General features: G+C 52.9%; 88 protein-coding genes and 5 pseudogenes (1 of these 93 running past the window's edge). 39 read left to right on the top strand and 54 right to left on the bottom strand.

Annotated elements, in window-relative coordinates:
* Positions 1 to 351, top strand: the 3' end of a protein-coding gene (locus PanJK_RS21805) for an MmgE/PrpD family protein (protein WP_265302896.1). It extends 963 nt beyond the left edge of the window; the window shows 351 of its 1314 coding nt (coding positions 964–1314); the start codon falls outside the window, past its left edge; its stop codon occupies positions 349 to 351.
* Here the strand turns inward: PanJK_RS21805 and PanJK_RS21800 are convergent.
* Both PanJK_RS21800 and PanJK_RS21795 read right to left on the bottom strand, forming a co-directional pair.
* On the bottom strand, positions 348 to 572 hold the full coding sequence (locus PanJK_RS21800; RefSeq protein WP_007890034.1) for a hypothetical protein: 225 nt from the start codon (positions 570 to 572) through the stop codon (positions 348 to 350). The two genes, PanJK_RS21805 and PanJK_RS21800, sit on opposite strands and share 4 nt — an antisense overlap.
* 114 nt (positions 573 to 686) lie before the next feature.
* A complete protein-coding gene (locus PanJK_RS21795; RefSeq protein ID WP_265302893.1) occupies positions 687 to 812 on the bottom strand; it encodes a hypothetical protein in 126 nt (41 codons plus the stop codon).
* A gap of 328 nt (positions 813 to 1140) precedes the next feature.
* Here PanJK_RS21795 and PanJK_RS21790 point away from each other — a divergent pair, with 328 nt between their 5' ends.
* Positions 1141 to 4851 carry an FAD-dependent oxidoreductase gene (locus PanJK_RS21790; protein ID WP_265302891.1) on the top strand — a complete coding sequence of 1237 codons (3711 nt, stop codon included), beginning with the start codon at positions 1141 to 1143 and terminating at the stop codon, positions 4849 to 4851.
* A 138-nt stretch (positions 4852 to 4989) separates the two neighbouring features.
* Here PanJK_RS21790 and PanJK_RS21785 read toward each other — a convergent pair whose 3' ends face one another.
* From PanJK_RS21785 to PanJK_RS21765, 5 genes are all read right to left on the bottom strand, one after another.
* The gene (locus tag PanJK_RS21785) at positions 4990 to 5244 is read right to left on the bottom strand and encodes an AbrB/MazE/SpoVT family DNA-binding domain-containing protein (protein WP_265302889.1); all 255 of its coding nucleotides are present in this window, start codon (positions 5242 to 5244) and stop codon (positions 4990 to 4992) included.
* Positions 5245 to 5305: 61 nt separating this feature from the next.
* Entirely contained in the window at positions 5306 to 7606 is a 2301-nt protein-coding gene (locus PanJK_RS21780; protein WP_265302887.1) for a molybdopterin-dependent oxidoreductase, read from the bottom strand.
* Between the two features lie 34 nt (positions 7607 to 7640).
* Positions 7641 to 8402: an amino acid ABC transporter ATP-binding protein gene (locus PanJK_RS21775; RefSeq protein WP_061719602.1), complete on the bottom strand. Its 762-nt coding sequence runs from the start codon at positions 8400 to 8402 to the stop codon at positions 7641 to 7643.
* Positions 8395 to 9318 carry an amino acid ABC transporter permease gene (locus PanJK_RS21770; protein ID WP_256698846.1) on the bottom strand — a complete coding sequence of 308 codons (924 nt, stop codon included), beginning with the start codon at positions 9316 to 9318 and terminating at the stop codon, positions 8395 to 8397. Before PanJK_RS21770 ends, PanJK_RS21775 begins: the two co-directional genes overlap by 8 nt.
* Positions 9315 to 10211, bottom strand: a complete 897-nt coding sequence (locus PanJK_RS21765; RefSeq protein ID WP_256698847.1) for an ABC transporter substrate-binding protein — start codon at positions 10209 to 10211, stop codon at positions 9315 to 9317. Before PanJK_RS21765 ends, PanJK_RS21770 begins: the two co-directional genes overlap by 4 nt.
* A gap of 532 nt (positions 10212 to 10743) precedes the next feature.
* Between PanJK_RS21765 and PanJK_RS21760 the strand changes: the two genes are divergently transcribed.
* Positions 10744 to 12915 carry a TonB-dependent siderophore receptor gene (locus tag PanJK_RS21760; protein ID WP_265302954.1) on the top strand — a complete coding sequence of 724 codons (2172 nt, stop codon included), beginning with the start codon at positions 10744 to 10746 and terminating at the stop codon, positions 12913 to 12915.
* Positions 12916 to 13667: 752 nt separating this feature from the next.
* Here PanJK_RS21760 and PanJK_RS21755 read toward each other — a convergent pair.
* Positions 13668 to 14582, bottom strand: coding sequence for an alpha/beta fold hydrolase (locus PanJK_RS21755; RefSeq protein WP_265302881.1), 915 nt, complete (start codon positions 14580 to 14582; stop codon positions 13668 to 13670).
* Between the two features lie 168 nt (positions 14583 to 14750).
* Between PanJK_RS21755 and PanJK_RS21750 the strand changes: the two genes are divergently transcribed.
* A complete protein-coding gene (locus PanJK_RS21750) occupies positions 14751 to 15668 on the top strand; it encodes a DMT family transporter (RefSeq protein ID WP_256698849.1) in 918 nt (305 codons plus the stop codon).
* Positions 15669 to 15670: 2 nt separating this feature from the next.
* On the opposite strand, the gene PanJK_RS21745 is transcribed toward PanJK_RS21750, so the two are convergent.
* Positions 15671 to 16558 carry a MurR/RpiR family transcriptional regulator gene (locus PanJK_RS21745; RefSeq protein ID WP_265302877.1) on the bottom strand — a complete coding sequence of 296 codons (888 nt, stop codon included), beginning with the start codon at positions 16556 to 16558 and terminating at the stop codon, positions 15671 to 15673.
* Positions 16559 to 16754: 196 nt separating this feature from the next.
* Between PanJK_RS21745 and PanJK_RS21740 the strand changes: the two genes are divergently transcribed.
* The 4 genes from PanJK_RS21740 (at position 16755) to PanJK_RS21725 (ending at position 21450) form a co-directional block, all read left to right on the top strand.
* A complete protein-coding gene (locus PanJK_RS21740) occupies positions 16755 to 18884 on the top strand; it encodes a TonB-dependent siderophore receptor (protein WP_265302875.1) in 2130 nt (709 codons plus the stop codon).
* A gap of 37 nt (positions 18885 to 18921) precedes the next feature.
* On the top strand, positions 18922 to 20034 hold the full coding sequence (locus PanJK_RS21735) for an ABC transporter substrate-binding protein (protein ID WP_265302874.1): 1113 nt from the start codon (positions 18922 to 18924) through the stop codon (positions 20032 to 20034).
* Positions 20035 to 20151: 117 nt separating this feature from the next.
* Positions 20152 to 20304 (top strand): general stress protein, encoded by a 153-nt coding sequence (locus PanJK_RS21730; RefSeq protein ID WP_101761338.1) that lies wholly within the window; start codon positions 20152 to 20154, stop codon positions 20302 to 20304.
* A 249-nt stretch (positions 20305 to 20553) separates the two neighbouring features.
* Entirely contained in the window at positions 20554 to 21450 is an 897-nt protein-coding gene (locus tag PanJK_RS21725; protein WP_265302871.1) for an SDR family oxidoreductase, read from the top strand.
* A gap of 30 nt (positions 21451 to 21480) precedes the next feature.
* Here the strand turns inward: PanJK_RS21725 and PanJK_RS21720 are convergent, their stop codons facing one another.
* Complete coding sequence (locus PanJK_RS21720; RefSeq protein ID WP_256698854.1) at positions 21481 to 22392, bottom strand: LysR family transcriptional regulator; 912 nt, start codon at positions 22390 to 22392, stop codon at positions 21481 to 21483.
* A gap of 147 nt (positions 22393 to 22539) precedes the next feature.
* Here PanJK_RS21720 and PanJK_RS21715 point away from each other — a divergent pair, with 147 nt between their 5' ends.
* A complete protein-coding gene (locus PanJK_RS21715; RefSeq protein WP_265302869.1) occupies positions 22540 to 23286 on the top strand; it encodes an SDR family NAD(P)-dependent oxidoreductase in 747 nt (248 codons plus the stop codon).
* A gap of 38 nt (positions 23287 to 23324) precedes the next feature.
* On the opposite strand, the gene PanJK_RS21710 is transcribed toward PanJK_RS21715, so the two are convergent.
* Positions 23325 to 23684 carry an NUDIX hydrolase gene (locus tag PanJK_RS21710; RefSeq protein ID WP_179452765.1) on the bottom strand — a complete coding sequence of 120 codons (360 nt, stop codon included), beginning with the start codon at positions 23682 to 23684 and terminating at the stop codon, positions 23325 to 23327.
* A 114-nt stretch (positions 23685 to 23798) separates the two neighbouring features.
* On the opposite strand from PanJK_RS21710, the gene PanJK_RS21705 reads away from it, so the two are divergent.
* The 8 genes from PanJK_RS21705 to PanJK_RS21670 all read left to right on the top strand — a co-directional run bounded on the left by PanJK_RS21705 (position 23799) and on the right by PanJK_RS21670 (position 36668).
* Positions 23799 to 24563, top strand: coding sequence for a DeoR/GlpR family DNA-binding transcription regulator (locus PanJK_RS21705; RefSeq protein WP_372340046.1), 765 nt, complete (start codon positions 23799 to 23801; stop codon positions 24561 to 24563).
* Between the two features lie 58 nt (positions 24564 to 24621).
* Entirely contained in the window at positions 24622 to 25512 is an 891-nt protein-coding gene (locus tag PanJK_RS21700) for an oxidoreductase (protein ID WP_265302862.1), read from the top strand.
* Between the two features lie 216 nt (positions 25513 to 25728).
* Positions 25729 to 27168 (top strand): glycine betaine/L-proline transporter ProP, encoded by a 1440-nt coding sequence (gene proP, locus PanJK_RS21695; RefSeq protein ID WP_265302860.1) that lies wholly within the window; start codon positions 25729 to 25731, stop codon positions 27166 to 27168.
* A 125-nt stretch (positions 27169 to 27293) separates the two neighbouring features.
* Positions 27294 to 28097: an acyltransferase gene (locus tag PanJK_RS21690; RefSeq protein WP_265302858.1), complete on the top strand. Its 804-nt coding sequence runs from the start codon at positions 27294 to 27296 to the stop codon at positions 28095 to 28097.
* Between the two features lie 314 nt (positions 28098 to 28411).
* Positions 28412 to 30196: a malto-oligosyltrehalose trehalohydrolase gene (gene treZ, locus PanJK_RS21685; RefSeq protein ID WP_256698860.1), complete on the top strand. Its 1785-nt coding sequence runs from the start codon at positions 28412 to 28414 to the stop codon at positions 30194 to 30196.
* Entirely contained in the window at positions 30193 to 32679 is a 2487-nt protein-coding gene (treY, locus tag PanJK_RS21680) for a malto-oligosyltrehalose synthase (protein WP_265302856.1), read from the top strand. The genes treZ and treY overlap by 4 nt, the downstream gene beginning before the upstream one ends.
* 34 nt (positions 32680 to 32713) lie before the next feature.
* Entirely contained in the window at positions 32714 to 34786 is a 2073-nt protein-coding gene (glgX, locus tag PanJK_RS21675; protein ID WP_256698862.1) for a glycogen debranching protein GlgX, read from the top strand.
* A gap of 238 nt (positions 34787 to 35024) precedes the next feature.
* The gene (locus PanJK_RS21670; protein ID WP_265302853.1) at positions 35025 to 36668 is read left to right on the top strand and encodes a methyl-accepting chemotaxis protein; all 1644 of its coding nucleotides are present in this window, start codon (positions 35025 to 35027) and stop codon (positions 36666 to 36668) included.
* 82 nt (positions 36669 to 36750) lie between these two features.
* On the opposite strand, the gene PanJK_RS21665 is transcribed toward PanJK_RS21670, so the two are convergent.
* Positions 36751 to 37233 carry a cold-shock protein gene (locus PanJK_RS21665; protein ID WP_256698865.1) on the bottom strand — a complete coding sequence of 161 codons (483 nt, stop codon included), beginning with the start codon at positions 37231 to 37233 and terminating at the stop codon, positions 36751 to 36753.
* A 189-nt stretch (positions 37234 to 37422) separates the two neighbouring features.
* Here PanJK_RS21665 and PanJK_RS21660 point away from each other — a divergent pair, with 189 nt between their 5' ends.
* Positions 37423 to 38106 carry an RluA family pseudouridine synthase gene (locus tag PanJK_RS21660; RefSeq protein WP_265302851.1) on the top strand — a complete coding sequence of 228 codons (684 nt, stop codon included), beginning with the start codon at positions 37423 to 37425 and terminating at the stop codon, positions 38104 to 38106.
* 20 nt (positions 38107 to 38126) lie between these two features.
* Here the strand turns inward: PanJK_RS21660 and PanJK_RS21655 are convergent, their stop codons facing one another.
* Positions 38127 to 38666: a DUF2058 domain-containing protein gene (locus PanJK_RS21655; protein WP_154156752.1), complete on the bottom strand. Its 540-nt coding sequence runs from the start codon at positions 38664 to 38666 to the stop codon at positions 38127 to 38129.
* A gap of 307 nt (positions 38667 to 38973) precedes the next feature.
* Here PanJK_RS21655 and PanJK_RS21650 point away from each other — a divergent pair, with 307 nt between their 5' ends.
* Entirely contained in the window at positions 38974 to 39957 is a 984-nt protein-coding gene (locus PanJK_RS21650) for a DUF1852 domain-containing protein (RefSeq protein WP_256698867.1), read from the top strand.
* 29 nt (positions 39958 to 39986) lie between these two features.
* A complete protein-coding gene (locus tag PanJK_RS21645) occupies positions 39987 to 41018 on the top strand; it encodes a methionine synthase (RefSeq protein ID WP_256698868.1) in 1032 nt (343 codons plus the stop codon).
* Positions 41019 to 41087: 69 nt separating this feature from the next.
* Here the strand turns inward: PanJK_RS21645 and PanJK_RS21640 are convergent, their stop codons facing one another.
* Positions 41088 to 42554, bottom strand: a complete 1467-nt coding sequence (locus tag PanJK_RS21640; protein ID WP_265302848.1) for a glucosyltransferase domain-containing protein — start codon at positions 42552 to 42554, stop codon at positions 41088 to 41090.
* A 209-nt stretch (positions 42555 to 42763) separates the two neighbouring features.
* On the opposite strand from PanJK_RS21640, the gene yajD reads away from it, so the two are divergent.
* Complete coding sequence (yajD, locus tag PanJK_RS21635) at positions 42764 to 43111, top strand: HNH nuclease YajD (protein WP_008106321.1); 348 nt, start codon at positions 42764 to 42766, stop codon at positions 43109 to 43111.
* A gap of 62 nt (positions 43112 to 43173) precedes the next feature.
* Here the strand turns inward: yajD and fliD are convergent, their stop codons facing one another.
* Positions 43174 to 44586 (bottom strand): flagellar filament capping protein FliD, encoded by a 1413-nt coding sequence (gene fliD / locus PanJK_RS21630; RefSeq protein ID WP_265302847.1) that lies wholly within the window; start codon positions 44584 to 44586, stop codon positions 43174 to 43176.
* A gap of 303 nt (positions 44587 to 44889) precedes the next feature.
* Here fliD and licT point away from each other — a divergent pair, with 303 nt between their 5' ends.
* Entirely contained in the window at positions 44890 to 45753 is an 864-nt protein-coding gene (gene licT, locus PanJK_RS21625) for a BglG family transcription antiterminator LicT (protein ID WP_265302844.1), read from the top strand.
* A gap of 39 nt (positions 45754 to 45792) precedes the next feature.
* Here the strand turns inward: licT and PanJK_RS21620 are convergent, their stop codons facing one another.
* From PanJK_RS21620 to PanJK_RS21605, 4 genes are all read right to left on the bottom strand, one after another.
* A complete protein-coding gene (locus PanJK_RS21620) occupies positions 45793 to 47187 on the bottom strand; it encodes a glycoside hydrolase family 1 protein (protein WP_265302842.1) in 1395 nt (464 codons plus the stop codon).
* 15 nt (positions 47188 to 47202) lie between these two features.
* Positions 47203 to 49071 carry a PTS beta-glucoside transporter subunit IIABC gene (gene bglF / locus PanJK_RS21615; protein ID WP_265302838.1) on the bottom strand — a complete coding sequence of 623 codons (1869 nt, stop codon included), beginning with the start codon at positions 49069 to 49071 and terminating at the stop codon, positions 47203 to 47205.
* 263 nt (positions 49072 to 49334) lie between these two features.
* Complete coding sequence (locus PanJK_RS21610; protein WP_256699421.1) at positions 49335 to 50039, bottom strand: YoaK family protein; 705 nt, start codon at positions 50037 to 50039, stop codon at positions 49335 to 49337.
* A gap of 64 nt (positions 50040 to 50103) precedes the next feature.
* The gene (locus PanJK_RS21605) at positions 50104 to 51552 is read right to left on the bottom strand and encodes a sugar porter family MFS transporter (RefSeq protein ID WP_265302835.1); all 1449 of its coding nucleotides are present in this window, start codon (positions 51550 to 51552) and stop codon (positions 50104 to 50106) included.
* 246 nt (positions 51553 to 51798) lie between these two features.
* On the opposite strand from PanJK_RS21605, the gene PanJK_RS21600 reads away from it, so the two are divergent.
* The 3 genes from PanJK_RS21600 (at position 51799) to map (ending at position 53120) form a co-directional block, all read left to right on the top strand.
* Positions 51799 to 51984 carry a general stress protein gene (locus tag PanJK_RS21600; RefSeq protein WP_176972698.1) on the top strand — a complete coding sequence of 62 codons (186 nt, stop codon included), beginning with the start codon at positions 51799 to 51801 and terminating at the stop codon, positions 51982 to 51984.
* 111 nt (positions 51985 to 52095) lie between these two features.
* A complete protein-coding gene (locus tag PanJK_RS21595; protein ID WP_008106304.1) occupies positions 52096 to 52338 on the top strand; it encodes a ParD-like family protein in 243 nt (80 codons plus the stop codon).
* Positions 52338 to 53120, top strand: coding sequence for a type I methionyl aminopeptidase (gene map, locus PanJK_RS21590; protein WP_256698875.1), 783 nt, complete (start codon positions 52338 to 52340; stop codon positions 53118 to 53120). The genes PanJK_RS21595 and map overlap by 1 nt, the downstream gene beginning before the upstream one ends.
* Positions 53121 to 53166: 46 nt before the next feature.
* Here the strand turns inward: map and PanJK_RS21585 are convergent, their stop codons facing one another.
* The gene (locus PanJK_RS21585) at positions 53167 to 54732 is read right to left on the bottom strand and encodes a methyl-accepting chemotaxis protein (protein WP_265302830.1); all 1566 of its coding nucleotides are present in this window, start codon (positions 54730 to 54732) and stop codon (positions 53167 to 53169) included.
* A 419-nt stretch (positions 54733 to 55151) separates the two neighbouring features.
* Positions 55152 to 55646, bottom strand: coding sequence for a DUF892 family protein (locus tag PanJK_RS21580; protein ID WP_265302828.1), 495 nt, complete (start codon positions 55644 to 55646; stop codon positions 55152 to 55154).
* A gap of 424 nt (positions 55647 to 56070) precedes the next feature.
* Here PanJK_RS21580 and PanJK_RS21575 point away from each other — a divergent pair, with 424 nt between their 5' ends.
* A complete protein-coding gene (locus PanJK_RS21575; protein ID WP_256698879.1) occupies positions 56071 to 56274 on the top strand; it encodes a general stress protein in 204 nt (67 codons plus the stop codon).
* A 548-nt stretch (positions 56275 to 56822) separates the two neighbouring features.
* On the top strand, positions 56823 to 57245 hold the full coding sequence (gene uraH / locus PanJK_RS21570) for a hydroxyisourate hydrolase (RefSeq protein WP_110867159.1): 423 nt from the start codon (positions 56823 to 56825) through the stop codon (positions 57243 to 57245).
* A gap of 57 nt (positions 57246 to 57302) precedes the next feature.
* Here uraH and ftrA read toward each other — a convergent pair whose 3' ends face one another.
* Complete coding sequence (gene ftrA, locus PanJK_RS21565) at positions 57303 to 58307, bottom strand: transcriptional regulator FtrA (protein WP_265302825.1); 1005 nt, start codon at positions 58305 to 58307, stop codon at positions 57303 to 57305.
* 116 nt (positions 58308 to 58423) lie between these two features.
* On the opposite strand from ftrA, the gene PanJK_RS21560 reads away from it, so the two are divergent.
* A complete protein-coding gene (locus tag PanJK_RS21560) occupies positions 58424 to 59890 on the top strand; it encodes an MFS transporter (protein WP_265302823.1) in 1467 nt (488 codons plus the stop codon).
* Here PanJK_RS21560 and PanJK_RS21555 read toward each other — a convergent pair whose 3' ends face one another.
* The 6 genes from PanJK_RS21555 to PanJK_RS21530 form a co-directional block, all read right to left on the bottom strand.
* Positions 59891 to 60439, bottom strand: a complete 549-nt coding sequence (locus PanJK_RS21555; protein WP_256698883.1) for a pyridoxamine 5'-phosphate oxidase family protein — start codon at positions 60437 to 60439, stop codon at positions 59891 to 59893.
* Positions 60440 to 60456: 17 nt separating this feature from the next.
* Positions 60457 to 61032: a TetR/AcrR family transcriptional regulator gene (locus tag PanJK_RS21550; protein WP_265302821.1), complete on the bottom strand. Its 576-nt coding sequence runs from the start codon at positions 61030 to 61032 to the stop codon at positions 60457 to 60459.
* On the bottom strand, positions 61029 to 61622 hold the full coding sequence (locus PanJK_RS21545; RefSeq protein ID WP_265302819.1) for an NAD(P)H-dependent oxidoreductase: 594 nt from the start codon (positions 61620 to 61622) through the stop codon (positions 61029 to 61031). Before PanJK_RS21545 ends, PanJK_RS21550 begins: the two co-directional genes overlap by 4 nt.
* 134 nt (positions 61623 to 61756) lie before the next feature.
* Positions 61757 to 66316, bottom strand: a complete 4560-nt coding sequence (locus PanJK_RS21540; RefSeq protein WP_265302816.1) for an autotransporter outer membrane beta-barrel domain-containing protein — start codon at positions 66314 to 66316, stop codon at positions 61757 to 61759.
* 302 nt (positions 66317 to 66618) lie between these two features.
* Complete coding sequence (locus tag PanJK_RS21535) at positions 66619 to 68019, bottom strand: YfcC family protein (RefSeq protein ID WP_265302814.1); 1401 nt, start codon at positions 68017 to 68019, stop codon at positions 66619 to 66621.
* On the bottom strand, positions 68006 to 69148 hold the full coding sequence (locus tag PanJK_RS21530) for a M20 family metallopeptidase (RefSeq protein WP_265302811.1): 1143 nt from the start codon (positions 69146 to 69148) through the stop codon (positions 68006 to 68008). The genes PanJK_RS21535 and PanJK_RS21530 overlap by 14 nt, the downstream gene beginning before the upstream one ends.
* 111 nt (positions 69149 to 69259) lie before the next feature.
* On the opposite strand from PanJK_RS21530, the gene PanJK_RS21525 reads away from it, so the two are divergent.
* Positions 69260 to 70180, top strand: a complete 921-nt coding sequence (locus PanJK_RS21525) for a LysR family transcriptional regulator (protein ID WP_265302810.1) — start codon at positions 69260 to 69262, stop codon at positions 70178 to 70180.
* A 7-nt stretch (positions 70181 to 70187) separates the two neighbouring features.
* Here PanJK_RS21525 and PanJK_RS21520 read toward each other — a convergent pair whose 3' ends face one another.
* On the bottom strand, positions 70188 to 70418 hold the full coding sequence (locus tag PanJK_RS21520; RefSeq protein WP_061719655.1) for a hypothetical protein: 231 nt from the start codon (positions 70416 to 70418) through the stop codon (positions 70188 to 70190).
* 244 nt (positions 70419 to 70662) lie between these two features.
* On the opposite strand from PanJK_RS21520, the pseudogene PanJK_RS21515 reads away from it, so the two are divergent.
* Positions 70663 to 70977: pseudogene (locus PanJK_RS21515) on the top strand (transposase); the annotation flags it as partial.
* A gap of 63 nt (positions 70978 to 71040) precedes the next feature.
* Here the strand turns inward: PanJK_RS21515 and PanJK_RS21510 are convergent.
* From PanJK_RS21510 to PanJK_RS24035, 7 genes and pseudogenes are all read right to left on the bottom strand, one after another.
* Positions 71041 to 71427: a contact-dependent growth inhibition system immunity protein gene (locus PanJK_RS21510; protein ID WP_265302806.1), complete on the bottom strand. Its 387-nt coding sequence runs from the start codon at positions 71425 to 71427 to the stop codon at positions 71041 to 71043.
* Positions 71424 to 71663: pseudogene (locus PanJK_RS21505) on the bottom strand (hypothetical protein); the annotation flags it as partial. The pseudogene PanJK_RS21505 and the gene PanJK_RS21510, both read right to left, overlap by 4 nt.
* A gap of 203 nt (positions 71664 to 71866) precedes the next feature.
* Positions 71867 to 72250 (bottom strand): hypothetical protein, encoded by a 384-nt coding sequence (locus PanJK_RS21500; RefSeq protein WP_265302802.1) that lies wholly within the window; start codon positions 72248 to 72250, stop codon positions 71867 to 71869.
* The gene (locus PanJK_RS21495) at positions 72251 to 72559 is read right to left on the bottom strand and encodes a hypothetical protein (protein ID WP_265302800.1); all 309 of its coding nucleotides are present in this window, start codon (positions 72557 to 72559) and stop codon (positions 72251 to 72253) included.
* Between the two features lie 150 nt (positions 72560 to 72709).
* Entirely contained in the window at positions 72710 to 73171 is a 462-nt protein-coding gene (locus tag PanJK_RS21490; RefSeq protein ID WP_265302798.1) for a GNAT family N-acetyltransferase, read from the bottom strand.
* A 381-nt stretch (positions 73172 to 73552) separates the two neighbouring features.
* Complete coding sequence (locus PanJK_RS21485) at positions 73553 to 73903, bottom strand: hypothetical protein (protein ID WP_154156727.1); 351 nt, start codon at positions 73901 to 73903, stop codon at positions 73553 to 73555.
* A 2-nt stretch (positions 73904 to 73905) separates the two neighbouring features.
* Positions 73906 to 74043, bottom strand: coding sequence for a hypothetical protein (locus PanJK_RS24035; RefSeq protein WP_414858962.1), 138 nt, complete (start codon positions 74041 to 74043; stop codon positions 73906 to 73908).
* 30 nt (positions 74044 to 74073) lie between these two features.
* Between PanJK_RS24035 and PanJK_RS21480 the strand changes: the two genes are divergently transcribed.
* Positions 74074 to 74427 (top strand): hypothetical protein, encoded by a 354-nt coding sequence (locus PanJK_RS21480; RefSeq protein WP_256698899.1) that lies wholly within the window; start codon positions 74074 to 74076, stop codon positions 74425 to 74427.
* A 126-nt stretch (positions 74428 to 74553) separates the two neighbouring features.
* Here PanJK_RS21480 and PanJK_RS21475 read toward each other — a convergent pair whose 3' ends face one another.
* The 8 genes and pseudogenes from PanJK_RS21475 to PanJK_RS21440 form a co-directional block, all read right to left on the bottom strand.
* Complete coding sequence (locus tag PanJK_RS21475; RefSeq protein ID WP_256698900.1) at positions 74554 to 74928, bottom strand: hypothetical protein; 375 nt, start codon at positions 74926 to 74928, stop codon at positions 74554 to 74556.
* A gap of 119 nt (positions 74929 to 75047) precedes the next feature.
* Positions 75048 to 75446, bottom strand: a complete 399-nt coding sequence (locus PanJK_RS21470; RefSeq protein ID WP_256698901.1) for a hypothetical protein — start codon at positions 75444 to 75446, stop codon at positions 75048 to 75050.
* Between the two features lie 532 nt (positions 75447 to 75978).
* Positions 75979 to 76440, bottom strand: coding sequence for a hypothetical protein (locus tag PanJK_RS21465; protein ID WP_256698903.1), 462 nt, complete (start codon positions 76438 to 76440; stop codon positions 75979 to 75981).
* Positions 76437 to 76754 (bottom strand): hypothetical protein, encoded by a 318-nt coding sequence (locus PanJK_RS21460; protein WP_256698905.1) that lies wholly within the window; start codon positions 76752 to 76754, stop codon positions 76437 to 76439. Before PanJK_RS21460 ends, PanJK_RS21465 begins: the two co-directional genes overlap by 4 nt.
* A 58-nt stretch (positions 76755 to 76812) precedes the next feature.
* Positions 76813 to 77193 carry an Imm63 family immunity protein gene (locus PanJK_RS21455; protein ID WP_256698906.1) on the bottom strand — a complete coding sequence of 127 codons (381 nt, stop codon included), beginning with the start codon at positions 77191 to 77193 and terminating at the stop codon, positions 76813 to 76815.
* A gap of 92 nt (positions 77194 to 77285) precedes the next feature.
* The gene (locus PanJK_RS21450) at positions 77286 to 77489 is read right to left on the bottom strand and encodes a DUF4926 domain-containing protein (protein ID WP_256698907.1); all 204 of its coding nucleotides are present in this window, start codon (positions 77487 to 77489) and stop codon (positions 77286 to 77288) included.
* Between the two features lie 326 nt (positions 77490 to 77815).
* Positions 77816 to 78100, bottom strand: a complete 285-nt coding sequence (locus PanJK_RS21445) for a hypothetical protein (protein ID WP_265302792.1) — start codon at positions 78098 to 78100, stop codon at positions 77816 to 77818.
* A gap of 93 nt (positions 78101 to 78193) precedes the next feature.
* A pseudogene (locus PanJK_RS21440) lies at positions 78194 to 82486 on the bottom strand (hemagglutinin repeat-containing protein); the annotation flags it as partial.
* Between PanJK_RS21440 and PanJK_RS21435 the strand changes: the two are divergent.
* Positions 82486 to 83085: pseudogene (locus PanJK_RS21435) on the top strand (tyrosine-type recombinase/integrase); the annotation flags it as partial. The pseudogenes PanJK_RS21440 and PanJK_RS21435 overlap by 1 nt on opposite strands.
* A gap of 127 nt (positions 83086 to 83212) precedes the next feature.
* Here the strand turns inward: PanJK_RS21435 and PanJK_RS21430 are convergent.
* The 5 genes and pseudogenes from PanJK_RS21430 to PanJK_RS21405 all read right to left on the bottom strand — a co-directional run bounded on the left by PanJK_RS21430 (position 83213) and on the right by PanJK_RS21405 (position 96614).
* A complete protein-coding gene (locus PanJK_RS21430) occupies positions 83213 to 83587 on the bottom strand; it encodes a hypothetical protein (RefSeq protein WP_256698900.1) in 375 nt (124 codons plus the stop codon).
* Positions 83588 to 83706: 119 nt separating this feature from the next.
* Entirely contained in the window at positions 83707 to 84111 is a 405-nt protein-coding gene (locus PanJK_RS21425) for a hypothetical protein (protein ID WP_265302789.1), read from the bottom strand.
* A gap of 26 nt (positions 84112 to 84137) precedes the next feature.
* A complete protein-coding gene (locus PanJK_RS21420) occupies positions 84138 to 84374 on the bottom strand; it encodes a hypothetical protein (protein ID WP_256698910.1) in 237 nt (78 codons plus the stop codon).
* 3 nt (positions 84375 to 84377) lie between these two features.
* Positions 84378 to 94937, bottom strand: a pseudogene (locus PanJK_RS23975) (hemagglutinin repeat-containing protein).
* Between the two features lie 12 nt (positions 94938 to 94949).
* A complete protein-coding gene (locus tag PanJK_RS21405; protein WP_265302784.1) occupies positions 94950 to 96614 on the bottom strand; it encodes a ShlB/FhaC/HecB family hemolysin secretion/activation protein in 1665 nt (554 codons plus the stop codon).
* 453 nt (positions 96615 to 97067) lie between these two features.
* Here PanJK_RS21405 and eptB point away from each other — a divergent pair, with 453 nt between their 5' ends.
* Together eptB and PanJK_RS21395 are read left to right on the top strand one after the other, a co-directional pair.
* Positions 97068 to 98735, top strand: coding sequence for a kdo(2)-lipid A phosphoethanolamine 7''-transferase (gene eptB, locus PanJK_RS21400; RefSeq protein WP_265302782.1), 1668 nt, complete (start codon positions 97068 to 97070; stop codon positions 98733 to 98735).
* 24 nt (positions 98736 to 98759) lie between these two features.
* Positions 98760 to 99293, top strand: a complete 534-nt coding sequence (locus PanJK_RS21395) for a GNAT family N-acetyltransferase (RefSeq protein ID WP_265302780.1) — start codon at positions 98760 to 98762, stop codon at positions 99291 to 99293.
* A gap of 79 nt (positions 99294 to 99372) precedes the next feature.
* Here PanJK_RS21395 and malT read toward each other — a convergent pair whose 3' ends face one another.
* Positions 99373 to 102075: an HTH-type transcriptional regulator MalT gene (gene malT / locus PanJK_RS21390; RefSeq protein WP_265302778.1), complete on the bottom strand. Its 2703-nt coding sequence runs from the start codon at positions 102073 to 102075 to the stop codon at positions 99373 to 99375.
* 274 nt (positions 102076 to 102349) lie between these two features.
* Here malT and malP point away from each other — a divergent pair, with 274 nt between their 5' ends.
* Together malP and malQ are read left to right on the top strand one after the other, a co-directional pair.
* Complete coding sequence (gene malP, locus PanJK_RS21385; protein ID WP_265302776.1) at positions 102350 to 104743, top strand: maltodextrin phosphorylase; 2394 nt, start codon at positions 102350 to 102352, stop codon at positions 104741 to 104743.
* Entirely contained in the window at positions 104740 to 106782 is a 2043-nt protein-coding gene (gene malQ / locus PanJK_RS21380; protein ID WP_265302773.1) for a 4-alpha-glucanotransferase, read from the top strand. Before malP ends, malQ begins: the two co-directional genes overlap by 4 nt.
* A gap of 368 nt (positions 106783 to 107150) precedes the next feature.
* Here the strand turns inward: malQ and malM are convergent, their stop codons facing one another.
* The 3 genes from malM to malK all read right to left on the bottom strand — a co-directional run bounded on the left by malM (position 107151) and on the right by malK (position 110624).
* Positions 107151 to 108074 carry a maltose operon protein MalM gene (gene malM / locus PanJK_RS21375; RefSeq protein ID WP_265302771.1) on the bottom strand — a complete coding sequence of 308 codons (924 nt, stop codon included), beginning with the start codon at positions 108072 to 108074 and terminating at the stop codon, positions 107151 to 107153.
* A gap of 97 nt (positions 108075 to 108171) precedes the next feature.
* On the bottom strand, positions 108172 to 109473 hold the full coding sequence (locus tag PanJK_RS21370) for a maltoporin (protein WP_256698920.1): 1302 nt from the start codon (positions 109471 to 109473) through the stop codon (positions 108172 to 108174).
* Positions 109474 to 109514: 41 nt separating this feature from the next.
* Complete coding sequence (gene malK / locus PanJK_RS21365; RefSeq protein ID WP_061719670.1) at positions 109515 to 110624, bottom strand: maltose/maltodextrin ABC transporter ATP-binding protein MalK; 1110 nt, start codon at positions 110622 to 110624, stop codon at positions 109515 to 109517.
* A 363-nt stretch (positions 110625 to 110987) separates the two neighbouring features.
* On the opposite strand from malK, the gene malE reads away from it, so the two are divergent.
* Genes malE through malG form a run of 3 tightly spaced genes read left to right on the top strand, consistent with a single transcriptional unit; the run spans position 110988 to position 114659 of the window.
* A complete protein-coding gene (malE, locus tag PanJK_RS21360) occupies positions 110988 to 112178 on the top strand; it encodes a maltose/maltodextrin ABC transporter substrate-binding protein MalE (protein WP_265302768.1) in 1191 nt (396 codons plus the stop codon).
* A gap of 60 nt (positions 112179 to 112238) precedes the next feature.
* Positions 112239 to 113759, top strand: a complete 1521-nt coding sequence (malF, locus tag PanJK_RS21355; RefSeq protein WP_265302766.1) for a maltose ABC transporter permease MalF — start codon at positions 112239 to 112241, stop codon at positions 113757 to 113759.
* Positions 113760 to 113768: 9 nt separating this feature from the next.
* A complete protein-coding gene (gene malG, locus PanJK_RS21350; protein ID WP_008110659.1) occupies positions 113769 to 114659 on the top strand; it encodes a maltose ABC transporter permease MalG in 891 nt (296 codons plus the stop codon).
* 596 nt (positions 114660 to 115255) lie between these two features.
* Here the strand turns inward: malG and PanJK_RS24030 are convergent.
* Positions 115256 to 115343: IS3 family transposase (locus tag PanJK_RS24030; protein ID WP_414858957.1), on the bottom strand; the 88-nt coding region annotated here is incomplete at its 5' end.

Raw genomic sequence — 115343 nt, 5'->3', positions numbered from 1 at the left:
GCGATGCTGATGTATGGCGATTTGCGTTTGCAGGATTTTGCCGAAGGCGAGTTGAATCAGGAGGTAATGCCGCTGGCGGACAAAGTACTTCGTATACCAGATGAAAATGCGCCACCGGATGCGATTAACCCGGCGCTGCGTTTTCATCTGGTGACGATTACGCTACGCGATGGCTCGCAGTTGCAGCATCACCGCACACGTCAGCAATCGCTGACCGATGCGGTGGATGTCGCAGGCAAGCTGCGTGCGGCACTGCAGCAGGAATCTCCGCAACGCCAGCAACAATTGCTGAACAGCTGCGAGCTGGCTAACAGCACGCATCTGGCGCAGTTAACCCAACTGCTCGCTTAAAGCGTTTCAACCGGCTCCAACGCATCCTGAATGGCATCAGCCAGATTTGCGATTTCATTGGCAACCGCCTGCAAATCCCACGATGCCTTTGATCCGCTGGCAGAGGTTGAGGCGCTAACTGACTCTTTTGCCACCGCTAATGCCGCCGCAACCGCAACGGTGCGCTTATGTTGCTCAACCGTGACGCCAATCGGTGGCTGTGTGAAATAGTCGTTGACCATCGTATCTCTCCCTTAAGTGTTAAAAAAATAAATGAATCCTGGAGAGGTATTATGGGGGAATTACAGCAGAGTGCACTCTAAATAGTGAGCCGCCGGCGGCGGCTCGACCCATTTTCAGATTTTAGGTTGCTGATCTTCAGGGAATTCAGTATCGCGGGGTAAATCATCATCTTCGTCGGGTAATGTTTCATCATCACCTGGTAGTGGAAGTACATCATCATCATCTGGACGTTCTGACATAGGACCCTCCGTAAACCCGAAGTGGGTTAATTAAAGTGTAGTGATGAAAAAAATTAATACTCGTGCTTCTTTTCAATATGTGAGTTAAGCGTAAGAATTAGTTTAACTATGTCATTTTATTTTAACTTTGCCGCTTCACTTAATTACGCAAAACTCACGCTAGGCTTATTTTCTTTTCAGCTCAGTGATTTGCGTTAAGCTAAAGCGTGGTTATAATTTTAATTAGTTTTAATATTCATTTAATAGGTCGCCATTAATGGCGACCCTATAATGTAGTTAATTTCTTTTATTTACTTCACTTTCCTGAATTTTATTCCGGGGGAACACCATGCCGCCATTTTCCAGCTTTTGGCAAGCCGGTTATGAGGGAGCGGATCATATCAATCCCTTCGGCGAACGGCTTTCAATGAATGCGCTGACCGACCATTTATCGCAATACCACAACGATTACGCCGCGCTGCAGCAGTTTGGCATTACCTCCGCCCGCGAAAGTATTGGCTGGCGACTGGCGGAAATGGAACCGCGCGCCACGCTCGAAGGTTTAAAAAAACGCATGAATTCAGCGCGCTCATTTGGCATGCAAATTAACTGGACCTTTTGCCATTACGGCTGGCCGGACGATTTAACCTTATTTTCCAGCGAATTTGTGCCACGCTTCGCCGCTTTTTGTCAGCGCATGGCGCTTTTTCTCGCGGAATATTATGAAGAGGCACCGATTTATTCACCTATGAATGAAATCTCGTTTATGGCATGGGGAATTTCTGTCGGCCTGTTTGGCAATAATGCACACAGCGATCCCGATGAGATTAAACGTCAATTAATTCGCGCCACGCTGGCGGGTTGCGCTGCCATTGGCCGCGCCGATCCGCGTGCGCGTTTCCTGCACTGCGACCCGATTATTCATGTGGTGCCGGATGAAGACAGCGATGCGTGTCGGCAGCGCACCTGCGATATCAACGCTTCGCAATATCAGGCCTGGGACATGATCGCCGGTTTGCGCGAGCCGGAACTCGGCGGCAAACCGCACTATCTCGATGTGGTCGGTGCCAATTATTACCACGGCAATCAGTGGCTCACCGGGTCCGGCTGTCGGCTGGAGTGGCATCTGGGCGATGCGCGCCGCGTGCCGCTGCATCCGCTGCTGACGCAGTTAACCGAACGTTACCAGCGGCCCATTTTGCTGGCGGAAACCAGCCACGTCGGCAGCGGACGCGCCGCCTGGCTTACCCAAGTGACCGCCGATGTCGCGCAAGCCCAACTCAACGGCAGTGATATTCGCGGCATCTGCCTCTACCCGATTATTGATCGCCCGCTTTGGGAAGATCTCCAGGACTGGCCACGCAGCGGATTGTGGGATGTCGATCCTCACAAAAAGCGCCTGCTGAACCCGGTTTATGCCGCGTCATTACAGCAATCACAACGAGTATTAGCCCGTTTTCAGAGACTTATCATCCCAAACAGCAGGCCAGAGGAAAGCACCATGCAACAATCCGTATTAGTGGTATTCAGTCATTTACGTTGGGGATTTGTTTTTCAACGTCCACAGCATCTGTTGTCGCGCCTCGCCCAGTGCCACCGCATTGTGTTTATCGAAGAACCGATTTATCAGCCCGGTGAAGCCGCGTTACGCCACTATCAACCGGCACCGAATGTGACGGTGATCGAGCCGCATACCGATGTGGCCGCGCCCGGCTTCCACGACAGCCAAATCGCTGTGCTGCAGCCGCTACTGGCCGAGCTGCTGGATCACGATGAAACGCCGCTGGTGTGGTTTTACACGCCGATGGCGCTGCCGCTTTTGGCCTGCTTCACCCCGAGCGCGATTATCTATGACTGCATGGATGAGCTTTCCGCCTTTAATCAGGCACCGCGTCAACTGCAGCAGCGTGAATCGGCGCTGTTGAGCCGTGCTGATTTGGTGTTTACCGGCGGCACCAGCCTGTATGAAGCGAAGAAACATCGCCATCCGCATGTTTACTGCTATCCAAGCAGCGTCGATGCGGGACATTTTGAACAAGCGCTGGACCGCACTAACGGCCATCCGCTGCAGGAAAACCTGCCCAAGCCGCGCCTCGGCTATTACGGCGTGATTGATGAACGCCTCGACCTGACGCTGATTGCCGCGCTAGCAGATGCGCATCCTGACTGGCAGATCGTGATGGTCGGCCCGGTGGTAAAAATTGACGTCGCCAGCCTACCGCAGCGCAGCAATCTGCATTGGTTTGGACAGCAACCTTACGCCGCCTTGCCGCACTTTCTCGCTGGCTGGGATCTGTGCCTGATGCCTTTCGCGCTCAATCCATCGACGCGTTTTATTAGCCCGACCAAAGTGCTGGAATACATGGCGGCGCAGCTGCCGATCGTCAGCACCGCGATTGCCGATGTGGTGCGCCATTACGCCGAGGTGGTAAGCATCGCCGATTCTCATCAGAGCTTTATTCAAGCCTGCGATGCCGCGCTCAACATGCCGCTCGAAACCCGCTATCAGCTGGCGAAAAACATGGCGGCACGCGTTGCGGCAACTTCGTGGGATCGCACCGCTGAAGAGATGCAGGCGCATATCGTGGCGCTGACGAAACGCCCGATTTCCCAGCCCGACGTGGCCGCCGCCCGTCCACCAGTGCAGGCGCACAATACTGTTGAGTGCTTGATTCTCGGTGCCGGGCCAACCGGATTGAGCGCCGGTTATCACTACGGCGCGGGCGCGGTGGTGCTGGAGAAAAATGCCAGCGTGGGCGGCTGGTGCCGTTCGGTCGAGGATCAGGGATTCACCTTCGATCACGCCGGCCACATTATGTTCTCCAACGATCCTTACGTGTTGCGTTTGTACGACATCCTGCTGGGCGACAATCAGCACTGGCAAACGCGTGAAGCCTGGGTTTACAGCCATGATGTTTACACCCGTTATCCGTTCCAGTCGGCACTGCACGGTTTGCCCGCCGAGGTGATTGGCGAGTGCGTGTTGGGTGCGATTGAGGCGCGCTATGCATCACCTCCCGCTTTGCAGGCCGTCGCCACCGAAGCGCGTCGCGACTGCTGCGCCGATGGCGCCATCCCGGATGGTGAAACCTTGGCCTGTCCGCCGGAAAGCGAAGATTTTGAGAGCTTCATTTTCCGTACCTGGGGCAAAGGCATCGCGCGACATTTCGCCCTGCCGTATAACCAGAAACTGTGGAAAACCCCGCTGGTGAATATGGAGACTTCATGGCTCGGCGGACGCGTGCCGCTGCCGGATTTGGAGCAGATCATCTCCGGTGCGCTGGCGCCGCTGGATAAGCCGGTCGGTCCCAACGCGCGCTTTGGCTATCCGCTGCGCGGCGGTTTTCAGGCGCTGATGGAAGGATTTCTGCCCCATCTGAATTGCGCGCTGGAGATGGAAGCGGACGTCAGTGATATCCAGCCGCTGCAACGGCGCGTGCTGTTGCGTGATGGTCGCCAGTTCCATTATGACCAGATGATCAGCACCCTGCCGCTGCCGGAGCTGGTGCGATTGATGGGCAGCTTTGCGCCCGAGGCGGTGCAGAAAGCGGCGCAGCAGTTGCGCCATATCTCGGTGCGCTGCGTCAATCTGGGCATTGGCCGCGCGGATATCAGCGACAAGCACTGGATTTACTATCCCGGCAACACGCTGTTCCATCGCATCTTTTTACAGGGCAACGCCAGCCCGCACTGTAATCCACAAGGCGGTTTTGGCCTGACCTGCGAAATGACCTATCGCGCCGATCAGCCGCTGCCTTGTGAAGGTGATGCGTTGATTGAACGCTGTATCGCAGATTGCATTCGGGTCGGCATCATCAATGCCGATGATGAAATCGTGACCGCCAGTGAAGTGGATATGCCGTACGCCTATGTGGTGTACGACCATCAACGCACCGCTAACGTTACACTCATTCGCAGCTGGCTGGTGACGCAAGGCATCCATCTTTCCGGGCGCTACAGCGAGTGGGAATATTACAACTCGGACCACGCGTTCCTCGCCGGAAAACGTGCAGCGGAAACGGTGAAAGATTTGACGCAAAACCGGAAAACCACGGCATGAGATGAAAAAGCGGGTCAGTTAAGGGGCAATTGGTCGCCATGAATGGCGACCCTACGAATGTTGAGTGAGTTTTCAGCGTTTCAACGCGGATCAATCAAATCCACCACCATCGACAGGATTTCGTCCATGATGTGTGGTTCAACTTTCGCGGCAAAACTCGTCTCTTACTGCCTGATTGAACTTACGAATCTCGGCCTGATCAATGCCAGCTAACAGTTGGTCAATTGTTTTCCTGCCTCGTGCAATCCGGTTAACAGGTTTGATGTTGATTGACTCGTCAGTTGTAGTGACATCCAGCTCAATCCCCACATGCCAACCGGCTTTGGTCGCAATATCACTGGGAATTGTTAGCACGAGGTTTTCACCTTGCTGACGCATTTTGGTTAAGGCCATATATCACTCCAAAGTGAGCATTAATGCTCACATCCTTTGCCGGTCGCCATGAATGGCGACCCTACGAGAATGATAATGTATTTGGCGGATTAAACGCCTGTACCGGCGTCACTTCACCTTGATATTTCCGCACCTGTACCACGGTGATTTGCCCGCTGCAGCCTTGTGCCAGCGACGAGGTGCCGATATCCAGCGTCAGCACATTAGGATTGCCGTGACGACACAGAGGACGCAGCGCGGTGGGATCGACCGGATCGTACCAGGCGCCGGTCGGCAACTGTACCACGCCGCGCATGATGGATTCGGTCAAACGCGCACTGGCGAGTACGTGGCCGCGCGCGTTATAGAGCTCGATGATATCGCCATCGTTAATACCCAACGCGGCCGCATCAGCCGGATGCAAACTGCACACTTCGCGGCCATCGCGTTTACCGCTCAGGCTGTAATCCCCAAAATCGAGCTGGCTGTGCAAGCGCGTCGCCGGCTGATTGGCAATCAGCCAGAACGGATGATCGACATTCGGTTGCTGCTGCGGCTCGCGCCATACCGGATGACCGGGACAGTTTTCATAATTAAAGCTGGCGATGGTGGCGGAGAAAATTTCGATTTTCCCACTCGGCGTCGGCAGCGGCGACGCTTCTGGATCGGCGCGGAACGCGTTAATCATGCGGCCGCCATCTTTCAGCTGCGGCAGCTCCAGCACGCCTTGTTGCCAGAACTTCTCGAAGTCGGGGATCTCAACCTGATGCGCCGCCAGCTTCTGTTGCAGCTGAGCGTAATGATGCTGCAACCAGCCGCGCGTATCGCGTCCTTCGGTGAAGGCTTCTTCCCGCCCTAAACGGCGTGCCAGCTCGGTGAAAATCGCGTAATCATCTTTGGCTTCGCCGAACGGCTGCGACACCGGCTGCATGGCAAACAAATGGCGATCGGTAGGTGCGCCGCCAATGTCTTCGCGCTCCAGCGTCATGGTGGCGGGCAAGACGATATCGGCATGGCGCGCGCTGGCGGTCCAGGCGATTTCATGGACGATCAGCGTATCCAGCTGGCAGAAAGCCTGACGCAGGCGCGCGAGATCCTGATGATGGTGGAACGGATTGCCGCCCGCCCAATATGCCAGACGGATGTGTGGATAGGTTAAGCGGCGGCCATTGTAGTCAAATTGTTTGCCGGGATTGAGCAGCATATCGGCGATACGCGCTACCGGAATCAGGCGATCGATGCCGTTCTTGCCCTGCGGCAGTGCCGGGAAACTCACCAGATTGTGATGCTTGCCGTAATGGCCTAGCGCGCCAAGCGCATAGGTGTAGCCACCGCCCGGCAAGCCCGGCTGACCGAGCGCGGCCGCCAGCACCAATCCCAGCCATACCGGTTGTTCGCCGTTTTCGGCGCGCTGCAAGGCATGCGCCACCGTCACCAGCACGCGTTTGCCGTGCAACTGGCGGGCGAAATCCCTGATGAACTCCGCGCTGACGCCGCAAATTTCTGCTGCCCACGCCGCATCGCGCGGCGTGCCATCTTCTTCGCCACGAATGTAGGCCGCCATTTCTGGCCAGCCCACGGTGTAGCGCGCGAGGAAAGCCTCGTCGGTCAGCTGTTCTGCGATCAATACCGATAACACGCCAAGGATGAAGGCCGCGTCAGTGCCCGGTCGCAGCGCCAGCCATTCGCCCTGCGCTTCCTCAGGCAGATCGCTTTTCAGCGGGCTAACCGAGATAAAGCGCGTGCCACGCTGCGCCGCCTGCTGCATAAAGCCGCGCTCGGTGTGTTCGCTCAAGCCGCCGCTGGCGACCTGTGAGTTTTTCAATGCTAAACCGCCAAATGCCAGCACGATTTCGCTGTGCTGGGCGATCTCTTCCCAACTGACGCCGCGACGGGCAATTTCATTCATGTCGCCGACGATGTGTGGCAGCAACACCGACGCGGAGCCAGAGCTGTAGCTGTTAACCGAGCGCACGTAGCCGCCGAGCGTGGTGTTGAGGAAGCGATGCACCTGACTTTGCGCGTGGTGAAAGCGCCCGGCGCTCGACCAACCGTAAGAGCCGCCGAAGATGCCTTCCGGGCCATAAGTGTCGCCGACGCGTTGCAGTTCGCGCGTTACTAACGCGTAAGCGTCATCCCAGCTCACCGCGACGTACTCATCGTTGCCGCGACGATCGTCCGGACCCGGCCCGTTCTCCAGCCAGCCACGACGCACCATTGGACGGGATACGCGTGCCGGATGGTTTAACGCAGTGCGGAAGTTTTGCAGCAGCGGACTGGGATCGGGATCGCCCTTAAACGGTTCGATGGTGAGCCGATCGCCCTGTTGCTGGGCATGAAAAGCGCCCCAATGGGCGCTGTGCATTACCGGTTTTTGCGTCATCACTGTTCCTGGCATCAAAAAAGAAAAACGGTGCCTAAAGCACCGTTGCAATAAAGTTTCTTACGCGCCCGTTTTCCGGGTCGTCGAGCACTTGCTGGGTTGGTCCCGCCGCCACGATTTTGCCGCTTTCCATAAACACAATGTTGTCGGCAACCTCGCGCGCAAAACCAATTTCATGCGTCACCACCACCATGGTGATGCCGGAGTGCGCCAGCTGTTTAATCACCTGCAATACTTCACCCACCAATTCGGGGTCGAGCGCTGACGTCGGTTCATCAAACAGCATCACACCAGGATCCATCGCCAGCGCGCGAGCAATCGCCACACGCTGCTGCTGTCCGCCGGAGAGATTCTGCGGCCACTCTTCTTCGCGGCCTGACAAACCCACTTGCTTCAGCAGCGACAGCGCTTTGCTGGTCGCCTGCTGACGGCTCTGCTTCTTCACGCGCATCGGCGCATCCACAATGTTCTGCAATACGGTGCGGTGCGGGAACAGGTTAAACTGCTGGAACACCATGCCGATTTCGGCACGCTGACGCGCAACTTCACCGCTGCTTAACTCGTGCAGCGCCTGGCCTTTCTGCTTGTAGCCGATGATCTCGCCGCCGATGCGAATGGTGCCGCCATCCAGTTTTTCCAGATGGTTGATGCAGCGCAGCAGCGTGGATTTACCCGAGCCCGATGGTCCAAGGATCACCGTGACTGAACCGGCGGGAATATCCAGATTCACTTCATCCAGAATGGTGACGCCAGAGAAGCGTTTGGTGACTTTACGTAATGCGATCGCCTCACCCATTGCTGACGCTCCTTTCTGCTTTCGCCGCTGAAAAACCCGGCAGCGATTTCAGCAAACTGCGTTTTTCCCGGCGTGTGACGCCACGCCCAAAATAGCGTTCCACATAGAACTGACCGACTGACAGCACCGAGGTCATCAGCAGATACCACAAGGTTGCCACCAGCAGCAGCGGAATCACTTCATAGGTGCGCTGGTAAATAATCTGCGCCGAGAACAGCACGTCCTGCAGCGAGATCACGGACACCACCGCCGTGGTTTTAAGCTGACCAATGATTTCGTTGCCGGCTGGCGGCATGATGGCGCGCATCGCCTGCGGTAGCACGGTGTGACGGAAAATCTGTGAAGGGCGATAGCCAAGCGCACGCGCGGCTTCCAGTTGGCCGTTGCCGACGCTCTGGATACCGGCACGCACAATTTCAGCGGCATAAGCGGATTGGTGCATCACCAGCGCGATCACCGCCGCACTGAATGGGCTGACTAACGCGTTAGATTGCGTGCTCCAGATTTCGCCGAGGCCCGGAATCGACAAGGCGATGGTGGGATAAAGCGCCGCGATGTTGTACCACAGGAACAGTTGCACCAGCATCGGCACACCACGGAAGAACCAGGTATAAAACCAGCTCACGCCCACCAGCACCGGATTGGAGGAGAGGCGCATCAGGGCCAGCACCGTACCAAAAGCAAAACCCAGCACCACAGAGATTGCGGTGAGCTGCAGCGTCATTAATACGCCTTGCAGGATCGATTCGCCGGTAAAGTTCTCCGCAATCACGCTCCATTCGAAGCGTGGATTGTTAATCATCGAGTTCGCCATCGCCACCACGCACAACAGCACCACCAGCGCACTCAGCCAGCGTCCGTAGTAACGTTTGCCGACGATTTTCAAATCGCCGGTGTGGTCGTGAAAATCACTCATTGAAAGATTTCCTGATTGCGTTTGGCTTCTTTAACAGCGCCAAAGCCGATGCCCCAGTTGTCGAGGATCTTGTTATAGCTGCCATCTTTGATCAGCGAGTTCAGCGCGGCTTGTACGGCGGGCTCCAGCGCAGAATCTTTCGGGAACGCAACGGAGACTGGCGCATCGTGTACGGTGATTTCGCCGCTCATGGTCAGCGGTTTGATCACTTTCACCTGCCACAGCAAGCCTTCATACGGGCCAAGGAACATCGGCACGCGACCGCTTACCACCGCCTGCACACCAGCTGGACGATCCGGGAATACTGAAACTTTGATTGGCTTTTTACCGGCCGCTTCACAGGCTTTGCTGGCGTCTTCAAGGCGCGTGACCTGCGTGGTACCGGAACCGGCACCCACTTCTTTACCGCATACGTCAGCCAGTTCTTTGAATGGTGCGATGTTGGCATCTTTACGCGCGATAATGCCGAGGCGGCTGGCATCGTAGTAACCGACGAAGTCGATGATTTTGGCACGCGCTGGCGTGGCATTGATGTTGGAGAGCGCCACATCGTAACGACCGGTTTTCAGGCCAGGAATGATGTTGTCGAATCCGCCGGTGTCGCGCCACTGAACCTGGATTCCCAAGCGTTCGCCCACGGCATTCATGATATCGATTTCACGACCGGCCAAGGTTTTGTTGTCTTCTTTATAGAAGGTGGTTGGCGGCGTGTTGGGGTTGGTTCCGGCAACAATGTAGCCACGTTTCACCACATCCGCCGGCAGCAAACTTTTCAGCGCGGGATCGGCCTGCACGTGGATTGAGCTGTCAGTTGGGACGGATTCATCGGCGGCGAACGCGGTGTGTGCACTCAGCGCGAGCGCAAGAATTGTCATGCCTTTGGCGAATTTCACTGGAACCTTTCTCCTGATTTATAAAAAGTTTCCCCACAGGGAAAAGGCGTTGAGGTAGCGATGGTTTTGTCTCCTGACTCACCTCACGCGAAAGGCGCGTGGCGGAAGGAATTGTCATCCTCAGAACGTCCCGCTGAACATTCTCTGGAAGATAGATAACAATCACAAATGCGAAAAAAACATATCTATTGCCGAAATATGGCAATAGCCGCAAGCACGGTTGCAAGGCGGGATTTCCGCACCAGTTTGGCATCCAAGACTCAACAGAATTCAGAATTTGCTAATGAATCAATAGCCTGCTTATCCAATATTCATCGATACATTTCTTCTTACTCATAACGGATTCATCTAAGCAATTTAGGCGTTCCCTTCCCCGCAACGCGTACCCCGCAACGGAAAATCCTTTGTAAAGGTTTGTATTGTCAGGCTTGTTGCCGTCTCGCTGAATAGACAATGAGAAACGTTATCATTATCATGCGCATTTACTTACAATTGTTAACTTAACAGGGAGAAAACTTAAGTGAATGTAACCATGCGTGGCAAAAAGCGTCCAATTGCGCTTTTTTTAGCGGGAATGCTAACGTCGCCAGCCTTTGCAGCTGAAACCACAGAAAAGCTGGCTGACGACGAATCAATGATCGTCACCGCCGAGCAGGAGCTCAAACAGCAACCGGGCGTGTCCACCATTACGGCTGAAGACATCAAGAAAAATCCCCCTGTTAACGATCTCTCCGACATCATCCGCAAAATGCCCGGCGTAAACCTCACCGGTAACGGTGCCAGCGGCAGCCGCGGCAATAATCGTCAAATTGATATCCGTGGCATGGGCCCGGAAAACACCTTGATAATGATCGACGGCGTGCCGGTTTCTTCACGTAACTCAGTGCGTTACAGCTGGCGCGGCGAGCGTGATTCACGTGGCGATACCAATTGGGTGCCAGCGGAAATGGTGGAGCGCATTGAAGTGATTCGTGGCCCAGCCGCTGCACGTTACGGTTCTGGCGCGGCAGGCGGCGTGGTGAATATCATTACCAAGCGTCCAACCAATGACTGGCACGGCTCGCTGTCGCTCTACACCAGCCAGCCGGAAAACGATAAAGAAGGCGATACGCGACGCGCTAACTTCAATCTCAGCGGCCCGCTGGCCGGTGATGCCTTGACCATGCGTCTGTACGGCAATATTAACCGTACCGATGCCGATGCGTTCGATATCAACACCGCCGAAAACGGTTCTTACGCGGCGGGCCGTGAAGGCGTGCGCAATAAAGACATCAATACCGTGCTGTCGTGGAAAATCACGCCGCTACAAATTGTCGACTTCTCTTACGGCTACAGCCGTCAGGGCAACATTTACGCCGGTGATACGCAAAACAGTAACAGCAACGCCAGCACCGACGGTTTAGTCGAATCGCTGTACGGCGATGAAACGAACCGCATGTATCGCCAAACCTACGGCATTGCGCACAACGGAATCTGGGATTGGGGAACCTCGAAGCTCAACTTCAACTACGAGAAAACCAATAACACGCGTCTGCAGGAAGGCACTGCTGGTCGTACCGAAGGGATGATCAACAGCGATACGTACGCTACCAGCCGTTTGGAAAGCTATCGCGCGGGCGGAGAGATCAACTTCCCGTTGCAGCTGCTGGTTGATCAAACCGTGACGCTGGGCGCGGAGTGGAACCGCGACGAGCTGAACGATCCGGCATCAATGCTGGCGTCCAACGCGAGCGGCGTCAATCTGCCAGGCAGCTCTGGCGATCCGTCGCAGCGCAGCAGTAAGAACAGCGCTACCATCAGTTCTCTGTTCTTCGAAGACAACATTGCTGCCACCGATACCACCGAAGTGATCCCAGGCCTGCGCTTTGATTATCACGATCAGTTTGGTGCCAACTGGAGCCCAAGCCTGAACGTTTCACAAGGGTTAGGCGACTACTTCACCCTGAAAGCCGGTATTGCGCGGGTGTTTAAAGCGCCGAACCTCTATCAGTCAACGCCGGGTTATCTGCTCTCGACGCGTGGCAACGGCTGCCCGATTGGTCTCAGCCAATGTTATCTGCTGGGTAACGACGATCTCGATGCCGAAACCAGCGTCAACAAAGAGATTGGTCTGGAATTCAGCAACGAAGGCTACGTCGCGGGCATCACCTGGTTCCGCAATGACTACAAAAACAAAATTGTGTCGGGCACCGAGCCGGTGTATTCCAGCACGCGCCCGGTTTATAACGTATTGCGCTGGGAAAACGGCGGAAAAGCAATTGTGGAAGGCCTGGAAGGTAATCTGACCATTCCTTTAATTGCCGATACGCTGGAATGGCGCTCCAACGCTACCTACATGTTCCGCTCCGAAAGTAAGGAAACCGGCAATCCGCTGTCCGTGATCCCGGAATTCACCATCAACTCGCAGCTGGAGTGGCAAGCGACGCAGGATCTCAGCGCCAACATCAACTGGACGCAGTATGGCCGCCAGAAACCGCGTCAAAATGCAGAGACCAATATCGATACCTCGAACATGACAACGCAGGAAATCAGCCCGTATTCGGTGTTTGGTTTGAACGTCAATTACGACATCAGTAAAAACCTGCGCGCCAATGCCGGTATCAACAACCTGTTTGATAAACGCATTTACCGCGAGAATTCAGGTGCGTCGACCTATAACGAGCCGGGCCGAGCATATTATGCCGGTGTGACGATGTCGTTTTGATTGAGCTGGGTTTTGGTCGCCATAAATGGCGTAATGCTTGTCAGATAAGCAGTGTACTGGCATCGCAGAAGTTCCGACCGCTAAGCATCTGGCAGTTTCAGAATACTAGAAGTAAGCGGCCGGGCTAAGGTCCGAAGGCGCGGACCTTAGCAATCCGCGCCTTGCGCCTTCCTCGCTGTTCCCTCGCTTATCGCTCCGTCCTGACGGACCACGCGGATTCGCCTTCATGGCTCATGCCGCGCTTTCGCCGACGTCCTGTCGGCTCATCCTGGCCGTCACTCTGCGTTCGGCACTGCGGATGGCGCCCAACACCGCCGCCTGTGATGACGGTGCCTGGATTGGTTTTTCGTAGGGTGCGCATTCATGCGCACCAGGTCGCCATGAATGGCGACCCTACGGGGTTTGTAGCGATGGTGAATCAGGAAAATGCACAGTTGCTGCAGCGCGGGTGTTGAGGCGACATCCTAACCCGCTGAGCGAATGAGGGATTCCAGGGCGAGCCGCATGGATGCGGCGAGAGGTGGCGCTGAGCAGGAGCGAATCGCCACCGGTCCGTCAGGAATCGTGAATGAGTGAAGGTACCGCGCAGCGGCGGGTTGGGCTGGCGCAGGGCCCGGGAGTGCAGAGGGCGCGGCCAGGCGTCCTCTGCTCGATCGCCGCACGAGGGTGCTGCAACTGCCTCAGCATAGGGCGAACGAAAGTCGCTCCGCGCTTAATTGAGCGGTATTACGCCATGAATGGCGACCCTACGTTTAATTAAAAAACTCGTGCAGCGCATCGGCCAGCGCCTGCGGTTGCTCATCCGGGATGAAGTGACCGCAGTGCGCTATTTTAATTCCCGTCACATCCGCCGCGAACTCGCGCAACGGCAACGCCATATCCGGAATCGAACCCTGATCGGCGCTGATCGCCAGTAACGGCAAGGCTAATTTACCGCGTTCACGAAGCAACGTTCGGTTTTGCGCCGCCGAAATCGTCACTTCACGATAAGTGGCCATTCCGGCGCGTATTGCGCCCTTCTGCTGTAACAAACGGGTATATTCCGCCATGTCTTCATCGCCAAACACCATCGGGCTGGCCGCTTTGCGTTTCAGGAACCATTCCAGGTAGATTGCTTCGCGCCCTTCTATAAGTGCTTCCGGCAAATCCGGTAAGAGATGAAACGCGAAATGCCAGGTTTTCCACGCTTTATCCGGCGTGGCGGGCAGCGATTCTGGCAAAGTGACACCAGGAATGCCGGCATCGAGCAGCGCCAGCTTTTTTACCTGATCGCTAAACAACGTGGCATACGGCCAGGCAACCCACGCGCCGACATCATGCGCAGCGAGGTAATAGCTTGTATGCCCTAACTGCTGCATCAAGCCCTGCACTTTCTGCGCCAGCGATGTGGTGTCGTAGCCGCTGAGCGGTTTGTCCGAGTCGCCCTGGCCGGGTAAATCTGGCGCGATAATGAAATAGCGATCGCTCAGCAGCGCCATCACCTGCCGCCAGGCAAACCAGCTTTGTGGAAATCCTGCCAGTAAAAGTAATGAATCCCCGTTGGCATTGCCGCCGCTGACGTAATGCAAACGCACGCCGTCAACGGTGGCGTAATGATGGGAAAATCCGTCTAACGCGTTGAATGGCTGCGTCCAGCCCGGCGCGTGCTTGATAACTGATGCTGGCATTTTCGCTCTCCGCATATTTAGGAAATGATCAATTCCTAAATACTACCTGATGATCACAACATAAGAAAAATTTTCTGCACAGCGACATCGGTCGCCATTAATGGAGACCCTACGGAGTGGGTTGTTTGCTATTCTGTGCGCGACTCTTTCTTAACAATTGTGAAACCTATGCGAACATCGGATCTGTTGCGGCTGTTAATTTTAGCGGCGATTTGGGGTGCCAGTTTTCTGTTTATGCGCATTGCGGTTCCGGCGCTGGGCGCGGTGAATACCGCATTTTTACGCGTATTCTGCGGCATGTTGGGTTTACTGATCATCATGGCGGTGATGCGCATTCCGCGCCGCTTTAACGGCAAATTGGGCTGGGCGATGTTGCTGGGCGTTATCAACTCGGCGATTCCATTCCTGATGTACTGCCTCGCGGCACGCGTGTTGCCGGCGGGTTATTCGGCGATTCTCAACGCCACTACGCCGTTGATGGGTGTGATTATTGGCGCGGCCTTCTTCGACGAAAAGCTAACAGTTAATAAAGTTATCGGCATGATCGCCGGATTCAGTGGAATTATTGTCATCAGTACCACCGGAGAAGCGCATCTCAGCAGCACGTTAATTGGCGGAATATTAGCCTGTTTGATCGCTACCGCCTGTTATGGTTTTGCCGGTTTCCTGACCAAGCGCTGGATCGGTGCACGTGGCGGTCTTGATGCCACCAAAGTCGCCTTTGGTTCCCAACTTGGCGCGTCAGTCTTTCTGCTGCCGATCTTTGCTTTTAGCGCACCGCAAACGTCAGCGGCAAGTTGGCAAATTCCTGAAGTCTGGGCCAGCATTCTGGCGATTGGGTTTATCTGCACCGCGCTGGCTTACATCATCTACTTTCGCCTGCTCGCCGATATTGGTCCGCTGCGCACGCTGACCGTGACATTTATGATCCCGCCGTTTGGCATTTTATGGGGCTGGTTAGTGCTGGGTGAAGAGATCAATCAGGGCTTTATTAGCGGTTCGCTGCTGATTGTCTGCGCGGTATGGCTGGTCACCAGCAACGGCTTCGGCAAACGCGCCGCTGTAAACAACAGCGCCAGCAAATAGCCTTACTTTTTGCCGGATGGCTTCAGCGATCGATTGAGGTCCTGAATACGCTTCATGGTTTTCACCGTACGCGATGAGGTCGCGGAAGCCACCGACAAAATCAGCATCTCCAGACACACCAGCACCGTTCCGTGCAGCGGCATGCGACCATTCTCGCCGCCGCGCGGCACGTTGATAATCACATCCGCCTGTTTAGCGAAAGCTGAATCCAGCGCATTAGTCAGCAAAATCACCGGCATGCCAAGACGTTTCGCCTCTTTCAGTGCGGTGATGCCTTCACGGTGCGCCGACTTCTGCGCCATCATAATCAGCACATCACCACGCTGCAGCCCAATCAACTGTTCCGCCAGCGCAATACCGGAGCGATTGAGCGTCACCGCCGGAATCCCAATACGCGTGAACAAACGCGCACTGTAATCCGCCAAAATCCCCGAAGCATTGATGCCAAACAGCGCTACCTGACGCGCATCTATAAGATGTGTTACCGCTTTGGCGACCGCTTCCCGATTGTGCGGTTCAGATAACGCATCGCAGGCGCGTTTATGGCCGCTCAGCACAAAATCGATGCCCGAATTGATATCACACGAGAGTTCGCCCACGGTGGCGCTCATCTTCTCTTCAGAATTCATCGCCGGGCCAAACCAGGCGGTCAGCGTGGTTTTCAAATCGCGCAAACCGGCAAAACCTAATGCCTGCACCGCACGAACTACAGTGGCATCCGAGGTGTGGGTGGCGTCGGCAATTTCCATCGCCGTGGCATCCAAAACCACTTCGCGGTGGTCATGGATGTAACGCGCCACCGCTTGCAGGCTAGATGATAATGTCGGCGCGCGCGATCGATAGCGTTCACCCAGAACATCCACACGACTTTTACTGCTATTTCTGCTCATCTGCTGGTTGCTCTTTAAGAGTGAGATTATTACTGAAGGTTTGTAGTGAATTATGCAATTACTACCAAGAATAAAATATGTAAGACAATGAATTTATACCAATAAAAGTGTAATAGATTCGAAATTATTTCCATTTACTACTACATTACAACATGGTTGAATGATTCTCAATTGCATTGAACCAGGTTAATGATGAATGAATAACAACAAGCCCTTCACTTTTAAATCCCAACGCCATCCAGCCATCCTTGCTGCGATTTACGGCGTTAGCCTTTGGAGTTCCGCCAGCAGTTTTGCCGCTGAGGAAAGCAGCACGCTCACCGTTTCAGCGCAGGAAGAGAACGCACAAGGTGACAACGTCACTAATAGTTCGGTCGGCAGTAAAACGTCTACGCCGCGTATTAACCAGGCGCAGTCAGTCAGCGTGGTGACGCAGCAGCAACTTGAAGACTTTCAGGCGTCGAGTCTTACCGATGCAATGCGCTTTGTCAGCGGCGTGACGGAAGGCAACACGCTGGCCGGCACCGAAGATGGCTTTGTACGTCGCGGCTTTGGCAGCAATTCGGATGGTTCGATCTATCGCGATGGGGTGCGCAGCAGCCAGGGTTTGAACTTTGATGCCACCACCGAGCGCGTGGAAGTGCTGAAAGGCTCAGCATCGTTGCTGTACGGCATTCAAAATCCGGGTGGCGTAATCAATGTGATAAGCAAGAAGCCGCAGTATGTATGGCACACCAAAGTCAGCGGCAGAACCTCCAGTGAAGGCGGCGGCGCGGGCACCGTGGATATCACTGGGCCGCTCGGCAACGGCTTCGCCTTCCGCCTGATTGCGGAAAAACAGAATCAGGATTACTGGCGCAATTTTGGCAGTGAAAAGCACACGCTGATCGCGCCTTCGCTGCAGTGGTTTGGTGAGCAAGCCAGCTTCCTGATTAGCTATTCTGATTATCAATACGACATTCCTTACGATCGCGGCACCGCATTTATCAGCGGCAAACCGATTGATATTGGTTACAAAGATCGCCTGGATGACAAAGCCAACCATGCGTGGGGCCACAACAAAACCCTCAACGCCCATTATGACTGGCAGTTTAATGACGACTGGAGCACGCGCGTTACCCTCGGCTGGAACCAGCGCCAATACGATAACAATGAAGTGCGCGTTACCGCAGTCAATCCCAACACCGGCGTGGTGACGCGTCGCGCCGATGCCAATCGCGGCTTCAACCATAAAACCAAATACGTTTCCTGGGACTTGATCGGCTCACAGCAAGTTTTCGGCATGACGCACGATGTGGTTTTGGGTACCGATTACGAGATGATCCAAACCTATCGCGCGCATCAGTATCAAGGCAAAGCCAACACCGGTTTTAACTTCAACAATCCGCAGTATGATATTTTGTCGCCAATCACCAACAGCAGCACCGAAAACACCGCCAACGCTAATAACCTCAATCGCACGCACAGCCGTTCCATCTATGCCAAAGACAGCATCAGTTTGACGGATAACTGGATTGCGGTGCTTGGCGGGCGCTATCAGCATTACGAGCAGCGCGCATCGAAAGGCTTCGATCCGGTGGTGCAAACGCTGGACAGCGATGGCAACAAATTCCTGCCGCAGGCTGGTTTGATCTTCAAAGTGACGCCGGACGTTTCGCTCTACACCAGCGTGAGTAAATCCTTCACACCATCGACCGATGTGGATGATGACGGCAACGTCGGAAAACCGGAACAGGGCACCACATGGGAAGTGGGCAGCAAATGGCAGATTTCACCGAAGCTTTTTGCCAGCGTGGCGCTGTATCGCATTGACGAGCGCGATATGTCGCTGAGCATTAACGGCACTACGCGCGCCATCAATAAAGCCCGATCCAGCGGCGCGGAATTTGAGTTAAATGGCGAAGTGCTGCCGGGCTGGGATCTCAGCGCCAACTACAGCTATGACAAAGCGGAGATTGTTGATGATGGCGTTAACGCGGCTAACAACGGTAACCGTTTGCAAAACGCGCCCCGCCACGCTGGCGCGCTCTATCTTAGTCATAATCTGGCGATCTCCGGCGTGCCGGGCGATTTCCGTGTGGGCGGCGGCGCGCGCTATGTGGGAACGCGCGCAGGCGATCCGGAAAACAGTTTTAACATGCCCGATTATGTGGTGGCGGACAGCTTTATCGCCTGGAACAACCATTTGTTCGGTGAGAAAACCCAACTGAAACTCAATCTGAACAACCTGTTTAATAAGCACTATTACACCTCCAGCGGCGGCAATCTGCGCGTGCGTGAAGGAGAAACCCGCAACCTGATGCTCGAGGCCAGCGTTGAATTCTGATTCGATATTTACCCCAGGCGCTCGACGTGCGCCTTCCTTGCTCGCCAGGATTTTGGCTGGTTTCCTGGTTCTAATAAGTAGCGCGGCGTGGGCGAAAACCATCACCGATATTGACGGCACTCGCGTTGAGATCCCCGATCGTCCACAGCGTATCGTGCTGGGCGAAAGCCGCATGCTGTATACGCTGGCGTTGCTCGAACCGGGCGATCCGTTTCAGCATATTGTGGCGTGGCCGCAGGATCTGAAAAAATACGACAGCCAAACCTGGAACAGTTTTGCCCGCCAGTTTCCGCAGATGCTGAAAATCCCGTCGCTCGGTTCCGGCGGGCCCAACGCCATCAATCCCGAGCAGATTCTGGCACTGAAGCCGGACGTGGTGATTTTACCGAGCCTGGCGCGCTACGATGATGCCGACTTACGTTTGGTCACCATGCTGAAGGCGGCACATATCCCGGTGGTGAAGATCGATTTGCGTGTGCATCTGCTGAAAAACACCCGCCGCAGCGTGGAAATTTTTGGTGAAGTGCTGAATCAGCAAGCGCGCGCGCAGGCGTTCAATCAATTTTACGATCAGCATATGCAGGTGATTCGTGAACGCTTAGCCACGTATCAGGGTGCAAAGCCTTCGGTGCTGCTGCAACTGCATCTCGGACGCCGTAACGAGTGCTGCGTGACGGCAATCAACGGCAGCCTCGGCGAATTACTCAACGCGGCGGGCGGCGACAACATCGCCAATAAAACGCAGCACGGCGTGTTTGGACGCCTGAGTGAAGAAAGCGTGATTGCCGCACGACCGCAGTACTATTTTGCCACCGGTTTTGGCGATAATGCCTCGCAGGGCTTGCTGAAATTAGGGCCAGACGTGGCGCCAGAAACCGTGATCAGCAGTTTTGAACAGCTGACGGCGCAGCAAAAGGGTTTACGTGAATTATCTGCATTGAAAAATGGTCACTCGGCGGTGATCTGGATGAACTTTTACCTCAGCCCGTGGCACATCGCGGCGGCAGAATTTATGGCTAAGTCACTCTATCCGCAGCTATTTGCGGACGTAGAACCTGAAAAGACCTTAAAGCAGATTTTCCATGATTTCTTACCGATTCCCTATAGCGGTACTTATTTTATTAACATCCCGCCGGTGAACGATAGATAATCACTTCCGCTCCGCTTGTGATTAATCTGAAGCTCGCTAATCTTAAATTTGCAGCACGGGCATGGCGTTGAAGCAGTTATTTCCGCCATGCAACAACAACTCACGAGAGGATGTTTTATGGCTGAGCATAGAGGCGGTTCTGGCAATTTTGCTGACGATAAAAAGAAAGCATCAGAAGCCGGTAAAAAAGGCGGAGAAAAAAGCGGAGGGAGTTTCAAAGACGATCCCGCTAAAGCATCAGAAGCTGGTAAGAAAGGCGGCAAGAAGTAGCCGACCACGTTTTAAATAGTACATAACACCCTGGAAACCCGCCTGGGCACGGACGCCCTCAGAATTATCCCATCACTTTTATCCTTCTGAAATAAATACCGTTAATAACCTTACGTAACTGCCTTCCATTAATAGCACCCTGATCTTGCCGTTTCGTCTTAATAAATCTGATTGCTCACTTTTTAACGTGACAAACATCACATTTATGCCAGGCTTAATTTATTCACTTCATGCGACAAGGAGATATATATGACAACGCAAGCCACCAAAAAAACCTTAATTACTGAAGCGTATCCGGTTCCGCCTTTTAAAAAGCAGACGCAACCGATGCCGGGTTTGGCGAGCAAAATGGATCCCCGTCCCGATCATGGTGAAACCAGCTATCGTGGTACCGGCAGATTGACCGGCCGTAAAGCGCTTATCACCGGCGGCGATTCCGGTATTGGTCGCGCCGTGGCCATTGCTTATGCCCGTGAAGGTGCCGATGTAGCCATTAACTTCCTGCCGGAAGAAGAAGCCGATGCGGCAGAAGTGGTGAAACTGATTGAAGCCGAAGGCCGCAAAGCGGTGGCGATTCCGGGCGACATTCGTTCCGAAGCGTTCTGCCAGAAGCTGGTCGATCAGGCCGCTGACCAGTTGGGCGGATTGGATATTCTGGTGAATAATGCCGGACGTCAGCAGTTCAACGAATCGATCCGCACGCTTTCCACTGAAGACTTTGACGCCACCTTCAAAACCAACGTCTATGCAATGTTCTGGATTACCAAAGCGGCGCTGAAATATCTGCCAGCGGGTTCCTCCATCATCAATACCTCTTCAGTGCAGGCTTATGATCCGAGTGCGATATTGCTGGATTATGCGCAGACCAAAGCCTCGATTGTCGCCTTCACCAAAGCGTTGGCAAAACAGCTGGGTAAAGAGCAGATTCGCGTTAATGCCGTTGCGCCTGGTCCCTACTGGACCGCGCTGCAGGTAAGTGGCGGACAGCCGCAAGAGAAAGTGGAGAAGTTTGGTGCATCCGCCCCACTGGGCCGTCCGGGACAACCGGCTGAAATTGCCCCGCTCTACGTCACCTTTGCCGATGTGAAAAACAGCTTCACTTCCGGCCAGGTTTGGTGCTCCGACGGCGGCACCGGCACGCTGTAATTATCCGTGGGGTCGCCATGAATGGTGACCCTACATTGTCCCGTTCAACCGCTCTGGAAACACGTCCCTCAGCCACTCAATAAACACCCGCAACCGCTGCGTAAGATGGCGGTTCTGCGGATACACCACATGAAACGGATAATTCGCCGGACGCCACGCCGCAAGAATCTCGACCAATTTTCCCGTCTGTAAATCGGCCGCCGCTGCGTAGCGGAAAGTCTGAATAATCCCTAATCCCGCAACCGCTGCCGCCAGATGTGCGTTACTTTCGTTAACGCCGATCCGATGCTCGCTCTTAATCTCCAGCTGCTCGGCGCCTTGCGTAAAACGAAACGGGAACGCCCTGCCGCTTTGCGGCGACAGATAGCTGACCATGCGATGACCATTTTTCAGCTCCTGCGGATAAGCTGGCACGCCGTAGGTTTTCAGATAGCCCGGCGCGGCGCAGGTAATCATCTCCGCATCCCCCAGATGTCGCGCCACTAGCGACGAATCGCTGAGCGGACCGCCGCGAATCACGCAATCGACATTACCGCTGATCAAATCCACCGCGCGGTCCGCAACGCCAAGATCGATACGGATGTCCGGATAGCGGGCGATGAAATCAGGCAGCGCCGGAATCAACACATCACGCGCGGTTGATCCGCCAATATCGATGCGCAGATAGCCGCCAGGTTTGGCGCTTTCCGCATTGAACGAGTGATCGATATCTTCCAAATCCCGCACGATGCGCAGTGCTTTTTCATAGTAATCGCGCCCTTCCGGCGTCACCGTCACGCGCCGCGTGGTGCGTTGCAGCAAGCGAATGCCGAGATGCGCTTCCAGTTCCTGCACCAGTTTGCTCAACGTGGCGTTGGGCATGTCGAGTGAATCAGCCGCACGCGTAAAGTTGCCCGCTTCGACTACGCGCGCAAACGCCTTGATCGCCATTAACTGATCCATGCTGTTTTCCGTTGCATTCAATTATCCACACACAGGAATAGTCATTTCGATTTTACACCATTTATCAGTAAACGCCGTGACGTTAGATTGCTTCTCATGCACTGCATCGCAGTCATCAAAACCTCATTACACATTGGAGAAGCAAACATGAACGCACTCAACGGTAAAATCGCATTGGTAACCGGCGGCACAACCGGCATTGGGCTGGCATCCGCGCAGGAGTTGGCGGCACAAGGCGCACGCGTGTTTATCACCGGTCGTCGTCAGGCGGAACTTGATGCGGCAGTTGCCAGCATCGGTGCCAGCGCCAGCGGTATTCGCGCTGATGCTTCGGTGCTGAGCGACCTCGACAACGTCTATGCGGAAATCGCTAAACAAGCCGGCCGCCTCGATATCCTGTTCGCCAACGCCGGTGGCGGCGACATGCTGCCGCTCGGCGCCATCACCGAAGAGCATTTCGACCGTATCTTTGGTACCAACGTGCGCGGCGTGCTGTTCACCGTGCAGAAAGCGCTGCCGCTGCTGAGCGACAACGCATCGGTGATTCTTACTTCTTCAACCACATCGGTTCAGGGCACCGCCGGATTTAGCGTATATAGCGCCAGTAAAGCCGCAGTGCGTAACTTTGCCCGCTCATGGGCGCTGGATGTGAAAGATCGCGGTATTCGCGTCAACGTGGTCAGCCCCGGCCCGGTGCGCACGCCAGGTTTAGGTGATTTAGTATCCGAAGATCAGCGTCAGGGATTGTTTGATGCGCTAGCAGCGCAGGTACCGTTGGGTCGCCTCGGCGAACCGGGTGAGATTGGTAAAGTGGTGGCGTTTTTGGCGTCCGATGCATCCAGCTTTATTAATGCTGCCGAACTGTTTGTTGATGGCGGTATGGCACAGGTGTAACGCGTAGCAGGTCGCCATAAATGGCGACCACGCCTTTTCTACGCCTCAACCACCGGAATCTCATCCAACTGGGTAAAGATCGCGATCCCCCTTTCCTTGCCAATCCGCACATCGTTATCCGCACCCTGTGAAGCACCTGGAATGCGCAAGATCGCATCGCAACAATGAATCAAGCGATGCGCTACCGGATAGAGAAATGATTCACTGATTTCATCGCCAATCTTCTGCGAACCGGCCGCGCTTGCCAGTGGCAACGCCAGCCATTCACCAATCACCGGCGTATGTCCGCGCTGGTAGACCTGCAGAGCAATCTGATCTAATTTCTTAATATTTTCATGAATTAACACTTCATTGCCGTTGGTGCCGCTGCGTACCGGTCCTGCGATAAGAATTAACATTGGGCTTCTCCAGAGATTCGATGTTTAGGGCAAGCGTTTTTTTGCGCGTTTCGCCCGACGTTTGATGACAAAATCTACGCTAGCATGCATAATCGTGCAGATACAAGCAAAAACATGAATGAGAAAATAATGCTCTCCAGTCAACGTAAACAGCAAATCCTCGCCATTCTGTTCGAGGAAAAACAGGTGATGTCGAGCGAGCTGAGCCAGCGTTTTGCGGTATCGGAGGACTCGATTCGCCGCGATCTGCGTGAGTTAGCCGCCGAAGGTTTACTGCAACGGGTGCACGGCGGGGCGCTGCCGGTTTCTGCGGCTATCGCACCGTTTGAAACACGCAAAAGCGTGCAGATCAGCTCCAAGCGTCTTATCGCGCAGAAAGCGGTAAAGCTGATCCAGCCCGGACAAGTGGTGATTATTGATGGCGGTACCACCACCGCCGAGATGGTGAAGCTGCTGCCGTCGGATCTTGCCTTTACCGTGGTGACGCACAGTCCAAGCATTGCCGTGGCGCTGGTGGATTATCCGCTGGTTGAAGTGATCATGATTGGCGGCTTGCTGTATCGCCATTCGGTGGTTGCGGTGGGTGCGGCGGTGCTGGAAGCGATTGCACGGATTAATGCCGATCTGTTCTTCATGGGCGTGACCGGCGTACACAAAACCGCAGGATTAACCACCGGCAATTACGAAGAAGCCAGTGTGAAACGCGCGCTTTCCGCACGCGCGGCTGAAACCGTGGTGATGGTATCGAATGAGAAACTGAATTCCGCCTCGGCGTTTGCCATCGGCGAGCTGTCTCTGGCGAGTACGTTGATTGTTGATACTCAACCCGATGACGAAATGTGCCAACTGCTGCGGAAAAAGCACATAACCGTGCTGTAACCGGCTATGCTTCGCTGCTGAAGAGACGATCTGCCACTTGATAATCAGGAGCTTAAAGATGTCTGAGAATCCCACCATCGCCCTTATTGGACCAGGCGCGATTGGCACTACTATCGCGGCGGCGCTGCATGAAGTTGGACGCACGCCAACGATTTGCGGGCGTACCGCACATCCGCAGCTGGAACTGCGTCACGACAGCGGCAACATTATCGTTCCCGGCCCGGTGCTCACTAATCCCGCCGAGATCGCGCAGCCGTTCGATCTGGTGTTTGTGGCGGTGAAAACCACCCAGGTTGAAGACACCGCGCCGTGGTTAGCAGCGCTGTGCAATGAAAATACCGTGGTGTGCGCGCTGCAAAATGGCGTTGAGCAGAAAAGCCAACTCGCGCCTTACGTCAATGGCGCAACCGTGCTGCCGTCGGTGGTATGGTTCCCGGCCCAGCGCGAACCGGATGCTTCGGTTTGGCTGCGCGAAAAACCGCGCCTGACGCTGCCAGAAACCCCGCAGGCTGAACGTGTGGTTACGGCCTTAAAAGACACGCGCTGCGCAGTCGATCTCTCTGCCGATTTTCTTACCATCGCCTGGCGCAAGCTGCTGCAAAACGCAGTTGCCGGTTTGATGGTGCTGTCGAATCGTCGTGCGGGCATGTTCCAGCGCGAAGACATAACCGCGCTGGCGCTGACGTATTTACAGGAGTGCTTAACGGTGGCACGTGCTGAAGGTGCCGCGTTAAAAGATGAGGTGCCGCAGGAAATTGTCGAACGCTTCCACCGCGCGCCGAGCGATTTAGGTACTTCGATCCTTGCCGATCGCCAGGCCGATCGTCCGCTGGAGTGGGATATCCGTAACGGCGTGGTGCAGCGTTATGGTCGGGCGCGCGGCATTCCCACACCGATCAGCGATGTGATTGTGCCGCTGCTGGCAGCCGGTAGTGAAGGTCCAGGCTGAATTACCCCACACTCTCCAGGTCGCCTTTTGGGCGACCACCAGCCTAAAATCATTAATTTCTGCAGATGAAGTAGTGTTTTATCCCGCCAACTTGCGGGATATAGAAATCTTTACTAGGGTTTGCGCTTCTTCTGCCTCTTATAGCTTTCTTTTCCATTGAAGAAATTACGGCTGCGAAAGCTATGAGATCGCACCATTTTCTAACCTGGGGAATATATGAGCACAGGAACAGATACAAATAATTCAGCCACATCCAGTGGTTTAACCGTTGATGACATCACCGTCATCGACAACAAACTACTCAAACGCGCGGTCAGTGCCGCCGCGTTGGGTAATGCGATGGAGTGGTTTGATTTCGGCGTCTACAGCTATCTCGCCGTGATCATTGGTCAGGTGTTCTTTGCCGATGCCAGCGCTGCCGCGCAGTTGATCGCTTCGTTCGGTACCTTTGCTGCGGCATTTTTAGTGCGTCCGATTGGCGGCATGGTGTTTGGCCCGCTCGGCGATCGCATTGGCCGTCAGAAGGTGTTGGCGTTAACCATGATCATGATGTCGATCGGTACCTTCTGTATCGGTCTGATTCCGAGCTATGCCAGCATTGGTATCGCCGCGCCAATTCTTCTGCTGCTCGCGCGCTTATTGCAGGGTTTCTCCACCGGCGGTGAATATGGCGGTGCCGCCACCTTTATCGCGGAATACTCCACCGATAAGCGGCGCGGCTTTATGGGCAGTTTCCTTGAGTTCGGGACGCTGGGCGGCTATTTGCTGGGTGCCAGCCTGGTCACCGCGATGATCGCTTTCTTACCGCATCAAACCATGATGGATTGGGGCTGGCGTGTGCCATTCTTCCTCGCTGCGCCGTTGGGTCTGTTCGGTTTGTATATCCGCTTAAAGCTGGAAGAGACGCCTGCGTTTAAAGATCACATGGATAAACGCGAAGAGATGGAGCACAACAAACCGCGCCTGAGCGTGTGGCAGATGCTGCGCGATCAGCGTAAACCGCTGCTGAAATGTATCGGTCTGGTGCTGCTGTTCAACGTCTCCAACTATATGTTGACTGCCTACATGCCGAGCTATTTAACCGGTGTGCTGGGAATGAGTGAATTATCCGGCCTGATGTTGGTGATGGTGATTATGTTTATCATGATGCCGCTGACGTTGATGTGGGGACATTTAACCGACCGCATTGGCCGCCGCCCGGTGATTGGTTTGGGTGCGCTGGGTTTAATTGTGTTGGCGATCCCGAGCTACATGCTGATTGGTTCTGGCAACATGCTGCTGGTGTTTGCCGGATTGGCGATACTGGGCTTGTTGCATACCTGCTTCAGCGGCACCATGCCGGCAACGTTACCGGCGCTGTTTGTCACCGATATTCGTTACAGCGCGCTGGCGATTGGTTTTAACTTATCGGTTTCACTGTTTGGTGGCACCACGCCTCTAATCACTGCATGGCTGGTGGATACCACGCACAATAATCTGATGCCGGCGTATTACATGATCGGTGCCGGGATTATTGGTTTGCTGACGGTATTAACCTTGAGTGAAACGGCACGTAAACCGCTGAAAGGTTCATCGCCTGCGGTGGCGACGGAAGCAGAAGCGCATCGTTTGCTCGATAAGCTGCGTAAACGCAAGGTTAAGCATAAATCGGCCTAACGGCTCAGCAACCGATATGCCAGTCAGTTAACGCTGACTGGCATTTTTTATGTGCCACCTTAAGTTTCGAACTTTGATCGCCGCTTTTCAGGTATCTCACAATGCTTGATTAGGCTTAATCATCGATGTTTATTACGGAAAAAGAAGCACTTTCGACGCTCGAGGGAAATATGTTCCTCGGTGAACTCCCTGAAATGATCAACAGTAAAATCGTTTTCTCTGGCTCAGGAAATGTCTTCATCTGCGAACCCGGCGTTAAGTTGCATAATTCAAGCATTGAATTTAATGCGAATAACTCGATAGTGTATTTAAGCTCAAGCCATTTCCCCTATCCGGTGACGATCGTTATTCACTCGAACTCCATCTGTTATCTGGGAAGAAATAACTATATCAATGATAAATTGACACTCATTCTTTCCGAAGAGAAGCACATTTTTATAGGACATGATTGTTGTATTTCGCTCGGTATATGGATGCGTAACGCCGATCCACATTTAGTCTTTAATCAAGAAGATCACGCCAGAATTAATCATTCCAAAAGTATCTATATTGGTGACCATGTCTGGCTCGGTCAAAACGCCATGATTTTGAAAGGTTCGGTTATTCACTCGGGCAGTATTGTGGGTGCGATGAGCCTCGTGGCGGGTAAAACCATCCCCTCAAACAGCTGTTGGGGCGGCAACCCGGCGACAAAACTCAAAGATGAGATTTTTTGGTCTGGCGAATGCGTTCATTACTGGACAGAAGAAATGACCAAAAACAATGATAATTGTCATCACGATCATTACACATTTGCAAATACGGGTGAGGTCGTCGATATCAGCGATTTTGAACGGCAGTTACAAGCCACCTCCCAAGCGACAGACAAAGTCAGATTATTGATTAAAATGCTGCTCAAAAATAATGCTAAAAATCGATTCTACGGATGATTTTTTAGAACTTACATACCATTACGGCGCGGCTTAATGTGCAAAACGACGCGCCGCAATCGGGTGCCATTTAGCCCTAACAGCCATTCATACGCTCAACCATCTGGATAACCGAAGCGTGACACATCAGCGTTCAAACAGATAATTTCCGAAACCCGCCTGAAATCCACTGCCTTACGCCAGAAAACGCCAAAATATCGACTATGATTTGTTGTCCGACCTAACTTTCATCCCAAATTATTTATCGTTTTCAGCCAGTAGCGAATCGCTTGATGTCGTCCATTGCCCCTGCGTGGGCTAAACGAGGCAATTGAATGGAATTCAGATCATTTGAAAAATCCTGGGGCGCTGAAATTCTTGCTGATGACAGCGTCCGTTTTCGTGTTTGGGCACCTGGGCAACAGCGCATCACCTTAAGACTTGCCGATAACGACGCAGCCATGCTCGACGCAGGTGACGGTTGGTTTGCGCTGCAAGTCAGCGGCGTAGCGCCCGGCGCAGAGTATAACTTTGTGCTGGACGATGGCACGGTAGTGCCCGATCCCGCCGCACGTGCGCAAAAGGCGGACGTCAACGGCCCTTCACTGGTTATCGATCCGCAAAGCTATCGCTGGCAGCACACCGCATGGCAAGGTCGTCCGTGGCATGAAACGGTGGTGTATGAAATGCACATCGGTACCTTCACGCCCGAAGGCACATTCCAGGCGGCGATAGCCAAATTGCCTTGGCTGGCTGAGTTAGGCATCACGCAACTGGAAGTGCTGCCGGTGTCGCAGTTCGGCGGCAATCGCGGTTGGGGCTACGACGGCGTGTTGCTCTACGCTCCGCATGCGGCTTACGGATCGCCGGATGATTTCAAAGCCTTTATCGATGCCGCCCACGCGCACGGTTTGTCGGTGGTGCTGGATATCGTGCTCAACCACTTTGGCCCGGAAGGCAACTATCTGCCGCTACTGGCGCCGGAGTTTTTCCACCAGGAGCGCATGACGCCGTGGGGCGCAGGCATTGCTTATGATGTCGATGCGGTGCGTCGCTACATCGTCGAAGCGCCGCTCTACTGGCTGCAGGAGTTTAATCTGGATGGCCTGCGTTTTGATGCCATCGATCAGATTGAAGATAGCTCCAGCAAGCATGCGCTGATTGAGATTGCCGAACGCATCCGTCAGGCCATTCCCGAGCGCCCTATCCATCTCACCACTGAAGATTGCCGCAACGTCATCTTCCTGCATCCGCGAGATAAACAGGGCAACGCGCCGCTGTTTACTGGCGAGTGGAACGATGATTTCCACAATGCGGTGCACGTATTCGCCACCGGTGAAACCCACGCTTATTACGAGGATTTCGCCGACGTGCCAGAGAAACGCGTGGCGCGCGTGCTGACCGAAGGCTTTGCTTATCAGGGTGAACTGTCGCCGCAGAGTGGACAGCGGCGCGGCGTACCGAGCGCCAGCCAGCCGCCAGTGGCATTCGTCGATTTCATCCAGAACCATGATCAGGTCGGTAACCGCGCGCAGGGCGATCGTTTGATCAGCCTAGCGGGCAGCGATCGTACCAAAGTGCTGCTGGCGACGCTGCTGCTATCGCCACACATTCCGCTGCTGTTTATGGGCGAAGAGTATGGCGAAACCAATCCCTTCCTGTTCTTCACCGATTTCCATGGCGATTTGGCCAAAGCAGTACGTGAAGGCCGCGCGAAGGAGTTCACCGGTCACGCCGGGCATGACCAAGAAGTGCCGGATCCTAATGCGGAACAGACCTTCATCCGCTCGAAACTTGACTGGAATACGCTGCAAACGCCGGCGGGTCAGAGCTGGCTGGCGTTAACGCGCGAGTTGCTGGCGCTGCGTCAGCAACATATCGTGCCGCTGCTGGCGGATGCGGGCGGCAACAGTGGCAAGGTGCTCGCCACGGCGGAAGGCTTTGTTGCCGTCAGCTGGCGTTTTCCGCAGGGCGAGCTGTCGCTGGCGTTGAATATCGGCAAGCAGACGCAACCTTTACCCACCATGCCAGGCCGCACGATTTTCGCCTGGCCGCAAGAAACTGAAGCATTACCCCAACACACCATTGTGGTGCGTTTGGATCAGGGAGCAACAAAATGAGTATTCCAACCGCGACGTACCGCATTCAGTTTCGCAACGGCATGACCTTTGATCGCGCCGCGGCGCTGGTGCCTTATCTGCAACGCCTTGGCATCAGCCATCTTTACGCGTCGCCGATTTTCAGCGCCACCGCCGAATCCACTCACGGTTACGATGTGACCGATGCCAATGAGATCGAACCAGCAATTGGCGGGCGTGACGGCTTCAATCGGCTGGTTGAAGCGTTGCAGGACGCGGAGATCGGCTTGATTCTCGATATCGTGCCAAACCATATGGCGGCCTCGCTGGAGAATGCCTGGTGGCGCGATGTGATTGAGTATGGCGAGAGCAGCCGCTATGCCAATCACTTTGACATTGACTGGACGCGCCGTCTGACGCTGCCGTTTCTCGGCGACAGCTTCGAGAACGTGCTGGAAAATGGTGAGCTGAGCATTAAAGCGCATCCGGAAACCGGCCATCCGGCGCTGGCCTATTACGACAGCTTTTACCCGCTGACGCCCGCCAGTTGGCAGGATCGCGCTGACGAGGTGCTGGCGATCACCGATGCTAAAGCGATTGCCGAGCTGCATGAGCAGCAGCCGTGGCGCTTGATGAGCTGGCGCGATGCACGCAGCGAGCTCTCTTATCGCCGTTTCTTTGAGATCACCGGTTTAGTCGGCGTGCGCGTTGAGGATGAAGCGGTGTTTGCCGATTCCCATCAGCTGATTCTCGAGCTGGTGCGCTCGGGCGCGGTCAGCGGCCTGCGCGTCGATCACGTAGATGGCCTTGCGGATCCGCAAGGCTATTTGCGTCAGCTGCGCCAGGCCACCGGCCCGGATTGCTATATCACGGTGGAAAAGATCCTCGCCGAAGGGGAACAGATTCCTGCCGACTGGCCGATTTCCGGCACCACCGGCTACGAATTTATTGCTGCGCTGTCGCACGCGCTGGTCGATGATTCGCAGATCGATACCCTGCATCTGGCCTATGAAGCCACCACCGGACAACCCAACGACGTTGAGGGTGGACTGCGCGTGGCGCGCGAATTGATGGTCGATCGCAATTTCGCCGGTGAATTTGCGCGTTTACTCAAGCTGGCGACGCAGATTGCCGTTTCCGAACATCGCAACCTCGGTGAAGCGGAACTGCACGTCGCGCTGCGGGAAATCCTCATCGCCTTCCCGGTGTATCGCACCTATGGCCAGCAGGATGGCATGCCGCTGGAAGGCGAAGAGCTGCTGCAACAGGTGCTGGAAAGGGTGAAAAACAGCGCGTCGCCGACGGTGCTGAGTTTGCTGCAGGCGATGCTGCTGGGCGCGGTTTCCGAAGAGAGCGAAAAAGATGCGCATGAATTCCGCGTACGCTTCCAGCAACTGACCGGACCGCTGATGGCGAAGTCGGTTGAAGACACGCTGTTCTTCCGCAATCACGTCGCGTTAGCCATCAATGAAGTGGGCGCAGAGCCGCTGCCGCATGCCTTCTCGCTGGCGCATTTCCACAGCGAGATGCAAACACGGCTGCAGCAGCAACCCGATGGCATCTCTTCCACTTCAACCCACGACACCAAGCGTGGCGAAGATGCGCGTGCGCGGCTGTACACACTGAGCGAAGCGCCTGCGTTGTGGGCGGAACACGTGACGCGCTGGCGGCAGATTAATCAGGCGCAGGTGGTGGAGCTGGAAGATGGCGCCGCACCGGAACCGGCGGTGGAATGGATGCTGTATCAGGCGTTAGCCGGCGTGTGGCCGACCACCTTGCAGCCGCAGGATGCCAGCCAACTTGAAGAACGCTTTATTCCCTTTGTCGAGAAAGCGTTACGCGAAGCCAAGCTGCGCACCGATTGGGCAGAGAGCAATGAAGCCTACGAAAAGGCGGTGTTGGATTACGCACGCCATCTGCTTTCACCGGCCAATCAGCAGTTTCTCAGCGACTTCAGCCACGCGTTGCAGCCGTTTATTCAGGCTGGACTGATCAACAGCCTGACGCAAACGGTGATCAAACTCACCGCGCCGGGCGTGCCGGATATCTATCAGGGCAGCGAAGCGCTGGATTTCAGCCTGGTCGATCCCGACAACCGCCGCACGCCGGACTTTGATCTGCTGGAGCAGCAGCTTGCAGAGTCTGAATCTCCCGATTTCAACGATGCGCAAAACTGGCTGAGCGGCAAACTGAAACAACAGGTCATTGCCCGCCTTCTGCATCTGCGCCGCGATTATCCGCAGCTGTTCCGCGTGGGTGATTATCAGCCGCTGCAGGTTAGCGGCGAACATCAGGAGAAAGTCATCGCTTTTGCGCGTCAGGACAGCGACCACGCGTTGCTGGTGATCCTGCCGCGCCTGAGTTTCGATAACGCGCAGTGGACGCAAACCGAAGTGGTTCTGACCGAATCACTCGCCCATCGCCACTATCGCAACTTATGGACAGGCGCAAGCGTGGCGATTGGCGATTACATCGCGCTGGATGAGGCGGCCTCGAGTGCGCCGTTAGTGCTGCTGAGCAGCTGATACATACCCGATTAATCTGTGTGGAGAATTATTGATGACAAGTAAGCATCTGGAAATTACAGCAGGTTCGGGACAAGTGCTTGGCGCTAACTATGATGGCCAGGGCGTGAACTTTGCCCTGTTTTCAGCCTGCGCTGAGCGAGTTGAGCTGTGTTTGTACGATGAAAGCGGCGAAAACGAAATCGCCCGCTTCGATTTGCCGGAATATACCCATGAAGTGTGGCACGGCTATATTCCCGGTTTGCAGCCCGGCGCGCTTTATGGCTATCGCGTGCATGGCCCGTACGAGCCGGAAAATGGCCATCGCTTTAACCCCAATAAATTGTTGCTCGACCCTTACGCGCGCGAACTGGCGGGCGAATTGCAGTGGGACGAGTCGCACTTTGCTTACGACCTGCTGCATGAAGACAAAGACCTCAGTTTTGATACCCGCGACAGCGCGCCATTTACGCCGAAATGCGTCGTCATCGATCCCAACGAATTCGATTGGCAGGATGCCAATCGCCCCAATATTCCATGGTCGAAAACGGTGATTTATGAAGCCCATGTGAAAGGCTTCAGCCAGCTTAATCCAGCGGTGCCTGAAGAGATGCGCGGCACTTACGATGGGATGAGCAATCAGGCCTCGATCGATTACATCAAAAGCCTCGGCGTGACTACCGTGGAACTGCTGCCAGTGCACGGTTTCCCGGACGATCAACATCTGCTGGATCGCGGTCTGAAAAACTTCTGGGGCTACAACACGCTGGCGTTCTTCGCGCCGGCCACGCGCTACTTTGGTCCGCGCGGCATTCAGGGCTTCCGCGATATGGTGCGTGCCTTCCACGATGCCGGCATCGAAGTGATTCTTGATGTGGTCTATAACCACACTGCCGAGGGTAATGAACTCGGCCCAACCTTGTCGTTTAAAGGCATCGACAACTACTCCTATTACCGCACGCTGCCGGATCAGCATCGCTACTACATCAACGATACCGGTACCGGCAACACGGTGAATACCTCGCATCCGCGCGTGCTGCAGATGATTCTGGATTCGCTGCGTTATTGGGCCGAATCGATGCACGTCGACGGCTTCCGCTTCGATCTCGGCACCGTGCTGGGTCGTGAACCGGAAGGCTTTGACGAACGTAGTGGCTTCTTTGACGCCATCATGCAGGATCCGGTGTTGTCCAAACTGAAGTTGATTGGCGAGCCATGGGATATCGGGCCAGGCGGCTATCAGGTTGGTGGTTTCCCGCCAGGCTGGGCGGAGTGGAACGACAAGTATCGCGATACGGTGCGTGAATACTGGAAAGGTGACATGGTCACAAATGATTTCGCCGCGCGCCTGCTCGGTTCCGGCGATCTCTACGATCAGCGCGGTCGCCGTCCGTGGTCCAGCATCAACTTCCTTACCGCGCATGATGGCTTCACGCTGAACGATTTAGTGTCGTACAACGAGAAACACAACGAAGCCAACGGCGAAGATAACAACGACGGCCACAACGAGAACCGTTCGTACAACTACGGCGCGGAAGGCCCGACGGACGATGAAGGCATCAATGCGGTGCGCGAGCGGCAGAAACGCAATTTCCTCGCCACGCTGCTGTTCTCGCACGGCACGCCGATGCTGCTGGCAGGCGATGAGTTTGGTCGCAGTCAGCTTGGCAACAACAACGGCTACTGTCAGGACAGCGAGATTTCCTGGCTGCACTGGGAAAACCTGCCGCCTTCCGCTGATGCGCTGCGCGACTTTACACGGCATATTTTGGCGTTAAGAGCCAAACAGCCGCTGCTGCGGCGTGAAAGCTGGCGCGATGGGATGGAAATCAAATGGTTTAACGCCGGTGGCGGTTTCCAGCAGGCCGATCAATGGGATGATGGCACCACGCTTGGGGTGTATCTCGGTCGCCCGGATTTAGAGACGGAGGAAGGGATTTGGCATGACGTGTTGATGCTGTTTAATCCGTACGAAGGCAACGTGCCGTTCCGTATTCCCCAGTTTGGTGAAGGCGGCTGGGTACTGGAGCTTTCGACGTCGGACAGCGTTGAGAAGGGTTTGGTGATTACTAAAGAAAAGGATTTCGAGCTCGAAGGCCGCAGCCTGGCGCTGTTCCGCAGGCCATAGCCGGGTTGCCATTGATGGCGTAATGCACATCGGGTAAACGTTAAACGGTCGCCATGAATGGCGGCCCTACAGCTGTTTGGCGAGGTTTTCGTAGGGTGCGCATTCATGCGCACCGGATAACATTCATGCGCACCGGATAAATTAAATTAACTAAATTCCTTAATCTGCCGATGGTTATTAACTTGCCCTCTTCCCTGAGCTGCCAAAGCCGGGATGCTTTAAGATTAAGGATAATGAAATGAACATCTCCCAACGTCTGTTTGCCACATTCTCCATCCTGTTTGGTGCCATCATCCTACAAGCTGTCCTCGCCATTTCTTTGCTTTCAGGTTTTCAGGATCGTTTTGAATATGTACAGGCTAATGCCATTCCCTCGATCAAGGATCTTGGCAAATTGATTGATGGTAGTAACCAACTGGCGCTGACGCTGTACAAACATAAAAGCCAGACCGACGACAGTAAAATGCCGGTGATTGAGAATGAGATCCAGAAACAGCTGGCGGATTTGAAATCACAAACCGATTACTACATGGCAAACGATATCTCTAATGATGAAGATAAGCGCTTAACGGAAGTTGCTTACGCCAATATTGAGCATGTCATTGCCGCGCTCCCGCCCTTCTTAGCGGCATCACGCGCCCATCAGAATGACATCAGTATGGATCTGATCAACGGACAAACCGGCATCGGTGCCGCCATCCGACAGCTGATCAGTGATTATCAAAAACAGCTGCAACTGAATATCGCCATCGGCGATGAACTGCGCGCCACCAACCGAAGTACCTTCCATTCGGTGCTCTGGACCACCATTGCTGGCGTTATCGCCACTGTACTGATTTTTGGTGTGCTGTCGCTGTTCACTGTACTGCGTATTCGTCGCAGCTTGTCTGCGGCGGGTAAAGTGATGATGACCGCCAGCGAGAACCTCGATTTAACCTTGAAGGCGGATGAAAGTCGTCGTGATGAAGTGGGCAATATGGCGCACTCGTTTAACGTCTTGATGGATCGCGTATCAGTTGCCCTTTCGTCCGTACGGCAGGCGTCACAATCGGTGAGCAGCGCATCGGTACAGATCACCGCGGGCAACGAAGATCTTTCGTCACGCACCGAACAGCAGGCGGCATCATTGGAACAAACTGCTGCCAGCATGACCGAACTGAGCGAAACCGTACGCCAGACTGCCGATAACACCCGCCAGGCGAGTCAGCTTGCTGCTAACGCCAGCGGCTTGTCGGAGAAGAGCAGCACATCACTGACCACTATGCTTTCAACCATGGATAACATTCGTGGTAGCTCGCGCAAAGTGACCGAAATCGTCTCGATCATTGAAGGCATTGCTTTCCAGACCAATATCCTGGCGCTCAATGCGGCTGTTGAAGCCGCACGTGCCGGTGAGCATGGCAAAGGATTCGCCGTGGTCGCCGGTGAAGTTCGCAGCTTATCGCAGCGTTCCACCACCGCCGCGCGTGAAATTAAGACGCTGATTGAAGAGTCTCATCGTTTGACTGAAGCCGGTGCCGCGCAGGCCAGCGACGTGGGCCGCAATATGAGCGTAATGAATGATGCCATTCATCAGGTGAGCCAGCTGATGGAAGAGATTGCCGCTGCCGCCGTTGAGCAGAGCCAGGGCATTGTACAGGTGCAGCAAGCGGTGAATCAGATGGACGATGTCACGCAGCAGAACGCCGCGCTGGTGGAAGAAGCTTCTGCCGCTTCGCAGTCACTGCAGGAGCAGGCCGGGAATCTGAATCAGCTGGTGGGTAAATTCCATGTTGCGGGTGTGGGCGAGGTTCATCAAAAGCAGGCTGTGATGCGTACGGCTTCATTCGTTAAACCCTCGCGCGTTGCGGTGGTGAATGATGCGGATTGGCAGAGTTTTTAAGATGTTTTAGCCGGTGCGCATGATTGCGCACCCTACAAAAACGTAGGGTCGCCATTCATGGCGACCTCTTAACTAACTGGCATTACACCTTCAGCATTTTCACCGTGGCATCAATATCGATTTCATCTGCCGTGAAAATCAAGGTTGTGCCCTGAAAAGTGGTAATCGCCAGTTTTTTCAGTGAGCGCACTTCATCCGGCTTAATATCTGTTTTCGGCTTGATGCTATTCATCAAAATACCCACTGACAGCACGGTATTCTCTTTATCGATACGCGTCTCAACCGGCACTTCTTCGCTGTAAACCACGTAAGACTTGATCGACGTAAGCTTAAGGCGCTCACCGGCAATATAGATATATTTGCTTTCGGGTAAGACTTTCACCGCATAGGCTGACAAACCCTTGTTATTGGTTGTCGGCTCGAATGTCACCGCGGCATCTTTCTTGATCAGCTCAGGGTTAGCGACCTTAATCACATGGAAATAGCGGTTATCGCCATTTTCATCTTTGATAAATCCAAAACCTTTATCCTGAAACCAGGTTGTGATCGTTCCGTTCATCGCCATTGCCGCCTACCTAATCGTTATCTACTCAGTTTTTTCAGCGCGCAGTGTAAAGCACATTGCCTGCGCAGACCACGTCTTTGCTGTAAGTCTGGACGATAATTTTTGGCCAGGCGAGTGCTTATCCACCAGATTCGCCAGCTAGTTGAAAATTCGTTATTATCCGCCTCCATTCACAATCCGGGCGTTTTGATGTCTACCATTATCGATCACTTTATTGCCCCGCCTTGCGATGAAGAAATTGAGATTCTCTATCAGGATGAGCATCTGCTGCTGATCAATAAACCTGCTGGCCTGCTCAGCCTGTCGGGGAAAAATCCGCTCAATCTCGATTCGGTGCATCATCGATTAGTAAAGCTGTTCCCCGGCTGCACATTGGTGCATCGGCTGGATTTCGGTACTTCGGGGTTAATGGTGATTGCCCGCAACAAGGCGATGAATGCCGCATTGTGCCAGCAGTTCAGCCAGCGCAGCGTAACCAAGATTTATCACGCGCTGTTGTGTGGGCATCTGGCTGAGGATGAAGGTGTGATCGACGCGCCAATTGCTAAAGATGCGGCGCTGTTTCCGATGATGACGATTTGCGCAGTCAATGGCAAACCTGCTCGTTCACGCTATCGTGTCATTGAGCGTACGCATGACGGGATGCTGCCATTAACGCGGGTTGAACTCACACCTGAAACGGGACGCACGCATCAACTGCGCATTCACTGCCAGCAGTTGGGCCATCCGATTTTGGGTTGCGATCTGTATGGCGGGCGCTTGCTGCCAGGTAGCGAACAAACGCCGCGTTTGATGTTACACGCCAGCGAGTTGAATTTTATTCATCCGGTAAGCGGTGAGCCTGTAAACGTCCGCAATGTCTGCCCGTTCTGACTGCATAACCGGCGTTGTGATTACCACATCAAATCATCTGGCACTTTGAAATCAGCGTACGGATCGTCTTCATCCTGCTCTTCCTGACTCAGCGCACTGTTCAATACGATACTGCTCGCATCTCGCTGGGCAATTTTATCCGCAACGCTGGCAGGAATAATCGCGTATTGACTCTCACCATTGCTATCCACGCTCAGTCGCGCGATGGCAAGGCGGCCATTAATCAGTTGGGTCTGGGTCAGCTTATCCACGTCGATTTTTTTGATCAGATTATTGTCGGTGAAATTAAAACCAATATTGCCTTTCGAAATATCGATTTTATTCATTTCGATCAACTGCTTAACCTGCGCTTTATACTCTTTAGCTAAAGTCGCCTGTTTTTGCTGCTCACTCAGCTGCTTATCACGCTCCAGCTGCGCTTTTTTGTTCTCTTCCACCGCCTCTCTGGCCTCACGAGCCTGAACGCGTGATTTTTTAGCGGTTCGTTGGACCTTGTCCATTTTTTTGCTGCTGACTAAGCCTGCTTTCAGCATTTGCTCTTGTAAGGTGAGTTTTGCCATTTTCGTGTCTGACCCGTTAAAAAATTTGGGGAGAGTATACCTGCAATGATGAAGTCTGTGCCACACCGCACGGGCTGACTGCTGTGCGCACGATCTTCATCATTCCTCTCATCATGAAATTCCTTCATGTTCGATGAAATTAAATCACTTTTTTTCAACCAGTGACTCAGGCATAAAAGTATCATCGTTAATAACTTAAAATAATATGAAGCCTGCTGATTGAGAGTACCCGAAAAGAACAAGGGGAAAGCGTAAAAAATCCAGCCACAGCAAGGCTTTATATTAATAATCAGGACAGCAGACTAAAATGAACAACGCCTTTACTTTTACGGTTAAGAGCCTTCGTTTCGACGAAAATTACAATCCTTCGAGCAATACACGCATCACCACCAACTTTGCGAATCTGGCGCGCGGTGAGAAGCGTCAGGAGAATCTGCGCAACGCGCTGGTGATGATTGATAACCGCTTTAATTCTCTGGCGCATTGGGACAACCCAAAAAGCGATCGTTATGCGGTTGAGCTGGAGATTATTACGGCTGAGCTGAATCTCGGTGCTGAAGGCAATGGCAATACCTTCCCAGTCATTGAAATTTTGAAAACGAATATCGTTGATAAAAAAACCAATGAGCGCATCGAAGGGATTGTGGGCAATAACTTCTCTTCCTACGTACGTGATTATGACTTCAGCGTTGTGTTGTCTGAGCATAATAAGAGCCACACTGAATTCCGTACGCCGGATAACTTTGGCGATCTGCATGGCAATATTTTCAAGAATTTCGTTAACTCAGATGCCTACAAAGCTAACTTCAATAAAGCACCGGTTATCTGCCTGAGCGTTTCAAGTAAAAATACCTATTACCGCACCGGCAATGTACATCCGGTATTGGGCATTGAATATCAGCAGGATGAACTCTCACTGACGGATGAATATTTCGGAAAAATGGGCCTGCGGGCGCGCTATTTCATGCCGGCAAACAGTGCTGCGCCATTGGCTTTCTATTTCCATGGTGATTTACTCCGTGATTACACCAATCTTGAGCTGATCGGTACTATCAGCACCATGGAGACGTTCCAGAAGATTTACCGCCCTGAGATTTACAATGCTAATTCGGCCGCCGGTAATCAATATCAGCCAAGCTTAAATCATCAGGATTATTCTTTAACGCGAATTGTTTATGATCGAGAAGAACGTAGCCATTTGGCAGTTGAACAAGGGAAGTTCACGGAAGAGCGCTTTATTAAGCCTTACCAAACTATTCTTGAGCAATGGTTTGCTACTCCCGTTCTTTGATCACCCATAAAAATAGAAGGTCACCTGCTATGAAAAAATTATTACCGACTTCCACTGCTGGTAGTTTGCCGAAACCATCATGGTTGGCTCAGCCCGAAACATTGTGGTCGCCGTGGAAATTACAAGATCAGGAATTAACCGACGGTAAGCAAGATGCGCTGCGTTTGTGTCTGGAAGATCAACAGCAAGCAGGCATTGATATCGTCAGTGATGGCGAGCAAACGCGTCAGCACTTTGTTACCACCTTTATTGAACACCTTAACGGCGTGGATTTTGAGAAGCGCGAGATCGTAAAAATCCGCGATCGTTATGATGCCAGTGTTCCGACCGTGGTTGGCCCGGTAAGCCGTCAAAAATCCGTGTTTGTTGAAGATGCTAAGTTTTTGCGTCAGCAAACTGATCGTCCCATTAAATGGGCGCTGCCGGGTCCAATGACCATGATCGACACGCTTTATGATAACCACTATAAAAGCCGTGAAAAACTGGCATGGGAATTCGCTAAAATTCTCAATGAAGAAGCCAAAGAGTTAGAAGCGGTGGGCGTCGATATTATTCAGTTTGATGAGCCTGCATTTAACGTCTTCTTTGACGAAGTGAATGACTGGGGTATCGCTACCCTGGAAAGAGCCATCGAAGGGCTGAAATGCGAAACCGCTGTGCATATTTGCTACGGTTATGGCATCAAAGCCAATACCGACTGGAAAAAGACGCTGGGCACCGAGTGGCGTCAATATGAAGAGATCTTCCCTAAACTGCAAAAGTCGAATATCGATATCATCTCATTGGAATGTCAAAACTCACATGTGCCGATGGAATTAATGGAACTGATTCGCGGTAAAAAAGTGATGGTTGGCGCCATTGATGTGGCGAGCAATACCATTGAAACGCCTGAAGAAGTTGCCGCGACGCTGCGTAAAGCGCTGCAGTTTGTCGACGCCGATAAGCTTTATCCTTGCACCAACTGCGGCATGATTCCTTTGCCGCGCGGCGTGGCAAGAGGCAAACTGGATGCGTTAAGCGCCGGTGCGGAGATCGTACGTAAAGAGCTGATGAATAAATAACGCCGCCAAATAGCACCATATAAAACTCGGTCCGGGATATGACAATCATTCCCGGACCGAGCAGCTGAATCAGTGATTAACCTGCCCGCCCGACTTTCTGAAATCAATTATCATCGTTTGCCCCTCCTGAAAAGCGTCAAAATCCGTTCCTTGCGAAAGATACTGGCGTGGTTTAATCACTCTCATCTCTTCCGTTGCTTTCAACGCTTTCAACCTCAAGCCAGCGTTTTTAATCAAAGCCAGCCAAATCCACCCCTCAGACTCACCCAGCATTTTCATCCGAATATGATCGATGATGGGGAAGTTACGAATATTGGTTTGTACTTCCGGAGCATCATTCAGCTGACCAACAAACGCGAGGGAATCAATCGATTGTGCGCCAGGAATCGACAGCGTGATTTTAATCTGATTCATTACATCCATTTGGTAACGTTGGTCGTTCACCACCGTGTTGAAACTTATCAACATCACCACCAGATGATAAAACAGCAAGATGACACTGAATCCCGCCAGCCAGTTTCTTATAGCAGGTAAAGCGTGCACGGATAAGTAGAAACAGAACAGGAAGGTAATGCTGCTGGCGCCCAACATGCGTGGTGCAAATAAGGGAGTGGCTAATGCCAAAGAAAGACCGGGAATCGCCATAATGACAATTAATCCCCCACTTAGCATCAAGATGGCTGCGCTTACCGTGAATTTACGCTGCTGTTTTAAATTGAGTGCCATCACAATAAGGCCTGACAGCAGCATCAGCAAAGGCAGCAATAAAAATATCATCATGCCGCGCGGATAAGCGCTAATAAAGAGGCGACTGAAGGTTTTAATCGTCTCGATGATGACTGGCAAAGACTCTAAATTGGGTAGTAATAGCTTGCTGTGTTTCATGCTGTACCAGTCGATCTTTACCGGCAGCAGATAATTCATCGCCAGTTTATAGACCACAATGGCAATGCCCAGCGCCACTATTTTCCCAGCCAGCCACGTCCATGTTGATTGATCATTATTCAACCGTGCAATAGCCAGTAACGCTACGCAGGCAATATAGACATTAAGTCCTGGCTGATAGAGCGTCTGAATCAGCAGTAATATTAGCGCCGTGTACATAACCGCCTGAAACGGCTTGGATCGGTTCACCAGGCTTGCCAGCATGGCGCCAGCGAATGACAAAAGAATGGTGAAACTGTCAAAGGTATACAGCATTCCCTGCGCCAGAAAGGGATTAAGCACGATAAAAATTGGCGGTACAAATGACCAGCAGCCAATCAAAGGAATTTTAAGCTTTTCAGTGAAGAGCACAGCCGCAACACTCAGCGCCAGCAATCCGAGCAGTAAATTAAGCGGAGAAACATCGCTGAGCGTATTACCAAAAGAGATCAAAGCCTGTAATAACCAGGTGCCCGGTCTTCCATTGCTCAGCCATGTCGATCTATCCCCATCCAGGATCCGGTAAAGGTCATCCCGATAATAAATTTTGTGGGTCCAGACAGGAATCGTCGCGAGCATTCCCATCATCATGGTCAACGCGATACGCTGCATCCGGCTTGCCGACGGAGGATCATTTACGGGCATCATTTTATTAGCGAATTTCCATCGATCGGGGCGGGCGGACTTTTATTTCCGCGTAGATACAAGCAAGTGTAGGCGGTTTTTTAGAAGGGATGCTCAGGGATGATAAACATCATTGGCAGGCAAGGGCTGTGCGGATAACATGGCACTTTATCTCTTTCTCACAGGCAACGTCGGCAATGGCTCTGATCCCTAAAAATTACACGCGGCTGGAAAGCGGCTATCGTGAAAAAGCATTAAAAATCTATCCGTGGGTATGCGGCCGCTGCTCGCGCGAATTTGTCTATTCCAATCTGCGCGAATTAACCGTTCATCACATCGATCACGATCACACCAATAATCCGGAAGATGGCAGTAACTGGGAGTTGTTGTGCCTGTATTGTCACGACCATGAACATTCGAAATACACCGAAGCGGATCAGTACGGTACAACGGTTGTGGCAGGAGAAGATGCGCAAAAAGATGTGGGTGAAGCCACCTATAATCCGTTTGCCGATTTGAAGGCCATGTTGAATAAGAAGAAGTAAGGTTTTTGTTTGAAATAGAGGTCGCCATGAATGACGACCCTACGATGGCGACAGATCATTCCTTACTTATTAGTCTTAGTGCTATTACTGAACTGCTCGGTGAGATAGTTGCTGGTGTTATTCAGCACGCTAACCATTTTATCCAGATTGGTGAACTGCTTTTTATAGCGCGCAATAGTGTCATCGATACGTTTACTGGCGGTATTGTACTGATCGGTCAATGTATTCAGCTTCTTGCTGATGGTATCCGTTGCGCCCTGCAATACGCCTTTGCTGCTGAGGAACGTGGTGAAAGTGTTGTTCAGTACGGTCGAAACGCCGGTTTTCTTGCTATCGCCAACAAACATGTCGCGAATCGCTTCTGGCTTCACCTGCAAACTGGTGGTCAGTTTGGTCGCATCCAACTTAAGTTGCCCATTGGTGGGATCAGTGGTAATGCCCGCCTGCGATAACGTTTTGTAAACGCTGGAACCGGAAGTGTTCGCCAGAATGCTCTTCATCTGCACCTGAATGTTGCGCAGCGTGCCGTCGCCAATCAGCGCCCCATTCTTCCCGTCCGGATCTTTACCCGCATCCACCGGCGTGTATTTGGTCAAACTCGCCATCGTATCCTGCAGCGAGTTATAGGCATTTACCCAATCAGTAATGGCGGTTTTCGCCTTGTTGGTATCGCTGCTCACCGTCAGCGTCTGATTACCGCTGGTTTCATCGTTAAGCTTCAGCGTGATGCCTTCCACCGCGTCGGTGATCACGTTGCTGCTGCTCTCAATCGCCACATTATTAACAGTCAGCTTGGCGTTCTGCGCCTCGACGCTCTGCGTCATGCCGCTGCTGCTAGCATTTGTCGCATCAAAGCCGATAAAGTCGTGCAAGGTATCATCGCCGGTCACGCTCAGCGATTTCACTGCATTGCCGGTGCCAGATGCAGAGGAAGTCAGTGACAAGCGGTATTCAGTGGCCGAGACCTTAATCAGGCTAGCGGTGACGCCAACGTCGGACTTGTTGATGGTGTCACGAATGGCAGAAAGCGAGGTCTGATCTTTGGTCAGCGTGATGCTCTTCTCTTTACCTTCGGCGGTGACAAATTTCAGGGTTCGGGAATCAGCATCGCTACCAATCGCCGCTTTGATATCGGTTTTGGCATCGCTGGTTAGCGTTTGCGATTGCGCCAGTTTCTGCACGCTTATGGTGTATTTGCCCGCCAACGCATTGCCGTTGGAATCGGCGCTAAACGCTGTTGAACTGGATGCTGTGGTCGTCGAGGTATACAGGGCGGCATCGTTTAATTTGTTGTTAGCCGTCTGGAAAGTCTGAATCGCGGTTTTGAGCGTACCGTAGGCGGACAACTTGGCGGTCGCCGCCGATTGTTGTTTGGAAATCGGTGCCAGCGATTGCTTTTCTGCCGCAGTCAGTTTGTCGAGGATGGTGCTTAAACCCAGTCCTGAACCGACGCCTAATGTTGAAATCCCAGTCATGAACGCAACTCCTGTTAATTTAACGTTACGGTACTATCGGCAGCCTTAACGCAAACTTTATAAAAATCTGATCATTTCCTTACGTTATCCTTACAAACATAAAAAGCCGCGTCGTTAGCGCCCGATCACTGTTGATTAATCGCACTGGAAATATGATGCATTTCACATTTAACTGTCGCTGTGCTTGTCGGATAAGCACAGCCGATTATGATCTTGCGAGATTGTTACTGCGTTCAGCGCAGGCAAAACCTGACACGCCGTCCTCCCGGTGGGTCAGGTTTTTTATTTTCAGGGCAGATAAAAATGAAAATAGCGAAAATCCTCAACAACAATGTCGCGGTAGTGCTGGGCGACAACGGCAAAGAACAGGTTGTGATGGGACGCGGGTTGGCGTTTCAGAAGCGCGTCGGCGACGAACTGGATGCGCAGCAGATCGAAAAAGTGTTTGCGCTGCAAAGTGATACCTTGACAGGCCGGCTCAGCGAATTGCTGTCGGATATTCCGCTTGAGGTGATCACCACCAGCGAACTGATCATTGCCAATGCGCGTCAGCAGCTGGGTCAGCCGCTGCATGAAAGTCTCTCTATCGCGCTGTGCGATCACTGCCATTTTGCGATTGAGCGCCACCAGCAAGGCATCCCGATTCGTAACGTATTGAAGTGGGAAATCAAAACGCTCTATCCGAAAGAGTTTTCCCTAGGTATCGAAGCGCTGGCGCTGATTCACAAACGGCTTGCCGTGGAGTTACCCGAAGATGAGGCCGGATTTATCGCCCTGCATCTGGTGAATGCGCAGCTCGGCAGCGATTTCGCCGATGTATCGCACATCACGCAATTTATGCAAGAGATCCTGCATATCGTGAAGTATCGCCTTCAGCTGGATTACCGCACCGAGAGCTTGAGTTACAACCGCTTCGTCAACCACCTGAAGTTCTTTGCACAGCGCATGTTGGGCAAACGCGGCGTGTGGAGCGAGGATGAATCGCTGCATGATGTGGTGCGCGACAAATATCCGCTCGCCTATCAATGTGCAGAGAAGATCGATAAGCATATTCAGCAGAAATATCTGTATGAGCTCTCCAGCGAGGAGCGCATGTTCCTCACCATTCACATTGAGCGGGTACGCAAAGAGACGCTGGCGTTACAGGATGATGCGGACGAGGCGTAAACCAGGTGCGCATGATTGCGCACCCTTCAATCAACCCACTTACTTCAACGCTTCGCCATGGCTGCGAATCACGTCCTGATACCAGAAGAAACTCTTCTTACGTGAACGCGCCAGCGTGCCGTTACCCGCATCATCGCGATCCACGTAGATAAAGCCATAACGTTTGGAAAACTCGGCTTTTGAGGCGCTGACCAAATCGATTGGTCCCCAGCAGGTATAACCCATCACCTCCACGCCATCTTCAATCGCTTCACGCACCTGCACCAGATGATCGTTGAGATATTGAATACGGTAATCGTCGTTAATTTGCCCGTCCGCTTCCACCACATCTTTAGCGCCAAGCCCGTTTTCCACTATAAACAGCGGCTTCTGATAGCGGTCATACAGGATGTTAAGCAGAATGCGCAGCCCTTCAGGATCGATCTGCCAACCCCAATCGGAGCTCGGCAGATGCGGGTTCGGCACCATCGACAGAATGTTACCGCGCGCTTTCTGGTTCTCTTCTTCATTGGTGGTGACGCAACCGGTCATGTAGTAGCTGAAGGAGATGTAATCGACAGTGTTTTGCAGGTCGCGCTTATCTTCTTCGGTCATTGCGATGCTGATGCCGCGATCGGCAAAGAAGCGTTTCATATAGGCCGGATACGCGCCGCGCACCTGCACATCGCCAAAGAAGAGCCATTCGCGGTTCTGCTGCAAGGTTTCCAACACGTCTGCCGGACGGCAGCTCAGCGGATAGAGCAGCGCGCCGAGCAGCATGTTGCCGATTTTGCCGTCCTGAACGATTTCGTGGCAGGCTTTCACCGCGCGACCGCTCGCCACCAGCTGATGATGAATCGCCTGATAGATCGCCTGCTGATCGCTCTCTTCCGCCAGACCCACGCCGGTAAACGGCGCGTGCAGCGACATGTTGATTTCATTAAAAGTCAGCCACAGTTTCACCTTGTGCTGGAAGCGGGTGAACACCGCGCGCGCATAGCGTTCAAAGCAATCGATGGTGATGCGATTGCCCCAGCCGCCGTACTTTTTGATCAAGCCATACGGCATTTCATAATGCGACAGCGTCACCAGCGGCGTGATGTTGTATTTGGCCATCTCATCGAACAGGCGATCGTAATAGGCTAATCCCGCTTCGTTAGGTTCCGCTTCATCACCCTGCGGGAAGATGCGCGTCCAGGCAATTGAGGTACGCAGCACGGTAAAGCCCATTTCGGCGAACAGTTTGATGTCCTCCGGGAAGCGGTTATAGAAATCGATGGCGGTATCTTTGATGCCAAAATCATCACCGCTGCGCTCGACGCGCGCACCGAAAATGCCTTTGGGTTGCAGGTCGGAGGTCGATAAACCTTTGCCGCCTTCCTGATACGCGCCTTCAACCTGGTTGGCGGCCACGGCGCCGCCCCATAAAAATCCGTCCGGGAAACGTTTAGTCATCTGTTTGCTCCTCAATTATTTCAGCACGGCCAACAACGGAGCGCCTTCGCTCACGGCCGTGCGGCTTAGGGTTAACACATCCACAAAATCATCACTGTTACTCACCAGCACCGGCGTGGTGAGGTCAAATCCTGCGGCTTTAATCGCATCGAGATCGAACTCCAGCAGCAGGTCGCCCACTTTGACCGGCTGATCGTTGGCGACTTTAGGCGAAAAATATTGTCCATCGAGCTTCACGGTATCGAGGCCAACGTGGATCAGCACTTCCGCGCCCTGCGCCGATGTCAGGCCAATCGCATGGCCGGTACGGAACATTGACGACACCACGCCATCGATTGGCGAAACCACTCGCCCACTCTGCGGGATAATCGCCGCGCCTTTGCCGAGCAAACCGCTGGCAAAAGTTTCGTCTTTAACCTGCTCGAGCGGAATGACATCGCCCGCCATCGGGCTGACCACGCTTTCGCGGCGCGTAAGATTGGTGGGCGGAGAAACCGGCGCAGGCGGCGCAACCACGTCGGCTGCGGGCTCGGTCAGACCGAACAGATAAGTGCTCACGCAAGCGAACAGTAACGCCACCGCCGCACCGGCAAACGCCGCCAGCACGCTGGCATCAATGCCGCTGTTCGGCACCACCTGAATAAAGGTGAACACGCTCGGGAAACCAAAAGAGTAAATGGTGGTGTGCCAGAAGCCGAGGATTGCCGCGCCCAAGGCACCACCGACGCAACCGAAGATAAACGGACGTCGACGCGGCAGCGTCACGCCATACACCGCCGGTTCGGTGATGCCGAAGATGCTGGCGGTAAACGCCGATCCCGCCATCGCTTTGAGTTTCGCTTCGCGGGTTCGCAGGAAGATGCCCAGCGTCGCGCCCGCCTGACCCAACACCGCTGGCATCAGCAATGGCAGCAGAGTGTCGTGACCAAAGTTGGCGAGATTGTTCAGCATGATCGGTACCAATCCCCAGTGCAGACCGAAAATCACGCACACTTGCCAAATCGCGCCCATCACCGCGCCCGCAATCATTGGGCTCAGGCTGTAAATCCACAGATAGCCTTCGGCCAGCATGCGGCTCAGCCAGGTCGCCGCCGGACCAATCGCCAGGAACGTCAGCGGCACAGTGATCAACAAGCAGCACAACGGCGTAGTGAAGTTACGCACCGCGACAGGCGAGCGCGGATGCACCCAACGTTCAATCAGGCTGGAAACCCAGGCCGCGAAGATAATCGGAATCACTGATGAGCTGTAGTTCAGCACCTCGAGCGGGATGCCGATGAAGGTCAGTGCATTGCCCTGCTGCTGCTGTTGCAGCACCTCAAGAATCATCGGATGCACCAGTGCAGCGGCAATCGCCATGCTGACAAATGGATTACCGCCGAATTTTTTACCGGCGCTGTAGCCGAGCAAAATCGGCAGGAAGTAGAACAAACCATCGCTGGCAACAAACAGCACTTTGTAGCTGCCGCTGTCGGCGCTCATCACGCCGAGCACCAGCGCCAACGCCAGCAACCCTTTGATGATGCCAGTGGCGATCATCACGCCGATAAACGGGGTAAAAATGCCGGAAACCAAATCGATAAAGCGTGCAAACAGGCCTTGCGGTGCAGCGTTATCTGCGGCCTCGTTCTGATTATCCAGCGCATGGCGCGCGGTGAGTTCGCGATACACTTCCGCGACTTGATTGCCAATTACCACCTGATATTGGCCACCGCTCTCAACCACCATGATCACGCCGGGATTGTCCTTTAACGCGGCGGTCTGCGCTTTTTGACTGTTTTTCAGCTTGAAGCGCAAACGCGTGGCGCAGTGCATCACACTGATGATGTTCTCTTTGCCGCCAACACCGCTAACGATGTCATCCGCCAGTTCCTGATATTGCATCACTCTTTCTCCTGAACAATGCCCTAATGCTCGCCAGTTAAGCGTCTATCGGTCACCATAGATGGCGACCCTACAAAGGATTGGCGTGTTTTTCGCGCAAAAAAAAACCTGAGACGCGCCCTCTTCAACTGAAAAAGGGCGCGTCTCAGGTTTTGCCTGCCGAACAGTAACAATCCTTAACGGGCGCTATCATGCTTACAGCGCGGAAAAAGTGGCAAGCAGTATTAGCGAACAACGTTGAGAAGTGTGAAGCGGGTCACCGATTAGAGGCGTTTGAGTGCCGTTAACGCCAGCACGCTAAGCAGCGCACCAATCACCATCAGCAGCAAATAACTCATCCACTGCAGCAGCAAAATCCCCAGCACGCCACCGCCCAAAAACGCCAGCACGGTGTAAAAATGCAGCTTTAGCCGCTCAATATAGAGTGGCGCATCCTTAGGAGATTCTTTGCGGCGCAGCACATCAAACAGCATTGCCAGCTCAATACCGATATCGGTCGCGGTGCCGGAAACGTGCGTGGTACGTACACGCGCGTTGGAGATGCGCGTCACCACCGCGTTTTGCAATCCCATCAAAAAACTCAGGCTAAGCACCAGCAGCACGCCGGATCCGCTAAAGCGGAACCCGCTTTCAATCACACCCAGCACCAGCAACGCGATGCCTTCAATCAGGATATTAATGGCGTAGATGCCGCGGATCTGGCGCCGTCTGCCGGAGTTGATAATCAGCGTTGAGACCGACGATCCGGCGATAAACAGCAGCACGATGAGCAGAAAAAACAGGCCGACGTGCAGATTGGCTTTGGCCAGATGGTCGGAAAGTGAGGAGACATTGCCGGTCATGTTTGCCGAGAAGAAACCGACGGTTTCAAACGCTGCGGTGTTGAGTGCGCCCGCAACGGCGGCCAGCGTGCAGGCCAGGCGAATGTCGGTATTAAAGGTGCGCGTGTTCTCGGCGGTGATCAGCATGGGAAATCCTGGCCCGGGGAAAGAGGCGTATCTTCCTCCCGTAACCAGGAATTCTCAAGCGCCGTCAGGCGGTCTGTTGATCCTGCTCCTGCTCGCTAAACCGCTCACGCATTTCGTTTTCGATCTCTTCGAGAGATTTGCCTTTGGTCTCAGGCAGCATGGTGATCACAAAGATCAGCGAGCCGACGTTGATGGCCGCAAAGATAAAGAATGCACCATTGCCGGTGGCAGACAGCAGCGGCGGGAAAGCAAACGCCACCGCCGCGTTACAGATCCACTGGAATGAAACCGCAGCGCCTGTCAGCACGCCGCGCACTTTCATCGGGAACAGCTCGGACATCAGCAGCCAATACACCGGCGAAATGCACATTTGCATAAAGAACAGGAACACCAGAATCGCCGCCAGCGCGAAGATACTTTGCGTCATGTCTTGTGGCATCAGCAGCAGCACGCAGCCGAGCACCAGTTGCATGGCTATTACTACCGTCAAACCAGTCATCAGCATGGTGCGACGTCCAAAACGTCCCACCGCTTTGATGCCCACCATGGTTGCCAGCACCGAGACAATGCCGTTACCGATGGTCGCCGCAATCGACGCGTTGGTGCCCATGCCGGTGGTTTTCAGGATCACAGGTGTGTAGTACATAAAGGCGTTCACGCCGGTGAACTGGATAACAATGCCCAGCCCCGCGCCCACCAGCAACAAGCGAAGAATCCATTTCTCTTGCAGCAGTTCACGTGCCGAAGGCCCCTGACGCGCCGCCTTCGCGTGCTGGCGCATCTCTGTCATCTCCTTTTTTACTTCACGCGGTGTTTCGCGCAATTTATGCAGGATTCGGCTCGCTTCTTTGATGCGCCCTTCCGCCACCATCCAATGCGGCGAGGCCGGCACAAAGAAGGTGCCGATAAACAGCAAGGCACCGGGAATCATTGCCATCGCCAGCATGTAGCGCCATAGATGCGGATCGTTAAGCGTGAAACTCATCACCGCGCTGACCACATACGCCAGCAGCTGACCGGAAACAATCATCAGCTCGTTGCGGCTCACCAGCGGCGCACGACGTTTGGGTCCGGCGATTTCGGCAATAAACACCGGCACGGTTGAGGAACCACCGCCTACCGCAATCCCCAGCAGAAAACGCATCGCCACCATCACGTGCAGGTTCGGCGCTAACGCGGTACCAATCGCGCCCAGCACAAAGATCAGTGCCAGAGAACGCAGCGTGATACGACGACCAAAGCGGTCGGAGAAATAGCCACTGAGAAAAGCACCCAGTGCGGCACCGAAGATCAGGGATGAAGTGACTAAACCTTCGGTGAACGGTGTGAGGTCAAGACCGCCCTGATCAGGTGGTAAAGTCATAAACGGCAAGGCACCGGAGATAATCCCGGTGTCATAACCAAAGGCCAACGCGCCCATGGTCGCCACCAGTACCACAAAGAAGATGCGCTGTTTGACGGTGAGATTGCTTAGCGCTGAATCGTCGTCACTGTTTTGCTGCGATGTGTCCATTCCTGTTCCCTGCATATTTAACGCGCCCTCTAGCGCAAAGGTTGAAACCCAAAAGGCAGAAGTATAGTCAGGAATTGTAAAATGTGACGGAGGTCACGGTTAAATCGACAAACATTCAAACATTTATTTCATGATCTCTTTCAATGATCGTCATTGCCGCTCTGACTTTCGCACAACGGCGTACTACTATTTCAGCGTGACTAGCTAGTCCTCAAATCTAACGGAACATTGATAAGAGGTCTTCCTATGAACAAACAGAGCTACAGAGGCGGCGCAGGGAATTTTGCCAACGATCCAGAACGTGCGAAAGAAGCTGGCAGAGCGGGAGGCAAAGCCAGTGGAGGCAATTTCAGAAACGATCCTGAAAGAGCCGTTGAAGCGGGACGGAAAGGAGGCAAGATTAGCCGTCGTCCTCCAACAAAGTCTGAGTAAGGCGCCTTAGGATTTTTCATGCCATGGATTGGCTTTACTTCTCTTTTGCATATCACCTCCCAAAACGGTAGCCTATATACATATCGCATACATTTCATATATAGGATTATCATGGGCATCGTAAAAATCTCCGACCTGATGCATGAGAATCTGCGCATCGCCAGCACGGCGATGAGCCGATCCATCAATGCGCAGGCAGAACACTGGATGAAGATCGGCATGCTGGCCGAGATTTACCCGTCACTCAATCATCAGGAATTGACGCGCTTGCTGATGCGCGTTGAACGCGACAGCGGCGCGGATTTAGCGCAACTGCTTGACCATCCTTTATTCACCTCGCAGGGAATCGCGTAATGAGCATCAAACTGCATACCGCTGAAGAGATCGAACTGGCGCGTGCCGCCGGACATGCCGCCGCTAAAGTGCTGGAGATCATCACGCCATACGTCAAACCGGGCGTTACCACCGATGAACTGGACGCGATTTGTCATGATTACGTGGTAAACGTGCTGAAAGTGATTCCAGCGAATATCGGCTATCACGGCTACAGCAAAACGACCTGTACCTCAGTAAACCACGTGGTGTGTCACGGCATTCCGGGCGAGAAAAAGCTCAGGGATGGTGACATCGTTAATATTGATGTCGGCATTATCAAAGATGGCTGGTACGGCGATACCAGCCGCATGTATTACGTCGGTCAGCCTTCGGTGCGTGCCAAACGTTTAGTGGATATCACCTACGAATCGATGGTTGCGGGTATCAACGTGGTGAAACCGGGCGCGACATTAGGCGATATCGGCGCGGCAATTCAGCAAGTGGCGGAAAAAGCCGGTTTCTCGGTAGTGCGTGAGTATTGCGGTCACGGCGTTGGCGAGGTGTATCACGGCGATCCGCAGATTCTGCATTACGGCACGCCGGGTGAGGGATTGGAATTGCAAGCGGGTATGATTTTCACCATCGAACCGATGATCAATGCGGGCAAAGCCGGCACCAGCGTGCTATCCGATGGCTGGACGGTAGTCACAAAGGACCGCTCGCTGTCGGCGCAGTGGGAACATACCATCGCAGTGACCGAAACCGGATTTGATTTGCTGACGCCGTGGCCAGAAGGTACCGGCGCATATCAGGCTATCTAATAATAGGAGATCCAGAACGCGAAGAACGTTCTGGACCCACATCGCCTTAAGCGGTTTGACGCAGCGTAAACACACTCACACTATTCACCATATTTGCCGCCTGCTCACTCAGCATTGCCGATGCCGCCAGCGATTGCTCCACCAGCGACGCATTTTGCTGTGTGGTGATATCAATCTGGCTAATCGCAGTGTTGATCTGGCTGATGCCGTCGGCCTGCTCGGTGCTGGCCTGATTAATCTGCACCAGCAGCTCTTTCATCTCGGCGACATTCGACATCATGCCGTTCATCAGCTTATTGGCATCCGTCACCATATCGCGACCATCGGCAATGCGCGTGGAGGACTCCTCAATTAAATTGCGGATCTCATGCGACGAGGTGGCGGTTTTCTGTGCCAGCGCGCGCACTTCTTGCGCCACCACGGCAAAACCACGACCGTGTTCACCGGCGCGTGCGGCTTCCACCGCAGCATTCAACGCCAGAATATTGGTCTGGAAAGCAATTGAATCGATCAGGTTAATGATGTCCGCCATGCGGCTGGCAGAATCGTTGATCTCGGCCATTTTGGTCGCAACGTTATCCATCATGCTGGCATTGCGTCCCACCGTGCTTTCCGCTTTGGCGGAGAGATCGGCGGCAACGTGGGTATTATTTCGCGTGTTGCTGATGGTGGCGCTGAATTCCTCCACCGAGGCCGCCGTTTGTTCCACCGAGCTAGCCTGCTCTTCCGTGCGGGCGGCAAGGTCGTTGGTGCCCGACATGATTTCGCTGGCGCCGCCAGATATCTGTTCAGCGCTAATGCGAATATGGCTGACAATCTCTGACATTTTCTCCTGCATCTGCTGAATGGCATTAATTAACTGCCCCATTTCATCTTTGCGCTGTTCATAAAAATTGGAGCTGAGATCGCCATCCGCTACGCGGCCTAGAAACGCAATAACTTTTTTCAAAGGCACAGTAATGGAACGGATAATAATCCAGCCAATTAATGCAGAAACCAAAATAGCCACCACAAAAATAATCAGCATGGAGATTTTGGTCTTACTGTATGACGCCATAAAATTATTGTAAGAGCCATTCATTTGCTGCTCTTGCAGATTAATGAAACCCTCAACCTCATTGATATAATCTCTTTGCGCCGTGGCAAGGGTAGAAAAATAGAAATCCACCGCTTTTGTCACATCACTATTCACTAACGCGAAGAAAGCATTTCGCTCCTTCAGAAAGTCAGCCCGCTTCAATTCAACGCGCTTAAGAAAAGCAATAGATTCTTCATCCGTTGCCAGCGCACCTAATTGCTTATAGGTTTCGCTGATCTTTTTCGATGCTTCCTGAAGATTGCTTTGAATGGTCGCTCTGCGCTGCGCATCAATGGGACTTAGCAGCAGTGCTTGCTGCTGCACCGTCACGTTGATTTCATCAATCAACTGGTTGCCCAATGCGATGGTCGGATAATCATCCTTCATCATGCCATTGACGCCGGTTTCCGCTAAGAACAGCGAATTTAATCCGAGCAACGCCACCAACATTAGCATCGCAATATTCAGCACAGAGGATATGGTAAGTTTGGTTCGCAACTTTACATTACGCGAAAATCTTTGAACTACGTCCATTTAGAAACCTCAATGATTTTGATTGAAAAGGTGTGAAGACAATGGTGTTGTTTTAAAAATGGAAGAGGCTCCGAAAATTAATCGGCAGCATCCCTACTGTTATCGTCAGCTATTTCATTAACATTAGAGACGCAGGTACATCAAACTGGCTATGTGCAGAAAATTATTGATTTGAAAACGATTTCATTGATCAGTTTTATTTAATGATGGCGATATACATAAAATCACCAGGCTGATTTTTTGCTTAATTTACAAGAAAGGATTTCGCAGACCTTACGGATAGTGAATAAATATTCTTATTTTCCCCAGTTACCGCAATTTGACTCAAAGAAAAATGATCATTTATCTTCAATATATACGCATAAATGCAAAATGACGTGGTCAGCAGATACAGGCTGCTGACCGTCCGCACTCATTCGTCAAACTGCCGCTTCCGCGCTCTGCAAAATCGCTTCATTCGCTACATCCGGCAACTGATGCAGTAGCCAATCCGCCATTTGGATTTCATCTTGCAGGATAAGCTGGAAAGTCTTTATGCCTTTACTGTCCGCCGCCTGCCGCGCTGCGGCCAGCAATGCGGTGTAGGTGGCTACTTTATAGTTACAGAACACATAGCTGCTCACTGCAATACGCACGCCCTCTTCATCACGCAACATATCACTGGCGGCTTGCCCCACCGCCGACATGCGTCCCAACGCCTCTTTGAGCGCCGACCAGTTGCTATCATAGCGCTTCAAAACCTCCTTCACCTGTTGTTGCTGTTCACAGGTTTGCTGCGTGTATTGCTTCATGCGCGCCTGCAAAAGGGGAAAATCCTCCAGCCTTAGCGTCGCGGCCTGCAGCAAAGACTCTGCGTGTTTTTCCATGGCGTGCGCATCGCGTAACCAGTCCAGATACACAAATTCCTTGGTCATTAATTTGCTCCGGTAGTGAGAAGAACATCGACAGTTAGCTGCCTGATGGGTATGACATCAGCTCATTTAGCGTGAATAAATAAAATAAGCGAAGCGTTAATTAGGCTAAATAAGGAGATTAATTAAACCTAGCAAGCAAGTGGGAAGCTGCAAGTATCGCATAAAGGAATTGCGATTTACTTTACAAGTAAAGTCTCTTACCGCTTCGCTTATTAACGACTCAAAGAAGCTTTCTTTTTGACTTTAAAAAACTCAAGATCATAACTAATGATAGTTACATTTAGAGACAATCAAAAATTTAGCTGGAAGTTACACAAGCAAGCCTCTTAGAATTAAGACTTAAGATAAACCCAGGCTTGAAACTGGTAAAAATGGCACTACATTTATTTTGCATCAAATTGGTATTTAACAGAGAGGAGAACCAATGACGGACGCTAAGCAGCAACCCGATGAGGAAGAAAAAAAGACGCAACGTCGTGGTGGTGCAGGCAACTTCGCAGAGAATAAGGAACGTGCAGCTGAGGCTGGACGCAAGGGTGGTCAGGCGAGCGGCGGCAACTTCAAGAATGACCCGGAGCGTGCCATTGAAGCAGGAAGAAAAGGAGGCAAGATCAGCCGACGCAAATAACAGTCTTCTTAAAAGAATAAACCTTTAACGGTATTCACTTCTGCACAACACTCTCCTGATACTGTATTTACGCTTCGCTTAATTACAGCTGCATCGATCTCAGGAGAGTTATTTTTTGCAAAAAAACGGATATTTGATTGTTTCTTGATCAATCTCAACTTATTTACCGCTTCGCTTATCATGGTTTTACCCTTCGCTTATTAGCCAATAAATTACATTTGCAGGCTAATAATAAATCACGGACTAAACGTTATATTTGTACACTGTCTAAAGGCTGGTACAACTTTCGAAGGATTATTCTTACAGGTCACTAAGAATAATCATGAAGAGGTTATCGAAGCGGTAAAACAGGAAACCGAAACACACAATCGTTCCGGAGGTCGCCATTTATGGTGACCAGGTGCGCATGAATGCGCTCCTTCGATGACAGCACGCACTTAACTCTTTTTTTGATCTCAGAAATTTCACATTTAGTCGTATCGATTTTTATTTTGTTGTTGCAGAACCTAGGATTGCAGCACATTCACCTGCTAAATATGGATATCTTAATGAAGACTCTTTTTACCTCAGCCAGTGCCATCCTGATTGCGACCAGCCTGTCAGCAGGAGCTGCACAACCCGCCGCACCAAAAAATCCTCTCAGCGTACATGTATTGAACCTGCAGACAGGCTCACCAACAGCGGGTATTGAGGTTGAACTCGATCAGAAACAAAATAATAACTGGGTGAAATTAGCCAGCGGAAAAACCGACAGCAACGGCAGAATCAGCGCCCTGTTCCCGGAAGATAAAACCGCCAGCGCAGGCAGCTATCGCGTGGTGTTCAAAACCGGTGACTATTACAAAATGAATAATCAGAAGACCTTCTTCCCGGAGATTCCGGTGGAGTTCAATATGGAAAGCAACGGCGAGCACTACCATATTCCGCTTCTGTTGAGTCCGTTTGGTTATTCGACTTATCGCGGAAATTAAGTTCAAAACGGCCGCCATGAATGGCGACCCTGCAGGTTTTCGGCGCACCTGGCTTAATTAAAGCACCATCCCTCTTTCATTAAATGCCTTGCGCCAATGCGTTGGCGTGGTATTCAACCGCTGTCTGAAGTGATGACGCAAGGTTTCCGGCGATCCAAACCCCGCCTGCTCGGCAACCTGGTCGATGCTCAGCTTGCCGCTCTCCAGCAGTGCGCAGGCTTTTTCCAGCCGCACGCTTAACATCCACTCTCCCGGCGTGGTGCCGGTGGCGTCATGGAAGCGGCGTAAAAATGTGCGGCGGCTCATGCCGGCTTGTCTGGCGAGCTGATCAATCACCAGCGGCGTATTGAGGTGATTGCGTAAATCATCAAGCAGCGGCGAAAGATTCTTTGCCGCACGCTGCGGCACCGGCTGCTGGATCAGCTGCGCCTGATTCCCTTCACGCAGCGGCGGCGTCACCATACGGCGCGCGGTGCGGTTTGCCACTTCAATGCCATAATCGCGACGAATCAGATGCAGACACAAATCCACGCCCGCTGCGCCGCCCGCTGACGTAATAATGCTGCCCTCATCAACATAAATCATGCCGTGCTCAACCTGCACCTGTGGGAAGCGCTGCGCCAGTATTTCGGTGCTGTTCCAGTGTGCGGTAGCGCGTTTACCATCCAGCAAACCGGCAGCGCCCAACACGAAACTGCCTGCGCAGATCGAAACGATACGCGTGCCGTTGCGGTGTGCTTTTTGTAATGCAGCGATAAGCGCATCCGATGCCGGTTCATGCACGCTGCGCCAGCCGGGAATCACGATGGTGCCCGCCTCGTCCAGCAGCTCAAGTCCGCCGTCGACCACCAAACGTACGCCGCCTTGCGCGCCGAATACGCCCTCCTCCACCGACGCCACGCTCAAATCATACAAAGGCTGGCCGAACGCGTCATCGACGCGCCCAAAGGCCTCAACCGCCGTGCCGAATTCAAAGGTACACAGGCATTCATACGCCAGCAAAACCATGCGGCGGTTAAACGGTGCAGGCGAACGGGCATGTAACGGAGCAATCATTTGCATTAAGGGTCACCGGAGAATTTGGCACGATCTTGACGATATATGGCATGCGGGCAGATTTCCACCTTCACGCCAATCTTTCATGCTGGCACGCTCTTAACGTATCGCAGGGATTGAGTATGAAGAACATATTGGCGCTGATGGCGGTTTGTCTGGCCGCACTGATGTCGGGGCTGGAGATATCCAGCGTACCGGTGATTTTGCCGGTGCTGGAAAAGGAGATGCACGCCAGTTTTCGCGAACTGCAGTGGATCATGAACGCCTACACGCTGGCTTGCACCGCCGTGTTAATGGCAATCGGCACGCTGGCAGACACTTATGGACGCAAACGTATTTTCATCATCAGCATTATCGCCTTCGGCGTGACGTCGGTGATGTGCGGGCTGGCGGGCAATGCATGGTGGCTGATCGTCGGACGTTTGCTGCAAGGATTAAGCGGTGGCGCGATGTTAACCTGCCTGATCGCCATTTTGTCATTCCAGTTTCCACAGGGAAAAGCGCGCAGTCGAGCGTTCGCCGCGTGGGGCATTACCTTTGGCTTTGGGCTGGGATTCGGCCCGATTATCGGCGGCATGCTGGTCGCCTGGTTTAGCTGGCAATGGGTGTTTTTGGTGCACGGCTTTATCGCGTTGCTGACGCTGATCCTCGCGCTGAAAAATGTGGTGGAATCGCGTGATGCTGAAGCCAAAAAGCTCGATCTCGGCGGCCTGATCACCTTATCACTCAGCGTGGTCGGCGCAACCTACCTCATCACGCAGGGCAGCAGCCTCGGCTGGAGCAGCCTGGCAGCACAGCTTATTTTGCTGGTTACGCTGCTCAGCGCGCTGCTGTTTGTCTGGGTTGAGAAGCGTCATTCACACCCGATGTTTGATTTCTCGGTGTTCCGCATCCGCGCCTTTTCCGGTGCGCTGATGGGCTCGATTGGCATGAACTTCAGCTTCTGGCCGCTGATGATTTATCTGCCGGTCTATTATCAGAGCGGGCTTGGCTACAGCAGCATGGCAACCGGTTTGGCGCTACTAGCTTACACCTTGCCGACCTTACTGATGCCGCCGCTTGGCGAGAAGTTGGTGGTGCGCTTTGGCGCGGCGCGCATGATCCCGCTGGGATTATTCACCATCGGCGCGGGCTTTATGCTAATGAAGTTCGCCGTCGCGCAGCAGATGAGTTTACTGCCGGGCGCACTGCTCTCGGGTATCGCGCTTGGGTTGACCAACACGCCCGTCACCAACACCACAACCGCATCGGTGCCGGGAAATCGCGTTGGCATGGCGTCTGGCATCGATATCAGCGCGCGCCTGATTACGCTTGCCATCAATATCGCGCTAATGGGCAGCTTGCTGGTGGCGGGCATCGCGGCAAGTCTGCAACGCCTTATGCCGGGACAAAGTAGTGTGTATGCGCTGGCCGAGCACATCGCCGGCGGCGGCGAGGTTTCACTGACCCACGCTATTGCCGCGCAGGTGCTAACCGACGGATTTTCCGGCGTGCTGTTGTATGGCGCGGCAGGCGTGTGGGGATTGGCGCTGGCGAGTTATCTGCTGTTTAACCTCCGTCGCAAGGCGCAGGAACAATGTACGCCTTAGCTACGGATTAACCCATTTGCTGTTGGTGAGCGCTCCGTCTGAGCGGTAACTCAGTAACGCTCTTTGATTGTTTTCGCGCGCCAGCAGGCACCAATCCAGTTGGGTAATTTGGATGATCAAGACGCCGAAATTATCCTCGGCGTTACTGACATCGTTGGATTGGTTGTCAATGTCACTTCCCGGCGCAGCGCCAGCATAGGTTTGCTGCGTCCGGTGCGATAATCGTTGCCACGCCGCTGCAGCTAGTGCGCTGTATGCGGCGTGCAGCTCGACCGTGCCCTGCAACCGCAGCTGGGTTTTCGCGCTGTAACCCAAAACCGTAACCTCTGGATTCACCGCCAGCGCCTGCCATTTCGGGCTGCGCATATCGGTGTGGAATTCCAGCGTGCGTTTTTCACGGTCAACGGCGCGCAGCACCAGCGTTCTTGCCTGCGGCTTGCCTTGTAGATCAACGGATGCGAGCGTTAAGAAGTGAAACCCGGAATCAGGCTCGCGTGCGCCGGTTTCCAGTTGTTGCCAGCAAGCGGTATCAATCTCGCACAATGACATCTGTTGCTCCTGTTCGGTTACTGGTGACGCTCCACCAGCGCCAGAATCAGCGCCTGAAGTTCCGCTAATCCTTGCTGCTGGCTGATATCGCCACCTACCACCGCATTAGAAATCGCATCGGCAGCGCCTAACATTCCCCACATGCTGGCTTGCGGCAACGTTGCCTCGGCAAACCAGCCACGGAATTTTTCAATAAAATCGAGCTGGTACTTGCGCTTCACTTCCGCCAGCTCCGGCGAGCTATCAAGTGCTGACAGCACATCGGGGATTTCACGTCCCTGCGTCAACACGCAATCAACGTAACTCGACGCCACCACGTTAGCGCGCTCAACAAGGCTGGCACCGGCAGCATTCATTGCCGCCTCGATAATCGCGTTCTGACGCAGATCGAAATCTTCATACAACGCCGCAAGCAGACCGTGGCGCGTGCCAAAATGATCGTAGACCACCGGTTTACTGACGCCCGCTTCTTCTGCCACGCGTCCTAACGTCAGCGCTAAACTGCCCTGCTCGCGCACCAGATTCCACGCCACGGCAATCAGCTGCTGACGACGTGCCTGATGCGACATGCGCTGGCGAGTCGGTTGATTCATGCCGATTCCTTCACGTTAAAAAGTCGCTGCCCAAGTTGCTGGGCCAGCGTGTAATGCGCGTCGGGATAATGTTCATCGGTTGGCAGCAGCAATTCGCTGGTCACCACCGGCGCGCCGCAGTAGCCAAAAATTCCCTCATCGATCAGCGTGCGCATGCTGCTGAAATAGCCGCGACGCACATAGGTGCGCTGGCTTGCCGCGCCCAGCGCCAGCAAATGCACCTGCAAATGGCCAAGCTTTTTCACCACGGTTTGGCCATCATCATCGTACGCCCAACCTTGAGTGAAAACGCGATCGATCCAGCCTTTCAGCTGCGCCGGGAACGACCACCAATAGATGGGATAAACCAGCACCAGCGCATCCGCACGGTCCAGCCGCTGCTGTTCAGCCACAACGTCGGCAGGCGACGGCGCGACACTTTTGAACTGATCAACATCGGCCTGATTGAAGCGCGGATCAAACTGCTCCGCCGCCAGATCGGCAATTTCATAGCTGTGGCCGCCTGCAGCAATACCTTGTGCCACCTGAGAAACAAGGTGATGAGTATAGGAGTTGGGATCTGGATGAGCAGTAACAATCAGAGCATGCATAGCGACAACCTCCGTCATGAATAAGCTACTAGTAGTAACTTACCATTGGTAGGTTGTCAATTTTACCGCGCTCGAAACACGTAAAAAAGCCCGCCGTCAACTAAACCGGCGGGCTTGTGAGGGTAACCGTTTGATCAAAACACCCAGCGTACGCCCGCGTTGTAATTCCAGCCTTGCACGCCGTTGCCGTCGATCTCTTTGCGATAATTGGCTTCGGCATACAGCGAGACATTATTGGTGAAAGCCGCATTGCCGCCGATGCCGGCATCCCACATCTGGCCGAACTTGCCGCTGTTGAAACTTTCGCTGACGTCGCTGTTGCTGGCACCGACATTCACTTTCGCCGTGCCGCCCCAACCGCGATAGTAGTTAGTGCGCAGATACGGCGTATATTGCCCGCTGCCGCTGTCCTGCCAGGTACGCGCCAGACGTGCGCCGACGCGGCCAATAGTTTGGTCATAATCGTCATAAGAGACTTTAGTTTGATCGTCGTCGGTGAAGTCATCCATCTTCAAATGCAAATGCAGCAGTTGCGCTTGCGGCTCGAGACGAATGCCGTTCGCCAGCTGGAACGGATAACCACCCTCCAGCGATGCGGTCCAGCCTTTGCCTTTCAGCTTTGCCACCTCTTTCTGTCGCGCGATATCGGTGTCGCCACGATGCCAATCGAGTGAAAACGCGCCATCCAGATAGAAGCCACTTGCGCGCTGCCAGGTGCCGTAAATCGCCAGGCTGTCGCTGTCGAAATCGGTTGAGCTGTAACCATCAGCGGCATTCGGTCGGATGCGTGCATTGCCGCGCGTGTAAGCCAGGCCGCCGCGCAGGCTGTCTTGCTCGCCGTCCAACCGCAGCAGATTGCCGCCGAACTGCACCGCGCTGTAATCGAGGTCAAAGTCGTAACCGTAACGCGCCGTATCAAGGTTAGTTTTGTACTTCTGGTTGGAGCCGGAATAACGGATGAACATTTCCGCTGATCCGTCTGGATTCTGCCGCAATTCGCCCAGCCGTTGATGCAAATCACCCATGGTTGCCAGGGTGTAATAAGCCAATCCGACCGGCGCCGAAATGTACGAAGGAAGCTGTGGAATCAGCGCCGGGCGCACCGCGCCGCTGCCTGCTGTCTGCGGCTGGCAAACGGAATCCTCTTCACAAATGTAGTTATTGGCCAAACGATAATCCCAGGTTGTATTGCCATTCTCGGGAGCAAAGCTGTAAAGCCCGTATTGCCACGGCCCTGCGGCGACATAACCCCGTTGCAGCGCAAAGCTATTGGCGCGGGCGCTACCAGCAACCTGTACCAGAGAAACGCCTTCATTGGCGGAGATCACGCCATCTCGATTGCTATCCGCCAGCGTGGCAGCACTCAGCGCATCATTGATAAAGGTCGTGCCGGTAACGTTGCCGTTAACGCGTAACGTGTCGCTTTGCGCGCCCTGCGTACGCAACGCCAGCTTGCCGCCCGCCGACGCCAAATCACCGTTGATGGTCAAGGTGTTGCCCGCTGCGCCGTTGGTGAGATCCAACGTACCGGCGTTATTCACCACCAGCGAATCATCGGTTTCGCCCGACAACACCGGATTGACCTGATCGCCAACCAACAGCGTTGAGCCGCTATCGACATTGATGGTGCTGTGCGCCAGCTTGAGATTGTCGGTAAGGGTAAATTGCGTGTTGTAGAAGTTGATGGTGCTCCAACCCGCACCGAGGTTGACGCCGCGCGCCAGATCATCGTTGTTGAACGAACCTCCGCGCGCGTTGATCTCGCTAAAGTTCAGCGTGCTGCCGCTGCCGCCTGCGGTGGTAATGTGGCGGGTGTTTGCCAGGCTGACGTTAGCAATCGTCGCCACATTGTTAGCACCGGTTCCCATCGTCACGCTGCCGTCAATGGTTCCGCCGGTGAGTTCGACCACGTCGGTGCCGTTGCCGGTGTTCACATCGCCCACCACGTTGCCATCGACCAGCGCAATTTGGTCATTGGTAGCGCCACCCGCAACCACAACGGTTTCCGGGTAAGGCGCGGTGACGTTGCCTTCATTGATAAATACCGAGTTGCCGCCACGCAGATCGATAATGGGCGAAACCAGGCTGAGCGAAACGATGGTGCCGCGGTTGATCACCTCGCTGGCGGTGCTGGTGACAATCGCCGAGCCGCCATCGGAGCTGTTAACGATGATGTTACCGTTGGCGATCACCCGCCCGGTGGTGTTGGCGCGTACGCCAGTTGCCGGGCCATAGACAAAGAAGCTGTAACCTTGTGGGATGATCAAATCGTTGCTGGTGGTGGAACCATCTTCTTTGCTGAACACGTAGCCCGTCGCGCCTGCGCCACTCACCGCACCGAGCATATAACCGTTGGGATCGAATGAGGTCGCGGAGCGAATTAAGGTGCCGCCATCGGTGTTCATCCCGACATCCTGCAACGAAATGTTGCTGGTTTCGGCGCGGTTGTTCAGCACGGTGCCGCCGCCGGAATTGTAAAGCCCAATGTTGCTGGCGGTTAACGATGCTGCGCCTTTATCCAGCAAAATGGTGTCTGCGCCCGTATTGGCGTTGATGGTGCTGTAGTAAAAATTCGGCCCGGCAGTATCGCCATTTATCGTCAGCCCGCCGTTATTGCCTACGCGCACTGCGGCGATGCCGCCTGCACTCAATCCGCTGTGATCGGTCCAATAAACGGTATTACCTTCAGCGGTATCCAGCGCGACGCCCGAGGCTATGTTGGTGCTGGATCCGTCAAAGATATTTCCGCCGCCGCGAATACGTACGCCGATGCTGTTTGGCCCGCTGAGATTGATGGTGCCGCGCGGCGTTGACTGATAGATCACACCGTCGCGGATATCAAAGGCAGTGGCATTAGTTCCGTTGCCGGTGATCGGCGCCACGTTGGCGAAGAATCCGCCTTGCCCGGTGCCCGCAATGGTATTGTTGCCGTTAAGCTCAATCGGGTTGGTGATAGTCACGTCTGCACCCTCCGAGCTCTGAACCGCAATCGCCCCTTCGCCATTAACGTGATAGCTGTCGGTGCCGTACAAGGTGGTGCCGTAAAGTCGTGAACCGGCACCTGACGCGATAATGCCGCGTGTGTTGGCACCGCTCAACGTCACATCTGCAGCCACCACCGGATTGAAGATCACGCCGTCACTCAGGCGATACAGCGCTGAACCTGGCGTGGAGACATCATAACTGCCACCGTTGCTATCGATGTGCGCATAGTTGGTGGCTTGATAACCGGTTTGATTCGGCGCGTAGAAATGCAGTGAACTGGCATCGCTGATGGTCAATCTGGCATCGTCACGCACATCAACGCCAATCGCATTTTCGCCGTACAAATTGATTGTGCCGTTCTGGACAAAATTGGCCTGGCTGCCAGAAACGGCAACGCCCGTCGCGCCCTTGCCTTTGACATTAATGGTGCCGTTATTCTCACCGCTGGCATCCTCGAGACGGATGCCGGTGCTGTTAATCGCGGTATTGATCACGCCATTGTTGGTGAAGCGGCTGCCACCGTTGGCATACACGCCGGTGCCGCCCGCACCAACGGTCGAGGCATCAACGCCGCTGCCATCGGCATTATTGAAAAAGCCGCTGTTGATGACGCCGTTGTTAATGCCGTTGCTGCCGTTTAACAGTTCCAGTGCGTTGCTGCCAACGCTGGCCAGTTTGCCATCAATCACCGCCGTCGCGCCGTTGCTGGCACGCATCGCCGCACTGCTGGCGTTTACCACTTCCAGAATGCCACTGCTGCCAATGGTTGCCCTGGCATTGGGGCCATCGGCGCTTAACACAATGCGTTCGCCAATCGGCTGCGTCACTTCGTCGTAGTATTCGTCGGCATCGATCACATAGGCGATGACATCGCTGCGTAAGGAGAGCGCTTTATTGAACTCGCTGTTGTAGCTATCGGCGGCCAGGTTGCCGTTTTGCAATTGCTCAATCAGCCAATTGTTGTAGCTCTGCAAACTGCTGACGTTGGACACGTTGAATGAAGTGGTGGCGTTATCCAGCGTGGTGACGCTAAACGCGCCGCGCCACGAGACCACATTGTCGAACCATTGCCCCAGTTGATAGGTGTAAGGCGTGTAGGAACCAAAAAAGGAGATGCGATTAGCGGAGTTCCAGTTCATGGTGCCGCTGCCGCTGACAGTAAACAATTCGCTCTGTTTTGCCGCCATCGACCAGCCGTTGGTGCTGGCGGTGGTTGCTGCGCCCTTTTGCCCGATATCAACATTGATGGTGCCATTGCTGACCTGCGCCACGCGCGCGTTGATATATTGCCCATTATTGACGTTATAAAAATTCGGCAAGGTCGTAGTTTCAATGGCACTAATCGCCGCGGAATTATATACCTGCACGCTATTACTGCCGCTGCCATTAGCGTCCGGCACGTTAATCACATCATTCTGCGCACCCAGATCGACGCGACCTGAATCTTGCCAGGAATACGAAATTATTCTGCCGCTGCTGAGCAATTGTCCGATGGATATCGTGCCACCGCCGTCCTGACCGGGCGCAAACCGCTGATTGCCACTTAAAGTTTGGGTCGAGCCATTACAAATACAAAATACCCCGGCGCGGTTGTCATTTAATTCCGGCGTAAAAGGCTGAAGCGTCGCCGCCCAAACTGGCGAAGCCGGATTGAACACACCGTAAGCGGCAATAAGGCTAATAAACAGCGGATGCAATCGAAACATCATTGTTCACTCCAGAGAAGCATGCAACGCTGCCGCGATGCGTAAAGACATCGCCAGCAATGGGTTTGGCTAATATTAATTTGTGTAATTGAACGTAAGGGAATTCTGCGACGCGGCAATATCATCACTTTACGCGAGAGAGTTCCAGCGCGACTTAAGCCAAATAGCGATGATTAGATAACTTTAAGAAAAGGCCGGGGATTGAATACAATTATTCGTGGGACTGAAATAGCGGAAAGGATGTTGATCGTGTTAACAACAATATAAAAATAAGAAGCCACCATTAAGTGGCTTCTTACGACCTATTAGAATGGTCCCCAGTTGATCGCCACACCAATTAATAAGGTGACAACACAAATGGCAAACCAAATCGCCACTACCGGCGCAACGAATTTAATCCATTTGCCGAAAGAGATATTGGCGGTGGCCAAGGCGGCCATTAACACCCCAGACGTTGGGCTGATGGAGTTGACGATACCTTCACCCAGCAACACCGTTTGTACGGTGACCTGACGGGTTAAACCGAGGTTATCGCCGAGCGGCGAGAAGATCGGGATCAGCAACGCGGATTCACCGGAACCGGATGAAATACCGAAATGCATCAACGCCGCGCTGATAAACATGCCCACCGCCGCAATGGCGGGATGAACCGGCGCCAGTAAATCAGACAGGAAGCCCACAATCGGATCAAGAATATTGCCCTGCTGCAGCACTACGGAGATTGCGCCAGCCATACCGACAATGAAACCGCCCTTTACCAATTGCGAGCAACCCGCAAGGAAGGTGTTGGCAATGGCAGAACCCGACATGCGACCCATCATGCCGACCATAATCGACAGAATAATAAACATCGCCGACATTTCATTGGTGGCCCAATGCAATTGCACCGTGCCAATCATAAATACAATCAGCGTAGCGGCGCAGGTGATCAGAATCAGTTTATGCCGACCAGTAATCGCCAGTGATTCATCATTCTGCGCAATTTGTTCTATTCGCACTTCACCATTATTCCGCGCGCGCTTCACCGAGATAATCAAATAGGTCATCACCGTTAACACGAACAATAAACAGGTAATACCGCGCAATAACATGCCTGAGAACAGCGGTAACTGTGCCAGATGTTGGGTTAAGCCGGTGGTGGCTGGACCTAATACCGCAACGTTAAAACCCGCCGCGCAGGTTAAATACACCAGCGCCATACCAATCATTGGCGATAAACCCAACGAACGCGCCACCAATAAACCAATCGGCACAAACGCGACCACCGAGTTTTGCACCACGCCAGTGGTGCCGAGAATGGCGAATATCACACCAAAAATAATGATAATACGCGTATCGCTAATTTTGGTACTGCGCGACAGTGAATTAAGCGCCGTAGCAATAGCACCCGTCGATTCGATAACCGCTAATAACCCGCCGGTAAATAGAATCAGGAAAATGATCGGCGCGGCTTTGATCACCCCTTGTACAATCGCCAGAAAGATTTCGCCGGGATAAACGCCCGAACGCGCGACTTCATGCAAACTTCCCTTAATGGCGAAAGTAATGCCATTGCGGGTTTCATGATCAAACTTACCCGCCGGAATAATCCAGGTCGCCACTGCCGCCAGCACCAGAATAATAAACAGCAGCAGATAAGGACTTTGCTCGGTTTTCGCTGCTGGCGGTTGGCGCAGCGTATTTTTCTCCACATTAACCTGAGACATGCGCATCACCTCCGAGGATCAAGCCCGCCACCAGCGCCGCGCGTGGGGCAATATCGGCAATGATGATATGTTCATGGCGCGCATGAATACCTGCGCCGGTTGCGCCCAAACCATCCAAAGTTGGAATGCCCAGAGCGGCAGTGAAATTGCCGTCGCTGCCACCGCCAACCGCCTTGCCTTCCACAGAGAAACCGAGCTGCTCGGCAACCTGCTGCGCACGCTCCATCAACACCAACGATTCCGGCGTTTGACGCATCGGCGGACGCGATTGTGCGCCGCTAATTTCCAGCGTGATGCCAGCTAAATGTGGCGTGATTTTGCTGATTTCGGCGTGAATGCGCTCGGCTTCTGCTTCGCTGGTAACGCGCGTATCAATGCCTAACACCGCTTTATCCGCCACCACATTGATGCGGTTGCCGCCACGCGCGATTCCCACATTGACGGTGGTGCCGCGCTCCGGCGCGTTTAAGCTGTGCAAGAACATGATCTGATGCGCCATTTCTTGTACCGCGCTGATGCCCTCTTCGGGATTGTTCCCGGCGTGCGCCGCTAATCCGTTGAGGGTGATTTCATATTGTCCGGTACCTTTGCGCGCTGTTTTCAGTGCGCCCGATCCCGCCACCGCAGGCTCAACCACCAGCACTTGCGCCGATCCTAAAGCGTGCTGCGATAACCAGGCGCTGGAGCTTGGGCTACCGACCTCTTCATCGCTGCCGCAGAGAAACACAATGCGTTTGCCCGCCAGTAAATCGTGCTGTTGCAACGCGCGTACCGCCCAGATGGCCTGCACCAGACCGGCCTTCATATCCAGCACGCCAGGACCGTAAAGCTTGCCGTCTTCTTCACGCATTACCAACTCGCCTTCATCCCAAACGGTATCGAAATGCCCGAGTAACACGGTTTGCTCGTCACCGCTTCCCAGCGTGAATTTCAGGTTATTACCGTAGTGCGGCTGCTCATCAATCTCTGCTGCCACGCCCAAACGTTTGGCAAACAGCGCTTGTAAGACCTCGCCACAACGATCCACGGCGGCTTTATTCATTGATGGTGATTCCGCTGCGACCAATTCCCTGATATCCATAAGAATTTCATCGGCATGTTGTTGCAGGTAATTTTTTATAGTTTTCATTTGTACTGCCCTCGCATAGTGAATCTTCGAGTATGGAGATAAAAATGCGCTTAAAAAATGGAGATAAAAGGCTATTATTGTTGACCTCAGATCAACAGATAGGAAAAACCTATGGCGATGCTGCTCTATCCAGAAAAATCCATAAGGTATCTGTATGAAGTGGGCAATTACGGCGGTATTCGTCGGGCGGCGGAAGCCTTAGATGTTGATCCCGCCGCCATCAGCCGTCAGTTATCGCAACTCGCGCGGGAGATGCAGTTGCCGCTGCTGGAGCGACGTGGCCGCAATGTGGTGCTGACCGAAGCCGGTAAGTTATTGGCTGAAGATTACGCGCACACCCATCAGCGGCGCAGCCAGTTGGATCGCCAGTTAAAAGATCTGCGCCATAAACGCGGCGGCTCAATCAAATTGCGCGTCGGTCAGGGCATGGTGGATGAAGTCGTCAGGCATGTATTGCAGCCGTTCTCGCAAACTTATCCCGACGTGTTTATCGATATTCTGTCGGGCGATATGCAAACCACCGTGTCGCTGATTGCCAAAGGCGACGTTGATATGGCGGTGGGTTTTGGCCCGATTGGCCCTCCCGGCCTGAAGTGTTTGAGTTTTCAACGCGGACCAATTTGTGCGGTGGTGCACAGCCAACACCCCATCGCGGATTATCCGCAAATTGAAGTGGCCGAACTGGTCAATTATTCGTTGATTGGTATGGACAAAAATTTTGGCATTCAAAGTTATATGAATGCCATGTTCAGTCAGGAAGGATTTATATTCAGCCCGGCTTATAGCTGTAATCTGTTTTCCAGCGCCATCGCCTTGAGCCAGGCCGGCATGGGCATCGCGTTTATGACCGCCAAAGTGGTTGAAGACGACCTCATCGCTAAGAACTTAGTCGCCGTGCCGATTCAGCATCGCATCGCCCGCGAAAGCCAATGCCACTTATTACGCAGCGCCGATCACCGCTTCACGCCCGCCGCGCAGCATTTATGGCAATTGCTGGTGACGTTTTTTGAAGGTACGGCGGGAGCGGTTTAATCGCTGCTTATTTGATTACAAATTTAATAATGGCTTGCGGTGCTTTGAACCAGGCATGATGTTGCTGATCGAACATTAAAGGGGCCACACGACTAATTGATGTACGCTGATGATAAATTTCACTGAAAAACGAAGTGTCGCAGCGCGTTAGATTTTGCGTCAATGTGTTGGCTTGAGCAGATGTTGTTATACTTGTCATACCCAGAATCAAACCAAAAGAGCAGATAATATTACGCATCAAATATCCCTATAATAAAAAACACCCTTTTTATCGACATACCTATATGAAACTTTGGGTTTTTATCATTGACCGAAAGCTCTCCAGGCGAGTGCGTAAGTAAATAAAACCAAATAATCTTAAATAAACACATTAATAACGAGTTAATCATTTGGTAGCCTGTAATTTAAATTGTGTAATCGCCTGTTTTTGATATATTCTCGACATCACGAAGACAGGAAATTATTATGGATGAAAAAACTCAAAGTGGTACGAGCGTTATCCGCAAATTACCCGAAGCTGGCATACAAACTGGGTCAATCTGAGCACACTGTACGGGTGTCCGGAAGATATCCGCCGTGCGATTTATATGACTGATGCTATCGAATCGCTGAACAGCGTGACCAGGTAAGTGATTAAGAAGCGCAAAGAATTTCCGACGGATGAGTCAGTGCTCAAGGTTATCCGGCTAGCGACGGAAGCTGCGGCGACAAAGTGGACGATGCCAATCATTAACTGGCGGCTGGTGATGAGCCGCTTTATTATCGAGTACGGTGACCGCCTTAGCGGCCATCTTTAAGGTTGAGCAATTATACAGAATTATTTGCAGACTCGTAAAACCACCGACAAGGGCGGGATTATTTTATACAGCTAACTGATTTATCTTTAAAATATCATTCTTTAGATCATCGTTTATATTCTGAGGATCTAGCCCGTTTATAAGATGCTTTATTTTGATAAATGTCTCTTTATGATCCTGCAACTCATTCCCTTTTATTGTCGCCAGCGCTGCTATCAGTTCACCATCATAAAGATCACCAGTCAGGGGATCTTCAGTCAGAACAGCTAATATTCTTGGCATCAGCTGATCAAGACATATCTTTTGTCGCACAGCACGGCAGAGATCCCCTACTGCCATGCCTTCGACCGGGACATCAAGAACACTCTCGAACCATGCCTCAAGAGAAGACTGCTGTCCTGAATCTTTCGTTGTATTAATATTTCCCACCAATTTGCGGAAGGTAATCATATTCCATACCCTTTCAGCGCTGATTCAATTTTGTTGATGGCATCAGTTGCCCTGCCATATGCAGCTTGTGCCTCGGGATTATTTACGTTTTTCAGCGTTTCAGCATGATTTCTTAGTCCCCTAAGAGTATTTTGCATTTCCTGCATATGATCCCAATAACCACCGCTTTCTTTAGGTACAGGATTTCCATCCATGTCCTTAAGCGTGCCAGTTATATCATGATCTTTCGGAGTATTCAGACTCAGCAGCGCGTCGGTGATAGGGCGGGTCAGTTGTAGAGTCTGCCCAATCATCGTCTTACTCGTCTATCCCCCGGCGCTCTTGGTGTAATACGGTAGCAGTGGCGGGAAATGGGCCTGTTTAGGGATTAAAGGTAGTAACCCAGGCCAAAGCTGGGATTACTAATTTCAGCTGTAATAGCTTAGAGCTGATCTAACCGTCACCACCATTTAGGATAATCATTAAACGCTGCATACATTGCAGATTTCGCATCGTCCGTTAATCGTTCTCTGCCTTTTGATACTGTGATATACCCATGCAGATCTTCTTTAGCACATGACCATTCAAACCATCCTAAAATTGGATTAACATTCAACTCAAAACATCCATTCATATCTTTAAGATGGGCTATATCATCATTCAATAACTTGTCGACAAATTCGTCAAAGCATTGACATTCAAGCCATACATGGGAGCTGACACTCAAGCTATAATTATATTTATCTACTTGAATCGCCAAGTTAAACTTCAATGATGGAATATGTTCATCAAGTTCTATTACGTCCAATGTGATAATGATCGGACTTTTTATTTCGATATCCATTTAATTTGCCCTTAGATAACGAGCATGAATGACTATTGGCAACTCACCAGCAGCGCGCGGAGGTTTGATTTCCAGTTGCCAACCATCGACTGTTATACGCCCATATGACATACCGTTCTTTGTCGCGGTATCTAATGCAGCTTGAAAACTGCGAAGTTCTGTCTGGCTGGCAAGCCTTACCGCCTCTGGCGTATAAGTTTCGGCTTTAGATGCCGCATATTCTGCCATGTGTTCTGTAGCATTGCCATGCACCCACACTTTTTGACCGTTAGGGTGGTTCGCTTTTGCACCGTTGGTGACAGTGGCCACCAGCAGCAATTCCTTGTCCCACCTGAGAGACGATGTGGTGCGTGTGTGAATGTTGGTCCGGATGAGCAGTAACGATCAGAGCATGCATAGCGACAACCTCCGTAATCGTTATACGACTAGTGGCAACTTGCCATTATTAGGCTGTCAAACTCACAGCGTTTTAGCAAAACAGATCGATTCGTTTCTGCCGATGTAAGGTTCGTAGTTCTGGATTTGCGCGTAGCCGGAACGGTAATAAAACGCCACGGCACGGCTATTGATAACGCGGGTCGATAGCCGAATTTCGCGGTATCCCATACTTTTGGCCCGCGTTTCCAGATACTCCAATAGCGCTGCGCCAACGCCCGGCACACTACGATCGGAGTACATGCGTTTTACTTCGGCGGTATTGTTCCCAAGCGACCGCAACGCCCCGCAACCCACGGCATTGCCGGCTTCATTTCTGGCTAGCACCCACAAACAACACTCATTGTTGAATTCCTGGGCGTTGAAATGACTTTTGCCGTTGTCGCCGGTTATGAAGGCGAGTTCGGCTGATAACTTCTCTACCAGTAATTGGGACTCTGCAGAGTGGGGAGCGGATTGTTGGATTTTGATGTTCCTGTTAGTCATCTTGATTAAAACCTCCAGGGCGGTGAATTTTTTACACTGATTGGGAAACGTTGGGCGATCGATGTTTATCCAATTCGTCGCGCCTGTCTTCTCTGTAACAAACCGTGCCAGTTATATAACGATATGATGCACAATCGTCCAGTTGGTGGTGCGCGACGGCTCAAAACGGGAGGAAAATACTTTTTCGTCTGCCGATAAAATGAAGGCTAACCCGTCATTAGTTATGCCACAAAGTGTCATTTTAAACGTCCTGTTCACGAAAATGGTTTTCTGGATACAACCTATTCGGAGTTTATCCCGGTGATAGCTGCGCCGCAGTTAATAATACTTAACTAACTGGTTAAAAAGGTAACATCAAGGATTCGGCCGAAATTCTACATTTTAATCAGGTTGATAGCGCTCATCCTGCATCATTAGAGGCAGAATTTCTGTATTCCAGATGTCTTGTTGATATAGCTGAACTTCATTGGGTTCTTTTCGAGCAAAAAGACATTGTCTAATAGTTTTTACTGCCATATTGAACTCTTCTTTACTTAACTCACTAAAACTTATCTGATCTAAGGGCAAAAACATCATTATCTTTTCATGTATGTCAGGATGACACTCCTGTAATGCATCGTCGAACAATGCTTCTAAAGCATTCGAAGCTGTTCTGTTAAGCCCTACTGTTAGCCCTCTTTCACCATAGTTGTTGTTATATGGCTTGCATCCTATATCGAAAAAAGAGCCCATGATTACCTCATAATAATTAATTTATCTTGTTGATTTTTTGGCAACGTTTTTATGTAGTCCATAAACACTTTCTGGTTAGACGATGTTAATACACTAAAATCTACAGGAACTATGTCTGCTTTTCCTAAGTGATCGAGGATTTGCTTTTGAGCTGTTAGAATTCAGGGTTGATGGTCGAATCGGATGCATTTATTTTCGGTCCCGTTTATCAAACAAATTGCGCGACAGCCGTATCGCTAAAGCCTTTGTCTACCCGCGCGCTGGAGGACATTTTTGCCCGAGCATGGCGTGAAGTGGGCCCCGGTCATGACGCACTGCCGAATAAAAATCGCTATCGTGGATGCTCGGGGCACAGCACTCGCGTAGGCGCCGCAGTCGATATGGCCACAAAAAAATACAGTACCGCGCAGATTATGCAGGAGGGTACCAGGAAGAAGCCAGAGACGGTAATGCGATATATCAGGCATGTTGATGCTCATGCCGGCGCCATGGTCGACTTCATGGATAAATACGCTCAAAGCTAAAAGCTTTAGTGCTGAATTCTTTAGCACTACACGTCTTAACCGCGAAGCGCGTAGTCATCCTGCCTTACATAGTGAAGTCCACTCCTCAAGATCCATATCAATCTAAGGAGGAGTTTATGTTACTAATTACTGGCCAAAATTTTTCCATGCTAATGCATGTTTCTTCGACTCAACCTGAAGGTAATACTCAATCTCTTTCCAAACAGATTCATTTGCATCAGACGCTGTGACTAATGCCTCAACAAGTCCCGTAGCAACTGCTATTGCTAGCTCCTCATTATCAGAAGTCATACCCAATTCAATGTGCTGGAAAAGAGATAGTTTCTCATTTTCATTAAAAAAACTTAAATGTTTAACAATTGATTTACCAACTAATGAAAACAACAAGATCGGAGCTGGTGCGTCTGGCATCCAATACTCAAGGCATTTCTTGACGTCATTCTTTAAAAACTCATTTCTATCGATCACAAAACTTATGAACTCATCAGTTTTCTTTTTCATGGTCAACAGTCTTCAAAAAGATGAATCCTTAATGAATTTCGAGAATTTCATTTTTAGTTGTTTATCTGCAATTTTTAATTTTAAATCCTTTATTTTCAATTTCTTACTGGTTATCCAGTTTAAAGGTCTTCAGTCATTGCTTTATAACTTGGATCCACGATTGATATTACTTCTACTATCTCTGTGCTTGTGACAATAAGATAGTGGTTTAGCTTCTCATCATTATGAATTTCGAAGCTTTGTTCGTTAAACCAACGTAGATAACCAGAGTCATTCAAGGTGTATATTCCTAAAGTTAATTTACCACACAAATCATTTTGTAACTTAAGTAAATCCCCTTCATCCGTCAATCGGAAGGAATAGATCCAATCAAATGATATTTTTACATCATCTGTTCCTCCGTCTTCGCTTGGTGAAAGTTGTATCTCCAAGATTCCTCCGGAATATCCTATAGACACAAGGAACCTATTCTTAAGATCTATGCCTTCCAACGTGACTTGATTCAAGTTCTCACTCATTTTCATACCACTTAGCAATATTAATTAACACGACTATTCATCTGGTCCTTTTTAGTCTTAATCATACTCGGTCAGCTCCCTAAGTAACTACCACATTCACAGCCTTCAAGATAGCTGCGCGTCAGCAGCCGGGCGCTGCGCCGAATAACGGCAGTTTGAAAGGGACAGACCGGCGCACTGAACCTCACAACGCATACAAGCGTCTGTGAGAGGCTCTTTTAAAGATTTGTGTACCTATCGTTTCTTTCTGATCAACGAATCATACTCACCAAAATCAGGGAATCCATCATAATTTCCGGTCAAATCTACGGTTGTTTGACTCTCTTCCAATTATAGGGATTAAACTGTTCCTCTCTTATTACAGCACTACTATTTTAGCTTCTACCATTTCGCCTTGAGTTTTAGTAGATGTTGTATTTTCGTAAAATATCAAGCGCCCTTTTAATCGCCACAATGGGGGCAGCCCTAACCCTACGCCACAGCTGGCTATCAACGGGCACTTGCTGGAGCCGATGGGCTTTACCATTGGACACTATAAATTAATAATCGTAACCCTTGATAAAAAGCCATTTTTATTAAACTGAAAGTTAATTGATTGCTCGCTATTTTTGTATTTAATCCATTTATTCACGTAGCCAATCAACAGATCTAATTTACCTCCTCCGGATGCATCAGGTAAACCGAAAAACTCCATCACATTTTTTTCGACAGATGATTTATTAAGGTTGTGACATAACTCGTAATCAAAGGCTGAATAGCCTTCATCATTTTCAAGATAAAAATGAATGTGATTTAGCTTTTCATTTCTAAATCCTGCCTCGGCTCCAGATTTTAAAAATTTATAGTATTTTTCCTTACCAATAGATTCATTATATTCAACAGGGTCAGATGTCAATACTGTACTTTCACCCAGCAACTTACAAAATGCTAAAAATTCGGAAGATTTTTCCCCATTATTGATTGCTGAAATACCAGCATCCCACACACTTATCATTTTATAACCCCTGACTGACGGTTTCTCTTAATAATTTGTTTAATAGCGTCATCAACTTGCTTTGAATTATAGCCACATTCAACCATATTGTTCTTCAGGGCATCAGTATCATGACAGACTGCTCCACATAAATCTAAAGCATCTTGCTCAACTTGAGCTGCTGTGTTTTTCCCGCCATATGTAGGCCCAGCTCTGTGAACATCTTGGAGTACTTCCACAGCCGTCGCATTTTGATACAAATTCTTTGATTCTGCATCAGTCAAAGGACGTCCATTTGGCAAGAGCCCACCGCTTTGCAGGCCATGTTCTGGCATTCAGCGATTTCTTTATCCTTCTGAGCCTGTTGTTTCTGGCTCAGAGAGCTATTCTCAACTAAATTGGAGGTAACTCTTTTTTAGCCATTTCAGCCCAAAGTGGGTTTATTTTTCCTAGGTATTTTAGCAGTTTGGGGAAAATTATTTTCCTGCAATCTTCATGCTCATCAACTCGATGTAATAATTCATACTCCACGGCCATTTGATGAACTACGGGATAGATAATCCAGTAAAACAACTCATCTAAATCCTTGGTAGATTTTCTTGAGAATTCAAAGCCTCTCTCCGAATAAATATATTCATAGCGATCCTCAGATATGTGAAGGTATGGCTTTCCGTAATCTGAAGGCTTTGTCAGAATAATCAATGAATTATGAGAAGCGTTGACTTTAGAACCTAACCGGAAAACTTCATTCTGGATTACTCTTATATCTTCCATTTACTTAATCTCCTTCAGATCGCCCAAGTATCATATAATGATATTTAACTAATACCTACATCGCCATATCTACCCGCCATCTTCCGACGAAATTATTCGAACTGATCTAATGTTAGTGCGAGTTGCGCTACTGTTCTTCCTTCGCCCTCGCAAAATTCAACTTCATAAGCCTCGTATGGTTGACTATAAGTATCTATTATTGTTCCTTTCATACCATTTTTTAGGTTATTTTCCGGCATGTCAATGATTAGAGTGATAATGTCAAATTTCGCATGTATCAACTCATTTAATAACATAAATAAAACCCAGCTCTTAGATAATAATCACTTTCCTTTTAAAAACTTATTATCTTCGTACATACGATCAAAATATGAAACGACCACTACATTCAGGCCTGAATCTACATCGTCTTGACTAAATAATTCTTTTTTCATCACCGCCATTCTTGATAATGGAAAATGTATTTATTGCTAATAATATAATAAAGAGGTGATTAAGTACCACAATTAATTTTCTTCAAGCCCGTAGTTACCAGTCTAGATCATTAATGATGATTGCAACTTTTTACTTTTGGGCCTTTCTTTAAACACTAAAACTCGGTTAATTTGGCCTGCACCTCATGTCAGGCAGGGTATTTCTCTGACAGATACCTTAATAATACGGCTACATTTTTCAAATTATGACCAATCAGAAGATCTTTATTGCTCATCTGAACAAGAATATCGTAATCTTCGTCTAACTGACCAATATCAAGTTCTGTTGGTAAGGTATAAGGGTCATAGATTTTCTCACTAGGAATACTCCAGTAAAAATCAGCATCTACTTTAAAACTATCAACACCTCGACTCCTCAAGTCTGAGAAAATTCTAGTTATTGCTTTTTCAATTACATCCAAATTAACTTCCATAATTTACTCCTTACCATTTTTAATTTCACTTATGTTCTTATGGAACGTTTTTATCTCCTGCTCAAGATGACGAATACGACCATCAATAATACTTTACCTCACTTGTTCATTTGGTGCGTTCTTAAGGTAACCTTTGTTATCGAAAGAGTCTGGGTTATTTTTGTATGCTTCAAGCTTATCTTCATGAATACGAATTTGTTCTTCAAGTGATTTAATCGATCTCTGATCTGAAGCATTTAGATTTTTATCGCGGCCCTGTTGTTCATCCTCTGGTTCCCATCCACCAGGAGTTCCAGATCCCACGCCGCCATATTCATTCTTCTCAGCATCTGTCAGATTAGCGCCAGCTCTCGGGCCATCAGCCTCTTCTGAATCATCTGTCGAGCAGGCTCGGCCAAATGAGCACGCTGTTGTCTTATCCAGCAAGTCAGTCACATTATTAAGCCCTTCCTTGAGCCCTGAAGCAATATTCTTATCCGCAATCTGTTTCACTTTGTCACCAGGCCCTACGGGTGCCCCAGGGACGGGGACTGGGACTGGGACTGGAGCAGGAATAGGCCCAAACATATTGTTCTCCACCGCATTCTTCCCGGCACCCGCTCCAGCTCCAATCCCCATGGACGAATCCGCCGCAATACCGCCCGCAAGGCCTGCAGCAAGCTGGCTCAGGCTACTGACAATTTGCTTCTGATTTTCTGTCAGGCTGCTGATGTCGGTGTCCGGATACATCACTTTTACAATCGCCCGCGCAGCTAGCTCACCACCTGCTGCGCCAGCCGCACCCGCTGCTGCACTGCTGCCGGACATCTGAGCCAGCACGGCACCCGCTACGGCGTGCGCCATGGTGTTTGCTACCAGATTAGTCTTTTCTGTGCCGTCAGCGTTGTATGATGTGGTGGCTTTCTTTATAGCATTAGCAATATATGGTGCCATCGCGCCGCTGGCTGCCGCGCCCATGTTGTTGGCACTTAAGCCGCCAAGCGCACCCGCGACTGCACTGGCCACCATCGAATAAGTTCCACCAGTACCCCACTTATCCGCCACGTCCTTATATCCAGAATCGTTTCGAACCAATGTGTTGAAATCTTCATTAGATAAGCTGGCGTATTCAGGATGTTCCTTCAGGAGGCGGTCTGAGGTCTCTTTTGCAGCTTCATCCAGCTTGTAGGCTTTGACATCACTGACAACCTTGCCCGCCAGTTCCTGTACGCCTTGTGCAAAAGCCATCTGGTTTTCGACTTTTTCCTTATCGAAAATCTTACCAATACTGCCGTTCGCGTTATCGGTATCGCGGCTCAGATCCGCTACATCCTGCTTCTGGTTCCGTTCATCTCGAACCGTAATGGTGCCAGCTGAGATCGCAGATTGTGTTGTGCCGGATGCACTTCCATTCAAATTCACTACTGCTGGCAGCGCGGAGCCTGCAAATTGCTCTCCCGGTTTATTGTTGCTGTTATATCCTCCACTGATACCCATTGCCGCACTGCTGGCGCTGTAAGAAGCATGATTATCTATGCTTCCCCAGCCCAGTGTGCCGGTAGACAGGTGATTGTCTGCCGCTTGGGCGGTTGAGGCGATTACAGCACCATTTAGCTGTGTATGATTGCCAACGTAAATGTCATAGCCACCGTCACCCGCAAACAAACCGCTCTGATCCCCGACGCTTGCGTATTCACTCTTAACTTTGCTCTTGCTAATACTCAGCCCAGCCGAGCCAGTCATACTGCCAAAGGTGAAACTGAAACCACCGCTGGCGCTCTGCTGCTTACTTTGGTAGTTGTCGATATCCTGCAGGCTGGTCAGTGTGAGGTTGTTACCTGCATCAACGGTGATACGGTTACCCAGCGCCTGGGCTCCGGAGAGTAGCGTATTGTTCCCACTGCTCAACGTCAGATTATCTTTCGCGTTGACGCGGCTATTAACGTAAGACGTTGTGTTGCCATTCTCCGAGCCGCTGGCCATGAACCCGCTGGCCTGCACTCCAATACCGGTTTCCTGACCAATAGCAATATGTACGCCCGCACTCCAGCCAGATGACTTATTGCTACTCTTCTGATCGCTATTGTTGCTGGCGGCGATCAGGTTGAGGTCATGCGCTGCGGCAAGAGTGACGTTACCTCCAGTGATACCGCTGCCGGTCAAATTCAGGTCACCACTGGCACCGTTTGCACCCGTGGCAACCACAGTGACATTACCACCGCCGTTAAGCGAACTGCCGCTAATCGTATTGGCGTTGTATTCTGAAGAAGACTTGCTTTTGCTGGCACCGACGCTCAGCTCAATCTTAATGCCGGCATTATTTAAATCACCCTTAGCTAGGGCTGCCGCAGACTGTCCTGCCGCTCCTGACATTGCCCAGCCACTCTCCAGCATTTTTACCGCGTTAAGCGCTTTAAGACGTTCGTCTCCTGCCTGTCCGGCCTCTTTAGCCTGTGACCCCAAACTCAGTAACGCGTCAGTAATCGGGCTGGTTAGCCTTAAGGTCAGACCACTTTGTTTCTGCTCAAAGCTCTGACGGCGCGTTAACGTGTCGTTGCCCGGATCGATAGTGACCGAGCCGCCGACCAGGCTTATGTCCTGCTTAGCAATCACATCCGATCCCGCTACGTGCGCGTCCTGACCCGCAACCAGCGTAACGTTGCCACCCGTGCTGCCAACGGTACTGGCGCTCTGACTTTCTGTCGTACCGTCCTGCTTAAGCTGCTGTTTCGAGGATGCGCTGCCAAAAGTGACCCCAATTCCGCCACCGCTGAACATGCCGCTCTTCTTGGTTTCACTCAGCCGATAGCTGCTTTGTGTATCGGTTGCCGCTGCAATAGTGAGATCGTTGCCAGCTTTAAGACCAACATTGTTTTCACCGACAACGGTGGAGCCTTTTAGGGTCAGATCATTACCTGCGACGATTGAAATCTGGTCGCCATTTATCTGAGAAGCTTTTCCAGTGGTTGAGCTGTCTTCGCTGATGGTGTGAGTCGTTTTCTTGCTGAACAGGCCTTTTTTTGTTTTAGTTTCTTCCTTGTAGGCATAATCACTTTCCGTCGCCGTGGTGATATTTACGTCGTGGCCGGCCTGTAATCCAATATCTTTGTTTGCGGTGATGCTTGCGGCCTGAGTGGTGATGTCATTTCCGGCAAGCATCGTCGTGCTGCCGCCACTGACAATTTCAGTGCCCTGCTGGCGCACGGTTTCGTTGATAACCGTTTTTTTACTGCCTCGTTCACTGTCTCCGGAGCGGCTCTCAACTGCATTCAGATTGATATCACGCCCCGCCTGCAGACCAATATCGCCTTCCGCTGCCAGGGCTGCTGCCTGGCTGGTAATATCCTGCCCGGCTACCAGCGACAGATTGCCGCCGCTGGAAACGGTCGTGCGTTCAGCACCGGAGCTATGCGCTTCCTTGTTGCCGTTTTTGCGGCTTTCGCTGGTCTCGATGCTGTTGAGACTGAGGTCGTGCCAGGCATTGAGCAGCAGATCGCCACCTGCGTTCAGTGAGGCACCGGTGATGTTGATATCGTTGCCGGACTTCAGGCTGAGCGCATCCAGTGACGTGATCGCCGCCGTCTGGCCAAGCAGCGTCTTGCTTGCCTGCACTGGCCCGTTGCCGCCGATCGTCCATTGTGAGCTGATGGTGGTGTTGTTGATGTCACCGTTAACGCTTTCCAGCGCCACCTTTTTACCGCTGATTGTCGAGCTGACGTTGTTAATGCTATTCAGCGCAGTGAGATTCAGCTCGCCTCCGGCTTTAATCAGACCGGCTTTAAGGTTGTCGATATTGTTCTGGCTGTCGGCGTTGACAGCGTTCTGCGCCACAATGCTGCTGGCGCTGTTGGTGATGTTACCGCCAGAAAGCGTCACGTTGTTCCCGGCAATCACGCTGCCGTTGTTCATCGCCGCATCTTTTTCGGACAGGTACACTTTCGGCACCATCACCGTCTGACCATTCACCGAGGTGGCTTCCCACCAGATGATGCTCTTATCCAGCGAAGCAACCTGATCCGCAGTAAGCGATACGCCAAACTGCAGGCCTAAAGGCTGCTGTGACGCGGCGGCGTTATCCATCAGATAACGCATCTGGTCCAGATCGGAGCCCACGCCGTTCAGATAGCGGCTGCCGGTCTGATTAAGAACGATGTTGCTGACGTAACGCGTATCAAATGCCGCATCACCAAGGAAGCGGTAATCGTTGTCAGGCTTGAGACTCAGCCTGTCCAGCAGATAGGACGAACCGAGGAAAGTATTTACGTCGGTATACTGCTGACGGCTTTCCTGTGGCGCGCTGCCAGGCTGTTTACCCAGCAACTGATTGAGATCGCCAAACAGGCTGGCGTCCAGCTGCCCCAGACCGTTTAATTTCGGGTTAACGGTGATGAGATAGGGACTGCTGCTGGTCAGGCTACAACAAGATGCAGCAGCGCCGCGATTTGGCATTTCTGCATATGGCATATGCCACGTTGCTGCGTGTCAGCGAACTTGGACGTCTGCGCGTGCGGGATCTCTCTCGCGCACAAGATGGCCGAATCATTCTTGATGTGGCCTGGACCAAAACGATTGTGATGACCGGTGGCCTGATAAAAGCGCTGGGCGATCTGTCTTCGCAAAGACTTACGGAGTGGCTAAATAAATCAGGGCTGATTCACAAACCGGATGCATTTATCTTCGGTCCTGTTCACCGTACTAATTGCGCGACAGCCGTATCGCTAAAGCCTTTGTCTACCCGCGCGCTGGAGGACATTTTTGCCCGAGCATGGCGTGAAGCGGGCCCCGGTCATGACGCGCTGCCGAATAAAAATCGCTATCGTGGATGGTCGGGGCACAGCACTCGCGTGGGAGCAGCTATCGATATGGCCTCGAAAAAATACAGCACTGCGCAGATTATGCAGGAGGGTACATGGAAGAAGCCAGAGACGGTAATGCGATATATCAGACATGTTGATGCTCATTCCGGCGCCATGGTCGACTTCATGGATAATTACGCTCAAAGTTAAAAGCTTTAGTGCTGAATTCTTTTAGCACTACACGTCTTAACCGCGAAGCGCGTAGTCATCCTGCCTTATATGATGATGTCCACTCCTTGAGATCCATATCAATCTATGGAGGAGTTTATATCACTAATTACTGGCCAAAATTTTTCCATGCTAATGCATGTTTCTTCGACTCGACCTGAAGGTAATACTCAATCTCTTTCCAAACAGATTCATTTGCATCAGACGCTGTGACTAATGCCTCAACAAGTCCCGTAGCAACTGCTATTGCTAGCTCCTCATTATCAGAAGTCATACCCAATTCAATGTGCTGGAAAAGAGATAGTTTCTCATTTTCATTAAAAAAACTTAAATGTTTAACAATTGATTTACCAACTAATGAAAACAACAAGATCGGAGCTGGTGCGTCTGGCATCCAATACTCAAGGCATTTCTTGACGTCATTCTTTAAAAACTCATTTCTATCGATCACAAAACTTATGAACTCATCAGTTTTCTTTTTCATGGTCAACAGTCTTCAAAAAGATGAATCCTTGATGAATTTCGAGAATTTCATTTTTAGTTGTTTATCTGCAATTTTTAATTTTAAATCCTTTATTTTCAATTTCTTACTGGTTATCCAGTTTAAAGGTCTTCAGTCATTGCTTTATAACTTGGATCCACGATTGATATTACTTCTACTATCTCTGTGCTTGTAACAATAAGATAGTGGTTTAGCTTCTCATCATTATGAATTTCGAAGCTTTGTTCGTTAAACCAACGTAGATAACCAGAGTCATTCAAGGTGTATATTCCTAAAGTTAATTTACCACACAAATCATTTTGTAACTTAAGTAAATCCCCTTCATCTGTCAATCGGAAGGAATAGATCCAATCAAATGATATTTTTACATCATCTGTTCCTCCGTCTTCGCTTGGTGAAAGTTGTATCTCCAAGATTCCTCCGGAATATCCTATAGACACAAGGAACTTATTCTTAAGATCTATGCCTTCCAACGTGACTTGATTCAAATTTTCATTCATTTTCATATCATTATGTCATTTTTTATAACATGTTAAGTTATCAGGTCATCTTTAGTTTTAATCATCAGAGCTACAAACTCGTCTAAAGGGAATTTGACTGGTTCTTCCTCATGTATGATTCTACTATCATGAAAAAATTCAACTTCAAGATTTTTTGGTCCTTTATCTTGATTAATTTGACAAAGAATTTGTCCTGCATACGAAATTTCTGCAGTGAGTTTCTCGTATTTAGAATCACTAAAAAAAACAACTTCAAAATAATTATTCATTTTTTACCTTTTTGGATCTAGAAAACCAGAAAATGAGCCATCAGCATTATAACGAACTCCTTTTCCATCAGGTAATCGAAATTCTACACCACCTCGGGATAAATCTGTTCTGACGGTATTGGTGTTACCTAACACTTCATTTACAAATTGTTTTGCAGCTTCATTTTTCTGAGAAACATTACCTTTTAGGGGGTCAAAAGATCCTCCAAGCCTTCCAGCATGTTTTTCCCATGCACGTGCAGCAGCAGATAACCCTTGATCATTAATTGGTTCGCTTGCTGATGATAAAAGGTCATTTTTATTGAATTTCTCGTCAAAATTACTACTTAATTGTTCGTTTCGAGCGCTATCTTCATCCTCAGGGCCCCAGCCATCCGGTGTTCCAGATCCTGTACCACCCATTTCATTTTTCTGTTCATTGGACAGATCTTTACCAATATTTGGCTTCTGGCTGTCGTTTGAGTCGGATTGATTTTGCGCAGACATCACAGCAAGGAGGACGCATACATCGCTCTTACGGCAAGTTTCGTCTAAACCTTCTTTCACTTTGTTAGTTAGGGCTAACGCTGCTTGTTCATTGGCTCCACCTTTTCCTGCTTCAGCCATCGCCGCAGAGTTCAGCGTTTCATGCGCCAGCATTTGTGACAACATGCCTGCGCCTGCCATATTATTGCTGATCTCATTCTTTCCGGCTTGTGCACCGGTCATCGAGCCAGCACTATCGCCACCTGCTAATCCGCCAGTCAGACCTGCTGCCAGGCTACCTAGGGCAACCAGCGTTTGTTTCTGCTCTTCGTTCAACTGACTTACCGGTATATCACCATAAAGAGATTTCTTCAGGCTTTCTCCGATAAGCGCTGTTGCTGCGGCACCAGCTGCACCTGCCATGCCACTATTACCACTGGCCTGAGCCACCACTGCCCCTAAGACTGCGTGGGCAATAATACGGCTTGATTCATTAGGTGCCGTCTTTTTGATAATTTCAGCCAGATAGGGTGCTGCTGCTCCAGACAGCGCTTGAGCAATATTGCCGCCAGCCAGACCCTGAATCGCCGCAGTGGCGGCCTGAATGCCTTGCTGAATTGCACTACCGGTTCCCCACTGGGCCTGAGTCGTTTTATAAGACGAAGTGTTGGTCAATAACTTGTCATACGCCGCCCGTTCTTCTGGAGTGGCATAAGCATCTGGTGCACTGATACCTTTTGCTTCAAGTTCCGCGCGACCAGCATTAATCGCCATAATTTTGCCTTGAGTCGCAGCTATGTCGACTGCCTGCGCTCCAATTTCGCCAATCAACTGTGCGGTTTGAAGTCGTTTTTGTTCTTTTTCTTTGTTAAATATTTGACCGATACTGTCATTGGCATTTTCAGTGTCGCGGCTAAGGTCTCTCACATCCTGCTGCTGGTTTGCCGTGTCGCGAATAACTATTGTACCGTCAGCTACTGCAGACTGTGTGGTGCCCTCAGCATGCCCCTTTCCTCCTGCGCCGGCCAACATGGTGTTTGCCATATTACCGACAAACTGCCCACCCATACTTGCGCCTGAGCTGATGCCAATCCCTTGATGCTGTGTTTTGTAATCTGCCTCATTATGAATATCAGTAAACCCGAGCGTGCCGGTATCAAGACGGTTTTTGTCGGCATCAGCCTGGCTGGCAATGACCGCGCCATTAAGTTGCGTGTGGTTGCCAACCGTAATGTCGAAGCCACCTTTTCCGGCATAAATGCCGCTCTGCTCAAGAACACTGTCGTAATTGCTGTGCATCTTGTCCTGGCTGGCATTGATGTAACCTGAGCCCGTCATGGAGCCGAAAGTGAAACTACCTCCCGCACCAAAGCTCACCTGCTTCGAGTCATAGTTGTCGCTATCCTGCAGGCTGGCTATCGTCAAATCACGTCCAATATCAGCTGTGACACTGTTACCATTCACCTGCGCACCGCTTAGCGTGGTATCGCGGCCGCTGGAAATGGATACTTCACCTCCACTATCCAGCGTGGTCTCAGTCCAGACTGTACCGTTGCCTTTTTCATGACCTTTGGCGCCATTGACGCTGGCAAAAATACTGAGACCCGCACTTCCCGACCCTACGCCAAAGCTGATACCTATACCGCCACCGCTACTGCTGTTCTTTCCAGTGGTTTGCTGCGTGTTGGCAGTCGCGGCGAGTGTGATGTCATTTGCAGCATGCAGAGAGGTATCGCCGCCGGCTTTCAGCTGACTGCCTGCAATTAACAGGTCTCCACTGTTGATGCCGTTTCCTTTACCCGTTGCATCAATACTCAAATTATTACCGGCATTGATACTCGAGCCGCTGACGGTGTCTGATTTTTGGTGTTGTTGTGATTTGGATTGTTGCGTGGTCAGCGACAGACTGATGCCAATGCCGTTATTTGGATCGCCATTAGCCTGAGCAAGCTGACTGGCCTGACCGGTCTGCACACCAGAAAGTACTGATTTGGTTGCCTGTAGTGCAAGAAGCCTGTCATCGCTTTCATTTTTCACATATTGCACAGTTTCTATAGTACTGTTCACGGCTTCAGCCACTGCCCCTGAAAGCGCCAGAGTCAGCCCGCTAGTACGTTGCTCGAATCGTTCATCACGCGAACGTAAATCATGGCCTGGCGTGATCGTCACGCTATCGCCTTGCAGTGCCATGTTTGAACCGGCAATCAGGTCGGCTCCGTTTACCAGTAGCTGCTTACCTGCTGTAATCGACACATCACCAGCAGTGCTGCCCACCGTGCTGATGCTTTGGCTCTGCGTCGTGCCTTTGTCCTTAATCTCATGCAGCGTTTTGCTACTACCAATACTAATTCCTAGCCCACCGGTACCCATCAAACCGCTTTTTTTGGTTTCCGAGAAACGCCAGGTTGAATCCGTGTTGGTTGCGGCAGCTATTTCAACATTATTGCCTGCACTCAAAGCGACTTTGCCATCACCGACCACCTGCGAACCGGTAACGAGCAAATCATTTCCGGCAGAAATGGAGACATTATTCCCACTCAGCAACGTGCCTTTTTCATTGGTTGCGCTGTCTTCCTGAATGGTGTGCGTCGTCTTTTTGCTTAATAGACCTTTTTTGGTTTTGGTTTCTTCTTTGTAGTAATAATCGCTCTCAGTCGCAGTGCCCAGATCCACGTTATTCCCGGCGTGCAACGTAATATCCTGTTGAGCCGTTACATCACTTGCATGGCTGATAATGTCGTGACCGGCAATCAGGGTTGTACTGCCGCCACTTGCAATTTCAGTGCCCTGCTGACGCACTGCTTCGTTGATAACCGTTTTTTTACTGCCCCGTTCACTGTCTCCGGAGCGGCTTTCAACTGCATTCAGATTGATATCGCGTCCCGCCTGCAGACTAATATCGCCCTCGGCTGCCAGCGCTGCCGCCTGGCTGGTAACATCCTGCCCGGCTACCAGAGTCAGGTTGCCGCCGCTGGAAAGTGTTGTGCGCTCGGCACCGGAGCTATGCGTTTCCTTGTTACCGGTTTTACGGCTTTCGCTGGTCTCGATGCTGTTGAGGCTGAGGTCGTGCCAGGCACTGAGCAGCAAATCGCCACCTGCGTTCAGTGAGGCACCGGTGATGTTGATATCGTTGCCGGACTTCAGGCTGAGCGCATCCAGCGACGTAATCGCCGCCGTCTGGCCAAGCAGCGTTTTGCTCGCCTGTACTGGTCCGTTGCCGCCGATCGTCCATTGCGAACTTGCGGTGATGTTATTGATGTCGCCGTTGACACTTTCCAGCGCCACCTTTTTACCGCTGATTGTCGAGCTGACGTTGTTAATGCTATTCAGCGCACTGAGATTCAGCTCGCCTCCGGCTTTAATCAGCCCGGCTTTAAGGTTGTCGATATTGTTCTGGCTGTCGGCGCTGACAGCGTTCTGCGCCACGATAGTGCTTGCGCTATTGGTGATGTTCCCGCCGGAGAGCGTCACATTGTTCCCGGCAATCACGCTGCCATTGTTCATCGCCGCATCTTTTTCGGACAGGTACACTTTCGGCACCATCACCGTCTGACCATTCACCGAGGTGGCTTCCCACCAGATGATGCTCTTATCCAGCGAAGCAACCTGATCCGCAGTAAGCGATACGCCAAACTGCAGGCCTAAAGCCTGCTGTGACGCGGCGGCGTTATCCATCAGATAACGCATCTGGTCCAGATCGGAGCCCACGCCGTTCAGATAGCGGCTGCCGGTCTGATTAAGAACGATGTTGCTGACGTAACGCGTATCAAATGCCGCATCGCCTAGGAAGCGGTAATCGTTGTCAGGCTTGAGATTCAGCCTGTCCAGCAGATAGGACGAGCCAAGGAAAGTATTTACGTCGGTATACTGCTGACGGCTTTCCTGTGGTGCGCTGCCAGGCTGTTTACCCAGCAACTGATTGAGATCGCCAAACAGGCTGGCGTCCAGATGCCCCAGACCGTTTAATTTCGGGTTTACGGTGATGAGATAGGGACTGCTGCTGTCGCCCGGGACGAAGTAGCCATTGTCACTGGTGGGGAGCGGATAGGCGCTGGTATCCACCGCTGAAGCACCATAGCTGCCCAGAGCCGATGGTTTTACTGCGCTGCCTGACGCCAGTTCAGCGGCCTTACCAAGGTTCGCGTTGCCCTGTTGTTTGCCATTGTGATTTGAGAGCCCAACGGTTTCAGGCTGTGCATTTTGCAGCGACGTGCCACCGTTGACCTGCTGCAGGGCATTTTGCAGCTGGTCGCGCCATTCAGGAGAATTAATCGCCATTTTATCTATGGCGGCGAGCTGCTGGCGCTGCTGAGCTGCCACCTGGCCGATTGCGGCGAGCTGATTTAATGCAGGCGCATTGACAGTGGTGCCTGTCCAGCCGGCATTGGAAGTCGTGGAGGTATTGCTGATATCACCACTGAAGCTGGCGTTAACGTTGCCGCCTGCCTGAATGGCGGCACGATATACGTTGCCGCTACCGGTAGTTTCATACGCCGGACTGTCATCAAGCGTGTATCCAAATGAACTCGACGTAGCGCCACCACTATAACGGTAAATCTGATAAGCCGTGCTTGTGCCATCAGTCCAGCTTTGGTTATTCAATTCCCTCCCTGACAGCGCCATATTGTTACTAGCAAGCAAAGAGGAGGCAGAATTATCAAGCTGCGCCGCCTGCACATTCAGGTCTCGGCCCGCTGCAATACGTCCTGCTCCTCCGCTTGCATTAGCGGTCACGGCTATGGACTGATATGCAATCTTTTGCACCTGGACATCAGCATTCGGCGCATAGCTGTAAGTATGGGTTTCCCAGTCATCACCATGTCCGTGGTGTTGTTGAGTTCCACTGACGTATTTATAGTAATCGCCGGGTTTAAACCACGAGAACGGGATCCTAACATTCGGTCCATTCGCCCATGACGGGGTAGCAAGCTGGGTTACCTCTTCACTAGTGATCAAGCCCTCACGCGTATTCAGCAGATGCCCGGTCCTAATCGTGATATCACCATTCTGTGACTCAATTGTTCCGGAAGTGTTGATTACCTCACCATTAGCATTCCCCGCCGCGTCGCGCTGCATCCACAGACTGTTGCCTGCCAGCATATCGCCACGCTGATTTTGAATGCTGTTAGCGTACAGGTAGAGATTCTGCCCGGCATACAGCAGCGCCGTGTTCACAATGCTGCCTGGCGAGGAAATGGTGAGGCTGCCACGCGTGCCGGTGAAACCATTGAGTGCTACGTCGCTGCGGCTGATCAGTGCAACATTGCCGCCGCCCTGCAGCGTGCCAGCGCTGTTCATATTGATGCGGTTACCGCTCAGGCTGCTGTCGCCGGTTCCGGTGGTGAGCTGGCCGTTGTTCGTCAGGTCGCCGCCAGCACTCAACGTCAGTGCCTGCCCCTGTAACGTGCCTTGGTTCTCAATCGCACCGTTACTGCTGATAGTAAGGCGATTACCGGCTACCAGCGTGTTGCGTGCAGTAAAGCTGTTGATCAGTTTCAGCGTGGCATCGCCCAGCGCTACCACCTGACCCAGCTGATCAAAACCGGTGCTCTCCAGCAGCATATTGCCGCCGCTGAACAGCTTACCCGCTGCCTGCTGCGTGACCTGGCTGGCCTTAACGTCCAGTTGATTAGCGCCCAGCAGCGTGCCACTGTTATTGAGCTGGCTATAATTGACCGCCAGCGAGCCACCCTGCGCAGTTCCCTGATTCAGCAGTTGCGAGCCGGTTAAAGTTCCCTGCTGATCGGCCAGCAAGGTGCCGCTGTTGCTGGCGTTGGCAGCATTCAGCGTCAGCTGCGCTGCCTGCAACCAGCCGCTATTGACGAGTTGAGGCGTTGTGAGCGTGAGCTCGCCCCCAGACAGCATTTTTCCGCTGTTAGTCGCGCTGCTGCTGGCGGTGATGCGGTTAGTTGCCCCCTGAATCAGGCCGTAGTTATACAACTCAGGCGTGGTCAGCGTCAGACCGCTCTGGCTTATCAGCGTCCCGCTATTGTTGTTGGTGATGCGGCCACGGGTGGTCAGCAACAGGCTCTTATCACCCTGCAACCGCCCGTTGTTAGTCAGTGTTCCAGTAGTGATCGTCAGATCACCACCCTGAATGCGGCCATCATTGCTAGCCGTCGCCGCCTGAACATCCAGTTTGCCACCCGATAACAGCGCACCGTTTTGCTGCTGCGTCAGCGTGCCGCCGAGCACTGCCGTCAGTCCGTTAACGCCGGAGATTTCTCCACCGTTGGTCAGCGTCGTGCCTTTCAGCGTCAGGTTTCCGGCAATCCACTGCCCCTGATTAGTGAGGCTGAGTGCGTTGAGCGCGGCGTTGCCGTTCGCGGTGATTTTGCTACCAGAGGTGGACGTCAGTGCATCGCTGATATTGAGCGTCAGATCGCCCGCGATCTGGATAGCGCCGTTGTTGGCAAGGCGGGTGGCGTTCAGCAGGATTTGCTGTCCCTGCCAGCTGCCGTTGTTGGTGATGTCATCACCGCTAATGTTCAGCGCGCCCTGCGTCAGTAGCTGACCGCCAGCATTGTTGATTAATTCACGTGCGGGCCGCGACTGTACCGCCATCATACGGAAACCACGGGTCGACGCCGGACCGATAGTCAGTGATTGTAAACCAATCAGACTGCCCTGATTGGTCACGCTGGCCGGGGTAATAGCCAGCGTTTTGCCCTGCACGCTGCCGCTGTTATTCAGCGCATCGCCACTCAGCGTCATCGCTTTATCCGCCAGCAGCGAGCCGCTGTTGTTCAGATTCTGCGCGCTGACCTGTGCCGTGCCCTGCGACAGAATTTCACCGCTGTTGCGCAGCTCACCCGCAACGTCCGCAGAGACGTCTGCGGTGCCCAGCAGCGAGCCCTGATTCTGCCAGCGGCCTGCGATAATTTGCGCGTTGTTACCCTGGATTGTGCCCGCCGTGTTGAGCTCAGTTGCGTTCAGCAGCAGGCCACCGCCGGTCAGCGTTTTGCCACCAGTTGCCTGAATTAAAGCGCCGCTCGACTGTGCATCCAGCGAGGAAGTTCCCTGCTATAAGCCACTGTTGCTCAGGCTGCTCCCGCGTAACACCAGATTATCGGCCAGCACCTTACCGCTGTTTTGCAGGTTACCCGCCGTCAGGCTGGCGTTACCGCCCGCCGTCAGGCTGCCACGGTTATCCAGCAGCCCGTCAGACTGACCTTTCAGTGACTCAATACCGTAAACCGTGCCACTGTTGGTCAGCGAGCCAAACTGATAGTCAATGCTGTTGCCCTGCCACACACCGGCGTTATCAGCGGTGGCGCCCTTCACTGCAAGAATACCGTTGCTGAGAAGCTGACCCGCGCTCAGGTTGCTCAACTGCCTGAAATTCGCGTTAAGTCCGTTGTCACCCTGCAGCAGGCTTTGATTCTTCAGCACATCACCAGACACGTTCAACTGCTGTGCCGCAATCGAACCGCTGTTATTCAGCGTGCCGCTCAGGTCTGCTTTCAGATTGGTTGCGGTGATGCGTCCGCTGTTGGTGAGGTCACGGCCGTTGATGTTGAAGTCATTAGCCACCTGTAACAGGCCCGCATTGGTCAGCTGTACCGGGGAAAGCGTCAGCGAACCGCCGCTAATAAGCTGGCCGCTGGCGGCGTTGGTGATATCCGCGCTGTTCATTAAGAGCGAGCTGTTACCCTGCAGCAATCCGGCGTTAGTCAGCTGAGGGGCTGTGATGCTGAGTCGGTTGGCCGCCAGCGTACCGCTATTAGTGATGTCGTTGCTGATGAGGGCAAAATCGTTCTGGCTCAGCAGCGTGCCGCTGTTATCCAGCGCGCCGCTCAGGGTGCCAAGGAACTGCGTGGTCGCCTGGGCGCTGCCGGCGTTCTGCCAGCTTTGCAGCCGCATATCGAGCGTGTCGGCCTGAATGCTGCCGTGATTATCCAGGCTGTCAGCCTGAGCAGTCAGCGTGCCAGCACTCAGTAACTGGCCGCCGGTTTTATTACTGAGCTTATTGCCCGTCACGGTCAGCGCATCACTGCCCTGAATCAGCCCGCTGTTAACTAAATCGCCCTGAAGCCTGAGTGCCTGCGCCAGCAGCCAGCCGCTGTTATCAACCGAATCTGTTTTAAGCTGTAGGTTCTGCTGACCAAGAATTTTTCCACTGTTATCAAGCGCTGCGGCGTTAAGTACGCCATCACCCGCACTTAACGCATTGCCGCTGTTATGCCAGCTGCCCGCCGTCACCGCCAGCTGCTGTCCCTGCAACAGGCCACGGTTAGTGAGCGAGTCTGCTGCGATCGTTAATTTGCCGTCACTCAGTAACGTACCGCTGCTGGTTATCACCTTGCCGCTAGCCTGCAGCGATTGTTTGCCCTGCAACGTGCCGCTGTTGTTCAGCGTACTGGCATCAACAGTGGTTGTCGCTGCGGCGATTTGACCGTCATTGGTCAGCGCAGCGTTTTGAAGACTGAGGTTGTTATCCGCGAGCAGCAGGCCGCCCTGCTGATTATTCAGCTGCGCGTTTGAGGCAAACAGGCTGGCAGCATTGATTTCGCCGCTGTTGGTCAGCGCGTCTCCACTCAGCGTCAGCCCTGCCTTGCTGGTGATGAGCCCGCTGTTAATCAGCTGCGGCAGATTGAGTGCAAAACTGTTGTCCGAACTCAGGGTGCCGCCCGCCAGATTGTTCAGGCGGTTGCCGCTGTAGGTCAGCGCCTTGCTGCCCTGAATCAGCCCGCTGTTGTCGGTTTGCACGCTGCTGAGTGAGAGCACCGGCGCTGACAATACGCCCTGATTTAGCAGGCTGTCGCTGCTGAGGGTGAGAGTCTCTGCGCCGGAGATGGCCGCGCCCTTACCATTCTGCAGGCTGCTTGTCGTGATGCCGGTGGTGTTACCGGCCAGCATGCCGCCGTTATCGAGTTGTTTGGCTGTGATGTTTAGATTTTTTCCCGCCGTCAGCTGGCCGCTGTTGCTGAGCCGATCCTGCGCCTGCAATCGGATATCGTTACCGGCTTTCGCGACGGCATTGCTGTCCGTGACAAGGGTTGCGCCATTAAGCTGAATATCACGTCCTGCCGTGATGCTGGTGCCACTGGTGGTGAGATTTCCTTTCGCCGTAACGCTGACTCCGGCGTCGCTGACCAGCGTCCCTTTGTTGAGCGTTGCATCCTGCTGTGCACTGAGCGCGACCTGTCCGGACGCTTTGTTTTCCCCACCAAGCGTCACTGATTCAGCATTCGCCGTCAGCGCCCCGCTGCTCAGGCTGTTATTCAGCGTCAGTTTGCCGCTGGCATCCAGCTGGATATCACCCTGCTTCGCCACCAGGTTACCGAGGTTAACCCCAACGCCCTTTTCGCTCGACACCAGATGAATACGATTGGCATACATGCCGCCAAGCGCGCCGGTATCCACTGCCACCGACGGCGCCGCACCTTCACCGGCAATCGGCGTGACGGAACCATCCGTGCCCACGCGGTTTGCCCCGACCGTAACAGACAGATCTTTCGCATGGATCCCGGCGTTGATCTCCGTTGCGCGCGCGACGATCGACACCGCATCGGCGCTGCTGCCATCCAGTCCCTGACCTTCGACGATCACCGATCCTTTCGTCACCTCCAGCGCAGCCAGATTGCCGTTGGCATCCAGCTGCGGTTTACCGGTGGTCAGCGTGACGTTCGGCGTGTTGATAAAGCCGCAGCCGTTACAGGTGATGCCGTACGGGTTGGCCACCATCACGTTAGCGGCTTTACCCGCCACTTCGGTGTAGCCCTGCAACTGCGAACGGTTGGCGCCAACCACTTCGTTGATGATCGCCTGCGCTTCATGCCCGGCTTTCAGATTAGGGTTGTTCTGGATCAGGCCGCCAAGCTGCGTCTGGGTAAGCTGACCGGTGGCGTTATTGAGGATTAAACCTTCTTTGCCTACGTTGTACTGCTGGTACTGGTTATGCGAAATCCCGGCGCCGTTGGGGGCGGCGATATTCACCACCGGCACGCCGTTGCCGGCGGCATCCATTTTCGTGCCCGGCGTTACCGGCGTAATTTGCGCGGCGACAACAGGCAGCATCGGCTGTGCCGCCACCAGATAGCAAATCAGGTAACTCAGCGCGCGACGGGCGAGGGAAACGGGTTGACGATCGTCCATAATCTTTGCCTCTTAGAAAACCAGCCCGACGCGGGCGTAAATGCTGACGTGATCCGGCTGGAGATGGCCGGGATAACTGAGGGGAATGCCGACGGTGTACTGGGTGTAGAAGTTGCGGCCACGCGTGCTGAGACCTAGTGCGCTGCCCCATAAGGTGCCGGTGGACTCGCGATTCTGCGCGTCGCTCTTTAACCAGCCGCCGTCGATGGCGGCCAGCGCGCTGACGTCGCCCAGAACCGGCAGCGTGAACAGGCTGTAACTCAGTTCGTTGCGCAGATAGCCACCGGCATCACCGGAGAGATACTGCTCCTTAAAACCGCGCACCGAGCTTTCGCCACCCAGCGTCAGGCGTTCACTACCGTACAGCCGATCCGGCGACCACTGGCCGTAAATGCTGCTGAGCAGCCACAGTTTGTCAGCCAGCGGCCGCTGGAAACTGCCGCTGATACTCCACTTGCGGAACTGTGCTTTGGGCAGGTCGCCGGTTTTGCCCGCGTCATCTTCGGCATCGAACCACGGCATGCCGCGGCTGAACGTTGGGTTGAGCGTAGCGACGCCGCCGAGGATTTTCTGAGTGTGATTGAGTCCCAGCTGCGCGCTGGTGATTTTGCGGCTGCTACTCTGCAACAAGGTATTGTTGAGATAGTTGTGGCTGGAGTAATGATTCAGGCCGAGCTGAACGCCGGTTTTGATATCGCCGTTACGAAACAGCACCCATGAACCGTTAAGCCGGTGCGACACGTTGTCGCCGTTGCTCAGCCAGGTAAAGCCGTTGTTAACGAAGCTGCTGTGATAGTTGCTCCAGCTGTAGCTGTAGTCGAGCAGGCCGTAGCCGTAAGGCACGCTGACGCCCGCCTGCAGGTTCTGCGCATCACGCCAGTCGCTGAAGGCGCTGCTGCGTCCGCCGCTGATAAACCAGCGGTCAGCCAGTCCCAGCAGATTGTTTCCCGTCAGCGAGGCGTTGAGCTGACCAACGCCGGTGCTTTTCTGTCCGCTGTTATCAAACCCCAGCGATGCGCTGAGCGGGAATTCCGGCGTAGCCGTAAGGTTAACCACCGAATAACCGGTTTTAGGCGACGGCTGTATTTCAATCTGCACCGGCGTGGTGCGCACGCGGTTAATCTGCTCCATGCCCTGCTCAATATCACGCAGGTTAAGCACCTTTCCTTCCAGACCGGGAAACGCCATCTGTAATGAACGCGGATGCTGGCCGTCGAGACGAATGGCGTCCAGTTTCCCTTCCAGCACCGGAATAATTAACTCGCCCTGCGATAAATCCTGTTCAATTAAAAATGCCCGGCTGGTGATATAACCGCGCTGCATATACCAGTCAGAAATGGCATGCACCAGCGAATTAATTTCGGTTAAGTTCAGGCAGCGATGAATATAAGGTGCGGCCAGCGATTGCTGCTGGCCGGCAGAAATTAGCGTGGCGTTGCGAATAGCGATATGCTGCACCGGGAAGCAGGGGCCGGCCTGACCGGAATCCGCTGCTGGCGTGCTCTGCGGCGCGGTAGCACTCCACAATGCATCACGCTGCTGCTGGTCATTTTGCAAACGTTGCTGTTGTTGGTTCTGAATATAATCACGGTCGCCGGGATTTAACGGTGCCGCAAATGCAGAAGTTGTGATCATACCGACGCACAGCGCCAGTGACATCCTTGTTTTTGCCATCATAGTAAGACTTAAGCGAAATTGATTGTAAGTTTTGTGTAAGCACTTTTGTGCAGAATATCACCTTAACAATCAGAAAGTTCCTGGCTCCTTATAAAAACTTTAATTTCCTGTTTATTCAATTTTATAAATCATGAAGTTTCCCCTTAACGCAAATAGTCAGTCATTCCATCATTTTCACCGATAATGTTTACTTTCATGGTCATGCATGTTGAATGAATTGATGAGGAAAATGCATATACAGAATGAGGATCTTCACTGCATTGATTAGCAGCCTGCGGGGAAAGTGGTGGTTGCGAGCCCCAATCGAGGCATAAGCGCCTACCTTTGGTTGTTACATTATAACATACTTTAGGCCCAGCAATGGTTGAACTGATCCCCAAATCCATCATCTTACCTAGGGTTGTCAATTTACAGGCAAGTGATTGAGTTGTTCATTATAATAACGGGGAATACATGTTTAAAAAGGGTTGGGTTAAGCAGTTTTATATACCGGTGTTTATTTCGCTCTATATCGGCGTACTTCTTAATATTCCGATTTTCATCCGTCGCTATACGCAACTGCAGTTTGATAACACCCTGTCATTAGTGACGGAGATCATCGCTGCATTTTGTCTGGTAATGCTGTTGACGTTGTTAACCTCATTAACCGGGAAATATCTATCACGCGTATTAATGACCATGCTGGTGCTATTCTCCAGCGCGGCCAGTTATTACATGATTTTCTTTAATATTGATATTGGTTATGGAATTATCGCCGCCGTATTAGCCACCGATTCATTAGACCTTTCTAAGGAGTCGGTGGGTTGGCACTTTATGCTGTGGATGGTGATCATCAACGTCATTCCACTTTGGCTAATCTGGCGCGGAATGCGCGGTAATTCCGTTACAAATATCAGTAAAAAGCGTTACTGGTCTTATAAAACTATCGCCATTGTTATTGCCGCATTAGGTTGCTGGTTGCCGCTAACGCTAATGGGCAAGGTGCAGGATGAACAGGATAAGATAAATAATCGCATGATGGCCAGCTACGGCGGCATTGTTGCGGGGACCTATTCACCGTCTAACTGGTTATCGGGCGTTGGCTTGCTGGCTTATAGTTCGTTCAGCCAGGCTGAAGATAACCGTAATCTTTACGACCCCGCAGAACACTTTAAATACATTCCACCAAAAAATGCGGATAACTTGTACATCGTGTTTGTGATTGGTGAAAGTGCCCGCCGCGATCATATGGGTTTATACGGTTACGATCGCGACAACACGCCTTATCTCGATCACGAAAAAAACCTCGTTCACTTGCAGGGCTATTCCTGCGATACCTCCACCAAGCTCTCGCTGCGCTGTATGTTTGTCAGAGAAGGTGGCGCCTCAGAAGCCCCGCAGCGCACGCTGAAAGAGATGAATGTCTTCACGGTGATGAAGAAGCAAGGTTTCTCGGAAGATCTCTATTCCATGCAGAGCGAAGCCTGGTTCTATAACAAAGTTATGGCCGACAGTTATTCAATGCGTGAATCTATTCAGGCGGAGAAGCGTAATGTCGGTAAGCCGGTGGATGATATGGCGTTGATTAATGAATTGCAGGACTCAATTCAGCGCCATCCACAGGGTAAACATATTGTGATTCTTCACACCAAAGGCTCTCATTATATGTATACCGAACGCTATCCACGCGCGTTTGCCCGTTATACCCCGGAGTGTCAGGGCATTGATGATGCTTGTAGCACGCAGGAGATGATCAATTCCTACGACAATAGCCTTTTGTATACCGATTATTTTCTCAAACAGACTTTCGATAGCCTGAAAGATAAAAATGCCATCGTGTTTTATGCCTCAGATCATGGGGAATCGATCTCCGATAATCTGCATTTCCACGGCACACCACGCGATCATGCACCGATGGCGCAACGCACGGTGCCGATTATGGTTTGGGCATCGGATAAGTTTTTAAGTGACAGTAATAACAAAGCATCATTTGCCAAACTTCAGCAACTGCAGAATGACAAAACGCCGGTATTCCACGAGAAGTTATTCGACTCAATATTAGGCTGCTCAGGTTTTGCCTCACCGGATGGCGGAATTAATTCACTGCGAAACTGGTGCGATCATTCTACTATTCAGAAGTAAGGTGACGATTCAAAGGGAGAACATATGACGCCAGAAATCAAAACGGAACGATTAATTCTGAAGCCGCTGGAAAGCCGCGATGGGCAGGCGATGCAAATCGCCTTCCCGCGCTGGGAGATCGTGCGTTATCTCAATGCCAATGTGCCCTGGCCTTATCCTGAAGGTGCCGCGCAGGATTATGTCGATAACGTGGTGTTGCCCGCTGTCAAGGAAGGTCGATGCTGGTGCTGGAGTATCAGACGTCAGGAGAAACCTGAGGAATTAATTGGGTTGATTGAACTGCGCGATGGAGAGAATGATAACCGCGGATTCTGGCTGGTACCTGAGTGGCAGCATCGCGGATTCATGAGTGAAGCCTGCAACGCCGTGAACGACTTCTGGTTTAAAACGCTGGGCCGCGAAGTTTTACGTGTGCCAAAAGCGGCGGTGAATACCGGCTCGGTGATGATCTCACGTAAATCTGGCATGCGTCTGATAGAAACCGGGAAAAAAGAGTATGTCGCGGGTGTTCTCGTTTACGAATTGTGGGAGTTAACCCGCGAAGAGTGGCTCGCATAAAAAACCAGCCAAATCAACGTAGGTCCGCCCGTTTATATCTTAATGCTCGTCACGGTCGCCATTTATGGCGACCGATCCACTACACATACCCCATCATCCGCAGCATCGACTGCGCCTGATTCATCGCTTCCGCGCGATGCGTCACGCCCAGTTTTTGGTACAGATTACGAATATGCGTTTTGATGGTGGTGGCAGCAACATCCAACTCGCCGGCGATCTGATCGTTGCTGTATCCCGAATAGATCAGCCCCAAAACCTGCCATTCGCGTTGGGTTAGCGGGCTGGTGCGGATCAGCTCCGGCACATCGGGATGGTTAATCAGGCGGCTAACAAAGCCTTCGTCAAAATGGGCAAACTTATGGCGATGATATTTATTGATCTCGCTGAGGATGCGTCTGGCGCGATGGTTATCGAGTTCATCCAGCGTATTCAGCTGAATCAACTGCCGCAATTGCTGCGCCATCGCTTCACCTTCAATCACGAAATGACTGACGAAACCGGTGCTGCGCGCCAGTTTCAGCGCTTCGGTCAGCGCCTGCTGTGCTTCTGCTTTACGCTGGGTTTGCCAGTAAATCTGATTTAACAGCAGTAGATTGCGATTCATGTCGCTCATCAGGTTGAGCGCGCGGGCGTTATCATTCAGCTCATCCAGCACCACTTCAGCCTGACTCATATTTCCCAGCAAGATCTGCGCGCGCGCCACGTTGCGCCACTGCCCTTGCAGGAAATGATTATTGGCGAACTCCGGTTTCGCCGTCTGGCGCATCCAGCTGCTGGCGCTTTGGCTGTCGCCGGTCATCTGCCAGAAAATCACCCGCACCTTATCGGCATTGGCGATCCAGTCGCTGTGCAGCGATCCGTTGTTAAGCAGATTCTCCAGCCGACTAAGGTGACTACGCGCGTTATCGAGATTGCCGCGCGCCAGTGAACACTGCACCAGCAAACCCAGGCACTGAATCTGCTGCTGTGGCTGATAACCTTTCAGCACTTTTATCCCTTCGCGCGCCGCCTGCTCCGCTTCGTCAAGTCGGCCCCACGCCCACAACAGTTGCGCGCGAATGCGCAGCAGGAATTCATGCATCGGGAACTGCGTCAGATGCTGCTCTTTGACCAATACAAACGCCCGATCCTGCATCTCATAAGCGGATTGCAAAAATCCCTGCGCGAACAGAATTTCACTCTGCTGGATCAGACTCCACAGCGCGTAATTCCACGCTTCTTCGCGACGCGCCATCTGCTCGGTTTGACGCATCAGCTTCAGCGAACTGGTTAGCTCGCCTTTGCAATGCATCACTTCGCCCAATACCGACGTGGCAACAATGCAGCTGTATTGACGGCTTTCCGGCAGCGCGTCGAGCGCCAGCATCGCCAGCCGCTCGGCTTCCTCAGCGTTACCGTCGTTGATTGAAACTTGCGCCAGCAGCGCGTTAAATTCGCCGCGCAGCACATCATCAATCTCTTGGCTGCAGGAGTGCTCAAAGCGCGTCAGCAAACTGCTCACTTCAGAAAAACGGTGCTGGCTCTGCATCAACCACGCCTGCAACAGCAGCAGTTTTGGATTTTCCAGCAGAATCTCCCACGGCAGCGCCTTGAGTGAATTTTCCAGCAGCGTGAGCTCACTCTGATTAAACAGCGTCCAGGCATATTGCAGCAGCACGTCGCGCAGCATTAGCGCATCACCGGCAGCAAGCGCATGATGGATCGCTTCGCCAGGAAAACCGAGGCGCATCCAGCTTTCAGCCGCTGCGCGATGCAGCGCAGGCAGTTCCGCCGCCAGTTCCCACTGACAGCGCTGACGCAAGAAGCTGCCAAACAGCGGATGATAGCTAAACCACTCGCCCGAGTTATCCATGCGCTGCAAAAACAGGCCCTGACGCTCAATCTCTTCCAGCCGCATCTGCCCTTGCTCTTCACCGGTTACGCAGGCAATCAGCGTGTCGTTCATCGATCGCAGCAGCGCGCTTTTCAGCAAGAACTGTCGCGTGGCGCTGTCGACGTTATTCAGCACTTCCTCCACCAGATAATCCGCCAGATGGCTGGCGTTAATGCCGGACAGGCGCCGCGCGGAATCCTGGGCAGAGCTGGCGCCCTGACGCGTCGAGAGCGCGATCAGTTGTAATGCCGTCGCCCAACCCGCCACGTCATCACACAAACGCCCGCTCTCTTCCGATTCCAGCGGGGTCGTCAGGCGGCAATCAAAAAACTGTTTGGCTTCGTGATGGGTAAACGCCAGCTGCTGGCTGCCCAATTCAATCAGCTGTTCACGCACGCGCAGGTTGGCAATGCCGAGCTGCGGCAAATTACGCGACAGCAAAATCAGCGTCACATTTTCCGGCTGGTTGCGGAGAAAGAAGCGCATCGCGTCATGAATCACGGGATTGGTGATGTGATGGTAATCATCAATGATCAGCCAAATCGGTTGCTGCAACGCCGCCAGCTCACTGAACAACTGGGCGAACAGCGCATTCAGATTGATGTACTGCCGTTTCTGCGCCAGTGCTTCGCTGGAGGCGCAGCCGCCCTGTGTGGCCTGCTGCAGGGCGGCAATTAAGTAATCGACGAAGCGTTCAGGTTGATTGTCGCCCTCATCCAGTGAATACCAGCCCAGATTGGCTTTCCCCGCCGCCCATTGTGAGATCAGCGTGGTTTTGCCGTATCCCGCCGGACTGGTCACCAACACCAAACGGTAATTGCCCGCCGCGCCCAATTTTTGCATCAGGCGCTCGCGCGCAACGGTGTTCTCCAGGCGGACAGGTCGGCTAAGTTTGGAGGGTATTAACATCGGTAAACGCTTCTCCCTAAACGTGGCGCATCATTATTTTACGCTTCGTAATTAATAGTCACATACGTTCAGACATTCATTTACCTAATGCAAGCGAACCCATTAAGCAGTCTTAACAAAAGCGACGGTTATCACATTCCTGCCACACTTTAAGATTTCCCTCAGCCTCTCCTCCCCGCTCATCCTCCCCGCTGAATTTGGTGCAGGAGGAGGAGCGCGTAATGGCTGACGCGCAGAATGAACCACATTCACCTCCGCCCCTACAGGACTGATTATGAAATTTGATCGCACCCGTTTTAAACACGCGCTAACCCGCCAATGGCGACGTTTTGGTCTGCACGATGCGCAAGAGATGACGCCGAATCAATGGTGGCAGGCGCTGAGTGGCGCACTCGCCGACATGTTGGCGGAGATGCCTGCGCCACCCTCCGCTGCGCCGCAGCGGCACGTTAACTACATCTCGATGGAGTTTTTGATTGGTCGTCTGACCGGTAACAATCTGCTCAACCTTGGCTGGTATAATGAGGTCAACGCGGCGCTGGCCGAGTGGAATATCACGCTGAGCGACGTGGAAGCGTGTGAAACCGATCCAGCGCTGGGCAACGGTGGTTTGGGTCGGCTCGCCGCCTGTTTTCTCGATTCGATGGCGACGGTCGGACAACCCGCCACCGGCTACGGACTCAATTATCAATACGGCCTGTTCCGCCAGCACTTCGTTGATGGCGCGCAGCAGGAGATGCCGGATAACTGGCAGCGCGACAGCTATCCGTGGTTTAACCACAACGCGGCGCTAACCGTGCCGGTGCATCTCGGCGGCAAAGTCATCACGCAGAATGGCGTTGTGCGCTGGGAGCCGGCGGTGCAAATTCTCGGCGAAGCCTGGGATCTGCCGGTGGTGGGTTATCAGAATGGTGTTACTCAACCGCTGCGTCTGTGGCAGGCGAAACATGCGCAGCCGTTTAATCTGCAGCGCTTCAATAACGGGGATTTCCTGCGCGCCGAGCAGCCGGGCATTGAGGCCGAAAAACTCACTAAAGTGCTCTACCCCAACGACCATCACGACAACGGCAAAAAGCTGCGCCTGATGCAGCAATATTTCCAATGCGCCTGTTCACTGGCGGACATACTGCGCCGTCACCAGCGCGCCGGGCGCAGCATTGCCAGCTTGCCGGATTATGAGGTGATTCAGCTTAACGATACCCATCCCACGCTGGCGATCCCCGAGCTGATGCGTCTGCTGCTGGATGAACACGCGCTAAGCTGGGACGAGGCGTGGCACATCACCCAGCGCACCTTTGCCTATACCAATCACACTTTAATGCCTGAAGCGCTGGAGTGCTGGGATGTGCGCATGGTGCGCGCGCTGCTGCCGCGCCATATGCTGATTATCACCCAACTCAATGCGCAGCTGAAAAAGCAGGTTGAAGCGCACTGGCCGGGCGATGACGCGACCTGGGCGAAACTGGCGCTGGTGCACAACAATCAGCTGCGTATGGCCAATCTCTGCGTCACCAGCGGCTTTGCGGTGAACGGTGTGGCAGCGCTGCACTCGCAGCTGGTGGTGAAAGATCTGTTCCCGGAATATCACGCGCTGTGGCCGGAGAAATTCCATAACGTCACCAACGGCATCACGCCGCGCCGCTGGATTAATCAGTGCAATCCGGCGTTGGCGGTGTTGATCACTAAAACTCTCGATCAGCCGTGGCTTACCGATCTCGATCAGCTGAAAGCGTTAGAAACCTACGCCGATCACGCCGCATTCCAGGCGCAGTATCGCGCCATCAAGCAGCAGAACAAGGTGGCACTCACGCAATGGATCGCAGAACGCACCGGCATCAAGGTGAATCCTGAGGCGATGTTTGATGTGCAGATTAAGCGACTGCACGAGTACAAGCGTCAGCATCTGGCGCTGCTGCACATTATCGCGCTGTGGCAAACGCTGGTGAGCGATCCGCAGGCCAACCTGACGCCGCGTGTGGTGCTGTTTGGTGCCAAGGCCGCGCCGGGTTATGTGTTAGCTAAAAACATCATCTACGCGATTAATAAAGTGGCGGCCACCGTCAACAACGATCCGCGCATTGGCGATCGCCTGAAAGTGGTGTTTGTGCCTGATTACAATGTTTCGGTTGCAGAGCGGCTGATCCCGGCAGCCGATCTGTCCGAGCAGATTTCTACCGCCGGCAAAGAGGCATCCGGCACCGGCAACATGAAGCTGGCGCTGAACGGAGCCTTAACCATCGGCACGCTGGATGGCGCTAATGTGGAGATCGCCGAGCAGGTCGGGTCCGATAATATCTTTATCTTTGGTCACACCGTCGATCAGGTCAGCGCGTTGAAAGCGGAAGGCTACTCGCCTGACGCATGGCGCAAAAAAGATGCGCAGCTGGATCGGGTATTGAAAGCGTTAGAAGACGGCACCTTTAGCGACGGCGACGTCACCGCGTTCGAGCCGCTGCTGCACAGCCTGAGCGCTAAAGGTGGCGATCCTTATCTGGTGCTGGCCGATTTTCGTCACTACCTCAACGCGCAGGCGCAGGCTGAAACCTTGTGGGCCGATCAACACGGCTGGACGCGCGCCGCCATTCTCAATACCGCGCGCTGCGGCATGTTCAGCGCCGACCGCGCCATCCGCGACTATCAGCAACGCATCTGGCAGGCCGCACGATGAACAGCACTATCACACCAACCGCCGAAATCGCCAGCGAATACATCGATGCCCACGGGCAGCTGCAATCGGTCTCTGCCGTTACCCGCCAGCGTTTGCTGGCGGCGATGCATCCCGCGAAACCGCACGCTTCGCCGCTGCCGCCGGTGCTGATCGTGCAGGGAGAACACGCGGAGATTGTGCTGCCTGCGACCGGTATAGCAGGCGAGTGGCAGCTGATCGCGGAACAGGGCGAAAGCTGGCAAGGGCACGGTATCGCCAACCAGCCCCTCGTTTTACCCGCGCTGCCTTTGGGTTATCACCAGCTCAGCTTTAGCGCCCAGCAGCAGGCATTTCACTGTCGGATTATTGTCGCGCCGGTTCGCTGTTACGAGCCGCCAGCCATCCAGCAAGGGCAATCGTTGTGGGGCGCCTGCATTCAGCTTTATACGCTGCGATCGGCATCCAACTGGGGAATCGGCGACTTCAGCGACTTAAAGCAGATGCTGGTCGAGGTCGCGCAACGCGGCGGTTCCTGCATTGGGCTGAACCCGCTGCATGCGCTGTTCCCGGCGACGCCGGAAAGCGCCAGTCCGTACAGCCCGTCGTCGCGGCGCTGGCTCAATATGCTGTATATCGACGTCACCGCCGTTGAGGATTTTACGCTGAGCGACGATGCGCAGCGCTGGTGGCGGGCGGCCAGCACGCAGCTGGCGTTACAGGCGGCGCGGGATGCTGAGTGGGTCGATTACTCAGAGGTTACCCGATTGAAACTCGGGGCGTTGCGCCTCGCCTGGCAGCAGTTCAGAAAGCGCGGCGCGGACGATGATCTGGTTATCGCCTTTGAACATTTCATGCAGCAAGGCGGTGAAAGTTTGCTGCATCAGGGTGTTTTCGATGCGCTGCACGCTGCGCAGATCGCCGAAGATCCTCAGCGCTACGACTGGACAACCTGGCCTGCGGCGTTGCAGTCGCCCGACAGCGCAGCGGTGCGCGCATTCCGCATCGAGCACACCTATGAAGTGCGCTTTTATCTGTGGCTGCAATGGCTGACCGCGCGCCAGTTCGCTGACTGCTGGGCGGTGTGCCAGCAGCAGGCGATGCCGATTGGCTTATATCGCGATTTGGCGGTGGGCGTGGCGCAGGGCGGCGCAGAAACCTGGAGCGACCGCGAGCTTTATTGCTTGCAGGCCAGCGTCGGCGCGCCGCCGGATATTCTCGGCCCGCTGGGCCAGAAATGGGGATTGCCGCCGATGGATCCACAGATTATGCAGGCGCGCGCCTACCAGCCGTGGATTGATCTGCTGCGCGCCAACATGCACGACTGCGGCGCATTGCGTATCGATCACGTGATGGCGCTGTTGCGATTGTGGTGGATCCCGCAGGGCGAAAGCGCGGCGGAAGGTGCTTATGTTCATTATCCCATCGACGATCTGCTGGCGATTCTGGCGCTGGAGAGTCAGCGTCATCACTGCATGGTGATTGGCGAGGATTTGGGGACGGTGCCGGAGAAGATTATCGGCAAGCTGCAGCAGGCGGGCGTCTACTCCTACAAAGTGCTCTATTTTGAGCAGACGTCCAAAGTGGCCTTCCGCGCCCCTGCCCGCTGGCCACGTCAGGCGATGGCGGTCGCCACCACCCACGATATGCCAACCCTGCGCGGCTGGTGGCAAAGCGACGATTTACGGCTGGGCAGCGAGTTGGGGCTGTATCCCGATAAGCAGATTCTTGCCGGGCTGAACAAGTCGCGTGTGGCTGCACGACGTGCGCTGTTTAAGAGCCTGCAACGCAGCAATTGCTTGCCCGAACAGGCCGAACCGCAGGTGATGGATCGGGCGTTAAGTGCCGCGATGCAGCGTTATCTGGCGGACAGCAACAGCGCGCTGCTGGGCTTGCAACCCGAAGAGTGGCTGGATATGGCTTCTCCAGTGAATATCCCCGGCACCACCCGCCAATATCCCAACTGGCGCCGCAAACTCAGCGCCTCGCTGGAGGAGATGTTTGAAGATCCGCAGATTAATGCGTTGCTGGCGGATATCGATCAACGGAGGCGTAATGCTTAGTCGCTATTGGTTGCCTTGCATGGTTGCAGGCCGGGGTCACTTTCGGTCCGGCAGATAAGCTTAAGTGCGTGTAGTTAAATGGGCACATTGCTCCCGGCACTGGCGTATCTGCTTCGGCATAAGGGCTATCCGCAGCGCTGAGGCTTTTACGTTGGGCCAGGAGACTCACGCATGGATGCGTGAGGCAGTTCGGGGCCGGCTAGGAAGGCCGATCCCCGAACGGTCCGTCGGCACAACGTGAAAGCCGAAGGCACCGCGCTAGCGGCGCGAGGACGGCCCGTGACGAAACAGATACGCTCGTGCCCACACCAATAAAAAAGGTGCGCCGAAGCGCACCAGATGGGACAAATCAGCACTGCCGGGGCGGTTTACCCCTTGCCTTTAACACTGCTGATAAACACGTGTCTGGCGGAGGTGGAACCTAAACGCTCGGCCTCATCCAGCAGCTTCAACGCCTTATCGATATTGCCCTTCTCAACCGCTTCACGGATGTTCTGATTAAAGTAACCTTCGGTATCCGTCATGATCGGTTTAGGTTTTGCATCCGAAACCGGGGCAGCACGATAAGTCGCAGGCGCAACCGGCTGCGTATTACCGACGGTTACCGGCGCAGGACCGGATGATCCAAACAGCGGCCCAACCAGAATGGATGAACCTGAACTGGTTTTCACTTTGAGTTTCAGCGTGCCATCGCGGCTGTGCTGGGCAATTGGATCAGGGATATCTGGCACCGCATTACCGGTGCCGCGTGCGTAGGCTTTAGCCGGATCGAGTAAGGTGGTGGTTTCAGTCAAATCCTTTTCGGTAGTAAACACCAGCAAATAGATCTTTTGCTGGCCCAGCGCCGGCGTCAGTTTCATTACACCCTCCAGCCGATCCGCCGCCATCACGCCCGGCTGCTGATAGGTGAAAAAGCGCGCCGGGAACCAGGCTGCTGGACGCATGTTCTCATCCAGCACCAGCACATTCGGCGCAAATACCTGATTTTGTTTTACTTCACTGCTCAGCGTAATGGTGAGTTCACCGATATTGGCTGGCAAGCTGTAGGCCGCCACCGAACCCGTCACGCCCGCAGCGTTAAGATTGGCGTGGTTTTCACTCAGCGTGGTGACCTGCGTGCGGGAGGTATCTACCGGCAACCAGCTCAGCGTTTGCAGGCTGGCGGCGGGGAAAGTGGGTGCGGCAGAGAGATCCTGTGGCACCAGATTGACATCCGCAAGCGCCGGTAAACTTTGACCGGCGAACAACGCGGCGCTCAGGCAGAGCGCAAAAACCGTTTTTTTCATTCTCATTGTATAACCTCAAAAGGCTGTCAGGCGGCGGCGCGAACCAGGCAATGGCGCGCCGCGCCGAAAAGAGAGGGTCTCAGTTAAGCCACAAGCGGGAGCATTACCACCAGATCTCCATCTGCGCCCCGAATGTCACTTCATCGTTGTTGCCACGGCTGTTGGTCAGAATGCCGTTGCCGCTGCTGTCGTTAGAGGCAAAGGAGGTCAAATCCCCTGAGCTGTCTTTGCTGTAGCCCCACTTCTCATCCCACTTGGCGTAGGTGGCGAACAGACGCAGCGCCGGACGCGACCAGATGCTGTCGCCCGCCTGCCACTGTTGTGCCAGCGTCACTTTGTACTGGCCGTTGCGCTCGCTCACCTGCTGCGATTTGACGTTGTCGTAGCCCACTTCAAGCAGCGTGCTCATGATCGGCGTCCATTTGTACATTGGGCGCACGCCCACGGTGTACCACTCGGTACCACGGTTGTTGTCGAGGTCGGTATTCTGGTACATGGCGACGTACATCAGATCCCAGCGATCGGCGAGGTTAATTGCACCGTGATCGAGTACGCGATACATGCTGCCGCTGTTGTTGATGTTGGTGCCCTGCGGCAAGCCTTTACCTTGTGAGGTCAACGCATCGGTGGCGTACTGCAGCACGAACTTGTTGTAGCCCTTCATCATGCTCTGTGTATGTTCGGCGGTGAACATCCAGCCATCTTTGGAGGCGTTATCTTCGAGGCGATAACCGTCACGCGCGTTGGCGCGGCCATAATCAACGCCCAATTCCAGCACGCCGTTCGGGTTGGTTTCGAGGCCCGCTAAACGCACATCAAACACGTCGTTGGCGGTGCTGGTGGCGTAATCACGAATCTGATCGCTGGAGAAGGTGTAAGAACCGCCCGCTTCCGAGGAGCGCGTGGCGGCAAAAGAGAGTTTGCCGAAGCCGAGATCGACATCTTCCAGACCAGCACCAGGACCGGAAATATCCCAGTAGTAGAAGTCGATCATATGTACGTCATGACGCTGGTAGAAGCGCTTACCGGCCCAGATGGTGGAACCCGGTAGCGCGTCGATCAGGTTTTTGCCCTTCACGTTGGCTTCACGGAACGCCGGGGAGGTCGCTTCCCAGTCATTCTGCTGGGAAACCGAATAGGCGACGTTGGTATCGAAATAGAAGCTCTTATCGCCCTCTTTCCATACTTCCTGGCCCAGCTTCAGCTCAGCGTAGGTTTCACATTCGTTGCCCAGACGGTATTTACTTTGTGCGCCGGTGGCCTGAAAACATTGCTGTTCCCCGCCGCTGCCGGTCCAGCCGATGCCGGAACGGGCATAGCCGGTAAAATCGACTGCCATCGACGGGGCAGCGAGCGTACCTGCCGCGATAGCTACCGCGATAGGGAGTTTGCGCAGAGTTAACATTTTCTATCTCCTGAGGTCATTGCTTTTATTGTTTTGCAGGGCTAAACACCGGGCTCCTGATGCAGCCTGCGACAGGCGCTGCCATCTTCACGGAAAAGATGGCAACGCTCCGGCGGCAGGCCGATGCCCATCAGGGCGCCCTCTTCTACCAGCACGACGTCCTCCTGGCGATAAACCAGGCTTTGACGAATAGCGGGAATCTGGATGTGAATTTGCGTTTCGTGTCCCAACTGCTCGACCACCGTCACCTCGCCCTCGAGGGTGACGTCAGCGATATCGCTGGAGAGCAGATGCTCGGGACGAATGCCTAACGACATGTTGCTGCCCACCTGCACACCGGCGCTGTCGACCGGTAGCCACACCAGTTGGGTATTCGGTAAACGCACCTGCACCTGATCGATGGCGGTGGCGGTAACTTTTACCGGTAAGAAATTCATGCGCGGTGAGCCGATAAAACCGGCGACGAAACGATTGGCGGGATAGTGATAAAGCTCGAGCGGCTTGCCGACCTGGGCAACGTGGCCGCCATCCAGCACCACGATCTTGTCCGCCAGCGTCATCGCTTCGGTCTGATCGTGGGTGACGTAAATCATGGTGCGCTTCAAGCGCTTATGCAGGCGTGAGATCTCAATGCGCATCTGCACACGCAACGCCGCATCGAGGTTGGAAAGCGGCTCATCGAGTAAAAACACGCGCGGTTCCGCCACCAGCGTACGGCCAATCGCTACGCGCTGACGCTGCCCGCCCGACAGCGCTTTCGGACGGCGCTCCAGCAGATGCGCCAGCTGCAGCACTTCCGCTACCTGATTGACGCGCTGCTGGATCTCCGCTTTGCGCGTGCCCGCCAGTTTCAGGCCGAACGACATGTTCTCGGCCACCGAAAGATGGGGATACAGCGCGTAGGACTGAAACACCATGCCGATGCCGCGCTCGGCGGGCGGCACCTCATTCATGCGTTTGTCGCCAATAAACAGATCGCCGCTGGTGATGGTTTCCAGTCCGGCAATCATGCGCAGCAGCGTCGATTTGCCGCAGCCTGACGGTCCGACAAAAACCACGAACTCTCCTTCGGCGATCTCAAGGCTGATGTTTTTCGACACCTCAGTTTCGCCCCACACCTTGGAGACACTGCGCAACGTAACGCTCGACATGATGCTTTCCTCTCAGCTTGCTATTCCTTGTCCGCAAATCGGCGGACAGACCCCGGCGACCACTATGGGCAAGGAGATCAAGGCCGACATCCTCCACCGCAGCGCGTCAGCGTGGGGGAGGAGACGGGAGGAGGAGATCGTGCAGACGCGTCTGATAAAACGCGGCAGGCAACCATTTTTGTGAGCTATGACGCAGAGCAGAGCGACGATTGTGTGCGCCAGTCCGTGATAACCGGGTGGTTTTGCAACACAGATCACATCAGGCGTCAGGCAGGCGTAGAAGCAGGGAGGATGAGAAGCGGCGGCAGATACTCACAATGTGGCAGGTAAAACGATTTCCGTTTCCGCTAACAGGATGGAGTTATGACAATGAAAACCGGTGCACGCATTCTTGCCCTTTCCGCCCTCACGGCCGTGCTGTTTTCAGCTTCTGCCGTTGCAAAGATTGAAGAGGGAAAGCTGGTCATCTGGATCAACGGCGACAAGGGCTACAACGGCTTGGCTGAGGTGGGTAAGAAGTTTGAGCAGGAAACCGGCATCAAAGTGACGGTTGAGCATCCGGACAAAATGGAAGAGAAGTATCCGCAGGTGGCCGCTACCGGCGACGGCCCGGACATCATCTTCTGGGCACACGATCGCTTCGGCGGTTATGCGCAGTCAGGCTTGTTAGCGGAGATCACGCCGGATGCGCGCTTCCAGGAGAAAATCTTCCCCTTCACCTGGGACGCGGTACGCTTCAACGGCAAGCTGATCGGTTATCCGATTTCGGTGGAATCCTTATCCCTCATCTACAACAAAGATCTGCTGCCTGAGCCGCCAAAAACCTGGGAAGAGATCGCCGCCATCGATAAGAAAATGCGCGCGCAGGGCAAGAGCGCCATGATGTTTAACCTGCAGGAGCCGTACTTCACCTGGCCACTGCTGGCGGCGGGCGGCGCTTATGCCTTTAAGCTCAACGATGGCCGCTACGACGTGAAAGATACCGGCGTGGATAACGCTGGCGCCAAAGCGGGCATGAAATTCCTTGTCGACCAGGTAAAGGCCAAAACGCTGAATGCCGATACCGATTACTCCATCGCTGAAGCCGCCTTCAACAAGGGGCAAACCGCCATGACCATCAACGGGCCGTGGGCGTGGAGCAACATCGACAAGAGCAAAATCAACTACGGCGTCACGCTGCTGCCAACGCTGAACGGCAAAAATTCCAAAACCTTCGTTGGCGTGCTGAGTGCCGGGATCAATGCCGCCAGCCCGAACAAAGAGCTGGCCAAAGAGTTCCTGGAAAATTACCTGCTGACCGATGCTGGTCTTGATGCGGTCAACAAAGACAAACCGCTTGGCGCGGTGGCGCTGAAGTCGTTCCAGCAGACGCTGGAGAAGGATGAGCGTATCGCCGCCACCATGACCAACGCGCGCAACGGCGACATCATGCCGAACATCCCGCAGATGGCCGCCTTCTGGTACGCGATGCGCACCGCCACGCTGAATGCGCTGAGCGGACGTCAAAGCGTTGATGCGGCGCTGAAAGATGCGCAGGCACGACTCAACAAGTAATCCTCTCTACCAGAGCCGGCGCAATCCGGCTCGTTACTGGCTGTTAAGGAAAACCGCATCATGTCAGGAAAACCGAAAACAGCACGGTTCAGCGCCGTGCTGAAGGCTCTTTTTCTCGGTATCTGCTGTCTGCTGGTCGGCTATCTGCTCGTGCTGATGTATGCAAAAGGTGAATATCTGTTTGCGCTGGTGACGCTGATTATCAGCGCCGTCGGCATCTGGATTTATGCCAATCGTCGCGCCTATGCCTGGCGCTATGTCTATCCCGGCCTCGCGGGCATGGCGTTGTTCGTGCTGTTTCCCCTCGCCTGCACCGTGGCGATTGCCTTTACCAACTACAGCAGCACCAATCAGCTGACGCTGGAACGCGCGCAAGAGGTGTTGCTGAGCCGTCAATATCAGGACGGTTCGGCGCTGAACTTCTCACTGATCCCGACAGGCGATCGCTGGCAGTTGGTGCTGACCGAAGCGGCCAACGGGCAAACCTTCGTTTCGCCTGCGTTTGCTTTTGGCGGCGCGCAAAAGCTGAAACTGACCAGCGCCCCGCCGCCGCCGGGCGAACGCGCCACGTTGCGCATCGTCACTACTAATCGTCAGGCGCTGAACCAGATTCAGGCCGAACTGCCGGATGGCCGCCAGGTGGTGATGAGTTCGCTGCGCCAGTTCTCCGGCACGCGCCCGTTGTATGTACTGCAAGCCAACGGCGATCTGAAAAATCAGCAAAGCGGCGCGCTGTATCAGGCCAATCGTGAGAGCGGTTTCTATCAGAACAGCAGCGGTGAAGCGCTGAGTCCGGGCTTCACGGTGAATACCGGCTGGAAGAATTTCATTCGTGTGTTCACCGATGAAGGGATTCAAAAACCGTTTCTGGCGATCTTTGGCTGGACGCTGCTGTTTTCGTTTGTGACGGTGATTCTCACCGTGGCGGTCGGCATGGTGCTGGCTTGCTTAGTGCAGTGGGAAGCGCTGAAAGGCAAAGCGGTGTATCGCGTGATGCTGATTTTGCCCTACGCCGTGCCCGCGTTTATCTCGATACTGATCTTCAAAGGCTTGTTCAACCAGAGCTTCGGTGAAATCAACGTGATGCTGCAAGCGCTGTTTGGCTTCCAGCCCGCGTGGTTCAGCGATCCAACGCTGGCGCGCACCATGCTGATTATTGTGAATACCTGGCTCGGTTATCCCTACATGATGATTCTCTGCATGGGGCTGCTGAAAGCGATTCCGGACGATCTCTATGAAGCTTCGGCGATGGACGGTGCCGGGCCGCTGCAGAACTTCTTCCTGATTACCCTGCCGCTGCTGTTGAAGCCGCTGATGCCGCTGATGATCGCCAGTTTTGCCTTTAACTTCAATAACTTCGTGCTGGTACAGCTGCTGACCAACGGCGGACCGGATCGAATCGGCACCACCACGCCAGCCGGTTACACCGATTTGCTGGTCAATTACACCTGGCGCATTGCGTTTGAAGGTGGCGGCGGGCAGGACTTTGGTCTGGCGGCGGCGATTGCCACGCTGATCTTCCTGCTGGTGGGCGCGCTGGCGGTGATCAATCTTAAAGCCGTGCGGATGAAATTCGATTAAGGAGGCGTTATGGCTATGGTGCAACCCAAATCGCAAAAGCTGCGTCTGTTGATGACGCATCTGCTGCTGCTGATGTTTATTGCGGGAATACTCTTCCCGCTGCTGATGGTGTTCGCCATCTCACTGCGCGCCGGTAACTTCGCCACCGGCTCGCTAATCCCGGAGCAGATTTCCTGGGAACACTGGCAGCTGGCGCTAGGTTTCAGCGTCGAGCACGCCGATGGCCGCGTGACGCCACCGCCCTTCCCGGTGCTGCTGTGGTTGTGGAACTCGGTGAAAATCGCCGCCATCAGCGCGATTGGTATTGTGGCGCTTTCCACCACCTGCGCGTATGCCTTTGCGCGCATGCGTTTTGCCGGGCGCGCCACGCTGTTAAAAGGCATGCTGATTTTCCAGATGTTCCCGGCCGTGCTGTCGCTGGTGGCGCTCTATGCGCTGTTTGATCGCCTGGGACAATATCTGCCGTTTATCGGCCTGAATACGCATGGCGGCGTGATCTTTGCCTATCTCGGCGGCATTGCCCTGCACGTCTGGACCATTAAAGGCTATTTCGAAACCATCGACGGATCGCTGGAAGAAGCCGCCGCGCTGGATGGTGCTACGCCGTGGCAGGCGTTCCGGCTGGTGCTGCTGCCGCTCTCGGTGCCGATTCTGGCGGTGGTGTTTATTCTGGCGTTTATCGCTGCGGTTACTGAAGTGCCGGTGGCGTCGTTGCTGTTGCGGGATGTGAACAGCTACACGCTGGCGGTCGGCATGCAGCAATATTTGAACCCGCAAAACTATCTGTGGGGCGACTTTGCGGCGGCGGCGGTGCTCTCTGCAATTCCGATTACGCTGGTGTTCCTGCTGGCACAACGCTGGCTGGTCAGCGGCCTAACGGCTGGCGGCGTGAAAGGCTAACCCGTTTATTATCCTCCTTCCTCAATGTTCACTGCAGTTGAGGGTTTTGGCGGCCTTAGGGCCGCTTTTTTTATTGGGGTGTGGGGGAGTTATTGGTCGTGGCACAGCATAGTTAGTTAACGTTCGTAGGTGCGGCTTCGTACCTACATTGATCTCGTATCGCTGATGGTATTAAAGAAATCTTTAATAAGATGGATACCTGGTAAAAGGTTTTTTTATAGTGTTGGAATCAATGGAAATCTAGCTTTAAGGAGGTGACAAAATGAACGATGGGCGTGGCGTTGATTCATGTTGAGTCTAGCTTGGCTTCTGCGATCTCAATCAAGAAAGATTACGGGGCATGAAACATGCGAATATGAGCAAATCTGAGTTTGTACAAAAAAAGCTCACAACATACTTATTATGTTAAATGAAGTGTCTGTGAAATTCTACACCACAGCTCCCTGCCCACTAAGCTGCTACCAGCGCAGCACAATCATCATTGCATGCATCACACGGGTGAGCCTGTATTGGTGTTAAATATAAGTGTTTGATATCACATATTTGTCAATCAGGCCTGAATGGAGTGACCCCATTCCCGTAGACATTCGCTGTCCTCACGACGAGGCCTTTTCGAAGGCCTCTGGACTGACGCCTCCCAAGTGGCTGTGGCGTCGGGTCCGGTTGTAGAACACTTCGATATAA

The sequence above is a fragment of the Pantoea sp. JK genome, assembly GCF_026130245.1.
Lineage (GTDB): Bacteria > Pseudomonadota > Gammaproteobacteria > Enterobacterales > Enterobacteriaceae > Pantoea > Pantoea trifolii.
This window is presented reverse-complemented; position numbering and strand designations above follow the sequence as displayed.

What these genes read in the sequence shown, in the direction of transcription:
- ftrA (WP_265302825.1), bottom strand. Translation starts at nt 58,307, where the DNA reads ATGCAAATGATTGCTCCGTTACATGCCCGTTCGCCTGCACCGTTTAAC.
- malQ (WP_265302773.1), top strand. Translation starts at nt 104,740, where the DNA reads ATGAACAGCACTATCACACCAACCGCCGAAATCGCCAGCGAATACATC.
- glgX (WP_256698862.1), top strand. Translation starts at nt 32,714, where the DNA reads ATGACAAGTAAGCATCTGGAAATTACAGCAGGTTCGGGACAAGTGCTT.
- PanJK_RS21740 (WP_265302875.1), top strand. Translation starts at nt 16,755, where the DNA reads ATGAATAACAACAAGCCCTTCACTTTTAAATCCCAACGCCATCCAGCC.
- PanJK_RS21530 (WP_265302811.1), bottom strand. Translation starts at nt 69,148, where the DNA reads ATGAAAACTATAAAAAATTACCTGCAACAACATGCCGATGAAATTCTT.
- PanJK_RS21500 (WP_265302802.1), bottom strand. Translation starts at nt 72,250, where the DNA reads ATGGATATCGAAATAAAAAGTCCGATCATTATCACATTGGACGTAATA.
- PanJK_RS21545 (WP_265302819.1), bottom strand. Translation starts at nt 61,622, where the DNA reads ATGCATGCTCTGATTGTTACTGCTCATCCAGATCCCAACTCCTATACT.
- yajD (WP_008106321.1), top strand. Translation starts at nt 42,764, where the DNA reads ATGGCTCTGATCCCTAAAAATTACACGCGGCTGGAAAGCGGCTATCGT.
- PanJK_RS21455 (WP_256698906.1), bottom strand. Translation starts at nt 77,193, where the DNA reads ATGGAAGATATAAGAGTAATCCAGAATGAAGTTTTCCGGTTAGGTTCT.
- PanJK_RS21430 (WP_256698900.1), bottom strand. Translation starts at nt 83,587, where the DNA reads ATGAAAAAGAAAACTGATGAGTTCATAAGTTTTGTGATCGATAGAAAT.
- PanJK_RS21475 (WP_256698900.1), bottom strand. Translation starts at nt 74,928, where the DNA reads ATGAAAAAGAAAACTGATGAGTTCATAAGTTTTGTGATCGATAGAAAT.
- malK (WP_061719670.1), bottom strand. Translation starts at nt 110,624, where the DNA reads ATGTCGAGCGTTACGTTGCGCAGTGTCTCCAAGGTGTGGGGCGAAACT.
- PanJK_RS21670 (WP_265302853.1), top strand. Translation starts at nt 35,025, where the DNA reads ATGAACATCTCCCAACGTCTGTTTGCCACATTCTCCATCCTGTTTGGT.
- PanJK_RS21585 (WP_265302830.1), bottom strand. Translation starts at nt 54,732, where the DNA reads ATGGACGTAGTTCAAAGATTTTCGCGTAATGTAAAGTTGCGAACCAAA.
- PanJK_RS21710 (WP_179452765.1), bottom strand. Translation starts at nt 23,684, where the DNA reads ATGTTAATTCTTATCGCAGGACCGGTACGCAGCGGCACCAACGGCAAT.
- PanJK_RS21755 (WP_265302881.1), bottom strand. Translation starts at nt 14,582, where the DNA reads ATGCCAGCATCAGTTATCAAGCACGCGCCGGGCTGGACGCAGCCATTC.
- PanJK_RS21665 (WP_256698865.1), bottom strand. Translation starts at nt 37,233, where the DNA reads ATGGCGATGAACGGAACGATCACAACCTGGTTTCAGGATAAAGGTTTT.
- PanJK_RS21690 (WP_265302858.1), top strand. Translation starts at nt 27,294, where the DNA reads ATGTTTATTACGGAAAAAGAAGCACTTTCGACGCTCGAGGGAAATATG.
- malG (WP_008110659.1), top strand. Translation starts at nt 113,769, where the DNA reads ATGGCTATGGTGCAACCCAAATCGCAAAAGCTGCGTCTGTTGATGACG.
- PanJK_RS21660 (WP_265302851.1), top strand. Translation starts at nt 37,423, where the DNA reads ATGTCTACCATTATCGATCACTTTATTGCCCCGCCTTGCGATGAAGAA.
- PanJK_RS21465 (WP_256698903.1), bottom strand. Translation starts at nt 76,440, where the DNA reads ATGATAAGTGTGTGGGATGCTGGTATTTCAGCAATCAATAATGGGGAA.
- PanJK_RS21655 (WP_154156752.1), bottom strand. Translation starts at nt 38,666, where the DNA reads ATGGCAAAACTCACCTTACAAGAGCAAATGCTGAAAGCAGGCTTAGTC.
- PanJK_RS21790 (WP_265302891.1), top strand. Translation starts at nt 1,141, where the DNA reads ATGCCGCCATTTTCCAGCTTTTGGCAAGCCGGTTATGAGGGAGCGGAT.
- bglF (WP_265302838.1), bottom strand. Translation starts at nt 49,071, where the DNA reads ATGCAATATCAGGAACTGGCGGATGACATCGTTAGCGGTGTTGGCGGC.
- PanJK_RS21785 (WP_265302889.1), bottom strand. Translation starts at nt 5,244, where the DNA reads ATGGCCTTAACCAAAATGCGTCAGCAAGGTGAAAACCTCGTGCTAACA.
- uraH (WP_110867159.1), top strand. Translation starts at nt 56,823, where the DNA reads ATGAAGACTCTTTTTACCTCAGCCAGTGCCATCCTGATTGCGACCAGC.
- PanJK_RS21610 (WP_256699421.1), bottom strand. Translation starts at nt 50,039, where the DNA reads ATGCTGATCACCGCCGAGAACACGCGCACCTTTAATACCGACATTCGC.
- PanJK_RS21780 (WP_265302887.1), bottom strand. Translation starts at nt 7,606, where the DNA reads ATGACGCAAAAACCGGTAATGCACAGCGCCCATTGGGGCGCTTTTCAT.
- PanJK_RS21485 (WP_154156727.1), bottom strand. Translation starts at nt 73,903, where the DNA reads ATGGGCTCTTTTTTCGATATAGGATGCAAGCCATATAACAACAACTAT.
- PanJK_RS21745 (WP_265302877.1), bottom strand. Translation starts at nt 16,558, where the DNA reads ATGAGCAGAAATAGCAGTAAAAGTCGTGTGGATGTTCTGGGTGAACGC.
- PanJK_RS21535 (WP_265302814.1), bottom strand. Translation starts at nt 68,019, where the DNA reads ATGTCTCAGGTTAATGTGGAGAAAAATACGCTGCGCCAACCGCCAGCA.
- licT (WP_265302844.1), top strand. Translation starts at nt 44,890, where the DNA reads ATGAAAATAGCGAAAATCCTCAACAACAATGTCGCGGTAGTGCTGGGC.
- PanJK_RS21580 (WP_265302828.1), bottom strand. Translation starts at nt 55,646, where the DNA reads ATGACCAAGGAATTTGTGTATCTGGACTGGTTACGCGATGCGCACGCC.
- malF (WP_265302766.1), top strand. Translation starts at nt 112,239, where the DNA reads ATGTCAGGAAAACCGAAAACAGCACGGTTCAGCGCCGTGCTGAAGGCT.
- PanJK_RS21520 (WP_061719655.1), bottom strand. Translation starts at nt 70,418, where the DNA reads ATGCGTAATATTATCTGCTCTTTTGGTTTGATTCTGGGTATGACAAGT.
- PanJK_RS21480 (WP_256698899.1), top strand. Translation starts at nt 74,074, where the DNA reads ATGGTCGAATCGGATGCATTTATTTTCGGTCCCGTTTATCAAACAAAT.
- PanJK_RS21645 (WP_256698868.1), top strand. Translation starts at nt 39,987, where the DNA reads ATGAAAAAATTATTACCGACTTCCACTGCTGGTAGTTTGCCGAAACCA.
- PanJK_RS21370 (WP_256698920.1), bottom strand. Translation starts at nt 109,473, where the DNA reads ATGTTAACTCTGCGCAAACTCCCTATCGCGGTAGCTATCGCGGCAGGT.
- PanJK_RS21605 (WP_265302835.1), bottom strand. Translation starts at nt 51,552, where the DNA reads ATGGACACATCGCAGCAAAACAGTGACGACGATTCAGCGCTAAGCAAT.
- PanJK_RS21775 (WP_061719602.1), bottom strand. Translation starts at nt 8,402, where the DNA reads ATGGGTGAGGCGATCGCATTACGTAAAGTCACCAAACGCTTCTCTGGC.
- PanJK_RS21750 (WP_256698849.1), top strand. Translation starts at nt 14,751, where the DNA reads ATGCGAACATCGGATCTGTTGCGGCTGTTAATTTTAGCGGCGATTTGG.
- PanJK_RS21525 (WP_265302810.1), top strand. Translation starts at nt 69,260, where the DNA reads ATGGCGATGCTGCTCTATCCAGAAAAATCCATAAGGTATCTGTATGAA.
- PanJK_RS21770 (WP_256698846.1), bottom strand. Translation starts at nt 9,318, where the DNA reads ATGAGTGATTTTCACGACCACACCGGCGATTTGAAAATCGTCGGCAAA.
- PanJK_RS21425 (WP_265302789.1), bottom strand. Translation starts at nt 84,111, where the DNA reads ATGAAAATGAATGAAAATTTGAATCAAGTCACGTTGGAAGGCATAGAT.
- eptB (WP_265302782.1), top strand. Translation starts at nt 97,068, where the DNA reads ATGTTTAAAAAGGGTTGGGTTAAGCAGTTTTATATACCGGTGTTTATT.
- PanJK_RS21550 (WP_265302821.1), bottom strand. Translation starts at nt 61,032, where the DNA reads ATGAATCAACCGACTCGCCAGCGCATGTCGCATCAGGCACGTCGTCAG.
- PanJK_RS21795 (WP_265302893.1), bottom strand. Translation starts at nt 812, where the DNA reads ATGTCAGAACGTCCAGATGATGATGATGTACTTCCACTACCAGGTGAT.
- PanJK_RS21405 (WP_265302784.1), bottom strand. Translation starts at nt 96,614, where the DNA reads ATGATGGCAAAAACAAGGATGTCACTGGCGCTGTGCGTCGGTATGATC.
- PanJK_RS21760 (WP_265302954.1), top strand. Translation starts at nt 10,744, where the DNA reads ATGCGTGGCAAAAAGCGTCCAATTGCGCTTTTTTTAGCGGGAATGCTA.
- PanJK_RS21700 (WP_265302862.1), top strand. Translation starts at nt 24,622, where the DNA reads ATGTCTGAGAATCCCACCATCGCCCTTATTGGACCAGGCGCGATTGGC.
- PanJK_RS21600 (WP_176972698.1), top strand. Translation starts at nt 51,799, where the DNA reads ATGAACAAACAGAGCTACAGAGGCGGCGCAGGGAATTTTGCCAACGAT.
- malP (WP_265302776.1), top strand. Translation starts at nt 102,350, where the DNA reads ATGAAATTTGATCGCACCCGTTTTAAACACGCGCTAACCCGCCAATGG.
- PanJK_RS21800 (WP_007890034.1), bottom strand. Translation starts at nt 572, where the DNA reads ATGGTCAACGACTATTTCACACAGCCACCGATTGGCGTCACGGTTGAG.
- PanJK_RS21395 (WP_265302780.1), top strand. Translation starts at nt 98,760, where the DNA reads ATGACGCCAGAAATCAAAACGGAACGATTAATTCTGAAGCCGCTGGAA.
- malM (WP_265302771.1), bottom strand. Translation starts at nt 108,074, where the DNA reads ATGAGAATGAAAAAAACGGTTTTTGCGCTCTGCCTGAGCGCCGCGTTG.
- PanJK_RS21640 (WP_265302848.1), bottom strand. Translation starts at nt 42,554, where the DNA reads ATGCAGCGTATCGCGTTGACCATGATGATGGGAATGCTCGCGACGATT.
- treZ (WP_256698860.1), top strand. Translation starts at nt 28,412, where the DNA reads ATGGAATTCAGATCATTTGAAAAATCCTGGGGCGCTGAAATTCTTGCT.
- PanJK_RS21575 (WP_256698879.1), top strand. Translation starts at nt 56,071, where the DNA reads ATGACGGACGCTAAGCAGCAACCCGATGAGGAAGAAAAAAAGACGCAA.
- PanJK_RS21510 (WP_265302806.1), bottom strand. Translation starts at nt 71,427, where the DNA reads ATGATTACCTTCCGCAAATTGGTGGGAAATATTAATACAACGAAAGAT.
- PanJK_RS21725 (WP_265302871.1), top strand. Translation starts at nt 20,554, where the DNA reads ATGACAACGCAAGCCACCAAAAAAACCTTAATTACTGAAGCGTATCCG.
- PanJK_RS21490 (WP_265302798.1), bottom strand. Translation starts at nt 73,171, where the DNA reads ATGACTAACAGGAACATCAAAATCCAACAATCCGCTCCCCACTCTGCA.
- PanJK_RS21720 (WP_256698854.1), bottom strand. Translation starts at nt 22,392, where the DNA reads ATGGATCAGTTAATGGCGATCAAGGCGTTTGCGCGCGTAGTCGAAGCG.
- PanJK_RS21420 (WP_256698910.1), bottom strand. Translation starts at nt 84,374, where the DNA reads ATGAATAATTATTTTGAAGTTGTTTTTTTTAGTGATTCTAAATACGAG.
- PanJK_RS21705 (WP_372340046.1), top strand. Translation starts at nt 23,799, where the DNA reads ATGAATGAGAAAATAATGCTCTCCAGTCAACGTAAACAGCAAATCCTC.
- PanJK_RS21470 (WP_256698901.1), bottom strand. Translation starts at nt 75,446, where the DNA reads ATGAGTGAGAACTTGAATCAAGTCACGTTGGAAGGCATAGATCTTAAG.
- PanJK_RS21450 (WP_256698907.1), bottom strand. Translation starts at nt 77,489, where the DNA reads ATGTTATTAAATGAGTTGATACATGCGAAATTTGACATTATCACTCTA.
- PanJK_RS21555 (WP_256698883.1), bottom strand. Translation starts at nt 60,439, where the DNA reads ATGTCATTGTGCGAGATTGATACCGCTTGCTGGCAACAACTGGAAACC.
- PanJK_RS21620 (WP_265302842.1), bottom strand. Translation starts at nt 47,187, where the DNA reads ATGACTAAACGTTTCCCGGACGGATTTTTATGGGGCGGCGCCGTGGCC.
- PanJK_RS21650 (WP_256698867.1), top strand. Translation starts at nt 38,974, where the DNA reads ATGAACAACGCCTTTACTTTTACGGTTAAGAGCCTTCGTTTCGACGAA.
- malT (WP_265302778.1), bottom strand. Translation starts at nt 102,075, where the DNA reads ATGTTAATACCCTCCAAACTTAGCCGACCTGTCCGCCTGGAGAACACC.
- PanJK_RS21730 (WP_101761338.1), top strand. Translation starts at nt 20,152, where the DNA reads ATGGCTGAGCATAGAGGCGGTTCTGGCAATTTTGCTGACGATAAAAAG.
- PanJK_RS21715 (WP_265302869.1), top strand. Translation starts at nt 22,540, where the DNA reads ATGAACGCACTCAACGGTAAAATCGCATTGGTAACCGGCGGCACAACC.
- malE (WP_265302768.1), top strand. Translation starts at nt 110,988, where the DNA reads ATGACAATGAAAACCGGTGCACGCATTCTTGCCCTTTCCGCCCTCACG.
- PanJK_RS21560 (WP_265302823.1), top strand. Translation starts at nt 58,424, where the DNA reads ATGAAGAACATATTGGCGCTGATGGCGGTTTGTCTGGCCGCACTGATG.
- fliD (WP_265302847.1), bottom strand. Translation starts at nt 44,586, where the DNA reads ATGACTGGGATTTCAACATTAGGCGTCGGTTCAGGACTGGGTTTAAGC.
- map (WP_256698875.1), top strand. Translation starts at nt 52,338, where the DNA reads ATGAGCATCAAACTGCATACCGCTGAAGAGATCGAACTGGCGCGTGCC.
- PanJK_RS21595 (WP_008106304.1), top strand. Translation starts at nt 52,096, where the DNA reads ATGGGCATCGTAAAAATCTCCGACCTGATGCATGAGAATCTGCGCATC.
- treY (WP_265302856.1), top strand. Translation starts at nt 30,193, where the DNA reads ATGAGTATTCCAACCGCGACGTACCGCATTCAGTTTCGCAACGGCATG.
- PanJK_RS21445 (WP_265302792.1), bottom strand. Translation starts at nt 78,100, where the DNA reads ATGGAAGTTAATTTGGATGTAATTGAAAAAGCAATAACTAGAATTTTC.
- PanJK_RS21540 (WP_265302816.1), bottom strand. Translation starts at nt 66,316, where the DNA reads ATGATGTTTCGATTGCATCCGCTGTTTATTAGCCTTATTGCCGCTTAC.
- PanJK_RS21460 (WP_256698905.1), bottom strand. Translation starts at nt 76,754, where the DNA reads ATGCCAGAACATGGCCTGCAAAGCGGTGGGCTCTTGCCAAATGGACGT.
- proP (WP_265302860.1), top strand. Translation starts at nt 25,729, where the DNA reads ATGAGCACAGGAACAGATACAAATAATTCAGCCACATCCAGTGGTTTA.